The organism is Pseudomonas sp. NY15374, assembly GCF_048068255.1.
In the GTDB taxonomy this organism is placed as follows: domain Bacteria; phylum Pseudomonadota; class Gammaproteobacteria; order Pseudomonadales; family Pseudomonadaceae; genus Aquipseudomonas; species Aquipseudomonas machongensis.
This window is the reverse complement of the sequence record NZ_JBLUPZ010000018.1, coordinates 1-91,994: the sequence shown is the minus strand read 5'-3', so window position 1 is coordinate 91,994 and position 91,994 is coordinate 1. Positions and strand designations below refer to the sequence as shown.

The 91,994-nt window shown below is 62.5% G+C and carries 79 protein-coding genes and 2 tRNA genes; 49 read left to right on the top strand and 32 right to left on the bottom strand.

Features of this window, described 5'->3' with window-relative positions; all coding sequences use genetic code 11:
* Positions 1 to 285: 285 nt before the first annotated feature.
* Positions 286 to 1,173, bottom strand: a complete 888-nt coding sequence (locus ACNFHO_RS26550; protein ID WP_416767866.1) for a LysR family transcriptional regulator — start codon at positions 1,171 to 1,173, stop codon at positions 286 to 288.
* Positions 1,174 to 1,250: 77 nt separating this feature from the next.
* Between ACNFHO_RS26550 and ACNFHO_RS26545 the strand changes: the two genes are divergently transcribed.
* The gene (locus tag ACNFHO_RS26545) at positions 1,251 to 2,015 is read left to right on the top strand and encodes a sulfite exporter TauE/SafE family protein (RefSeq protein ID WP_416767865.1); all 765 of its coding nucleotides are present in this window, start codon (positions 1,251 to 1,253) and stop codon (positions 2,013 to 2,015) included.
* On the opposite strand, the gene ACNFHO_RS26540 is transcribed toward ACNFHO_RS26545, so the two are convergent.
* The gene (locus ACNFHO_RS26540; protein ID WP_054892647.1) at positions 2,005 to 2,319 is read right to left on the bottom strand and encodes a putative quinol monooxygenase; all 315 of its coding nucleotides are present in this window, start codon (positions 2,317 to 2,319) and stop codon (positions 2,005 to 2,007) included. The two genes, ACNFHO_RS26545 and ACNFHO_RS26540, sit on opposite strands and share 11 nt — an antisense overlap.
* Positions 2,320 to 2,515: 196 nt before the next feature.
* Here ACNFHO_RS26540 and ACNFHO_RS26535 point away from each other — a divergent pair, with 196 nt between their 5' ends.
* The 3 genes from ACNFHO_RS26535 to ggt all read left to right on the top strand — a co-directional run bounded on the left by ACNFHO_RS26535 (position 2,516) and on the right by ggt (position 5,861).
* Positions 2,516 to 3,106: an NAD(P)H-dependent oxidoreductase gene (locus tag ACNFHO_RS26535; RefSeq protein ID WP_063542698.1), complete on the top strand. Its 591-nt coding sequence runs from the start codon at positions 2,516 to 2,518 to the stop codon at positions 3,104 to 3,106.
* Between the two features lie 73 nt (positions 3,107 to 3,179).
* Positions 3,180 to 4,076 (top strand): LysR family transcriptional regulator, encoded by an 897-nt coding sequence (locus ACNFHO_RS26530; protein WP_054892645.1) that lies wholly within the window; start codon positions 3,180 to 3,182, stop codon positions 4,074 to 4,076.
* A gap of 117 nt (positions 4,077 to 4,193) precedes the next feature.
* Positions 4,194 to 5,861 carry a gamma-glutamyltransferase gene (gene ggt / locus ACNFHO_RS26525; protein WP_416767863.1) on the top strand — a complete coding sequence of 556 codons (1,668 nt, stop codon included), beginning with the start codon at positions 4,194 to 4,196 and terminating at the stop codon, positions 5,859 to 5,861.
* Positions 5,862 to 5,996: 135 nt separating this feature from the next.
* Here the strand turns inward: ggt and ACNFHO_RS26520 are convergent, their stop codons facing one another.
* The 3 genes from ACNFHO_RS26520 to ACNFHO_RS26510 form a co-directional block, all read right to left on the bottom strand.
* Positions 5,997 to 7,565: a methyl-accepting chemotaxis protein gene (locus tag ACNFHO_RS26520; protein ID WP_416767867.1), complete on the bottom strand. Its 1,569-nt coding sequence runs from the start codon at positions 7,563 to 7,565 to the stop codon at positions 5,997 to 5,999.
* 222 nt (positions 7,566 to 7,787) lie between these two features.
* Positions 7,788 to 9,707: a methyl-accepting chemotaxis protein gene (locus ACNFHO_RS26515; protein ID WP_054892640.1), complete on the bottom strand. Its 1,920-nt coding sequence runs from the start codon at positions 9,705 to 9,707 to the stop codon at positions 7,788 to 7,790.
* Positions 9,708 to 9,896: 189 nt separating this feature from the next.
* Complete coding sequence (locus tag ACNFHO_RS26510) at positions 9,897 to 10,781, bottom strand: neutral zinc metallopeptidase (protein WP_125930820.1); 885 nt, start codon at positions 10,779 to 10,781, stop codon at positions 9,897 to 9,899.
* A gap of 242 nt (positions 10,782 to 11,023) precedes the next feature.
* On the opposite strand from ACNFHO_RS26510, the gene pcaH reads away from it, so the two are divergent.
* Both pcaH and pcaG read left to right on the top strand, forming a co-directional pair.
* A complete protein-coding gene (gene pcaH / locus ACNFHO_RS26505) occupies positions 11,024 to 11,743 on the top strand; it encodes a protocatechuate 3,4-dioxygenase subunit beta (protein WP_416767862.1) in 720 nt (239 codons plus the stop codon).
* An 11-nt stretch (positions 11,744 to 11,754) separates the two neighbouring features.
* The gene (pcaG, locus tag ACNFHO_RS26500) at positions 11,755 to 12,360 is read left to right on the top strand and encodes a protocatechuate 3,4-dioxygenase subunit alpha (RefSeq protein ID WP_416767861.1); all 606 of its coding nucleotides are present in this window, start codon (positions 11,755 to 11,757) and stop codon (positions 12,358 to 12,360) included.
* Between the two features lie 42 nt (positions 12,361 to 12,402).
* Here pcaG and trmA read toward each other — a convergent pair whose 3' ends face one another.
* The 6 genes from trmA to ACNFHO_RS26470 form a co-directional block, all read right to left on the bottom strand.
* Complete coding sequence (gene trmA, locus ACNFHO_RS26495; protein WP_054892636.1) at positions 12,403 to 13,488, bottom strand: tRNA (uridine(54)-C5)-methyltransferase TrmA; 1,086 nt, start codon at positions 13,486 to 13,488, stop codon at positions 12,403 to 12,405.
* Positions 13,485 to 14,780: an NCS2 family permease gene (locus ACNFHO_RS26490; protein WP_054892635.1), complete on the bottom strand. Its 1,296-nt coding sequence runs from the start codon at positions 14,778 to 14,780 to the stop codon at positions 13,485 to 13,487. Before ACNFHO_RS26490 ends, trmA begins: the two co-directional genes overlap by 4 nt.
* Positions 14,781 to 14,996: 216 nt before the next feature.
* A complete protein-coding gene (locus ACNFHO_RS26485; RefSeq protein WP_416767860.1) occupies positions 14,997 to 16,220 on the bottom strand; it encodes an MFS transporter in 1,224 nt (407 codons plus the stop codon).
* 249 nt (positions 16,221 to 16,469) lie between these two features.
* Entirely contained in the window at positions 16,470 to 19,280 is a 2,811-nt protein-coding gene (locus ACNFHO_RS26480) for an FAD-binding and (Fe-S)-binding domain-containing protein (RefSeq protein WP_416767859.1), read from the bottom strand.
* A gap of 74 nt (positions 19,281 to 19,354) precedes the next feature.
* Positions 19,355 to 20,500: an FMN-dependent L-lactate dehydrogenase LldD gene (lldD, locus tag ACNFHO_RS26475; RefSeq protein ID WP_112897265.1), complete on the bottom strand. Its 1,146-nt coding sequence runs from the start codon at positions 20,498 to 20,500 to the stop codon at positions 19,355 to 19,357.
* Positions 20,501 to 20,562: 62 nt separating this feature from the next.
* Positions 20,563 to 22,233, bottom strand: a complete 1,671-nt coding sequence (locus tag ACNFHO_RS26470) for a lactate permease LctP family transporter (protein ID WP_054892631.1) — start codon at positions 22,231 to 22,233, stop codon at positions 20,563 to 20,565.
* A 254-nt stretch (positions 22,234 to 22,487) separates the two neighbouring features.
* On the opposite strand from ACNFHO_RS26470, the gene ACNFHO_RS26465 reads away from it, so the two are divergent.
* Positions 22,488 to 23,255, top strand: coding sequence for an FCD domain-containing protein (locus ACNFHO_RS26465; protein WP_054892630.1), 768 nt, complete (start codon positions 22,488 to 22,490; stop codon positions 23,253 to 23,255).
* Between the two features lie 71 nt (positions 23,256 to 23,326).
* Here ACNFHO_RS26465 and smpB read toward each other — a convergent pair whose 3' ends face one another.
* The gene (gene smpB / locus ACNFHO_RS26460; RefSeq protein ID WP_027917703.1) at positions 23,327 to 23,809 is read right to left on the bottom strand and encodes an SsrA-binding protein SmpB; all 483 of its coding nucleotides are present in this window, start codon (positions 23,807 to 23,809) and stop codon (positions 23,327 to 23,329) included.
* A 160-nt stretch (positions 23,810 to 23,969) separates the two neighbouring features.
* Between smpB and ACNFHO_RS26455 the strand changes: the two genes are divergently transcribed.
* The gene (locus ACNFHO_RS26455; RefSeq protein ID WP_054892629.1) at positions 23,970 to 24,404 is read left to right on the top strand and encodes a type II toxin-antitoxin system RatA family toxin; all 435 of its coding nucleotides are present in this window, start codon (positions 23,970 to 23,972) and stop codon (positions 24,402 to 24,404) included.
* Positions 24,397 to 24,699, top strand: a complete 303-nt coding sequence (locus tag ACNFHO_RS26450) for an RnfH family protein (RefSeq protein WP_151926432.1) — start codon at positions 24,397 to 24,399, stop codon at positions 24,697 to 24,699. Before ACNFHO_RS26455 ends, ACNFHO_RS26450 begins: the two co-directional genes overlap by 8 nt.
* Positions 24,700 to 24,768: 69 nt before the next feature.
* On the opposite strand, the gene ACNFHO_RS26445 is transcribed toward ACNFHO_RS26450, so the two are convergent.
* Positions 24,769 to 25,290 carry an outer membrane protein assembly factor BamE gene (locus tag ACNFHO_RS26445; RefSeq protein WP_054892627.1) on the bottom strand — a complete coding sequence of 174 codons (522 nt, stop codon included), beginning with the start codon at positions 25,288 to 25,290 and terminating at the stop codon, positions 24,769 to 24,771.
* A gap of 97 nt (positions 25,291 to 25,387) precedes the next feature.
* Between ACNFHO_RS26445 and fur the strand changes: the two genes are divergently transcribed.
* The gene (gene fur, locus ACNFHO_RS26440) at positions 25,388 to 25,792 is read left to right on the top strand and encodes a ferric iron uptake transcriptional regulator (protein WP_046788147.1); all 405 of its coding nucleotides are present in this window, start codon (positions 25,388 to 25,390) and stop codon (positions 25,790 to 25,792) included.
* Between the two features lie 80 nt (positions 25,793 to 25,872).
* Here fur and recN read toward each other — a convergent pair whose 3' ends face one another.
* Positions 25,873 to 27,546 (bottom strand): DNA repair protein RecN, encoded by a 1,674-nt coding sequence (gene recN, locus ACNFHO_RS26435; RefSeq protein WP_054892626.1) that lies wholly within the window; start codon positions 27,544 to 27,546, stop codon positions 25,873 to 25,875.
* Positions 27,547 to 27,726: 180 nt separating this feature from the next.
* On the opposite strand from recN, the gene grpE reads away from it, so the two are divergent.
* The 8 genes from grpE (at position 27,727) to ACNFHO_RS26395 (ending at position 38,047) form a co-directional block, all read left to right on the top strand.
* Complete coding sequence (grpE, locus tag ACNFHO_RS26430) at positions 27,727 to 28,281, top strand: nucleotide exchange factor GrpE (protein WP_054892625.1); 555 nt, start codon at positions 27,727 to 27,729, stop codon at positions 28,279 to 28,281.
* 101 nt (positions 28,282 to 28,382) lie between these two features.
* A complete protein-coding gene (gene dnaK, locus ACNFHO_RS26425) occupies positions 28,383 to 30,308 on the top strand; it encodes a molecular chaperone DnaK (RefSeq protein ID WP_416767858.1) in 1,926 nt (641 codons plus the stop codon).
* A gap of 201 nt (positions 30,309 to 30,509) precedes the next feature.
* Positions 30,510 to 31,634 (top strand): molecular chaperone DnaJ, encoded by a 1,125-nt coding sequence (gene dnaJ, locus ACNFHO_RS26420; protein ID WP_054892623.1) that lies wholly within the window; start codon positions 30,510 to 30,512, stop codon positions 31,632 to 31,634.
* Between the two features lie 13 nt (positions 31,635 to 31,647).
* Entirely contained in the window at positions 31,648 to 32,454 is an 807-nt protein-coding gene (gene dapB / locus ACNFHO_RS26415) for a 4-hydroxy-tetrahydrodipicolinate reductase (protein WP_416767857.1), read from the top strand.
* A 222-nt stretch (positions 32,455 to 32,676) separates the two neighbouring features.
* Complete coding sequence (carA, locus tag ACNFHO_RS26410) at positions 32,677 to 33,813, top strand: glutamine-hydrolyzing carbamoyl-phosphate synthase small subunit (RefSeq protein ID WP_054892621.1); 1,137 nt, start codon at positions 32,677 to 32,679, stop codon at positions 33,811 to 33,813.
* Positions 33,814 to 33,919: 106 nt separating this feature from the next.
* Positions 33,920 to 37,141, top strand: a complete 3,222-nt coding sequence (gene carB / locus ACNFHO_RS26405; protein ID WP_416767856.1) for a carbamoyl-phosphate synthase large subunit — start codon at positions 33,920 to 33,922, stop codon at positions 37,139 to 37,141.
* Positions 37,138 to 37,620, top strand: a complete 483-nt coding sequence (gene greA, locus ACNFHO_RS26400; RefSeq protein ID WP_162714345.1) for a transcription elongation factor GreA — start codon at positions 37,138 to 37,140, stop codon at positions 37,618 to 37,620. The genes carB and greA overlap by 4 nt, the downstream gene beginning before the upstream one ends.
* Positions 37,598 to 38,047, top strand: a complete 450-nt coding sequence (locus ACNFHO_RS26395) for an MFS transporter (protein ID WP_416767854.1) — start codon at positions 37,598 to 37,600, stop codon at positions 38,045 to 38,047. The genes greA and ACNFHO_RS26395 overlap by 23 nt, the downstream gene beginning before the upstream one ends.
* Positions 38,048 to 38,059: 12 nt before the next feature.
* On the opposite strand, the gene yhbY is transcribed toward ACNFHO_RS26395, so the two are convergent.
* A complete protein-coding gene (gene yhbY, locus ACNFHO_RS26390; RefSeq protein ID WP_063542727.1) occupies positions 38,060 to 38,368 on the bottom strand; it encodes a ribosome assembly RNA-binding protein YhbY in 309 nt (102 codons plus the stop codon).
* 102 nt (positions 38,369 to 38,470) lie between these two features.
* Here yhbY and rlmE point away from each other — a divergent pair, with 102 nt between their 5' ends.
* The 16 genes from rlmE to ACNFHO_RS26310 all read left to right on the top strand — a co-directional run bounded on the left by rlmE (position 38,471) and on the right by ACNFHO_RS26310 (position 54,466).
* On the top strand, positions 38,471 to 39,097 hold the full coding sequence (gene rlmE / locus ACNFHO_RS26385; protein WP_054892618.1) for a 23S rRNA (uridine(2552)-2'-O)-methyltransferase RlmE: 627 nt from the start codon (positions 38,471 to 38,473) through the stop codon (positions 39,095 to 39,097).
* A gap of 203 nt (positions 39,098 to 39,300) precedes the next feature.
* On the top strand, positions 39,301 to 41,208 hold the full coding sequence (gene ftsH, locus ACNFHO_RS26380) for an ATP-dependent zinc metalloprotease FtsH (RefSeq protein ID WP_054892617.1): 1,908 nt from the start codon (positions 39,301 to 39,303) through the stop codon (positions 41,206 to 41,208).
* 8 nt (positions 41,209 to 41,216) lie between these two features.
* Positions 41,217 to 42,068 carry a dihydropteroate synthase gene (folP, locus tag ACNFHO_RS26375; protein WP_054892616.1) on the top strand — a complete coding sequence of 284 codons (852 nt, stop codon included), beginning with the start codon at positions 41,217 to 41,219 and terminating at the stop codon, positions 42,066 to 42,068.
* Positions 42,069 to 42,085: 17 nt separating this feature from the next.
* Positions 42,086 to 43,426, top strand: a complete 1,341-nt coding sequence (gene glmM, locus ACNFHO_RS26370; protein ID WP_063542729.1) for a phosphoglucosamine mutase — start codon at positions 42,086 to 42,088, stop codon at positions 43,424 to 43,426.
* Between the two features lie 66 nt (positions 43,427 to 43,492).
* Complete coding sequence (gene tpiA / locus ACNFHO_RS26365) at positions 43,493 to 44,248, top strand: triose-phosphate isomerase (RefSeq protein WP_112897270.1); 756 nt, start codon at positions 43,493 to 43,495, stop codon at positions 44,246 to 44,248.
* A gap of 4 nt (positions 44,249 to 44,252) precedes the next feature.
* Positions 44,253 to 44,645, top strand: a complete 393-nt coding sequence (gene secG, locus ACNFHO_RS26360; protein WP_054892613.1) for a preprotein translocase subunit SecG — start codon at positions 44,253 to 44,255, stop codon at positions 44,643 to 44,645.
* A gap of 21 nt (positions 44,646 to 44,666) precedes the next feature.
* Positions 44,667 to 44,752, top strand: a tRNA-Leu gene (locus ACNFHO_RS26355).
* Between the two features lie 98 nt (positions 44,753 to 44,850).
* Positions 44,851 to 44,927: transfer RNA gene (locus ACNFHO_RS26350), tRNA-Met, on the top strand.
* A 130-nt stretch (positions 44,928 to 45,057) separates the two neighbouring features.
* Positions 45,058 to 45,516, top strand: a complete 459-nt coding sequence (gene rimP, locus ACNFHO_RS26345) for a ribosome maturation factor RimP (protein ID WP_054892673.1) — start codon at positions 45,058 to 45,060, stop codon at positions 45,514 to 45,516.
* Between the two features lie 59 nt (positions 45,517 to 45,575).
* Positions 45,576 to 47,057 carry a transcription termination factor NusA gene (gene nusA / locus ACNFHO_RS26340; protein ID WP_054892612.1) on the top strand — a complete coding sequence of 494 codons (1,482 nt, stop codon included), beginning with the start codon at positions 45,576 to 45,578 and terminating at the stop codon, positions 47,055 to 47,057.
* Between the two features lie 27 nt (positions 47,058 to 47,084).
* Entirely contained in the window at positions 47,085 to 49,622 is a 2,538-nt protein-coding gene (infB, locus tag ACNFHO_RS26335) for a translation initiation factor IF-2 (protein ID WP_063542733.1), read from the top strand.
* Between the two features lie 118 nt (positions 49,623 to 49,740).
* Complete coding sequence (gene rbfA, locus ACNFHO_RS26330; protein WP_054892610.1) at positions 49,741 to 50,139, top strand: 30S ribosome-binding factor RbfA; 399 nt, start codon at positions 49,741 to 49,743, stop codon at positions 50,137 to 50,139.
* A gap of 3 nt (positions 50,140 to 50,142) precedes the next feature.
* Positions 50,143 to 51,060 carry a tRNA pseudouridine(55) synthase TruB gene (gene truB / locus ACNFHO_RS26325; protein ID WP_065861581.1) on the top strand — a complete coding sequence of 306 codons (918 nt, stop codon included), beginning with the start codon at positions 50,143 to 50,145 and terminating at the stop codon, positions 51,058 to 51,060.
* 151 nt (positions 51,061 to 51,211) lie between these two features.
* Positions 51,212 to 51,481: a 30S ribosomal protein S15 gene (rpsO, locus tag ACNFHO_RS26320; protein WP_029613930.1), complete on the top strand. Its 270-nt coding sequence runs from the start codon at positions 51,212 to 51,214 to the stop codon at positions 51,479 to 51,481.
* A 259-nt stretch (positions 51,482 to 51,740) separates the two neighbouring features.
* On the top strand, positions 51,741 to 53,846 hold the full coding sequence (gene pnp / locus ACNFHO_RS26315; RefSeq protein ID WP_416767851.1) for a polyribonucleotide nucleotidyltransferase: 2,106 nt from the start codon (positions 51,741 to 51,743) through the stop codon (positions 53,844 to 53,846).
* A gap of 266 nt (positions 53,847 to 54,112) precedes the next feature.
* Positions 54,113 to 54,466 carry a BON domain-containing protein gene (locus ACNFHO_RS26310; protein ID WP_063542739.1) on the top strand — a complete coding sequence of 118 codons (354 nt, stop codon included), beginning with the start codon at positions 54,113 to 54,115 and terminating at the stop codon, positions 54,464 to 54,466.
* A gap of 96 nt (positions 54,467 to 54,562) precedes the next feature.
* Here the strand turns inward: ACNFHO_RS26310 and ACNFHO_RS26305 are convergent, their stop codons facing one another.
* The 13 genes from ACNFHO_RS26305 to dksA form a co-directional block, all read right to left on the bottom strand.
* Positions 54,563 to 57,499 (bottom strand): DUF748 domain-containing protein, encoded by a 2,937-nt coding sequence (locus ACNFHO_RS26305; protein WP_416767849.1) that lies wholly within the window; start codon positions 57,497 to 57,499, stop codon positions 54,563 to 54,565.
* 76 nt (positions 57,500 to 57,575) lie between these two features.
* Positions 57,576 to 58,445: an oxygenase MpaB family protein gene (locus ACNFHO_RS26300; RefSeq protein WP_416767848.1), complete on the bottom strand. Its 870-nt coding sequence runs from the start codon at positions 58,443 to 58,445 to the stop codon at positions 57,576 to 57,578.
* A 30-nt stretch (positions 58,446 to 58,475) separates the two neighbouring features.
* Complete coding sequence (gene acs, locus ACNFHO_RS26295) at positions 58,476 to 60,410, bottom strand: acetate--CoA ligase (RefSeq protein ID WP_416767847.1); 1,935 nt, start codon at positions 60,408 to 60,410, stop codon at positions 58,476 to 58,478.
* A 157-nt stretch (positions 60,411 to 60,567) separates the two neighbouring features.
* Complete coding sequence (gene pgi, locus ACNFHO_RS26290) at positions 60,568 to 62,232, bottom strand: glucose-6-phosphate isomerase (RefSeq protein ID WP_112897274.1); 1,665 nt, start codon at positions 62,230 to 62,232, stop codon at positions 60,568 to 60,570.
* Between the two features lie 200 nt (positions 62,233 to 62,432).
* The gene (gene panC / locus ACNFHO_RS26285; protein WP_416767846.1) at positions 62,433 to 63,296 is read right to left on the bottom strand and encodes a pantoate--beta-alanine ligase; all 864 of its coding nucleotides are present in this window, start codon (positions 63,294 to 63,296) and stop codon (positions 62,433 to 62,435) included.
* Positions 63,293 to 64,093: a 3-methyl-2-oxobutanoate hydroxymethyltransferase gene (gene panB, locus ACNFHO_RS26280; RefSeq protein ID WP_063542751.1), complete on the bottom strand. Its 801-nt coding sequence runs from the start codon at positions 64,091 to 64,093 to the stop codon at positions 63,293 to 63,295. Before panB ends, panC begins: the two co-directional genes overlap by 4 nt.
* 250 nt (positions 64,094 to 64,343) lie before the next feature.
* Positions 64,344 to 64,823: a 2-amino-4-hydroxy-6-hydroxymethyldihydropteridine diphosphokinase gene (folK, locus tag ACNFHO_RS26275; RefSeq protein WP_063542753.1), complete on the bottom strand. Its 480-nt coding sequence runs from the start codon at positions 64,821 to 64,823 to the stop codon at positions 64,344 to 64,346.
* A gap of 2 nt (positions 64,824 to 64,825) precedes the next feature.
* A complete protein-coding gene (locus ACNFHO_RS26270; RefSeq protein WP_065861593.1) occupies positions 64,826 to 66,217 on the bottom strand; it encodes a polynucleotide adenylyltransferase PcnB in 1,392 nt (463 codons plus the stop codon).
* 756 nt (positions 66,218 to 66,973) lie between these two features.
* Positions 66,974 to 68,425 carry a sigma-54-dependent transcriptional regulator gene (locus ACNFHO_RS26265; RefSeq protein ID WP_125930804.1) on the bottom strand — a complete coding sequence of 484 codons (1,452 nt, stop codon included), beginning with the start codon at positions 68,423 to 68,425 and terminating at the stop codon, positions 66,974 to 66,976.
* 4 nt (positions 68,426 to 68,429) lie between these two features.
* Entirely contained in the window at positions 68,430 to 71,405 is a 2,976-nt protein-coding gene (locus ACNFHO_RS26260; protein ID WP_162714346.1) for a sensor histidine kinase, read from the bottom strand.
* Complete coding sequence (locus ACNFHO_RS26255; RefSeq protein WP_003250005.1) at positions 71,389 to 71,565, bottom strand: hypothetical protein; 177 nt, start codon at positions 71,563 to 71,565, stop codon at positions 71,389 to 71,391. Before ACNFHO_RS26255 ends, ACNFHO_RS26260 begins: the two co-directional genes overlap by 17 nt.
* A gap of 157 nt (positions 71,566 to 71,722) precedes the next feature.
* Positions 71,723 to 72,610: a tRNA glutamyl-Q(34) synthetase GluQRS gene (gene gluQRS, locus ACNFHO_RS26250; RefSeq protein ID WP_414154749.1), complete on the bottom strand. Its 888-nt coding sequence runs from the start codon at positions 72,608 to 72,610 to the stop codon at positions 71,723 to 71,725.
* Positions 72,611 to 72,673: 63 nt separating this feature from the next.
* Positions 72,674 to 73,120, bottom strand: coding sequence for an RNA polymerase-binding protein DksA (gene dksA, locus ACNFHO_RS26245; RefSeq protein WP_323452995.1), 447 nt, complete (start codon positions 73,118 to 73,120; stop codon positions 72,674 to 72,676).
* A 210-nt stretch (positions 73,121 to 73,330) separates the two neighbouring features.
* On the opposite strand from dksA, the gene ACNFHO_RS26240 reads away from it, so the two are divergent.
* The gene (locus tag ACNFHO_RS26240; RefSeq protein ID WP_200603708.1) at positions 73,331 to 74,503 is read left to right on the top strand and encodes a pyridoxal phosphate-dependent aminotransferase; all 1,173 of its coding nucleotides are present in this window, start codon (positions 73,331 to 73,333) and stop codon (positions 74,501 to 74,503) included.
* Positions 74,503 to 75,216, top strand: a complete 714-nt coding sequence (gene sfsA, locus ACNFHO_RS26235) for a DNA/RNA nuclease SfsA (RefSeq protein WP_063542766.1) — start codon at positions 74,503 to 74,505, stop codon at positions 75,214 to 75,216. The genes ACNFHO_RS26240 and sfsA overlap by 1 nt, the downstream gene beginning before the upstream one ends.
* Here sfsA and ACNFHO_RS26230 read toward each other — a convergent pair.
* Complete coding sequence (locus tag ACNFHO_RS26230; protein ID WP_416767845.1) at positions 75,206 to 75,523, bottom strand: Rieske (2Fe-2S) protein; 318 nt, start codon at positions 75,521 to 75,523, stop codon at positions 75,206 to 75,208. The genes sfsA and ACNFHO_RS26230 overlap by 11 nt on opposite strands.
* Positions 75,524 to 75,672: 149 nt before the next feature.
* Here ACNFHO_RS26230 and ACNFHO_RS26225 point away from each other — a divergent pair, with 149 nt between their 5' ends.
* From ACNFHO_RS26225 to ACNFHO_RS26210, 4 genes are read left to right on the top strand one after another with little or no spacing between them, the layout of a single operon-like run.
* Positions 75,673 to 76,557, top strand: coding sequence for a heme/hemin ABC transporter substrate-binding protein (locus tag ACNFHO_RS26225; protein ID WP_065861600.1), 885 nt, complete (start codon positions 75,673 to 75,675; stop codon positions 76,555 to 76,557).
* A 50-nt stretch (positions 76,558 to 76,607) separates the two neighbouring features.
* Positions 76,608 to 77,591 (top strand): FecCD family ABC transporter permease, encoded by a 984-nt coding sequence (locus ACNFHO_RS26220; RefSeq protein ID WP_162714446.1) that lies wholly within the window; start codon positions 76,608 to 76,610, stop codon positions 77,589 to 77,591.
* Complete coding sequence (locus ACNFHO_RS26215; RefSeq protein WP_416767844.1) at positions 77,591 to 78,358, top strand: heme ABC transporter ATP-binding protein; 768 nt, start codon at positions 77,591 to 77,593, stop codon at positions 78,356 to 78,358. The genes ACNFHO_RS26220 and ACNFHO_RS26215 overlap by 1 nt, the downstream gene beginning before the upstream one ends.
* Before the next feature lie 9 nt (positions 78,359 to 78,367).
* Entirely contained in the window at positions 78,368 to 79,267 is a 900-nt protein-coding gene (locus tag ACNFHO_RS26210) for a ChaN family lipoprotein (RefSeq protein WP_416767843.1), read from the top strand.
* A gap of 205 nt (positions 79,268 to 79,472) precedes the next feature.
* Here the strand turns inward: ACNFHO_RS26210 and ACNFHO_RS26205 are convergent, their stop codons facing one another.
* From ACNFHO_RS26205 to ACNFHO_RS26195, 3 genes are all read right to left on the bottom strand, one after another.
* Positions 79,473 to 79,751 (bottom strand): TfoX/Sxy family protein, encoded by a 279-nt coding sequence (locus tag ACNFHO_RS26205; RefSeq protein ID WP_054892587.1) that lies wholly within the window; start codon positions 79,749 to 79,751, stop codon positions 79,473 to 79,475.
* Positions 79,752 to 79,887: 136 nt separating this feature from the next.
* On the bottom strand, positions 79,888 to 80,235 hold the full coding sequence (locus tag ACNFHO_RS26200; RefSeq protein WP_054892586.1) for a pentapeptide repeat-containing protein: 348 nt from the start codon (positions 80,233 to 80,235) through the stop codon (positions 79,888 to 79,890).
* A 98-nt stretch (positions 80,236 to 80,333) separates the two neighbouring features.
* On the bottom strand, positions 80,334 to 81,896 hold the full coding sequence (locus ACNFHO_RS26195) for an AAA family ATPase (RefSeq protein WP_416767842.1): 1,563 nt from the start codon (positions 81,894 to 81,896) through the stop codon (positions 80,334 to 80,336).
* Positions 81,897 to 82,010: 114 nt separating this feature from the next.
* Between ACNFHO_RS26195 and mrcB the strand changes: the two genes are divergently transcribed.
* The 9 genes from mrcB (at position 82,011) to msrQ (ending at position 91,861) form a co-directional block, all read left to right on the top strand.
* Positions 82,011 to 84,332 carry a penicillin-binding protein 1B gene (gene mrcB / locus ACNFHO_RS26190; protein ID WP_063542782.1) on the top strand — a complete coding sequence of 774 codons (2,322 nt, stop codon included), beginning with the start codon at positions 82,011 to 82,013 and terminating at the stop codon, positions 84,330 to 84,332.
* Positions 84,333 to 84,358: 26 nt separating this feature from the next.
* Complete coding sequence (locus ACNFHO_RS26185) at positions 84,359 to 85,138, top strand: tetratricopeptide repeat protein (RefSeq protein ID WP_416767841.1); 780 nt, start codon at positions 84,359 to 84,361, stop codon at positions 85,136 to 85,138.
* Positions 85,135 to 85,461, top strand: coding sequence for a YqcC family protein (locus tag ACNFHO_RS26180; RefSeq protein WP_416767840.1), 327 nt, complete (start codon positions 85,135 to 85,137; stop codon positions 85,459 to 85,461). The genes ACNFHO_RS26185 and ACNFHO_RS26180 overlap by 4 nt, the downstream gene beginning before the upstream one ends.
* A gap of 414 nt (positions 85,462 to 85,875) precedes the next feature.
* Positions 85,876 to 87,600 (top strand): acetolactate synthase 3 large subunit, encoded by a 1,725-nt coding sequence (locus ACNFHO_RS26175; RefSeq protein ID WP_416767839.1) that lies wholly within the window; start codon positions 85,876 to 85,878, stop codon positions 87,598 to 87,600.
* Between the two features lies 1 nt (position 87,601).
* A complete protein-coding gene (gene ilvN / locus ACNFHO_RS26170) occupies positions 87,602 to 88,093 on the top strand; it encodes an acetolactate synthase small subunit (RefSeq protein WP_003250040.1) in 492 nt (163 codons plus the stop codon).
* Positions 88,094 to 88,147: 54 nt separating this feature from the next.
* Complete coding sequence (gene ilvC / locus ACNFHO_RS26165; RefSeq protein WP_416767838.1) at positions 88,148 to 89,164, top strand: ketol-acid reductoisomerase; 1,017 nt, start codon at positions 88,148 to 88,150, stop codon at positions 89,162 to 89,164.
* A 151-nt stretch (positions 89,165 to 89,315) separates the two neighbouring features.
* Entirely contained in the window at positions 89,316 to 90,167 is an 852-nt protein-coding gene (pssA, locus tag ACNFHO_RS26160) for a CDP-diacylglycerol--serine O-phosphatidyltransferase (protein WP_054892580.1), read from the top strand.
* 78 nt (positions 90,168 to 90,245) lie between these two features.
* On the top strand, positions 90,246 to 91,259 hold the full coding sequence (msrP, locus tag ACNFHO_RS26155) for a protein-methionine-sulfoxide reductase catalytic subunit MsrP (protein WP_063542786.1): 1,014 nt from the start codon (positions 90,246 to 90,248) through the stop codon (positions 91,257 to 91,259).
* Positions 91,259 to 91,861 carry a protein-methionine-sulfoxide reductase heme-binding subunit MsrQ gene (gene msrQ / locus ACNFHO_RS26150; RefSeq protein WP_063542788.1) on the top strand — a complete coding sequence of 201 codons (603 nt, stop codon included), beginning with the start codon at positions 91,259 to 91,261 and terminating at the stop codon, positions 91,859 to 91,861. Before msrP ends, msrQ begins: the two co-directional genes overlap by 1 nt.
* Positions 91,862 to 91,994 lie beyond the last annotated feature (133 nt).

Below are 91,994 nucleotides of genomic sequence, written 5' to 3'. Positions count from 1 at the left end.
CCTGGCACGGGCTACGCCCGTGTTCGCGGGACAAGCCCGCTCCCACAGGGGATTGGGCTGGCTTCTAGATTTTGAGCAAGACAGTTGCTCCCACAGGGATTGGGCTGGTCTTTAGATTTTGAGCAAGACCGTTGCTCCTACAAGAGCTCCGCAACTTTCTGAATACTGCGGTGTTAATTGTGGGAGCGGGCTTGTCCCGCGATCACTGGCGAAGCCGGTGCCATGCAGCGCGTTATCTTGTTCGCGGGACAAGTCGGGGCGCCGAACCGCCGCTCCCAGGCTAACTCACTCCTCAAGCCCAAGCCGCTCGACCAGCGCCGCCGCATACCCCGGCAACCCGGCAAAATCCCGGGCGCACAGCTGCAGCCGACGATTGGCCCAGTCTTCCTCCAGCGCCACCCAGCGCAAGGGCAGCACCCCCTCCCAGCGTCTCACCGAGGCCAACGGCACGACGCCGACCCCGGCACCCCCGGCCACCATGCGGATCACACCGTCAAAACCCTCGGCCCGCACCCGCACCTGCATCCGCCGCCCGAGGCGTAGTGCTTGTTCTTCCAGGTGCAAGGCGAGGGCGCTGTCCGCTGCCAATCCCACATGACCGTGTACCAGGCTGTCGACGAATCGCGGCGACGGCTCTGCCGCCAGCGGATGCGTCAGGGGCATGATCAGCACCAGCGGGTCTTCGCGAAACGGCCGCACCTGCAGGTGCTCGCTCGGTGCCGCCGTGGAAATGATGCCCAGGTCCGCAGTCCCCTGGGTGATCGCCTGTACGATGCGCAGGCTCGGTTGCTCCTGCACGTCAACGCTGACGCCGGGAAACGCCACCAGGTATGCAGCCAGCAACTCCGGCAGATATTCGGTCAGCGCCGCGGTATTGCACAGCAGGCGCACCTGCCCCTGTTGGCCTTGGGCATATTGGCCAAGGTCGTACTGCAACCGCTCGACCTGCTGGGCGATCAGCCGCGCATGCTGCAACAGCGCCTGGCCCGCAGGTGTTGGCTGCACCCCTCGCCGGTTGCGTTCGAGCAGGGCAATGCCCAGCGAGGTTTCCATGGCGCGGATGCGCGCACTGGCCGCAGGCAGCGAAAGATGGCTGCGGCGGGCACCGGCGGTGATGTTGCCGCATTCGAGCGTGTGGCGGAAAAGGCTAAGGTCGATCAGGTCGAAATGCATGTGCCTCTGTCCTGGCAAGAGTCTGGCTGAGTATATGGCAGATTTTCAGCCCATCGCCGAGGGTGCAGGATGGCGCCATGAATACCTTTACTGCGTTGTATCAAGACATGGGGCTGGCGCTTTCGCTGCTGGTTATCTTTACCTTCGCCCTGGCCGGTGCGGTCAAGGGCGTGATCGGCCTGGGAATGCCGACCATCGCCATGGGCCTGCTCGGGCTGGCTATGCCTCCGGCGCAGGCAGCGGCGTTGCTGATCGTGCCTTCTACTCTCACCAACCTGTGGCAGCTCGCCTCTGGTGGCCACCTGCGTGGGCTACTCAAGCGCCTGGGCGGCATGCTGGTGATGATCGTCGTGGGTACGCTGCTGGGCAGTCTGTGGCTTGGCATCGACAGTGGCCCTTGGGCGGCGCATGCGCTCGGCGGGGCACTGCTGGTGTATGCGTTGTATGGGCTGGTGGGGCCGGGCTTGCGGGTCGCGCCGCAATGGGAATCGTGGCTGGGGCCGCTGTGTGGCTTGCTGACCGGTGTGGTGACGGCAGCGACCGGGGTATTCGTGATGCCCGGTGTGCCCTACCTGCAGGGCCTGGGGCTGAATCGCGATGAGCTGGTCCAGGCGATGGGGCTGTCGTTCACGGTCTCGACCCTCGCCCTGGCACTTGGCCTGGCCGGGCAGGACGCGCTCGACGGCCCGGCCCTGGGTGCGTCATTGCTGATGCTGGTGCCCGCCCTGCTCGGCATGTTCGCCGGCACCTGGCTGCGTCGGCGCATCAGCGCCGCGCTGTTCAAGCGCTGCTTTTTCATCGGCCTGGCGCTGCTCGGCGGGCACCTGTTGATCAACGGCTAGCGGAAGACGGGCTGAGCATCTCGATCATCTGGATATCGAAGTCGCGCTCCAGATAGTCCATGCGCTTCTCGAAGAACGCAGCCATGTGCGGCAGCGCCGAGTGCAGGTCGAGGGCGGCCTTGTCGGCCCAGACCTCGTAGAACACGAACAGGCTCGGATCTTCCTTGTCACGCAGCATGTGGTACTCGATGCAGCCGGGCTCCTGGCGGCTCGGTTCGACGTAGGCGCGGAACAGGGTTTCGAAGGCTTCGGCCTTTTCAGGGCGGGTCTTGGCTTTGAGGATGAAAGCGAACTGCTCACTCATGGCGATGGCCTGTGCGGGGGAAAGTGAGCAGATTGTATTGCAATAATCAGATGTCTATTCGTGACTTGAAGGCAAATGTATTTTGCCGCCACCCGGCTTTTTCCTGCGCTCGCGACTGCCTAATCTGCCGCCATCACTTTTGACTCGGTCGGCAGGCGTACTTGCCTCGGGCCGACCCAGACCTGCGAGGCTCACCATGAAAAAGATTCTTCTACTCAACGGCGGCAAACAGTTCGCTCATTCCGACGGCCGCCTGAACCGCACCCTGCACGAGGCCGCCCTGGCCTATCTGGACCGCGCCGGTTTCGATGTGCAGCAGACCTTTATCGACGGTGGCTATGACGTCAAGGAAGAGGTGCAGAAATTCCTCTGGGCGGACGTGGTCATCTATCAGATGCCAGGTTGGTGGATGGGCGCGCCCTGGACCGTGAAGAAGTACATCGATGATGTCTTCACCGAAGGCCATGGCAGCCTGTACGCCAACGATGGCCGTACCCGTTCCGATGCCTCGCAGAAGTACGGCAGCGGCGGCCTGATCCAGGGCAAGCAGTACATGCTCTCATTGACTTGGAACGCACCGCAGCAGGCCTTCGACGATCCGACCGACTTCTTCGAAGGCAAAGGTGTGGATGCGGTGTACTTCCCGTTCCACAAGGCCAATCAGTTCCTTGGCATGACCGGCCTGCCGACCTTCCTGGCGGTGGATGTGATGAAGCGCCCGGATGTGCCGGCAGCACTGGCAGCGTATGAAGCGCACCTGGCGAAGGTGTTCGGCAAGGCCGAGTGATGACGCGGCGCCACTTGCGCCGTGATCGCCCAGCAGCTATCAATCAGCACTACCCCAAGCCCAAGGCCGCCGCGTGAAAACCCGATCCGAAGAACTCCAGGTATTCGTCGCCGTCATCGACTGCGGTTCGATCTCCGCCGCCGCCGAGCAGATGGGCCAGACCCCGTCGGCGGTGAGTCGCACCCTGTCGCGCCTGGAGGGCAAGCTTGGGACCACGCTGGTCAACCGCACCACCCGGCGCATGGACCTGACCGAGGAAGGGCGTTTCTTCCTCGAGCGTTCGCGGGCCATCCTTGAGCAGATGGACGACATGGAAGAGCGCCTGTCGATGAATCGCCAGACCCCATCCGGGCGTTTGCGGATCAACGCCGCTGCACCGTTCATGCTGCATGCCATCCTGCCGTGGATCGGCGAGTTTCGCCGCCAGTACCCCGGCATCGAGCTCGAGCTCAATACCGACGACCTGATCATTGACCTGCTGGAACAGAGCACCGACGTGGCCATTCGCATCGGTGAACTGGCCGATTCCAGCCTGCACGCCCGATCGCTGGGGTGCAGCCCCGTGCAGGTGCTCGCCAGCCCGGATTACCTGGCCCGGCGCGGCACACCGCAGAAGGTCGAAGACCTCAGTGCGCACTGCCTGCTGGGGTTCAGCGCACCCGAAACGCTCAATCAATGGCCGTTGCGCCATGCTCAGGGCGATCGCTGGCCGATCCGCCCGGCGATCCTCGCCTCCAGCGGCGAGACCCTGCGCCAGCTGGCATTGGCCGGTGAGGGCATTGTCAGCCTGTCGCATTTCATGACTCACGAAGACATTCGCGCTGGCCGCCTGCAGGTGGTGCTGGCCGAGGCCAACAACGGCTATCGCCAGCCGATCCACGCGGTCTACTACCGCAATACTCAACTGGCGCTGCGCATCCAGTGCTTCCTCGACTTCATCCAGCGCAAGCTATCGATGTACGCCTGCTGAGTTACCTGAACGCGACAGATTTGCCCAAAGACGCCTCCCTTCCTGTGTGCCGTTTGCTTAGTCGCAACGGTTGAGCCTTAAATGAGTGCTCGACAAAAACAACACCAAGGAAGTGTCATGCGTATCGTCATGTTCCAGTCCCTGGCCCTCGGGGCCGCGATCCTGAGCTGTTCTTCCGCCTATGCCGTGACGCTCGAAGGTGGCGCGGTGGCGGCGCCCGATCAATATGGCGCACAGGTAGCCGCCGACATTCTCAAGAAGGGCGGTAACGCGGTGGATGCCGCGGTCGCCACCGCCTTCACCCTGGCGGTCACCTACCCGGAAGCCGGCAACATCGGCGGTGGTGGGTTCATGACCCTGTTCGTCGACGGCAAGCCGTACTTCCTCGACTATCGTGAAGTCGCGCCCAAGGCCGCCACGCGCAACATGTACCTGGACGACAAGGGCGAGGTCATCGAAAACCTCAGCCTGGTTGGCGTGCGCGCTGCTGGCGTGCCCGGCACGGTGATGGGCCTGTGGGAGGCGCACCAGAAGTTCGGCAAGCTCAAGTGGAGCGAGCTGCTTACCCCGGCCATCGGCTACGCGCAGAACGGCTTCAAGATCGCGCAGAAGCAATACCAGTACCGCGACGATGCCCAGGGCCTGTTCAAGACCGCCACCAACTTCAATGACTACTTCGGCAACATGAAGGTCGGTGAGCTGTTCAAGCAACCCGAGCTGGCCAAGACCCTGGAGCGCATCGCCGACAAGGGCGTCAGCGAGTTCTACCAGGGCAAGACCGCTGACCTGCTGGTGGCGCAGATGCAGGCCGACAAGGGCCTGATCACCAAGGAAGACCTGAAGGACTACAAGGCCGTGTGGCGCGATCCGATCGCCATCGACTGGCGTGGCAATGTGGTCTATACCGCGCCACCGCCAAGCTCTGGTGGCGTCGCTCTGGCCCAGCTGTTGGGCATCAAGGAAGACCGCGCAGCCGACTTCAAAGGAGTCGAGCACAACTCGGCGAAGTACATCCACCTGCTGGCCGAGACCGAGAAGCGCGTGTTCGCCGACCGCGCCGACTACCTGGGCGACCCGGCCTTCACCAAGGTGCCGGTCAAGGAGCTGGTGGCCAAGGACTACCTCGCCAAGCGCGCGGCGCAGGTCAACCCCAATGCGATCTCCGACACCGACAAGGTCAAGCCGGGCCTGGAGCCGCACCAGACCACGCACTTCTCCATCGTCGACAAGCAGGGTAATGCGGTGAGCAACACCTATACCCTGAACCTCGACTATGGCAGCGGCGTGGTGGTCAAGGGCGCGGGCTTCCTGCTCAACGACGAGATGGACGATTTCAGCGCCAAGCCGGGAGCGGCCAACGCCTTTGGCGTGGTGGGTGGGGATGCCAACGCCATCGAGCCGGGCAAGCGCATGCTCTCGTCCATGAGCCCGAGCCTGGTCACCCGCGACGGCAAGCTGACCCTGGTGGTCGGTACGCCCGGTGGTTCGCGGATCTTCACCTCGATCTTCCAGGTGATGAACAACCTGTACGACTATGGCATGCCGCTGGAAAAAGCCGTGGCCGCCCAGCGCGTGCACCATCAGTTGCTGCCCAAGGACACCATCTATTTCGACAGCTATGCACCGCTCAAAGGGCAGGTGGCAGAGGATCTGAAGAAAATGGGCTACGTGCTTGAGGACCAAGGCTGGGAGATGGGCGATATCCAGGCGATCCGGGTCACCGGCGACAAGCTCGAGACCGCATCCGATCCGCGCGGACGCGGGGTAGGGTTGATCGTCAAGTAATACCCTTGGCGAGCACCGGCGCAGCCGGTGCCATCCGCCGTGTGTCTGCTTCGCAGCGCTTCGGCGCCCCGACAAACCCGCTCCCGCAGGTACCCCGCCGAGCTCAACCGCAGCGGGGAACCTGCGGGATGCGCTTCAAACGCGGAAGTGGCTGACCATCGTCTGCAATTGCCCACCCAACCGCGCCAGTTCCACGCTTGACGCCGCTGTCTCCTCGCTGGCCGCCGCCGTTTGCTCCGACACATCGCGCACATTCATGATGCTGCGGCCGATCTCGTCGGCCACGGCGCTCTGCTGCTCGGCTGCCGCTGCAATCTGCTGGTTCATCGCCTGGATCCCCGACACGGTGCGGGTGATGCTGGCCAATGAGGTGCCTGCCTTGCGTGCCAGTTCCACGCTGCTGTCGGTCAGCCCGCTGCTGCCTTGCATGGCGTTGGCCACGCGCTGGGTGCCGTTCTGCAGGCTGGCGACCAGCTCTTCGATCTCTTCGGTGGATTTCTGCGTGCGCTGGGCCAGGGCACGGACCTCATCGGCGACCACCGCAAAGCCGCGCCCGGCTTCACCGGCACGCGCCGCTTCTATGGCGGCATTCAGTGCCAGTAGATTGGTCTGCTGCGCCACCGACTTGATCACGTCCATGACGCTGCCGATCTTCTGGCTTTCCTGTTGCAGCAGGTTCATCGCCTCGGTGGAGTGCTGTACTTCAGCGGCCAGGCGTTCGATCTGGCCGATGGCCTCGTTCACCACCCTGTCGCCGGCACGGGCCTCGCCGTCGGCCTGGGTGGCGGCCTGGGATGCCTGCTCGGCATTGCGTGCGACCTCCTGTACGGTCGCCGTCATCTCGTGCATGGCGGTGGCGACCTGGTCGGTCTCGACCTTCTGATTGTTGACCCCGGCACTGGTCTGCTCGGTCACCGCCGACAGTTCCTCGGCGGCGCTGGCGATCTGGGTCACGCCGTCGCGGATACCGGTGATCAGTGCGCGCAGGGTGTCGCCCATGCCCGCGATGCCCTGCTGCAGGGCACCGAGTTCGTCACGCCGGGTGATTTCCAGGCGCTGGCTGAGGTCGCCTTCGGCGATCTTCTTCACCACCTCGAGGGTTTCCTGCAAGGGGCGGGTGATCTGGCGGGTGATGATCACGGCGCCAAGCAGGCAGAACACCAGCGCCAGCAGCGCCACGCCCAGTTGCAGGTTGCGCGCCCGGGCGGTATCGACGTCGCGTCTGCCAAGTTCGATCTTGTACAGCTCGTCGCTGCGCTTGGTGATCTGCGCCTGCTCCTCGATCATTTCCTGGCGTGCCGTGGCGATCGCCGCCCGGGCGTCGCGTACCGGCTGCTCGGCGTCGGGTTTGCTGGCGATGGCGCGGTAGCCCTGGCGCATCTTGTCCAGCGAGGCGCGGTACTGGTCGATGTAGGTGGCCTGTTCGCGCAGCAGTTGCAGGCTCTGGGGGTGGTCGAAGCTGGCGAGCAGTTCCTGCTTGTGCTGTTCGAAGGTGTCCAGGCGGGCCAGCACGGTGGCGGCGGCGCTCTCGTCGCCATCGGCGAGCATGTATTGCAGACGCGCCACGCGCAGGTTGTTCAGGTGCGTGTTGAACTGGGTGATCTGCCCCATCGAGTTGCTGCGTGCGACGAGGTTTTCCAGGCTGTTCCAGCCGGTCAAGGCCAGTGCAGTGGTGAGTAGAAGGACCAGGCCGAAGCCCAGCATCAGTTTGAGTTTGACGCTGATGTTGGCAAACCAGTTGCTCATGGAGGTTCCCCGGGGGAAAGCGCCTGCTCGCGGGATTTCCCGTCACACGGCATTTGTTTTTGTGATGGGCCCTCCGTTGCCGCAGAAGAGATATCGGCAATGTTTGCAGGAGCTGAAACGCCGTTCAGCAGATTTTTTGGGGGAAGGATTGGGGCCGCGACGCGGCCCCGGAAGGCGTGGTCAGACGCGGAAATGGCTGACCAGGGTTTGCAACTGTCCACCCAGGCGCGCCAGCTCGACGCTGGAGGCGGCTGTCTCGTCGCTCGCGGCGGCGGTCTGCTCGGACACATCGCGTACGTTGAGGATGCTTCGGCTGATCTCTTCGGCCACGGCACTCTGCTGCTCTGCGGCGGCGGCGATTTGCTGGTTCATCGATTGGATGCCCGACACGGTACTGGTGATGTTCTCCAGCGACGCGCCGGCCTTGCGTGCCAGTTCCACGCTGCTGTCGGTCAGGGTGCGGCTGCCGAGCATGGCGTTGGCCACCTGCTGCGTGCCGTTCTGCAGGCTGGCGACCAGCTCTTCGATCTCTTCGGTGGACTTCTGCGTGCGCTGCGCCAAGCCACGCACTTCGTCGGCGACCACGGCGAACCCACGCCCCGCCTCACCGGCGCGAGCCGCTTCGATGGCGGCGTTGAGCGCCAACAGGTTGGTCTGCTCGGCCACCGACTTGATCACGTCCATGACACTGCCGATCTTCTGGCTTTCCTGTTGCAGCAGATTCATCGCTTCGGTGGAGCGGTTGACCTCGGCGGCCAAGCGCTCGATCTGGTTGATCGCCTCGCCCACCACTTTGTCACCGGCACGGGCTTCGCCGTCGGCGTTGGTTGCTGCAAGCGACGCCTGTTCGGCGTTGCGCGCGACTTCCTGCACGGTGGCGGCCATTTCGTGCATGGCGGTGGCGACCTGGTCGGTCTCGACCTTCTGGCTGTTGGCACCGGCGCTGGTCTGCTCGGTCACCGCCGACAGCTCCTCGGCTGCACTGGCGATCTGGGTAACACCGTCACGGATGCCGCTGATGAGGTCGCGCAGGGTCGTACCCATGCGCGCAATGCCTTGCTGCAGCACGCCCAGTTCGTCGCGGCGGGTGACCTGCAGGTTGTGGGTCAGGTCGCCACCGGCGATCTTCTCCACCACGGCGAGGGTCTCGCGCAGCGGGCGGGTGATCTGGCGGGTGATGATCACGGCGGCGAGTACGCCGATGAGCAGGGCCAGCAGCGTCGCGCCGATCTGCAGGGTGCGGGCCTCGGCACTTTCGATGTCACGACGTTCGAGCTGGATCTTGTACAGGTCGTCGCTGAGCTTGACGATGTCGCCGCCCTGCACGGTCATTTCCTGACGGGACACAGCGATCTGGGCTGTCGAGGCGCTGAGCTGGCGAACCGACTCGCCATAGGCACGCACTGCGCCTTCGAACTGCTCGATGGCAGCGCCATCGCTGGTCAGCTGGCGCTTGAGGCCGTCGATCTCGGTGAAGGTCTGCTGCAGTTGGCGCAGCACCGCTTGCTCGGCGACGTCGCTTGGCGCCGCGACATAGCTGCGTACGTCCAGGCGCAACTGGGTAAGCTGCTGGCGTGCCTTGCTGATTACCAGGTATTGCTGCAAGCGGGTCGCATCGCTTTCGTCACGGGCCAGGACATCCTTGCTGATCGTTTCGATCAACTGGATCGCCTTGGTCGCGTTCTGGTCGAGGGTTTCACGGGCCGCAAGGGTGATCTTGTAGCCTGCGCGCATCTTGTCGAGCGAGATGCGATAGTCGGCGATGATCTTGCCCAGCTCACGCAGCAGCTTGAGGTTCTCGGGGCTCTTGAAGGTGCTTTCCAGGTGCTGCTGCTGGGCGCTGAAGGTTTCCAGCTTCGCCAGCGTGTTGGCGGCGGCGGCGTCGTCGCCGTTGGCGATCATGTATTGCAGGCGCGCCACGCGCAGATTGGTCAGGTCAGTGTTGAGGCGGGTAATGTCGCTCATCCAGTTGCTGCGATTGATGAGGCTGCCCAGGCTGGTCCAACTGGCCAGGGCCAGCAGGCCGGTCAATACCAGGACCAGGCCGAAGCCCAGCCCGAGTTTGAGGTTCACGCTCTTGTCGGCAAACCATCTGTTCATGCACGCTCTCCAGAAAATGTGTCTTGCAAAATCTCACGTCGCCGGGCGTTGTTCTTGTAGGGGCCAGCTGATGGGTCCACGGGGTTATCGGCCGAATCGGCTGCGGCTGAAACGTTTATCAGCAGAAAAATGACCCATTGGTCGTATTGCGTTCTGGAGAGGCGCTGCAACGCCCGTTGCAGCAGGGCGTTACAGGTTGCGTGCGTTGAAGGTGTCGCAGCGGTTGAGATCGCCACTGCCGAAGCCAGCCTTGAACCAGCGTACCCGCTGCGCCGAGGTGCCATGGGTGAAGGAGTCGGGCACCACGCGCCCTTGCCCCTGTTGCTGGAGGCGGTCGTCGCCGATGGCGTTGGCGGCGTTGAGTGCCTCTTCGACATCGCCGGGCTCCAGCCAGTTGAGACGTTTCTGAGCCTGGTAGGCCCAGACACCGGCCAGGCAGTCGGCCTGCAGTTCCTGGCGTACCAGCAGGCCATTGTCGCCCTCAAGGCGCTGGCCGCTGCGGCGTGCGGCATCGACCTTGGCCGAGACGCCGAGCAGGGTTTGTACGTGGTGGCCAATTTCGTGGGCGATCACGTAGGCCTGGGCGAAGTCGCCGGCGGCAGCGAAGCGGGTTTCCATTTCGCGGAAGAACGACATGTCCAGGTACACCCGCTGATCAGCCGGGCAATAGAAGGGGCCGACCGCCGAGGAGGCGAAGCCGCACGCGGAGTTGACCTGGCCGCTGAACAGCACCAGCTTGGGGTCGCGGTATTGCTTGCCGGCCTGGGCGAACAGGGCTTTCCAGGTATCTTCGGTGTCGCCCAGGATCGAGGCGACGAACTCGGCCTGTTGGTCATTGGCCGGCGGTGCCTTGCCGCCAGCACCGCTGGGCGCTGCCTGCTGTTGCTCCATCTGGCCGGCGAGCTGGCCGAGGATCTGCAGCGGATCCTGGCCGGTGATCCAGCCGATGCCGATGATCAGCAGCACGGCGCCCAGCCCCAGGCCCTTGCCACCGCCGAAGCGCATCCCGCCGCCACCGCCTTCGCCGCGTGCATCCACCACATTGTCGCTGCGTCGGCCTTTTCGCCAATCCATAGAAGTTCTCCGCTGTGAGGGTCGTGCCTGGTTGAAGGGCCGTGGGCTCTGCGCAGCCAGCACCGCAGTCCATCCAGAATAGTCCAGCGCTTCAGATCAGGTGGTCTGACGAAAAGTTGCATAACCAAATGGTTATGTCTGGCGCCCATGTTTTCAGTTTTCGCCCTGCGCGACCTGCCGGAAACTGCAAGTCCGCCTGCCACGCACAGGTGGTTCGAACAATTCCAAGAGAGGAAAACGGCATGCCCGCTCAGGACACCAGCCGCTTCGTGATCCGTGATCGCAACTGGCACCCCAAGGCCCTCACGCCTGATTACAAGACATCCATCGCCCGCTCGCCGCGCCAGGCGCTGGTGAGCATTGCCCAGTCGGTCAGCGAAAGTACCGGCCCTGATTTTTCCCAACTGCGCTTCGGCGAGCATGACCATGACCTGTTGCTGAACTTCAACAACGGTGGCCTGCCGATCGGTGAGCGCATCATCGTTGCCGGGCGGGTCGTCGACCAGTACGGCAAGCCGGTGCCCAATACCCTGGTGGAGATGTGGCAGGCCAACGCCGGTGGTCGCTACCGCCACAAGAACGACCGCTACCTGGCCCCGCTCGATCCCAACTTCGGTGGCGTAGGTCGCTGCCTGACCGACCGTGACGGCTACTACAGCTTCCGCACCATCAAGCCCGGCCCCTATCCCTGGCGCAACGGCCCCAACGACTGGCGTCCGGCGCACATCCACTTCTCCATCAGCGGACCTTCGATTGCCACCAAGCTGATCACCCAACTGTATTTCGAAGGTGATCCGCTGATTCCGATGTGCCCGATCGTCAAGTCGATCGCCAACCCGGACGCGGTGCAGCGCCTGATCGCCCGGCTCGACATGAGCCACGCCAACCCGATGGACTGCCTGGCCTATCGCTTCGACATCGTGCTGCGTGGCCAGCGCCAGACCCACTTCGAGAATCGCTGAGGAGACCCGTCATGCCTATCGAACTGCTGCCGGAGACCCCCTCGCAGACCGCCGGCCCCTATGTGCACATCGGCCTGGCCCTGAAAGCTGCCGGTAACCCGACCCGCGACCAGGAAATCTGGAACCGCCTGGCCCGCCCGGAGGCTCCGGGCGAGCACATCCTGCTGATCGGCCAGGTGTACGATGGCAATGGCCATCTGGTGCGTGATTCCTTCCTCGAGGTGTGGCAGGCCGACGCCAACGGCCACTACCAGGACATGTTCAACCTGGAGAACACCTTCAACAGCTTCGGCCGGACCGCCACCACCTTCGATGCAGGTGAATGGACCTTGCACACGGTCAAGCCAGGCGTGGTGAACAATGCTGCCGGGGTGCCGATGGCACCGCACATCAACATCAGCCTGTTCGCCCGGGGGATCAATATCCACCTGCATACCCGCTTGTATTTCGATGACGAGGCCGAGGCCAACGCCAAGTGCCCGGTGCTCAACCTGATCGAGCAGCCGCAGCGGCGCGAGACGCTGATCGCCAAGCGTTGCGAGGTCGATGGGAAGACGGCGTATCGCTTCGATATCCGTATTCAAGGGGAAGGGGAGACGGTGTTCTTCGACTTCTGAACGAATGCCGGGGCCTGACAGGTGGCCCCGGCCATCCATCGATCAGCGCCGGACCAGCAGGACCCCGCTTTCCATGTGGTGGGTGTAGGGGAACTGGTCGAACAGCGCGCAGCGTTCGATACGGTGGGTATCGTGCAGTTGAGCGATGTTCTGCGCCAGCGTCTCGGGGTTGCAGGAGATGTACAGGATCCGCTCGAAACGCCGGGTCAGCTCGCAGGTGTCCGGGTCCATGCCGGCGCGTGGCGGGTCGACGAACACGGTGCCGAAGTCGTAGCTTTTCAGGTCGATGCCTTCCAGGCGACGGAATGGGCGGACCTCGTTCAGCGCCTCGGTCAGTTCCTCGGCCGACAGGCGTACGAGGCGCACGTTGTCGATGCCGTTTTCGTCGAGGTTGTGCAGGGCGGCGTTGACCGAGGTCTTGCTGATCTCGGTGGCCAGCACCTGGCGCGCGCGGGTGGCCAGGGGCAGGGTGAAGTTGCCGTTGCCGCAGTACAGCTCCAGCAGGTCGTCGCTGCGCTCGCCCATCGCCTCGCAGGCCCAGCCCAACATCTTCTGGTTCACTGCCCCGTTGGGCTGGGTGAAGGCGCCTTCAGGCTGGCGGTAGCTGAAGGTGCGGCCGGCGATGTCGAGTTTCTCCACGGCATAGTCACGGCCGATCACCACGCGCTTGCCTTTGGAACGACCGATCACGCTGACGCCCAGTTGTGCGGCCAGTTGCTGCGCGGCAGCTTCCCAGGCCTCGTCGAGCGGGCGGTGATAGCACAGGGTGACCATGGCATCGCCGGCCAGTGTGGTCAGGAACTCGACCTGGAACAGACGATTGCTCAGGTCTTCGTTGCCCTGCCAGGCGGCCTTGAGACGGGGCATCAGTTCATTGATGCGCTGGCTGGCGATGGGGAAGTCGTCGATGAGAATTGCCTTGTGCTTCTCGCCCGGGGCGAACATCGCGTAGTGGCGTTGACCCTCTTCGCGCCACAGGCGGAACTCTGCGCGCAGGCGATAGTGCTCGCGCGGCGACTCGAACACGGCAGGTTGCGGTGCATCGAAGGGCGCCAACAGCTCGCGCAGGCGCTCGACCTTGGCCTGCAGTTGGGTCGTGTATTGCGAAGGGTCGAAGACGGCACTCATGCGTTGAACCAGCCCAGCTTGATGACGAACAGAATGGACAGGATCACCAGGGCCGGGTTCAGGTCGCGATGACGACCGGAGATCAGCTTGATGGCGGTCCAGGCGATGAAGCCGAAGGCGATGCCGTTGGCGATCGAATAGGTCAATGGCATGGCCAGGGCGGTGACCACTACCGGCGCGGCCTCGGTGACGTCGTCCCAGTTGATCTCGGCCAGGCCCGAGGCCATCAGCACGGCAACGAACAGCAGTGCCGGCGCGGTGGCGTAGGCCGGCACGCTACCGGCCAGCGGCGCGAAGAACAGCGCCAGCAGGAACAGCACGGCTACCACGATGGCGGTCAGGCCGGTGCGTCCGCCGGCACTTACGCCGGCAGCCGATTCGATATAGCTGGTGGTGGTCGAGGTGCCCAGCAGCGAGCCGGCCATGGCTGCGGTGCTGTCGGCGATCAGCGCACGGCCCATCTTCGGCATGTGGCCGTCCTTGCCCATCAGGCCGGCGCGCTTGGCCACGCCGATCAGGGTGCCGGAGTTGTCGAACAGGTCGACGAACAGGAAGGCGAAGATCACGCTGATCAGCCCGACGTCCAGCGCGCCCTTGATGTCCAGTTGCAGGAAGGTCGGGGCCAGCGACGGCGGCATGGAAACGATGCCGCCGAATTGGCTGGCACCCACCAGGATCGACACCACCGTCACGGCGAGGATGCCGATCAGCACGGCGCCGCGTACTTTCAGCGACTCGAGGCCGACGATGAGAAAGAAGCCGAGGGTGGCCAGGATCGGTGCAGGCTGCTTGAGGTCGCCCAGGCCGACCAGGGTGGCTGGGTTATCGACGACGATGCCCGCATTGTGCAGGGCGATGAGTGCCAGGAACAGGCCGATACCGGCGGCGATCGCCGAGCGCAGCGGCAGCGGGATGCTGTTCACGATCCACTCACGGATGCGGAAGATCGACAGCAGGAAGAACAGCACCGCCGAGAGGAATACCGCACCCAGTGCCACCTGCCAGGTGTGGCCCATGTGCAGGACCACGGTGTAGGTGAAGAAGGCGTTCAGGCCCATGCCCGGGGCGAGGGCGATCGGATAGTTGGCGATCAGGCCCATGGTGACCGAGCCGATGGCGGCGGCAAGGCACGTGGCGACGAAGATCGCGCCCTTGTCCATGCCGGTTTCGCCGAGGATGCTCGGGTTGACGAACAGGATGTAGGCCATCGCCAGGAAGGTGGTGACGCCCGCGAGGATCTCGGTGCGCACGTTGGTGTTGTGTGCTTTTAGTTGAAACAGCCTTTCCAGCATGCCTGCTCCCATGGCGCCGCGGCGCCGTGAATGTATTCGACCCCATCAGCAAAGCACAGACCGTACCGGTTGCCGTGGTTTTGTGGGGGCGGAAAAAAGCCGCGCATCATACCAGCATGGGGGGCGGGGGCCTATGGCTGTTGGTCTTTGTGGCGTGGCGCCCACTGTCGGCGCGGCCTGGTGCCGCGAAAGGGCTGCCAGGCAGCCCCATGAAGACTATTGCGGAGTGTGCATGCGGTCGCGGTTGGCCAGGGTCGGGAACAGCTTCATCCACACGCCAGTGACCACCAGCGTGCCCACACCACCCAGCACCACCGCCGGAACTGTGCCAAACCAGTGCGCAGTGACCCCGGATTCGAACTCGCCGAGCTGATTCGAGGCACCAATGAACAGCCCGTTCACCGCGCTGACCCGGCCGCGCATTTCATCGGGTGTCTCCAGTTGCACGAAGGCGCTGCGGATAACCATGCTGATCATGTCTGCCGCGCCCAGTACCACCAGCACCGCCAGCGAGAACCAGAACGAGGTCGACAGACCAAAGGCGATGGTCGCCACGCCGAACACGCCGACGGCGGTGAACATGGTCCGGCCGACCTTTCGTTCTACCGGGAAGCGCGCCAGCCACAGCGACATCAACAAGGCACCTACCGCCGGGGCCGAGCGCAGCAGGCCCAGGCCCCAGGCGCCGGTGAGCAGGATATCCTTCGCGAACACCGGCAGCAGCGCCGTGGCACCGCCGAGCAGTACGGCGAACAGGTCCAGCGAGATGGCGCCAAGGATGTCCGGGCGACTGCGAATGAAGCGGATGCCGGCCAGCAGTGATTCCAGGCTGGCACGGCCGCGCTGGGGTGTCTGCTGGCGCGAGTCGAGGCTGAGCATCAGCAGGCAGGCAATGGCGTACAGCAATACCGTCGGGCCATACACCCAGATGCTGCCGAAAGCGTAGAGCAGGCCGCCGACCGCCGGGGCGACGATGGTCGCTGCCTGGGTCGCTGACGCCGACGCAGCGACGGCGCGCGGGAACAGCCCCGGCGGCACCACGTTGGGGAGCAGTGCCTGGGTCGCAGGCATCTCGAAGGAGCGGGTGGCACCGAGCAGGAACGCCAGCACGAAGATCAGTTCACGGGTGACGCTGTCGGTGGCACTGCCCAGGGCCAGGGCCAGGGCGATGAGCCCTTGCAGGCCCTGGCACAGGGCGGCGACCTTGCGCCGGTCGTAGCGGTCGGCGACATGCCCGGTGTGCAGCATGAACAGCACCCGTGGGGCGAATTCGACCAGGCCGACCAGGCCCAGGTCCAGGACGTTGCCGGTGAGCTGGTAGAGGTGCCAGCCGATGGCCACGGTGAGCATCTGGAAGCCGCTGGCGGTGAAGACCCGCGCAAGCCAGAACGCGATGAACGGACGGTGGTGACGCAACAGCAACGGTGCGGACTCAGACATCGGGGGCCAACGGCAGCGGAAGAAGGGGGCTGCAGATTAGCATTTACTTGTAACAAATGGTTGCTGGCCGCTGTGTCAAATCGCCTGGGTAGCCGCTCCATTGTAGGAGCGGGTTTACCCGCGAAAAAGACACCGCGCTGCCTGGCACGGGCTACGCCCGTGTTCGCGGGACAAGCCCGCTCCCACAGGGGATTGGGCTGGTCTTTAGATTTTGAGCAAGACAGTTGCTCCCACAGGGATTGCGCTGACCTAAATAGCTCGTGCGCGCGTCACCCGGTCCACCAGATAGACCAATCCGTGATAGTCGATACCACTATGGCTCGACAGCCCGATCTCGCAGGTACGGCTGGTGGAAATCCCTTCGCTGCAGTACTGCACGGCATCTTTCAGGCTGCGCAGGGAATGGGCATTGAGCTCTGGCGTGGTGAACCCCTTGTCGCCAGCGAACCCACAGCAGTGGATACCCTCGGGAATCACCACCTGTTTGCTGCAACGCCGCGCGAGGTCGATCAGCGCCTGGCTTTCGCCCAGGTGCTGGGTGCTGCAGGTGACATGTACGGCCACAGGTTCCTCCTGTGGGGTGAACTCCAGCTTGTCGAGCAGATGCGTGCGGATGAAGCGCACCGGGTCGTAAAGATCCAACCGGGTGTCCCCCAGATCCTGTACCAGGCGCAAGGTGCAGGGGCTGGTGTCGCAATAGATTGGATCGAGGCCGCCGCGGCTGGCATGCAGCAGGGCGGCGATCAGTTCCTGGCGCTTGTGCTCGGCCTGCTCGGCGTAGCCCTTGGAAGCAAATGGCTGGCCACAGCAGAGGCTATCGGCGTTGTCGGGGAAGATCACCTGGTAGCCGGCCTTTTCCAGCAGGGCCTGGGTCTTGTCCAGCAACGAGCGCTGCTCGCGATCGTCATAGGCCGGACCCATGACACGCGACACACAGGCCGCAAGGTAAACCACCCGGGGTCGTGCATCGTGGCTTGCCGGGCCGAAGTCGATCGGTTTGAGCGGTTGCGGCATGGCCGCTGTCCACTGCGGCAGGCGACCGTTGCTGACCTTGCGCAGGCCACTGCTGAGGCGCGCCAGGCGTGGGGCACCGAGCAGCTTGCGTGCGCCGTTGGCCGCGGCGAGGGTCAGGCGTGCGCCACTGAGGGCAGAGTGGAAGTGCTCGGCCAGCCAGTCGGCAGTCTTCAGGTGATCGGCGGCCTGGCCGCGCAGTTTCTTCACCAGTTCGCCGGTATTGATCCCCACCGGGCAACGCTGGGCGCACAGGCCGGTAGCGGCACAGGTATCGATACCCTGGTATTGATAGGTTTGCAGCAGCTCGCGAGTGTCGAGGCCGGCACGACGCTTGGCCTGGATATCGCGCCACATGACGATGCGCTGCCGCGGGCTGAGGGTCAGTCCCTTGGACGGGCACACCGGCTCGCAGAAACCGCACTCGATGCATTTGTCGACGATCTCGTCGGCCGCCGGCAGTGGCTTGAGGCTTTTGAGGTGGATGTCCGGATCGTTGCTGAGCACCACATCCGGGTTGAGGATGCCGTTGGGGTCGAGCAAGCGCTTGAGTGCCCACATCAACTGGTAGGCGTCCTTGCCCCATTCCAGCTCGACGAAGGGCGCCATGTTGCGTCCGGTGCCGTGCTCGGCCTTGAGCGAGCCGCCGAACTCCACCGCCACCAGTTGCGCGACGTCCTCCATGAAGGCCTGGTAACGCGCAACTTCCTCGGCGCTGTTGAAGCCCTGGGTGAAAACGAAGTGCAGGTTGCCTTCCAGTGCGTGGCCGAAAATGATCGCCTCGTCATAGCGATGCCTGTCGAACAGCTGGATCAGGCGGTTGACGCCCTCGGCCAGTTGCTCTACCGGGAAGGTCACGTCTTCGATGATCACCGTGGTGCCGGTCTGGCGTACGGCGCCGACGGCAGGGAAGGTGTCCTTGCGAATCTTCCACAGCAGGTTGTACACCGTCGGGTCTTCGCTGAACTCGACCTTCTGCTCGAGCGGGAATTCGGCGATTGACCCCATCACCAGCGCCAGTTGTTCGTGCAGCAGGCTCTGGCTGGCGGCGCGGGACTCGATCAGCAGGGCGCAGGCGTTGCTCGACAGGCCTTTCACCCAGGCCGGCATGCCTGGCATCTCCTGCACCGAGCGCAGGCTGCGGCGGTCGAGCAGCTCGACCGCCGACACGGGCTGGCGCTTGAGCACGGTCACTGCCCGGCAGCAGCTTTCGACAGTGGGAAACACCAGCAGGGCGCTGGCCTTGTGCGGGTGGTCAGGCACGGTGTCATAGGTGACTGCGCTGATGAAACCCAGGGTGCCTTCGGAGCCGACCAGCAGGTGCTGGAGGATATCCAGCGGCTGGTCGTAGTCCACCAGTGCGTTGAGCGAGAGGCCGGTGGTGTTCTTCAGCCTGTACTTGTGGCGGATGCGGTCGGCCAGTTCGGTGTTGGCGCGGGTTTCCCGGCCAAGTCGGGCAAGTTCGTCGAGCAGTGCGGCGTGGCTCTGCTCGAAGGCGGCGACGCTGGCCGGGTCTTCGCTGTCCAGGCGAGTGCCGTCGGCCAGTACCAGGCGCAGGCCAGCAAGAGTGTGGTAGGTGTTCTGCGCGGTACCGCAGCACATGCCGCTGGCATTGTTGGCGACGATACCGCCGATCTTGCAGGCATTGATCGACGCCGGATCAGGTCCGATCTTGCGCCCGTAGGGGGCCAGCCAGGCATTGGCCTGGGCACCGATGACCCCGGGCTGCAGGCGGATCTGTTCGCCCTGGTTGCGAATCTCGCGGCCGTTCCAGTTGTCGCCCAGCACGATCAGCACCGAGTCGCTGATGGCCTGCCCGGAGAGGCTCGTGCCTGCAGCGCGGAAGGTTACCGGCACGCGCTCACGCTGGGCCAGGCGGATCAGCTCGACCACCTCGTCCTCGGATTCGACGCGCACCACCAGCTTGGGGATCAGCCGGTAGAAACTGGCGTCGGTGCCGAAGGCCAGGGTCGAGGTCGGGTCGTCGAAACGGCGTTCGGCAGGGATCAGGCGCTCGGCATCACGCAGGAACGCAGCGGGCAGGCTCATGCAATCTCCTCGCGGGGCCGGCGCGTCTGGCGCGCGACGTGCCCCGGACTATCAGGCGTTTGTTTCGTAAGGGCTCAGGCGCCCAACTCGCGTACCAGTGAATCGCGGCTGATCTCGCCGATCGACTTGGCGCCGGTCAGCACCATGGCCACGCGCATTTCTTTCTCGAACAGCTCCAGCAGGTTCTTCACCCCAGCCTGGCCATGCACGGCCAGGGCCCAGAGGAAGGCGCGGCCGATCAGCACCGTGTCGGCGCCCAGGGCGATCATGCGCACCACGTCCAGGCCGCTGCGGATACCCGAGTCGGCGAGAATCTTCAAATCACCCTTGACCGCGTCGGCAATGGCCGGCAGGGCGCGAGCGCTGGACAGCACGCCGTCGAGCTGGCGGCCGCCGTGGTTGGAGACGACGATGCCGTCGGCACCGAACCTCACGGCGTCGCGGGCGTCATCGGCGTCGAGGATGCCCTTGATGATCATCGGGCCGTCCCAGAATTCGCGGATCCACTCCAGGTCCTTCCAGGAAATCGACGGGTCGAAATTGTTGCCCAGCCAGCCGATGTAGTCGGCAAGGCCGGTCGGGTTGCCGCGATAGGTGGAAATATTGCCCAGGTCGTGGGGGCGTCCCATCACGCCGACGTCCCAGGCCCATTCAGGGTGGGTCATGGCTTGCAACACACGACGCATCGGGCCGTTGGCGCCACTCATGCCGGAATGGGCGTCACGGTAGCGGGCGCCGGGCACGGGCATGTCGACGGTGAACACCAGCGTCTTCACCCCGGCGGCCTTGGCACGCTCCAGGGCGTTGCGCATGAAGCCGCGGTCCTTGAGGACATACAGCTGGAACCACATGGGCCGGTCGATGGCCGGCGCCACTTCCTCGATCGGGCAGACCGACACCGTGGACAGGGTGAAGGGAATGCCGTGCGCCGCCGCCGCGCGCGCCGCTTGCACTTCGCCACGGCGCGCGTACATGCCGGTGAGTCCGACCGGGGCCAGGGCCACGGGCATGCTCAGGGTTTCGTCGAACAGCCGGGTCTGAAGGCTCAGCTCCGACATGTTTCTCAGGACACGCTGGCGCAGGGCGATGCTGGCCAGGTCCGAGACATTGTGGCGCAGGGTGTGCTCGGCGTAGGCGCCGCCGTCGGCGTAGTGGAACAGGAAGGGGGGCAGCTTGCGCTGGGCCGCGGCGCGATAGTCGGTGGAGGCTGAAATGATCATGGATTCTCGCAGCGTGGGTTGAGGGAACTGCCGGGCGCTCAGAGCGCCCGGCCCCTGTCACTTTAGTGATGAACCAGCATACCGGTCAGCCAGTAGGCCTGGACCAGGGTGATCAGGCCGACGATGGTCGCGAAGAACAGGCTGTGCTTGACGGTGAAGCGGAACAGGTCCGACTCCTTGCCGACCAGGCCGGTGGCGGCGCAGGCCACGGCGATCGACTGTGGCGAGATCATCTTTCCGGTCACGCCGCCGCTGGTGTTAGCGGCGACCAGCAAGGTGTCGCTGACGCCGATCTGGTGCGCGGTGGTGGCCTGCAGCGAGCTGAACAGGGCGTTGGACGACGTGTCGGATCCGGTCAGGAACACGCCCAGCCAACCCAGGAACGGCGAGAAGAACGGGAACGCCGCGCCGGTGCCGGCCAGGACCAGGGCCATGGTCGAGGACATGCCCGAGTAGTTGGTGACGAAGGCGAAGGCCAGCACCATGCCGATCGACAGGATCGGCCAGCGCAGTTCCCAGAAGGTCTCTTTGAAAGTGGTAAGACCAGTTTTGACATTGATCTTCAGGACCCACATCGAGATCAGTGCCGACAGGAAGATCGCGGTGCCGGTGGCGGATATCGGGTCGAGCTTGAACACGGCCGGCATCGCGGTCGGTGCGGTCACGATCGGCGCAGTCTTGATCACCAGTTGATCGAGGTGCGGGATGGCGAAGTTGAACACGAAGTTGTACATCGCGCCGCCCGGCGCGAATGCAGCCTTGAAGGGCTTGAGGGTCCAGATGGTCACCAGCACGGTGAGAATCAGGAATGGCGACCAGGCCTTGAAGATCTCGCCGAAGCTGTACGGCGAAGGCTGGCTGCCGCCACTGCTGACCACGGCCGCACCGACGCTGCCCTTGGCCTCGGCGAACGCGCGCTTGGGCTGCCAGACTTTGAGGAACAGGGTCAGGGCGATCAGGCTGGCCAGGGCCGAGGTGATGTCCGGCAGTTCAGGACCGATGAAGTTGGACGTGAAGTACTGGGTCACGGCGAAGCTCAGGCCGGCGACCAGCGCGGCGGGCCAGGTCTCTTTCACGCCACGCAGGCCATCCATCATGAACACCAGCCAGAACGGCACGAACAGCGACAGCAGCGGCAGCTGGCGGCCGGTCATGGCGCCAATGTGGAAGGCGTCGATACCGGTCACTTGCCCGGCGACGATGATCGGGATGCCCAGGGCGCCGAAGGCGACCGGCGCGGTGTTGGCGATCAGGCACAGGCCCGCGGCATACAGCGGGTTGAAGCCCAGACCCACCAGCAGTGCGGCGGTGATGGCCACGGGCGCGCCGAAGCCGGCTGCGCCTTCGAGGAAGGCACCGAAGCAGAAGCCGATCAGCAGCACCTGCAGGCGCTGGTCGTCGGTGATCGACAGTACCGAGCTGCGGATGACTTCGAACTGGCCGCTCTTGACCGTGAGTTTGTACAGGAACACTGCGGCAACGATGATCCAGGCAATCGGCCAGAGGCCATAGAGGAAGCCGTAGCCTGCTGCGGCAAGGGCCATGTCGACAGGCATCTGGAAGGCGAAGATCGCCACCAGGATCGACAGGCCGAGGGTAATGCTGCCTGCCACGTGTCCCTTGAGGCGGAACACGGCGAGGGCGAGGAAGAAGAACACGATGGGGATGACCGCCGCCAGTGCGGACAGGCCGAGACTACCAAGCGGTGTGTAGAGTTGTTGCCAGGTTTGCATATGGGGTAACCCCTAATTGTTGTTGGTCAGCACTGGCATTGGATAATTGGTAAGACCAATTTACAATGACTGGTCGCTAGGTTAAAAGCCGGATACGAGGTGTGTCAATTTGTCCCAAGCAAAACTTTGGTCGAGTGCCGATGAGCGGAGGGCGAGATCGCGTCGGATCAATCGAGGAATATCTGTCGGGCTGTCGCGGATAGGCGCAGAATAGGCGCCCCGAAATCGGTGCCGGGGTTTGTGGAGAGCATGTGATGGTTTTTGATCAGGTCCGCCAACGGCGCCTGTCCGACGATATCGTCGATCGACTGGAAGGGATGATTCTCGAGGGGACGTTGACCTCGGGGCAGCGCCTGCCCGCCGAGCGCGCCCTGGCCGAGCAGTTCGGCGTTTCCCGCCCGTCGTTGCGCGAGGCGATCCAGAAACTGGTGGCCAAGGGGCTGCTGGTCAGCCGCCAGGGAGGCGGCAACTATGTGGCCGAGTCGCTGGGATCGACGTTCAGTGATCCCTTGTTGCAGTTGCTCGAGCACAACCCTGAGGCTCAGCGCGACCTGCTGGAGTTTCGTCACACCCTTGAGGCCTCATGCGCCTTCTACGCAGCCCAGCGTGCCACCGAGCCGGATCGGGCGCGGTTGAAGGCCGCCTTCGATGCGCTGCAGGACTGCTATGCCCGCGTCGATGAGGTCAGTCGTGCAGAAGAGGGCGCAGCGGATGCCCGGTTTCATCTGGCGATTGCCGAGGCCAGCCACAATGCCGTGCTGCTGCATACCATTCGTGGTCTGTTCGACCTGCTCAAGCGCAATGTGGTGACCAACATCGGGGGCATGTACCAGCAGCGTACGGAAACGCGCGACATGCTGATCAGTCAGCATCGCGAACTGTACGAGGCGATCGTCGAGGGGCGTGCGGAAGATGCGCGGGAGGTGTCGAGCCGGCACATCCTGTATGTGCAGGAAGTGCTGGAAGAAGCGCAGCAGGAAGCCCAGCGCGTGGCGCGTGCGGAGCGACGCAACGGGCGCTAGAAACGTGTCGCAGCATTCGCGGGCAAGTCGGAGCGCCGAACCGCCGCTCCGACTTGCCCGCCGAAGAAGATCTACTCTTCCTTGCCCTTGTTGCGCACCGCACGCTGCAGCTCGCGGTTGGAGTCGCGCTCGCGCATCGTGTCGCGCTTGTCGAACTCCTTCTTGCCCTTGCCGAGCGCGATTTCGCACTTGATCAGGTGCTTGCTCCAGTACAGCGCCAGGGCCACACAGGTGTAGCCTTTCTGCGCCACGGCAGCCTCCACGCGCTCGAGCTCGCGCTTGTTCAGCAGCAGCTTGCGGGTACGCATGGGGTCGGCGATGACGTGGGTGCTGGCGGTGTTCAGCGGGGTGATGTGGCTGCCGAACAGCCAGGCTTCGCCATCCTTGAGCAGCACGTAGCTGTCGGTCAGGTGCGCCTTGCCGGCCCGCAGGCTTTTTACTTCCCAACCGGACAGGACCAGCCCGGCCTCGAACTTGTGTTCGATGAAGTAATCGTGTCGCGCTTTCTTGTTCTGCGCGATGGTCCCGGTCGGATGTTTCTTTTGCTTAGCCATAGGGGCGGCATTATAGGCAGTCGCCACGTCCTCTGGCTATGGGGTTCGGTGCGCTTGAGCCAGCAGGATGAATCCCGGACAATGCAGGCCTCGTTCCGTTGTACGGAACCGTTCCGAAGCGCTGCGATGCGCTGCCGCCCAGCTTGGAAGTGATGCCTGGATGACTACCCATATTCAACGCTCCGCCCTGCTGCCATACCCTGCCCAGGCGCTCTACGACCTGGTCAACGACGTGGCCAGCTACCCTGAGTTTCTTCCCTGGTGCTCGGACTCGACGGTGCTCGAGGCGAGTGACACGCACATGCGGGCGAAGCTGGAGGTAGCCAAGGGTGGCATGAGCCAGCAGTTCGTCACGCGCAATGTGCTGGTACCGGGGCAATCCATCGAGATGAACCTGGAAGAAGGGCCCTTCACCCAGTTGCATGGTGTGTGGGTGTTCAAGGCGTTGGGCGAGAAAGCCTGCAAGATCAGCCTCGACCTGTCGTTCGATTACGCCGGGCCGCTGGTGCGCGCCACCCTCGGGCCATTGTTCAACCAGGCAGCCAACACCCTCGTCGATGCCTTCTGCCAGCGAGCCAAGCAGCTGCATGGCTGAGACGCTGGGTATCGAGGTGGCTTACGCGACCGCGGCACGCCAGTGGCTGCTGGCGTGCCGGGTGCCGCAGGGCGTGACGCTGCGTGAGGCCTTGCGCTTGTCTGGTATCGCTGCGCAAGTGCCAGGGCTGGATATTGAAAGCTGCCCGGTGGGCGTGTTCGGCAAGGTCGTCGCCGATCCGCAGCAGCGTCAGGTAGAGGAGGGCGAGCGCCTGGAAATCTACCGGCCGCTGCTGGTCGACCCGAAGGCGATGCGCAGACAGCGAGCCGAAAGGGCCAAGGCTGCACGCGGGTAAGGTTGTTGCTGTATGCGCTGCGCAATAAAAAGCCCGGACCATGTCCGGGCTTTTTCATGGGCCATGCCGTTATTGCGGCGAGGTCTCCAGGGGAGCCGGTGTGGGCACCGGTGTCGTCTCGATGGTGTCGATTTCACGCTGGATCGACTCTTCCGTCGAGCCGGCCTTGGCTGGCTTCTCTGGCTGTTGAGACGGCTGGTTGGCCGGGCTGACGGTCGTGGTGCTGCTGCCGCCCAGGATTTCCTGGTCGCGGCTCACGCCTGGCATGAAGTCGCCGGACAGGCTGACCAGTTGGTCGCTTTCGTTGAAGAAGATGCTCATGCGCTCCTGCTGGCGCTTACCGCCGCCAGGCTGGATGCTGTAGAGATAATCCCACCGATTGGTGTTGAAGGTGTCCTGCAGGAGCGGGTTGCCCATGATAAACCTTACTTGCCGTCGGGTCATTCCGGGGCGCAATTGGTCTATCATGTCCTGCGTGACGACATTGCCCTGCTGGATGTCGATTTTGTAAACCCCGGGAAACGAGCAACCGGCGAGTGCGAGCAGTCCCACGAGGGTGAGGCTGGTTAGCAAGAGCTTGGTGTTTTGCATCGGTGGGCGACTTCCACTATCTTGGCTGGACAACGTAAACCCCGATCATACCCGTATTAAGAGAAGCTGCGAAGCAGCATCGGCGAGAAAGCTGACCATGGTTGAAAATAGCGAATTGCGCAAAGCCGGTCTCAAGGTGACCCTGCCTCGAGTCAAGATCCTTCAGATGCTCGATTCGACCGAGCAGCGTCACATGAGCGCCGAGGATGTCTACAAGGCGCTGATGGAAGCAGGTGAGGATGTCGGTCTGGCGACCGTCTACCGTGTACTGACCCAGTTCGAAGCAGCGGGTCTGGTGGTTCGCCACAACTTCGATGGCGGCCACGCGGTGTTCGAGCTGGCCGATGGCGGCCACCACGACCATATGGTCAACGTGGATACCAGCGAAGTGATCGAATTCATGGATGCGGAGATCGAGCGCCGCCAGAAAGAGATCGTGGCTGAGCATGGCTACGAGCTCGTGGACCACAACCTGGTCCTGTATGTGCGTAAGAAAAAGTAACGATTTCGATCGTTATGAACAGCAAAGGCGACCTTCGGGTCGCCTTTGTGCTTTCTGCCACGGGTGAGAAGTGTGCTACCTCAGGCCTTGCCGCTAACCACCATCTTGCGCGCATGCGCCAGGGATTCCTTGGTCAGGTCTATCCCGCCCAGCATGCGTGCCACTTCTTCGACCCGCTCACGTTTGCCGAGGCTGGCCACGGCTGTATGGGTGGTGTCGCTGTTGCGCACCTTGTGCACGAACAGGTGGTGGTGCCCTTGGGCTGCAACCTGCGGCAGGTGGGTGACGGTTAGGACCTGGCCGCGCTCACCCAGGCGGCGCAACAGTTGGCCGACGATCTCGGCGGTCGGGCCGCCGATGCCCACGTCCACTTCGTCAAAGACCAGCGTGGGAATGCGCGAGGTTTGTGCGGTGATGACCTGAATCGCCAGGCTGATGCGTGACAGCTCGCCTCCCGACGCCACCTTGGCCAGGCCCTTGAGCGGCTGGCCGGGGTTGGCGCTGACCAGCAGCTCGATCTGCTCCAGCCCGTGGGGCGAAAGCTCATCGCTCTCGTTGGGCGACAGCTCGATGCAGAAGCGCCCGCCAGGCATGCCCAGGCGCTGGATCTCCTGCTCGACCGCCACCGCCAGCTGCGCTGCGGCCTGGCGGCGCAGGTTGCTGAGCTCGACGGCCTTCTCTTTATAGTGCTGTGCATAGGCGGCCAGTTCGCCGCCCAGGCGCTCGATGGATTCATCGCTGGCGTTGAGCCCTTCGAGCTCCTCCATGAGGCGCTGTTGCAGGTGTGGCAGCTCGCTCGGGTGCACGCGGTGCTTGCGAGCGAGCGTATAAAGGGTGTCGAGCCGCTCTTCCAGCGCCTGCAGGCGCAGAGGGTCGGCGTCGAAGTTGTCGAGGAAGCGGTTGAGCTCGCCAACCGCTTCCTCGATCTGGATCTGTGCACTGGCGATCAGATTGACGGCCTCGCCCAATGCCTTGGGGGCATTGTTCACGGCGGTCAGGCGATTGAGGCTGACCGTCAGGGCGCTGAGCACGTTGCCGGAGTCGCTTTCGCTGCATTGATCGATGACCTGTCGGCAGATACCGAACAGGGCTTCGGCATTGGTCAGGTTCTTGTGCTCGTGCTCAAGCTGTTCCAGCTCGTTTTCGCCCAGGCCCAGATTGTCGAGCTCTTCGAGCTGGTAGCTCAGCAGCTGATGACGGGCGCGTTGCTCATCGCCGGAGTTGGACAGACGCTCCAGCTCCAGGCGGGTCTGGCGCCAGCGCTGGGCCGCCAGTTGCACCTGGCGGGCGAGGTCGGTGGCGCCGGCGTACTCGTCGACCAGGCGACGATGTGTGTCGGTCTTGAGGAGCGACTGGTGTTCGTGCTGGCTGTGGATGTCGATCAGCAACTCGCCGAGTGCCTTGAGGTCGCCGAGCGGGCAAGGGGTGCCGTTGATGTAGCCGCGGCTGCGGCCTTCGGCGGTGATCACTCGGCGCAGGATACATGGGCCGTCGTTGTCGAGGTCGCGCTCTGCCAGCCAGGTGCGGGCCTCGGGAATGTCGATCAGGTCGAAGGTGGCAAGCAGATCGGCCTTGTCGGCGCCCGGGCGCACCACGCCGCTGTCGGCACGATCGCCTAGCGCCAGGCCGAGCGCGTCGAGCATGATGGACTTGCCTGCGCCCGTTTCGCCGGTGATCACCGACATCCCGCGGGCGAGTTCGAGGTCGAGGTGCTCGACGATGGCGTAGTTGTGAATGGACAGGTGCACCAGCATGAGGGCCGCTCCCGAAGGTCATGTCTGGTTATTTATACAGTACTTTTTTCACCTCTGCCAATGCCCGCCTGTTGAACGTGGAAATGCCGCTCGCCCCTTGAACCTGGTTTTTCCGACCCCATATAACCGGCAGACAAGGCAGGCATGACCTGTAACCAGAAATTGCGGAGGAGAGCACCGATGGCTGACGAACAGCTGGATGAACAAAACCTTAACGCCGAAGAAGCCGGATCCGAAGACCTCGGTGCCCGCGTCCAGGTGCTCGAGGAGCAGCTGGCCGCCGCCAAGGATCAGTCGCTGCGTGTGGCGGCAGACCTGCAGAACATCCGCCGTCGTGCCGAGCAGGATGTCGAGAAGGCTCACAAGTTCGCCTTGGAGAAATTCGCTGGCGACCTGCTGCCGGTGATCGACAGCCTGGAGCTGGCCCTGACCCACTCCAGCGCCGATGACGAAAACGTCAAGCAGATCCGCGAAGGTGTCGAGCTGACCCTGAAGATGTTCCAGGACACGCTCAAGCGCTACAACCTCGAAGCCGTCGATCCTCATGGCCAGCCATTCAACCCTGAGCATCACCAGGCCATGGCCATGCAGGAAAACGCCGAGGTAGAGCCGAACAGCGTGCTCAACGTGTTCCAGAAGGGTTATCTGCTCAACGGTCGTCTGCTGCGCCCCGCCATGGTGGTGGTCAGCAAGGCGCCGGCAGCGCCCCAGCCTTCCATCGATGAAAAGGCTTGAAATCCACCGGGGCATCCCCATCTAGGTGTCAAGCCTTCAAGTATTACCGCAGTTGGCCAAAGTAGTCGCTGCTACCAAATTCAAGTTTCGGGAGAGTTAACATGGGCAAAATCATCGGTATCGACCTGGGGACGACCAACTCGTGCGTCTCCATTCTGGAAAACGGTAACGTCAAGGTCATCGAGAACGCCGAAGGTGCGCGTACCACCCCTTCGATCGTGGCCTACGCCAACGACGGCGAAATCCTGGTTGGCCAGTCGGCCAAGCGCCAGGCCGTCACCAACCCGCACAACACCTTGTTCGCAGTGAAGCGCCTGATCGGCCGCCGCTTCGAAGAAGACGTCGTGCAGAAAGACATCAAGCTGGTGCCTTACAAGATCGTCAAGGCTGGCAACGGTGACGCCTGGGTCGAGGCTGCTGGCAAGGAAATGGCTCCGCCGCAGATCAGCGCCGAAGTCCTGAAGAAGATGAAGAAGACCGCCGAAGACTACCTCGGCGAGCCTGTCACCGAAGCGGTCATCACCGTTCCGGCCTACTTCAACGACAGCCAGCGCCAGGCTACCAAGGATGCCGGTCGCATCGCCGGTCTGGACGTCAAGCGCATCATCAACGAACCGACCGCTGCTGCACTGGCCTATGGCATGGACAAGGCCAAGGGCGACCACACCGTCATCGTCTATGACCTGGGTGGTGGTACCTTCGACGTGTCGGTCATCGAAATCGCCGAAGTCGACGGTGAGCATCAGTTCGAAGTACTGGCCACCAACGGTGACACCTTCCTGGGTGGTGAAGACTTCGACATGCGCCTGATCGACTACCTCGTCGACGAGTTCAAGAAAGAGTCCGGCATGGACCTGAAGAACGATCCGCTGGCACTGCAGCGTCTGAAAGAAGCCGCTGAAAAGGCCAAGATCGAGCTGTCTTCCGCCCAGTCGACCGACGTCAACCTGCCGTACATCACTGCTGATGCAACCGGTCCGAAGCACCTGAACGTGAAGATCTCCCGCGCCAAGCTGGAGTCGCTGGTCGAAGACCTGGTCAGCCGTACCATCGAGCCTTGCCGCATCGCCCTGAAAGATGCCGGTATCGATGCGAGCAAGATCGACGACGTGATCCTGGTCGGTGGCCAGACCCGTATGCCGCTGGTACAGAAAGCGGTCGCCGATTTCTTCGGCAAGGAAGCGCGCAAGGACGTCAACCCGGACGAAGCCGTTGCCATGGGTGCTGCCATCCAGGGCGCCGTACTGGCCGGTGACGTGAAGGACGTCCTGCTACTCGACGTCAGCCCGCTGACCCTGGGTATCGAAACCATGGGTGGCGTGATGACCGCGCTGATCGAGAAGAACACCACCATCCCGACCAAGAAGTCGCAGGTGTTCTCGACTGCCGACGACAACCAGGGTGCAGTGACCATCCACGTCCTGCAGGGCGAGCGCAAGCAGGCCGCGCAGAACAAGTCGCTGGGCAAGTTCGACCTGTCGGACATCCCGCCAGCTCCGCGTGGCGTTCCACAGATCGAAGTGACCTTCGACATCGACGCCAACGGCATCCTGCACGTAGGTGCCAAAGACAAGGCCACCGGCAAGGCTCAGTCGATCGTGATCAAGGCCAACTCCGGCCTGTCGGACGAAGAGATCGAGCGTATGGTGCGTGACGCCGAGGCCAACGCCGAGGAAGACCGCAAGTTCGAAGAGCTGGCCGCTGCCCGCAACCAGGGTGATGCACTGGTTCACTCGACCCGCAAGATGGTCGTCGACGCCGGTGACAAGGCTACTGCCGAGGAAAAGGCTGCGATCGAAGCTGCCGTGGTTGCCCTGGAAGCCGCCGTCAAGGGCGACGACAAGGCCGCCATCGACGCCAAGGTCGAGGAGCTGTCCAAAGTCTCCGCGCCAGTTGCCCAGAAGATGTATGCCGAGCAACAGGCTCAGCAGCCTCAAGGCGGCGCCCAGCAGGCCGAGCCGGAAGCCAGGCACGATGACGTGGTTGACGCCGAGTTCGAGGAAGTGAAAGACAACAACAAGCAGTAATGCTTGCATGTTGTCGGCCAGTTCATCGCCATTGGTCGGTGAACTGGTAGGATGTCGCCGCGCGGGGGCTTGCTCCCGCGTTGGCGTGTCTGGAACACGGGAAATATTTCCAGCATCTGTCAGGGCGCATCAGGCGTGTTGCGGCAGGTGCTGACGGCACGGTGCACAGATGCCGAAAGCCCTCAAGAGTGCAAATGACCTATGGCAAAGCGTGATTTTTATGAGGTCCTGGGTGTCGAGCGCGGCGCCAGCGAAGGTGACCTCAAGAAGGCCTATCGCCGCCTGGCGATGAAGTTTCACCCAGACCGCAACCCGGGCGACAAAGAGTCGGAAGAGAAATTCAAGGAGGCCAACGAGGCCTATGAAGTGCTCTCCGACGCCAGCAAGCGCGCCGCCTACGATCAGTACGGCCATGCCGGTGTCGACCCGAGCATGGGTGGCGGTGGTGCCGGCTTCGGCGGCGCCAACTTCTCCGATATCTTCGGCGACGTCTTCAGCGACTTCTTCGGCGGTGGCCGGGGCGGTGGTCGTGGCGGCGCCCAGCGCGGCAGTGACCTGCGCTACACCCTCGAGCTGAACCTGGAAGAAGCGGTGCGTGGCACCACGGTCAATATCCGTGTGCCGACGCTGGTCAACTGCGCGCCGTGCGATGGTACCGGCGCCAAGAAGGGCTCGACGCCGTCGACTTGCCCGACTTGCGGCGGTATCGGCCAGGTGCGCATGCAGCAAGGTTTCTTCTCGGTGCAGCAGACCTGCCCGCGTTGCCATGGCTCGGGCAAGATCATCACCGACCCGTGCAACTCCTGCCACGGCGAAGGCCGTGTCGAGGAATACAAGACCCTGTCGGTCAAGGTGCCGGCGGGTGTCGATACGGGTGACCGCATCCGCCTGTCTGGCGAGGGCGAGGCCGGGGCGCATGGTGGCCCGACCGGCGACCTGTATGTGGTCATCAGTGTCCGTGAGCATTCGATCTTCCAGCGCGATGGCAAGCACCTGTATTGCGAAGTGCCGATCAGCTACACCGATGCGGCGCTCGGTGGCGAGCTGGAAGTGCCGACACTGGACGGCCGGGTCAAGCTGAAGATCCCGGAAGGCACCCAGACCGGCAAGCAGTTCCGCCTGCGCGGCAAGGGCGTGGCGCCGGTGCGTGGTGGTGCGGCGGGCGACCTGTTGTGCCGCGTCGCGGTCGAGACACCGGTCAACCTGAGTCGCCGCCAGCGCGAGCTGCTTGAAGAACTGCGTGATTCGCTCGATGGCGACAGCTCCCATTCGCCCAAGGCCAGTGGTTGGTTCGAGGGTATGAAGCGCTTCTTCGGCGATCTCTGACAAGGAACAGGCTATGCGACGTATTGCAGTGATGGGTGCGGCAGGGCGGATGGGCAAGATCCTCATCGAAGCCGTGCAGCAGCAGGCTCCCCAGGCGGGCCTGACGGCAGCGATCGATCGCCCGGACAGCACCCTGGTGGGGGCTGACGCCGGCGAGCTCGCGGCGTTGGGCCGTATCGGCGTACCGATTTCCGATGATCTGACCAAGGTCGCCGACGAGTTCGATGTGCTCATCGACTTCACTCACCCCTCGGTGACCCTGAAGAACCTGGCGTTCTGCCGCAAGGCAGGCAAGGCCATGGTCATCGGTACCACCGGTTTTTCGCAGGACGAAAAGGCCCTGCTGGCGGAGGCGGGCAAGGAGATTCCGATCGTCTTCGCTGCCAACTTCAGCATTGGCGTCAATCTGTGCCTGAAGTTGCTCGATACTGCTGCGCGGGTGCTGGGTGACGAGGTGGACATCGAGATCATCGAGGCTCACCACCGGCACAAGGTCGACGCGCCGTCGGGTACTGCGCTGCGCATGGGAGAGGTGGTTGCCCAGGCGTTGGGGCGCGATCTGCAGGAAGTGGCTGTCTATGGTCGTGAAGGCCAGACCGGTGCGCGCAAGCGCGATACCATCGGTTTTGCCACCGTGCGTGCGGGGGATGTGGTCGGCGATCACACCGTGCTGTTCGCGGCAGAGGGTGAGCGTGTCGAGATCACCCACAAGGCCTCGAGCCGCATGACCTTTGCCAAGGGGGCCGTGCGTGCGTCGCTGTGGCTCGATGGGCGCGAGCCTGGGCTGTACGACATGCAGGATGTGCTCGAGCTGCATTGAGCCGTCACTGCCGACGTCGTTCTGTCGCAATCATGTGTTTTAGAGGCACATATGCGGTAGACCGAAACCTCACTTTTCTGTAAACTACAGCTTTAGTGTATCCACTAAAAGCGCGCAGAGAATTGAATTCAGCACATAAAAGCGGGGTGACGTATCCATACGGCACTCCGCTTTTTTGCAACCTGCGATCGCCCCTTCATGCGTCATTTACGGGAGGTCTTCTTGACAAAGCCAGCCATACTCGCCCTTGCTGATGGCAGCATTTTTCGCGGTGAGGCCATTGGGGCCGACGGGCAAACCGTTGGTGAGGTGGTGTTCAACACCGCTATGACCGGCTACCAGGAAATCCTTACAGACCCTTCCTACGCCCAGCAAATCGTTACCCTGACTTACCCGCACATCGGCAATACCGGCACCACCGCCGAAGACGCCGAGTCCGATCGCGTCTGGTCCGCGGGCCTGGTGATTCGCGACCTGCCGCTGCTGGCCAGCAACTGGCGTAACACCCAGTCCCTGCCGGACTACCTCAAGGCCAACAATGTCGTGGCCATCGCCGGTATCGATACCCGTCGCCTGACCCGCATCCTGCGTGAGAAAGGCGCACAGAACGGCTGCATTCTGGCCGGTGACGATATCAGCGAAGAGGCCGCCATCGCGGCTGCACGTGCCTTCCCTGGCCTCAAGGGCATGGATTTGGCCAAAGTGGTCAGCACCAAGGAGCGCTACGAGTGGCGTTCCAGCGTGTGGGAGCTGAAGACCGACAGCCACCCGACCCTCGAAGCGTCCGAGCTGCCGTATCATGTCGTCGCTTACGACTACGGCGTCAAGCTGAACATCCTGCGCATGCTGGTTGCTCGCGGCTGCCGCGTGACCGTGGTACCTGCCCAGACGCCGGCAAGCGAAGTGCTGGCCCTCAACCCTGACGGCGTGTTCCTGTCCAACGGCCCTGGCGATCCCGAGCCGTGCGACTACGCGATCCAGGCGATCAAAGAGATTCTCGAGACCGAGACTCCGGTGTTCGGCATCTGCCTCGGCCACCAGTTGCTGGCCCTGGCCTCCGGTGCCAAGACCGTCAAGATGGGGCACGGCCATCACGGTGCCAACCACCCGGTCCAGGACCTGGATACCGGTGTGGTCATGATCACCAGCCAGAACCACGGTTTCGCCGTCGACGAAGCCACCCTGCCGGGCAATGTGCGCGCCATCCACAAGTCGCTGTTCGACGGCACCCTGCAGGGTATCGAGCGTACCGACAAGAGCGCGTTCAGCTTCCAGGGCCACCCTGAAGCGAGCCCAGGCCCGACCGATGTCGCGCCACTGTTCGATCGTTTCATCGATGCCATGGCCAAGCGCCGCTGAGCATCCTGCATCAAGGCCCCGGACCGGCACGCGCCGCGTCCGGAAGCGCCTGACCCAGATTGTTCAAGACGGCTTGCCGACTGACCCGCGGATTTGAGTGACAACCATGCCAAAACGTACAGACATCAAAAGCATCCTGATTCTCGGCGCTGGCCCGATCGTGATCGGCCAGGCCTGCGAATTCGACTATTCCGGCGCCCAGGCCTGTAAAGCCCTGCGCGAGGAAGGTTTCCGCGTCATCCTGGTGAACTCCAACCCGGCCACCATCATGACCGACCCGGCCATGGCCGACGCCACCTACATCGAGCCGATCAAGTGGCAATCGGTGGCCAAGATCATCGAAAAGGAGCGCCCTGACGCGGTGCTGCCAACCATGGGCGGCCAGACGGCACTGAACTGTGCCCTGGACCTGGAGCGCCACGGCGTTCTGGAAAAGTTCGGTGTAGAGATGATCGGTGCCAACGCCGACACCATCGACAAGGCCGAAGACCGTTCGCGCTTCGACAAGGCGATGAAGGACATCGGCCTGGAGTGCCCGCGCTCCGGTATCGCCCACAGCATGGAAGAGGCCTACGCGGTTCTCGAAAAACTGGGCTTCCCGTGCATCATCCGTCCTTCGTTCACCATGGGTGGCACCGGTGGCGGCATCGCCTACAACCGTGAAGAATTCGAAGAAATCTGCACTCGTGGCCTGGACCTGTCGCCGACCAAGGAATTGCTGATCGACGAGTCGCTGATCGGCTGGAAGGAATACGAGATGGAGGTGGTCCGCGACAAGAAGGACAACTGCATCATCGTCTGCTCCATCGAGAACTTCGACCCGATGGGCGTGCACACCGGTGACTCCATCACCGTTGCTCCCGCACAGACCCTGACCGACAAGGAATACCAGATCATGCGCAACGCCTCGCTGGCGGTGCTGCGTGAGATCGGCGTCGAAACCGGCGGTTCCAACGTGCAGTTCGGTATCTGCCCGAACACCGGCCGCATGGTCGTGATCGAGATGAACCCGCGGGTTTCGCGCTCGTCCGCCCTGGCTTCGAAAGCGACTGGCTTCCCGATCGCCAAGATCGCCGCCAAGCTGGCCATCGGCTACACCCTTGACGAACTGCAGAATGACATCACCGGTGGTCGTACCCCGGCGTCCTTCGAGCCGTCCATCGACTACGTCGTCACCAAACTGCCACGCTTCGCTTTCGAGAAATTCCCGAAAGCCGACGCCCGCCTGACCACCCAGATGAAGTCGGTCGGTGAAGTCATGGCCATTGGCCGTACCTTCCAGGAGTCCCTGCAGAAAGCCCTGCGCGGCCTGGAAGTTGGCGCCTGCGGCCTGGACCCGAAAGTCGACCTGGCCAGCGCCGGTGCTGCCAGCATCCTCAAACGCGAACTGACCGTACCGGGCGCCGAGCGTATCTGGTACGTGGCTGACGCCATCCGCTCGGGCATGACGATCGAAGCAATCTTCGAGCTGACCGGTATCGACCTGTGGTTCCTGGTGCAGATGGAAGATCTGATCAAGGAAGAAGAGAAGGTCAAGACCCTGGCCCTGTCGGCCATCGACAAGGACTACATGCTGCGCCTCAAGCGCAAGGGCTTCTCGGATCAGCGCCTGGCCAAGCTGCTCGGCATCACTGACAAGAACCTGCGTCGTCACCGCCACAAGCTGGAAGTGTTCCCGGTCTACAAGCGCGTCGACACCTGCGCGGCCGAGTTCGCCACCGACACCGCCTACCTGTACTCCACCTACGAGGAAGAGTGCGAGGCCAACCCGTCGACCCGCGACAAGATCATGATCCTGGGTGGTGGCCCGAACCGTATCGGCCAAGGTATCGAGTTCGACTACTGCTGCGTACACGCAGCCCTTGCCCTGCGTGAAGACGGTTACGAGACCATCATGGTCAACTGCAACCCGGAAACCGTCTCCACCGACTACGACACCTCCGATCGCCTGTACTTCGAGCCGCTGACCCTGGAAGACGTGCTGGAAGTCTGCCGCGTCGAGAAGCCGAAGGGCGTGATCGTCCATTACGGCGGCCAGACCCCGCTGAAACTGGCCCGTGCCCTGGAAGAAGCCGGTGTGCCGATCATCGGTACCAGCCCGGACGCCATCGACCGCGCCGAAGACCGCGAGCGCTTCCAGCAGATGGTGCAGCGCCTGAACCTGCTGCAGCCGCCAAACGCCACCGTGCGCAGCGAAGAAGAAGCCATCAACGCTGCTGGTGGCATCGGCTACCCGCTGGTCGTGCGCCCGTCGTACGTCCTGGGTGGTCGCGCCATGGAGATCGTCTACGAGCTGGACGAGCTCAAGCGCTACCTGCGCGAAGCGGTCCAGGTGTCCAACGACAGCCCGGTCCTGCTCGACCACTTCCTCAACTGCGCCATCGAGATGGACGTGGACGCTGTCTGCGACGGCACCGACGTGGTGATCGGCGCGATCATGCAGCACATCGAACAGGCTGGCGTTCACTCCGGTGACTCGGCGTGCTCGCTGCCACCTTACTCGCTGAGCCAGCAAGTGCAGGACGAAGTCCGCGAACAGGTCAAGAAAATGGCCCTGGAACTGGGCGTTGTCGGCCTGATGAACGTGCAGCTGGCTCTGCAGGGCGACAAGATCTACGTGATCGAAGTCAACCCGCGCGCCTCGCGTACCGTACCGTTCGTGTCCAAGTGCATCGGCACCTCGCTGGCGATGATCGCGGCCCGCGTCATGGCTGGTAAAACTCTCAAGGAGCTGGGCTTCACCCAGGAAATCATCCCGAACTTCTACAGCGTCAAGGAAGCCGTCTTCCCGTTCGCCAAGTTCCCAGGGGTTGACCCGATCCTCGGCCCTGAGATGAAATCGACCGGTGAAGTCATGGGTGTCGGTGACAGCTTCGGTGAAGCCTTCGCCAAGGCCCAGATGGGGGCCAGCGAAGTGCTGCCGACCGGCGGTACCGCGTTCATCAGCGTGCGTGACGACGACAAGCCACAAGTGGCTGGCGTTGCCCGCGACCTGATCGCCCTGGGCTTCGAAGTGGTTGCTACTGCCGGCACCGCCAAGGTTATCGAAGCGGCTGGCCTGAAAGTGCGCCGTGTGAACAAGGTGACCGAGGGTCGTCCGCACGTGGTCGACATGATCAAGAACGACGAAGTGTCGCTGATCATCAACACCACCGAAGGCCGCCAATCGATCGCCGATTCCTACTCGATTCGTCGCAATGCGCTGCAGCACAAGATCTACTGCACGACCACCATTGCGGCAGGTGAAGCCATCTGCGAGGCGCTGAAATTCGGTCCCGAGAAGACCGTTCGTCGCCTGCAGGATCTGCATGCAGGACTCAAAGCATGAGCATTACCAAGTACCCGATGACCGTCCAGGGCGCTCGCGCCCTGGAAGAAGAGCTTTTGTTCCTGAGCAAGACCGAACGTCCACGTCTGAGCCAGGCGATCGGCGAGGCTCGTGAGCTCGGCGATCTCAAGGAAAATGCCGAGTACCACGCCGCCCGTGAGGAGCAGGGCATGGTCGAGGCGCGTATCCGCGACATCGAAGGCCGTCTGCAGAACTCGGTGGTGATCGATGTCACCACCATCGCCCATACCGGCAAGGTGATTTTCGGGACCACCGTGGACCTGGAGAATACCGAGACCGGCGATCAGGTGACCTACCAGATCGTTGGCGAGGATGAAGCGGACATCAAGAAAGGCAAGCTCTCGGCGAGCGCGCCTATCGCCCGTGCCATCATTGGCAAGGAAGAGGGTGATACGGTCGTGGTCAAGACGCCGAGCGGCACCGTCGAGTACGAGATTGTCGAAGTCAAGCACATCTAATCGGCGCCAGCGCGCGCCGTCCCTCGAGGGCATCCTCTGGCAACTGGCCCAGGTATTCTGGGTCGGTGGTCTGTGGGTGTTTCATGTGGGGCTGGTGCCGGCGCTGAAGGTCAGCGGCCTTGCGCCATTATTGGTGCAGGACATCGCCGGGCAGATCGATCGCTGGTTGATCGGCGTGGCGCTGCTCGGGCTGTTGACCCAGTTGGCAGTGCTGGCGAGGGTGGATGGCCTGGCGGCTTGGTGGCGGCAGTTCCGCGGCCAGATGCTGTTGCTCGGCTTTGGTGCCTGTGTCGGCTACTACACGCTGCGCTACGGGATTTCCGTAGGGGAGCGCTGGCAGATGTTCTGTTTCCTGGTGCTGGGCTTTTCTGGCATCGTGCTGGTGGCCCAGCCGGTCCCGGTCAGGGTGCGCAAGGCGCGCCACTGACCGGCGCCACCCTTACTTGTAGCGGTGGATGTTGGACAGCTGCTTGTTCGGCTGTGGGTTCTTGCGATAGATCAGTGCCTTCTTGCCAATGGTCTGTACCAGCTCGGCACGGCCTGCCTTGCACAGTGCTGCAATAGCGGCGGCGCGCTCTTCGCGATCTTCCGAGCGAATTTCGACCTTGATCAGCTCGTGATCGGCCAGCGCACGCTCCAGTTCGGCGATCACGCCTTCATTCAAGCCGTTACCGGCAACGATCAGGACCGGTTTCAGGTCGTGACCAATAGACTTGTACTGTTTCTTCTGCTCGTTATTGAGCGGCATAATCTGACCCTTTTCGTCTGATTCTGTAAAATTGGTGGCCATTTTACCCGAGGGCCACTGGCTCCGCCCAGTCAATCACGACGCTAATCATCGAGGTGCCCCGTGGCGCAGCGTTCCAAAAGCAGCCATAACTGGCTGAGAGAGCATTTCAACGATCCTTTCGTCAAGCAGGCGCAGAAGGACGGCTACCGCTCGCGTGCGAGCTACAAACTGCTGGAGATCCAGGAAAAGGACCGCCTCATCCGCCCCGGCATGAGCGTTATCGACCTTGGTGCTGCGCCGGGCGGCTGGTCGCAGGTGACCAGTCGTCTGATTGGTGGTCAAGGACGTCTGATTGCCTCCGACATCCTGGAAATGGACTCGATCCCTGACGTGACCTTCATCCAGGGCGATTTCACCCAGGATTCGGTACTCGAGCAGATTCTCCAGGCGGTCGGCGATTCGCATGTGGACCTTGTGATTTCCGATATGGCCCCCAATATGAGTGGTACGCCCGCTGTGGACATGCCGCGAGCCATGTTCCTTTGCGAACTCGCCCTGGATCTGGCAACCCGTGTGCTCAAGCCCGGTGGTGACTTCCTGATCAAGATTTTCCAGGGAGAAGGCTTCGATGTGTACCTCAAGGACGTGCGCAGCAAGTTCGACAAGGTGCAGATGCGCAAGCCGTCGTCCTCTCGGGATCGGTCCCGTGAACAGTACTTGCTGGCCAGGGGGTACAAGGGCGAGTGAGCGGGCGCTTGCGGGCTGGCCGATAGTTATTTCCAATCGGCCGCGGCCTCAGGATCGTCCGAACTTCGTGTAGTCTAGGTTTCACAAAGGGTTACAGACGGTGCCTGCGGATGCGCAGGTAATGTAGTAAGTTAGGGCGGTGAATATCATGCGAGGCACGGCTGCGTCGTGCGCCGACCTCAGAGGGTAGCTAATTGAACGACATGGCAAAGAATCTGATCCTGTGGTTGATCATCGCGGCTGTCCTCGTGACGGTGATGAACAACTTCTCCAGCCCTAACGAGCCGCAGACCCTCAACTATTCCGACTTCATCCAGCAGGTCAAGGACGGTAAGGTCGAGCGTGTGACCGTCGACGGCGCCGTCATCACCGGCAAGCGTACCGATGGCGACAACTTCAAGACCGTTCGTCCGGCCATTGCCGACAACGGCCTGATCGGCGACCTGGTCGACAATCATGTCGTGATCGAAGGCAAGCAACCCGAACAGCAGAGCATCTGGACCCAGCTGCTGGTCGCCAGCTTCCCGATCCTCGTGATCATCGCCGTGTTCATGTTCTTCATGCGCCAGATGCAAGGCGGTGCGGGCGGCAAGGGCGGGCCGATGAGCTTCGGCAAGAGCAAGGCGCGCCTGCTCTCCGAAGACCAGGTGAAAACCACCCTGGCCGATGTCGCGGGTTGCGACGAAGCCAAGGAAGAAGTCGGCGAGCTGGTCGAGTTTCTGCGTGATCCAGGCAAATTCCAGCGCCTGGGCGGTCGTATCCCACGTGGCGTGCTGATGGTCGGCCCGCCCGGCACCGGTAAGACCTTGCTGGCCAAGGCCATCGCCGGTGAGGCGAAAGTGCCGTTCTTCACCATTTCCGGTTCCGATTTCGTCGAAATGTTCGTCGGTGTCGGTGCCAGCCGTGTTCGTGACATGTTCGAGCAGGCGAAGAAACACGCGCCGTGCATCATCTTCATCGACGAGATCGACGCTGTCGGTCGCCACCGTGGCGCCGGCATGGGTGGCGGTCACGACGAGCGCGAGCAGACACTGAACCAGTTGCTGGTCGAGATGGATGGCTTCGAGATGAACGATGGCATCATCGTCATCGCTGCGACCAACCGACCTGATGTGCTCGACCCGGCGCTGCTGCGTCCTGGTCGCTTCGACCGCCAGGTGGTGGTCGGCCTGCCGGATATCCGTGGTCGCGAGCAGATTCTCAAGGTGCACATGCGCAAGGTGCCGGTCGGCGAGAACGTCAACGCCGCCGTCATTGCCCGTGGTACCCCCGGCTTCTCCGGTGCCGATCTTGCCAACCTGGTCAACGAGGCGTCGCTGTTCGCCGCTCGCTCCAGCAAGCGCCTGGTCGAGATGAAGGAGTTCGAGCTGGCCAAGGACAAGATCATGATGGGCGCCGAGCGCAAGACCATGGTCATGTCCGAGAAAGAGAAGCAGAACACGGCTTATCACGAGGCCGGTCACGCCATCGTTGGTCGTGTCGTGCCTGAGCATGACCCGGTGTACAAGGTCTCGATCATTCCGCGCGGTCGTGCGCTCGGTGTGACCATGTTCCTGCCCGAGGAAGACCGGTACAGCCTCTCCAAGCGTGCGCTGATCAGCCAGATCTGCTCGCTGTATGGCGGCCGTATCGCCGAGGAGATGACCCTGGGCTTCGATGGCGTCACCACGGGTGCGTCCAACGACATCATGCGTGCCAGCCAGATCGCCCGGAACATGGTCACCAAGTGGGGCCTGTCCGAGAAGCTCGGTCCGTTGATGTACGCCGAAGAAGAGGGCGAGGTGTTCCTTGGTCGTAGTGCTGGCAGCCAGCACGCCAGCGTCTCCGGCGAGACCGCCAAGTTGATCGATTCCGAAGTGCGCAGCATCATCGATCAGTGCTATGCCACCGCCAAGCAGATCCTCACCGACAACCGCGACAAGCTTGACGCGATGGCCGAGGCCCTGATGAAGTACGAAACCATCGATGCCGACCAGATCGACGACATCATGGCAGGTCGTACGCCGCGCGAGCCGCGCGACTGGGACAACGATGCCGGTACCTCCGGCAACCAGGCGTCCCAGGGCGATCGTCCAGAGTCGCCGATCGGTGGTCCGGCGGCTCAACACTAAGGGTTCATATGACCTCTCAGCAGTACCCGACCCGGTTGCCTTGCGGCAACCGGGTTCTTGATTTGTCCCGTACCCATGTCATGGGTATTCTCAATGTCACCCCTGATTCATTTTCCGACGGCGGTCGCTTCAGTCGCCGTGACGAGGCCTTGCGCCATGCCGAGGCCATGGTCGCGGCGGGTGCCACGCTTATCGATGTAGGTGGCGAGTCTACTCGTCCCGGCGCTCGCGCAGTGTCGCCCGTCGAGGAGCTGGAGCGGGTCGCTCCGATCGTCGAGGCGATCAGCAGTCGCCTTGATGTCATCATCTCCGTCGATACCTCTACGCCCGCGGTAATGCGCGAGACGGCTCGGCTTGGTGCCGGGCTGATCAACGATGTGCGCGCCCTGGAACGCGATGGTGCGCTGGATGCTGCGGCCGACACCGGCCTGCCGGTATGCCTGATGCACATGCGCGGTGAGCCGGGTAACATGCAGGACAATCCGCGGTATGACGACGTCACCCAAGAGGTGGCTAGCTATCTGGAGCGGCGTATGGCTGCTTGCGCGGCAGTCGGCATCGGTGCGGAACGAATCATTCTTGATCCGGGATTCGGGTTCGCCAAGAACCTGGCGCACAACCTGAGCCTGTTCAAGCATATGGAAGCACTCTATCGCCTGGGACGGCCGCTGCTGGTGGGCGTCTCGCGCAAGAGCATGATCGGCCAGGCGCTGGATCGTCCGGTCGGCGAGCGGCTGTACGGCAGCCTCGCACTGGCGGCATTGGCCATGACCATGGGGACGAGCATCCTGCGCGTACATGATGTGGCCGAGACCGTCGATGTGGTGCGCATGATCGCTGCGGTACAGAGCGCCGAATAAGAACGTTTGGAGTTTCTATGAGCAGAAAATACTTTGGTACCGATGGTATCCGTGGCCGCGTTGGCGAATATCCGATCACTCCCGACTTCATGCTGAAGCTCGGCTGGGCGGCGGGCATGGCCTTCCGCAAGCAGGGCAACTGCCGCGTTCTGGTGGGCAAGGATACCCGTATCTCCGGCTACATGTTCGAGTCGGCTCTGGAGGCCGGCCTCTCGGCTGCCGGCGCTGACGTGATGCTCCTCGGGCCGATGCCGACCCCGGCCATCGCCTACCTGACCCGTACCTTCCATGCTGAAGCGGGTATCGTCATCAGTGCTTCGCACAATCCGCATGATGACAACGGCATCAAGTTCTTCTCGGGCAACGGTACCAAGCTGCCAGACGAGGTCGAGCTGATGATCGAGGAGTTGCTCGATCAGCCGATGAATGTGGTCGAGTCGAGCAAACTGGGCAAGGTTTCTCGCATCAACGACGCTGCCGGTCGCTACATCGAGTTCTGCAAGAGCAGCGTGCCTAGCAGCACTGATTTCGCCGGCCTCAAGTTGGTCGTCGATTGCGCCCATGGTGCCACCTACAAGGTCGCTCCCAGCGTGTTCCGCGAGCTGGGTGCCGATGTCACTGTGCTGCATGCCCAGCCTGATGGTTTGAACATCAACGAGGGCTGTGGCTCCACGCATATCGAGTCGTTGCAGGCGGCCGTGCTGGTGGGGCATGCCGATCTGGGTATTGCCTTCGATGGCGATGGCGACCGTGTACTGATGGTCGACCATACGGGAGCGATCGTCGACGGTGACGAGCTGCTGTTCATCATTGCCCGCGACCTGCAGGAGCGAGGCAAGCTGCAGGGTGGGGTAGTTGGCACGCTCATGAGTAACCTGGGCCTGGAGCTGGCGCTCAAGGACCTCGACATTCCATTCGCACGCGCCAAGGTCGGTGACCGCTATGTCATGGCCGAGCTGCTTGAACGCGAATGGCTGCTCGGTGGTGAGAACTCCGGCCATGTGGTGTGCTGCAACCACACCACCACAGGCGACGCGATCATTGCGGCACTGCAGGTGTTGATGGCGCTCAAGCGTCGTGGTGAAAACCTTGCCCAGGCCCGTCAGGCGATTCGCAAATGCCCGCAGGTACTGATCAATGTCCGTTATGCCGCCGGTAGTGCCGATCCGCTGGAAAATCCTGCCGTGCAGGAAGCCAGTGCCAAGGTCACTGAGGCGATGGCTGGCCGTGGCCGTGTGCTGCTGCGCAAGTCCGGGACCGAGCCGCTGCTGCGGGTGATGGTCGAGGGCGACGACGAAAGTCAGGTGCGCAGCCATGCCGAAGCCTTGGCCAAGGTCGTTGCAGAAGTTTGTGCCTGAAAGACGCTTGCCAGCGCGATTCTGGTTGGGTAAGATCTGCGCCCACTTTGACCGACGAGGTAGAGCATGCGTCGCCCCATGGTAGCTGGTAACTGGAAGATGCACGGTACCCGCGCCAGCGTCGCTGAGCTGAGCCTGAGCCTGAGTAATCTGGCTCTTCCGAGTGGTGTCGAAGTTGCGGTGTTTCCGCCGTCGTTGTTCATCAATCAAGTCATTGATGAGTTGAGCGGCAAGGGGATCATCGTTGGCGCACAGAATTCTGCAGTACAGCCCGAACAGGGTGCGCTGACAGGTGAAGTTGCACCTAGTCAGTTGGCTGAAGTCGGTTGCAAGTTGGTGTTGATTGGCCATTCGGAGCGTCGCCAGATTATTGGTGAAACGGACGAAGTGCTAAATCGCAAGTTTGCAGCCGCACAGGCAAGTGGTTTGAAGCCGGTGCTCTGCGTAGGGGAAACTCTCGAGGAGCGCGAGGCTGGCAAGACGCTCGAAGTTGTCGGGCGTCAACTAAGCAGTGTTATCGATGCATTCGGTATCAAGGCTTTTGCCAATGCAGTAATTGCCTATGAGCCTGTATGGGCCATTGGCACTGGTTTGACGGCCTCGCCTCAGCAAGCCCAGGATGTGCATGCTGCCATCCGTGCGCAGCTGAAGGCGCTGGACGCCGAAGTTGCAGCGAATGCGCAACTTCTCTACGGCGGTAGCGTGAAGGCGGCCAATGCGGCCGAACTGTTCGGCATGCCGGATATTGATGGGGGGCTCATTGGTGGAGCATCCCTGAACGCAGACGAATTCGGTGCAATTTGTCGCGCCGCAGGAAACTGAACATATGCTGGAAACAGTCGTAGTTGTTTTTCATCTGTTGGCTGCACTGGCGCTGGTAGCGCTGGTTCTGATGCAACAGGGTAAAGGTGCGGAAGCAGGTGCATCTTTCGGCGCAGGTGCTTCAAATACTGTGTTCGGAAGCCAAGGTTCTGCTACCTTCCTGAGTAAATTTACTGCTATACTTGCTGCCACTTTCTTTTTGACTGCACTTGGGTTAGGATACTTCGCCAAGCAGCAGGCACACCAGCTGACTCAAGCCGGTTTGCCAGATCCAGCAGTGCTGGAAGTTAAAGAGCAAAAGCCGGCAGTAAATGATGATGTACCGGTGCTCCAGGAACAGAAGAGTGAAGCCGCCCCAAAAGGTGACGTCCCTCCTCCTACCGAAGAGCAGAAGTAACGGGTTTCAAGATGTAATATTGCCGAGGTGGTGGAATTGGTAGACACGCAACCTTGAGGTGGTTGTGCCCATAGGGTGTAGGGGTTCGAGTCCCCTTCTCGGTACCAATTGAAGCATGAGAGCCCGCTTTAGCGGGCTTTCTTGCAGGTGGAGGTCGGATTGACCCTGCACAGGGTTCGGTCTTATACTTTCGCCCCAGCTTTGTCGCGGGGTGGAGCAGCTTGGTAGCTCGTCGGGCTCATAACCCGAAGGTCGTTGGTTCAAATCCAGCCCCCGCAACCAGCTTCAGCGGAGCCCCTTTTCAGGGGCTTTTTGCTAGCTGAACAGTTCTTCGCGTCGTTGTTCAACGGCGCTTTCAGGGATGGGCGCTTCGCCCATTTTTTATTTGCACAGCATGCACGAGGGGGTTCAGGTGTCGAGCAAGCTAGAACAGTTGCAGGCCTTGTTGGCCCCGGTTGTCGAGGGTCTGGGCTATCAGTGCTGGGGGATCGAATACGTTTCCCAGGGTAAGCATTCGGTACTACGCATCTATATCGACAAGGAAGACGGCATCCTGGTGGACGACTGCGAAGCGGTCAGCCGTCAGGCCAGCGCCATTCTTGATGTGGAAGATCCGATCAGCAGTGAATACACCCTTGAGGTGTCCTCTCCAGGCATGGATCGCCCGCTGTTCACACTGGAACAGTTTGCTTCGCATGCGGGCGAGCAAGTGAAGATCAAGCTGCGTACGCCCTTCGAGGGTCGTCGTAACTTCCAGGGCCTTCTCCGCGGTGTGGAGGATCAGGACGTGGTGATCCAGGTGGATACCAACGAATTCCTGCTGCCGATCGACTCGATCGACAAGGCCAATATTATTCCCAGTTTTGACTGAGACGTGCCGGGCCCGGCGGACATTCCGGGCCTAATGGCTTGCGCAAGGCGAGGCGTACGATGAGCAAAGAAGTACTGCTGGTTGTTGAATCGGTATCCAACGAAAAGGGTGTACCACCCGGCGTCATTTTCGAAGCGCTGGAAGTGGCCCTGGCTACTGCAACCAAAAAACGTTTTGAAGACGAAGTCGATCTGCGTGTGGAAATCAACCGCCACACCGGTAGCTACGAGACCTTCCGTCGCTGGACCGTGGTCGACGAAAACGACCTGGACGATCCGGCGATCGAAACCTGGCTGGACAAGATCAAGGACTCTCATCCGGACGCCAAGATTGGCGACGTGATCGAGGAGAAGATCGAGTCCATCGAGTTCGGTCGTATCGCCGCCCAGACCGCGAAGCAGGTCATCGTGCAGAAGGTTCGCGAGGCCGAGCGCGCCCAGGTGGTCGATGCCTACCGCGAGCGTGTCGGCGAGATCATCTCCGGTACCGTCAAGAAGGTCACTCGCGACAACGTCATCGTCGACTTGGGCAACAATGCCGAGGCGCTGCTGGCTCGCGAAGACATCATCCCGCGTGAGACTTTCCGCGTCGGTGTGCGCCTGCGTGCACTGCTCAAGGAAATCCGCACCGAGAACCGTGGTCCGCAATTGATCCTGTCGCGTACCGCACCGCAGATGCTGATCGAGCTGTTCCGCATCGAAGTGCCGGAAATCGCCGAGGGCCTGATCGAGGTGATGGCAGCGTCCCGTGATCCGGGTTCGCGCGCCAAGATCGCCGTTCGTTCCAAGGACAAGCGTATCGATCCTCAAGGCGCCTGCATCGGCATGCGGGGTTCGCGCGTCCAGGCAGTCTCCGGTGAGTTGGGTGGTGAGCGTGTGGATATCGTCCTGTGGGACGAGAACCCGGCACAGTTCGTCATCAACGCCATGTCGCCGGCCGAAGTTGCGGCGATCATCGTTGACGAGGATGCCCACGCAATGGACATCGCCGTTGCCGAGGACAACCTGGCGCAGGCTATCGGCCGCGGCGGTCAGAACGTTCGCCTGGCCAGTCAGCTGACTGGCTGGACCCTGAACGTGATGACCGAGAAGGATATCCAGGCCAAGCAGCAAGCTGAAACAGGTGACATCCTGCGTAACTTCATCGAGGAACTGGAAGTCGACGAAGAGCTGGCACAGGTGCTGGTCGACGAAGGCTTCACCAGCCTCGAAGAAATTGCTTACGTACCGTTGGAAGAAATGCTCAACATCGATGGCTTCGACGAGGAAATCGTCAACGAGCTGCGTGCTCGTGCCAAGGACCGTTTGTTGACCAAAGCCATCGCTACCGAAGAAAAACTGGCAGACGCCCATCCGGCCGAAGACCTGCTCTCCCTCGAGGGCATGGACAAGGACCTGGCGGCGGAACTGGCGGTGCGCGGCGTGGTTAACCGCGAAGACCTGGCCGAGCAGTCGATCGACGACCTGCTCGACATCGACGGCATCGACGAAGAGCGTGCCGGCAAGTTGATCATGGCCGCCCGAGCCCACTGGTTCGAGTAATTAGGCGCGGCCTGAGGAGAGAAGTGCATGACGCAAGTCACGGTGAAAGAACTGGCCCAAGAGGTCGAGGCACCGGTAGAGCGCCTGCTGCAGCAGATGCGTGAGGCAGGTCTGCCGCACACCGACGCCGGTCAGGTAGTGACCGACAATGAGAAGCAGGTTCTGCTGACTCATCTGAAGAGCAGCCACAAGAGCAAGGCGGAAGAGCCACGCAAGATTACCTTGCAGCGCAAGACCACCAGCACCCTGCGTGTCGCCGGTAGCAAGAGCATCAGCGTAGAAGTACGCAAGAAGAAAGTATTCGTGCAGCGCAGCCCGGAAGAGATCCAGGCCGAGCAGAAGCGTGAGGCTGAAGAGCGCCGTGCCGCTGAGAATGCTGCGCGTGAGAAGGTCGAGGCCGAGACTCGCCAGCGTAACGAAGAGCAGGCTCGCCGTCAGGCCGCCGAAGCTCCGGTTGCGGCGCCTGCGCCACGTGCCGAATCGGCTCCGGCTGCTGCCGAGCCTGTAGTGGCCGATGCCCCGGTGTCCGATGACGCCGCCGCACGTGCCGCCGAGCGCAAGAAGGACGAGAACCGTCGCAACGAAAACCGCACCCGTGACGACGACCGTCGTGGCGCCGGTGGTGAGCGTCGTGGCGAAGCCCCTCGCGTGTCGATCAAGGTCAAGGTCAAGGAGAAGGAAAAAGCTCCGACTCCGCGCGCTGCACCGCGCACCACTGACGAAGAGAGCGATGGCGCGCGTCGTGGCCGTGGCGGCAAGAGCAAGCTGAAGAAGCGCAACCAGCACGGCTTCCAGAGCCCGACTGGTCCGGTCATCCGTGATGTCAGCATCGGCGAGACCATCACCGTCTCCGAGCTGGCTCAGCAGATGTCGGTCAAGGCTGCCGAAGTCGTCAAGTTCATGTTCAAGCTGGGTACTCCGGTCACCATCAACCAGGTGCTTGACCAGGAGACCGCTCAGTTGGTCGCCGAAGAGCTGGGCCACAAGGTCACCCTGGTCAGCGATACCGCCCTGGAAGACTCCCTGGCCGAATCGCTGAAGTTCGAAGGTGAAGTCGAGTCCCGCGCGCCGGTCGTGACCGTCATGGGCCACGTCGACCACGGCAAGACCTCGCTGCTCGACTACATCCGTCGTGCCAAGGTCGCCGCTGGCGAAGCCGGTGGTATCACCCAGCACATCGGTGCCTACCACGTGGAAACCGACCGCGGCATGGTCACCTTCCTCGATACTCCGGGCCACGCTGCGTTTACCCAAATGCGTGCCCGCGGTGCCAAGGCGACCGACATCGTCATCCTGGTGGTGGCGGCGGACGACGGCGTGATGCCACAGACCCGTGAGGCCGTTCAGCATGCGAAAGCTGCTGGTGTTCCGCTGGTGGTCGCGGTGAACAAGATCGACAAGCCGGGTGCCGACCTCGATCGCATCCGCAACGAACTGGCCGTCGAAGGCGTGACCTCCGAGGACTGGGGTGGTGACACTCCGTTCGTCAAGGTTTCGGCGAAGATGGGTACCGGTGTCGACGAACTGCTCGAAGCCGTCCTGCTGCAAGCAGAGATTCTCGAGCTGACCGCCACCCCGACCGCACCTGGTCGTGGCGTTGTCGTCGAGTCGCGTCTGGACAAGGGCCGCGGTCCGGTCGCCACCATCCTGGTTCAGGACGGTACGCTGCGTCAGGGCGACATGGTTCTGGTTGGCTCCAACTATGGCCGCGTACGTGCCATGCTCGACGAGAACGGCAAGCCTGTGAAGGAAGCCGGCCCGTCGATCCCGGTCGAGATCCTCGGCCTGGATGGCACCCCGGAAGCCGGTGACGAGCTGTCCGTGGTCGCTGACGAGAAGAAGGCACGTGAAGTCGCCCTGTTCCGTCAAGGCAAGTACCGTGAGGTCAAGCTGGCCCGTGCTCACGCCGGCAAGCTGGAAAACATCTTCGAGACCATGGGTCAGGAAGAGAAGAAGACCCTCAACATCGTCCTCAAGACCGACGTGCGCGGCTCTCTGGAAGCACTCCAGGGCTCGCTCGGCAGCCTGGGCAACGACGAAGTTCAGGTGCGCGTCATCGGTGGCGGCGTCGGTGGTATCACCGAGAGCGACGCTAACCTGGCGCTGGCTTCGAATGCAGTACTGTTCGGCTTCAACGTGCGTGCCGATGCCGGCGCGCGCAAGATCGTCGAGCAGGAAGGTCTGGATATGCGTTACTACAACGTGATCTACGACATCATCGAAGACGTCAAGAAAGCCCTGACCGGCATGCTCGGCAGCGATGTTCGCGAGAACATCCTGGGTGTCGCCGAAGTGCGTGATGTGTTCCGTTCGCCGAAGTTCGGCGCCATCGCTGGCTGTATGGTCATCGAAGGTACCGTGTACCGCAACCGTCCGATCCGCGTACTGCGCGAGGACGTTGTGATCTTCGAAGGCGAGCTGGAATCGCTGCGTCGCTTCAAGGACGACGCCGCCGAAGTGCGTAACGGCATGGAGTGCGGTATCGGCGTCAAGAGCTACAACGACGTCAAGGTCGGCGACAAGATCGAAGTCTTCGAGAAAGTCCAGGTTGCCCGTACCCTGTAAGGGATGGGCGCGGCCCAGGCCCCGTCGCAAGGCGGCTGGCTGGGCCTCTGAAGGTAACGCCCGGTCAGGCACACCCGCCTGACCGGGCGTTTGCCGCTTTAAGATACAGGTAGCAAAAATGGCAAAAGAATATAGCCGTACCCAACGCATCGGCGACCAGATGCAGCGCGAGCTGGCCGAGTTGATCCGCCGTGAAGTCAAGGATCCACGTGTGGGCCTGGTGACCATCACCGCGGTCGACGTCAGTCGTGATCTCGGTCACGCCAAGGTCTTCATCACCGTGATGGGCCAGGATGACGCCGACGCCGTGCCCCAGACCCTCAAGGCGCTCAACAGTGCCGCCAGTTTCCTGCGTCTGCACCTCGGGCGGGCGATGCAACTGCGCAGCGTTCCACAACTGCATTTCCACTTCGATGAAAGTGTCAGCCGGGGTGTTCACCTCTCGGCACTGATCGAACGTGCGGTGGCTGAAGATCGCCTGCACAAGGATGCCGACGAGCTGGACACCAAGGAGTAAGCGGTGGCCCAGGTCAAACGTATCCGTCGTAACGTCAGCGGTATCATCCTGCTCGACAAGCCCTTGGGGTTCACCTCCAATGCAGCGTTGCAGAAGGTCCGCTGGCTGCTCAATGCAGAAAAGGCCGGCCATACCGGCAGCCTCGACCCACTGGCCACCGGTGTTTTGCCGCTGTGCTTCGGTGAGGCCACCAAGTTTTCGCAGTACCTGCTCGATTCCGACAAGGGCTACGAAACCGTCATGCAGCTGGGGCAGACTACCAGCACCGCGGACGCCGAAGGCGAGGTGCTGCAGACCCGCGAGGTGACCGTTGGTCGCGCCGATATCGAAGCCGCGATCCCGCGTTTTCGAGGTGAAATCCGCCAGGTGCCGCCGATGTACTCGGCGCTCAAGCGTGACGGCCAGCCGCTTTACAAGCTGGCGCGTGCAGGAGAGGTAGTGGAGCGCGAGGCGCGTTCTGTTACTATTAACCGCTTGGAGTTGCTCGAGTGCGAAGGCACCCGTGCGCGCCTCTCGGTCGGCTGCAGCAAAGGCACCTATATCCGCACCTTGGTCGAGGATATCGGTGAGGTGCTGGGCTGTGGTGCCTATGTCGCAGAACTGCGTCGCACCCAGGCCGGGCCTTTCGCCCTGGCACAGACCGTGACGCTCGAGGAGCTCGAGCAGGCGCATGCCGAAGGCGGCAACGAAGCACTCGATCGCTTCCTCATGCCGTCCGACAGCGGGCTGCAGGACTGGCCGCTGGTGCTGTTGTCCGAGCACAGCGCGTTCTACTGGCTGCACGGTCAGGCAGTGCGAGCACCGGACGCGCCGCAGTTCGGCATGGTCCGGGTACAGGATCACAATGGTCGCTTCATCGGTATCGGTGAAGTGAGCGAAGACGGGCGCATTGCGCCGCGTCGACTGATTCGGTCGGAATGACCGAAACCACAGGGCAAGGCTTCGGTCGTGCGCTGGGGAACCGAGGATGGCTGTCAGTAGGCACGGTCATACCTCTTTTTATTAATACAGGGATTCAAGTCCCTGGCCTATTGGACCCCGCTTGCGGGATCCGTTTATCAGGAGAAGCCAAATGGCCCTCAGCGTCGAAGAAAAAGCTCAGATCGTTGCCGATTACCAGCAAGCCGCCGGCGATACCGGTAGCCCGGAAGTGCAGGTTGCTCTGCTGACCGCCAACATCAACAAGCTGCAAGGCCACTTCAAGGCCAACGAAAAAGACCACCACTCCCGTCGTGGTCTGATCCGTATGGTCAACCAGCGTCGTAAGCTGCTGGATTACCTGAAGGGCAAAGACACCACTCGTTACAGCGCCCTGATCGGTCGCCTGGGCCTGCGTCGCTAATAGCGGACTGGCCAGTGGTGTGCATGGCGTGTCGCATGCTTGGGGAGCGCTGCTTGTCAGCGCTACCCTTGGACACGCCACGCGTATCTCCGAGGTTGGCAGCCTGATGCCGTCGAGCGAATTTTTCGCAAGACGCCCAGGCTCCCAGCCTCGTGTTGTATCTGGACGGTCGACGGAGTCGACACTCCCTTCCGCCCAAGAATTCGCAAGATCCCAGTTTTCCCAGTTCCCCCAAGAGCCACTGAAAAGGTAGGAAACCGTGAACCCGGTAATCAAGACGTTCCAGTTCGGTCAATCGACCGTCACTCTCGAAACGGGCCGCATTGCCCGTCAGGCCACCGGCGCCGTGCTGGTCACCGTCGACAACGATATCACCGTGCTGGTGACCGTGGTCGGTGCCAAGCAAGCCGATCCAGGCAAGGGCTTCTTCCCGCTGTCCGTGCACTATCAGGAAAAGACCTACGCCGCTGGCAAGATCCCTGGCGGTTTCTTCAAGCGTGAAGGCCGTCCTTCCGAGAAAGAAACCCTGACCTCGCGTCTGATCGACCGTCCGATTCGCCCGCTCTTCCCTGAAGGCTTCATGAACGAAGTGCAGGTCGTCTGCACCGTGGTTTCCACCAGCAAGAAGACCGATCCGGACATCGCTGCGATGATCGGTACCTCGGCTGCCCTGGCCATCTCCGGCATTCCGTTCGAAGGCCCGATCGGCGCCGCCCGCGTTGCCTTCCACGAAAGCACCGGCTACCTGCTTAACCCGACCTACGAGCAACTGGCTGCCTCGAGCCTGGACATGGTCGTTGCCGGTACCTCCGACGCCGTACTGATGGTCGAATCGGAAGCCCAGGAGCTGACCGAAGACCAGATGCTGGGCGCCGTGCTGTTCGCCCACGACGAGTTCCAGGCTGTGATCAAGGCCGTCAAGGAACTGGCCGCCGAAGCCGGCAAGCCAACCTGGGACTGGAAACCAGCCGTTGCCAACACTGCACTGTTCGACGCTATTCGTGCCGAGTTCGGTGAAGCCGTATCCCAGGGCTACACCATCACCGTCAAGGCCGACCGCTACGCGCGTCTGGGCGAGCTGCGTGACCAGGCCATCGCCAAGTTCTCCGGTGAAGAAGGCCAGCCATCGGCGAGCGAAGTCAAAGACATCTTCGGCGAAATCGAGTACCGCACCGTTCGCGAAAACATCGTCAACGGCAAGCCGCGTATCGACGGTCGCGACACCAAGACCGTACGTCCGCTGAACATCGAAGTCGGTGTTCTGCCCAAGACCCACGGTTCGGCACTGTTCACCCGTGGTGAAACCCAGGCCCTGGTCGTTGCCACCCTCGGCACCGCCCGTGACGCCCAGCTGCTGGACACTCTCGAAGGCGAGAAGAAAGACCCCTTCATGCTGCACTACAACTTCCCGCCGTTCTCGGTAGGCGAATGTGGTCGCATGGGCGGTGCTGGCCGTCGCGAGATCGGTCACGGCCGTCTGGCTCGTCGCTCGGTCCAGGCCATGCTGCCTGCCGCTGACGTGTTCCCGTACACCATCCGCGTCGTTTCGGAAATCACCGAATCCAACGGTTCGAGCTCCATGGCTTCGGTCTGCGGTGCTTCCCTGGCTCTGATGGACGCTGGCGTTCCGATGAAAGCGCCGGTTGCCGGTATCGCCATGGGCCTGGTCAAGGAAGGCGAGAAGTTCGCGATCCTGACCGACATCCTGGGTGACGAAGACCACCTGGGCGACATGGACTTCAAGGTTGCCGGTACCGCCAAAGGCGTGACCGCGCTGCAGATGGACATCAAGATCAACGGCATCACCGAAGAGATCATGGAGATCGCCCTGGGCCAGGCCCTGGAAGCTCGCCTGAACATCCTCGGCCAGATGAACCAGATCATCGGTCAGTCGCGTACCGAGCTGTCGGCCAACGCCCCGACCATGATCGCGATGAAGATCGACACCGACAAGATCCGTGACGTCATCGGTAAAGGCGGCGCCACCATCCGCGCCATCTGTGAAGAGACCAAGGCTTCGATCGACATCGAAGACGACGGCTCGATCAAGATCTTCGGCGAAACCAAGGAAGCGGCAGATGCTGCCAAGCAGCGCATCCTGGGTATCACTGCAGAAGCCGAGATCGGCAAGATCTACGTCGGCAAGGTCGAGCGTATCGTCGACTTCGGCGCCTTCGTCAACATCCTGCCAGGCAAGGACGGTCTGGTGCACATCTCCATGCTCAGCGATGCGCGTGTAGAGAAGGTTACCGACGTGCTGAAAGAAGGCCAGGAAGTCGAAGTACTGGTACTGGATGTGGACAACCGCGGCCGTATCAAGCTGTCGATCAAGGACGTCGCCGCTGCCAAGGCATCGGGTGTCTAAGCCTTATCGGCAATGACTGAAAAAAGGACCTCCTCGGAGGTCCTTTTTTTATGCGCGCAGAAAAACCTGTTGGACTTGCATCTTGCATGCAGGTTTTTCGTCGGGGTTGCAAATTGCACGACTCTCCTGACAAGTGAAATGCCGTAACTCTTTGTTTTTAAAGGAATCAAGCGAAGCGGAAAAACTGGCACAGCCCCTGCAACTACCTTCATACCTGCAGCCAGGAACCTCGGCGCAGATCTTTCGAATAAACAGGAGTGACCCACATGAAGAAGTTTGCCATTGCTGCCGCTACTGCTACCGCCCTGACTCTGTCGATGGCTAACGGCGCATTCGCCGCAGAGGCTACCCAAGCTCCAGTGATGCTGGCTTCCAACCAACCGGTGGCCGACGCCAAGCAAGAAACCTCGGACACCTGGATCACCACCAAGGTCAAGGCTGATCTGCTGACCGAAAAAGGCATCCCAGGCAGCGATATCAAAGTTGAAACCAGCCACGGTGTTGTCTCCCTTTCTTCCGATGTCAAAGTAACCGAATCGCAGAAGAAAGAAGCGGTGCGCATCACCCAGAACGTTAAAGGCGTGAAAAGCGTGACCGCTGAAGCGCTGAAAGCTGAATAAGGATTGTCCCGTCGGTCAGAAGGATCTGGCCACCCAAAGAGAAAGCCCCGGCATCTGCCGGGGCTTTCTCTTTGCGCCTCTGAAATCGTTCAGGGATTACTCTGCGTCCAGATGCATCGGGGTGATCACTCGCCCGTCGCTTTCGGCCTGCCCCAGGGTGGTGTCGATGAAGTACACCCGGTCATCCTCCAGCTTGCCCTTGTCTACCAGGTAGTCCTTGATGCTGCTCGCCCGGTCTTGGCCGAGGTTGCGCAGCAAGGCCGCGCTTTCGGCCCAGGATTTGAGCACCGCCTCGCGCAGCTTGGTGGTGCGCTCTTCGCGGCTGAGCTTTTCCCATTCCGCAGGTGGCTGCTGCTTGAGACGGGTGCGATAGATGCCCTCGAGCATGGCCGGCTTGTCGCTGTCGTCGACTACCAGCATCGAGGCATTGGCCGGTACCTTGTCACCGCGCCGCTGCAGAATCTTGTACCAGGTCGCCTGGTATTCGCGTTCCAGACGCTGTTGGGCGATCAATGGACCGTCGCTGCTCTGTGCGCTGGTACCTTCGATCTCCAGGCGCAGTTCCGGCCGCTGTTGCAGGGCCGAGGCCAGCTTGTCCAGGGCCGACTGGGCCTCGCTGCTGAGATCGCTGGAGCCGGGAGCGAAGGATACGTTGCCCAGATCTTCCGAACCGCCACCGGCAATCAATCCGCCGATGAACTTGAACGGCGCCTGCGCCGCACGCAGCACCAGGTTGCGCAGGGTCTGCCAGACGATCGGCATGACGCTGAACTGCGGGTTGTTGAGATCGCCCGTGACAGGCAGCTCGATGGAGATCTTGCCCTCGGTATCCTTGAGTAACGCGACAGCGAGGCGAATAGGCAGGTCGACGGCATCGGGGCTGTCGACTTTTTCACCCAGTTGCAGTTGCTCGACCACGACCTTGTTCTCGGCCTTGAGCTGGCCTTTGGTGATCACATAGTGCAGGTCGAGATTCAGGCGTCCCTTGCGGATGCGGAACCCGGCGAACTTGCCGGAGTAGGGCGTCAGGGTGGTCAGTTCGACGCGCTTGAAGCTGGTGGCGATGTCGAGGCTGGCCATCGGGTCGAACGGATTCAATGCGCCCTTGATGGTCACCGGCGCGTAGCGATCGACCTTACCTTTGACGTCCACTTTCGCCGGGAGCGGCTTGCGGTTGTCGATGGTGCCGATCTGGCCGTTCAACTGCTGCACGGCGGTGGCGAAGTTGGGCGTCAATGTCAGGTCGGCGAAGTTGGCCGAGCCATCGTTGATATCGATCTGGCCGATTCGGATGCCCAGTGGCTTTTCATTGCTGGCTGTGGCCGGTTTCGCTTGGCTGGCGGCTGGTGCGTCAGCAGGTTGCGGGATGAGAAGGTCGTCGACACTGGTGGTGCGGTCTTCGTTGATGATGAAGCGCGCGTAGGGCTGCAACAGGGTGACCTTGTCGATCGACAGGGCATCGCCGTGCACATAGGACAGCCCATCGACGTTCACCTGCTGCCATTTCACGAAGTCGCGCCCCTTGATCGTGTCGAGGGTGTGCAACTGGTTGACCTGGGCCTTGCCCGCCACGCTGAAGGCCAGTGGCTCGGTGCCCTTGAGGTCGACCTTGAGATCGCTGGCGAGCATGCCGCTGCGCAGCTCCAGGCGAATGAACGGGCTGATGTAGGCCTGGGCTACGCGCAGGTCGATGTCGCGGGTACTGACGTCCAGCTTGGCGGTGACCGGTGCCAGGTTGACCTGGCCGGCAGCCTGCAGCTTGCCTTGGCGGCCCACGCCGGTGTCGAGCTTGAGCGTGAAGGGCGACTTGTTGAGGCTGTCAAAGCCTTGCATGTCCAGGTTGAGCGGCCCGACATCGAGTGCCACGGGCTCTTTCTGGCTGCGGTCGGCCAGGTGAATCATGTAGTTGCGTGCCTGAACATCCTTGAGCAGAACCTGCCAGGGTTTGCTGGGCTGCTTGGCGGCGTTTTCCTCGGGGGGCGGCGCTGCGGTGGCGGGCTCGGCCTTTTCCTTGGGGGTGGCTTTGGCGGGCTGACTGGCGAAGAGTTTCTGCCAGTCGAGCTGGCCGTCACGTTCGAGGGCCGCCCAGGTTTCGAGTTTTTCGCTGCGGATCTTGCCGACGGTCACCAGCTGCTTGGCCAGGTCGATGGAGGTTTCGCTGACCTCAAGGCTGGCCAGGCGCGCCAGCGGGCGTCCATCGGGCGCCTTGATGGCGAAGGGCGCGACGCGCACGGAGGCGTTATCGAGCAGCAGCTCGGTTTCCTTGGACAGGTTCAGTTTGTAGTGGGTATCGAGGCTGAGCACGCCGTCTTCCAGCACCAGCGGTACAGCATCACGTACGTAGGGCCAGAACAGCTTCATCTTGCTGTCGGTGATCTTCAGCGTGCCTTCGGAGGTGATGGGCGACAGGCTCAGGTTGCCGCTCCAGTCGATACGCCCGCCATTGGGGCCATTGGCGACCAGCGTCATGTCGGCGCTGTCGTCCGGCAAGGTGCTGAGGTTCTTCAGTTCGAGGTTCATCGAGTCGTAGAGGAACTCGATGGGTTCGCTCGGGCGCAGGTCCTGGAAGTGCAGGTAGCCTTCGTTGAGCTTGATGCTGGCGATCCGCAGCGGGAACGGATCGCTCGGCGGCTCGTCCGGTTTCGGCTCGCTCGGCGGCAGCTTGAACAGCTGACTGAGGTTGAGGCTGCCGTCCTTGGCGAACAGCAGCTCGGTGCGCGGCTTGTCCAGCTCTACCGCGTCCAGGTGCAGGGCGCCGCTCCATAGGCTGTCGAGGGAGAGGTTGGCGTAGAGGCGTTCGAAGGCCACCTGCTCCTTGCCCGGCTCGCCGATCTGCAGGCCCCACAACGTCAGCTCAAGGCTGAACGGGTTGAACTCGATACGCTGCAGGTGCGCCGGCACGGTGGCGTACAGCGCCAGTTGCTGGTTGGCGATGCGCAGGCCCACACCGGGAAGAATGAAGAAGCCAAGCAGGCTGTACAGGGCCACGATGGCCAGCAAGGCGCCAATGGCGCGATTCAATCCTTTGGGCATGTGCGGCGTCGTCTGTCTCGAGCGGAGGTGCTTGGAGTATGGCACGTCAAATCAGTTCCGATACATCGGAGAACTCCTAGAGCAAGCCCATCCGCCGCCGGGCGCGATGCGCCGAACCGTCGCGCATGGCCCAGCGCAACACGGGCGCTGTACGCTCCACGCCCAGGCGCACCATGCGACGCTGCAGGGGGCCTTGGTGCAGACCGAGCAGGGCGCTGGCCCAATCGGGCAGCAAGTCGATGCCCGCGTGCAGCATCAGCTTGCCCACGGGTTCTGCCAGCCGACTGGGCGCCGGGGCTTCGAGCAGCATGCCGACCACCTCCAGGCTGCGGGCATCGCAGTGCAGTTGTGGGCGCATGTGCTGCAGATAGTCGTCTACCTGACGACATGAACGCGGGACGTCGCGGGCGCCCAGCCGCTCGGCGATCAAGGCGATCTCGTCGTAGTAGGCATCCTGGTCAGCCACTGACAGCCGTGGGTTGCAGTAGCGCAGGTGGGCGGCGAGAAAACTGCTGACCTCCGCCACGTGCACCCAGGTCAGCAGGTCCGGGTCGCTGGCCGCGTAATGGCGTCCGTCGGGAGCGGTACCGACCACCTTGAGGTGGATGCTGCGGACCTTGTCGATCAACCATTCGGCATCTCGCTTCGAGCCGAAGGTCGTACCGGAGATGAACTGACTGGTGCGGCGCAGCCGGCCGAGCAGGTCTTCGCGAAAATTCGAGTGATCCCAGACCCCGGCCAGTGCCAGTGGATGCAGCAGTTGCAGCATCAATGCGCTGATGCCGCCGATCAGCATGCTGGGGAAATCACCATGTACTTGCCAGCTGACGCTTTGCGGGCCGAACAGGCCCGGGTCACCCTTGGGGGACTCCAGGTCGAGCTGGCCGAGGGCCAGCCCGGTGAGGCTCATGACCTGGGTTTCGATGCGGCGACGTAAGGCTTCCATGGCGACCTGTACTGGCCGCCTGGCGGCCGTCTAGTGGTTGAGGCGTGTGTCGATGAGGCCCTGGACCACGCTGGGGTCTGCGAGGGTCGAGGTATCGCCGAGGTTGTCCAGTTCGTTGCAGGCGATCTTGCGCAGTATACGCCGCATGATCTTGCCCGAGCGGGTCTTGGGCAAGGCCGGTGCCCACTGGATCAGCTCGGGTTTGGCGAAGCTGCCGATCTCCTTGCTGACCAGCGCCAGCAGCTCGGCCTTGAGTGCATCGTCCGGGGTGATGCCATTCATCGTGGTGACGAAGGCATACACGCCCTGGCCCTTGAGGTCGTGGGGGTAGCCGACCACCGCAGCTTCGGCGACCTTGTCGTGCAGGACTAGCGCACTCTCTACCTCGGCGGTGCCGATGCGATGGCCGGATACGTTGATCACATCGTCGATACGCCCGGTGATCCAGTAGTCGCCGTCAGCATCGCGGCGTGCGCCATCGCCGGTGAAGTAGTAGCCGGGCATGGGTTTGAAGTAGGTGTCGACCATACGCTGGTGATCACCATAGACGCTACGGATCTGCCCTGGCCAACTGGCCTTGATCGCCAGCAGGCCGGCACCAGGGCCTTCGATCGGTTTGCCTTTTTCGTCCAGCAGCACCGGTTGTACACCGAACATCGGTTGCGTGGCACAGCCGGGCTTCAGCCGTGGTGTGCCGGGCAGAGGGGTGAGCATGATGCCGCCGGTCTCGGTCTGCCACCAGGTGTCGACGATGGGGCAGCGCTTTTGCCCCACGGCTTCGAAATACCATTCCCAGGCTTCAGGGTTGATCGGCTCGCCGACGCTGCCGAGCAGCCGCAGGCTCTTGCGCGAGGTACCCTGCAACGGTGCGTTGCCTTCGCGCATCAAGGCGCGCAGGGCCGTGGGCGCGGTGTAGAAGATGTTCACCTGATGCTTGTCGACCACCTGCCAGAAACGCGAGATATCCGGGTAGTTGGGCACGCCTTCGAACATCAGCGAGATGGCACCGTTGGCCAGCGGGCCATAGACGATGTAGCTGTGGCCAGTGACCCAGCCGACGTCGGCGGTGCACCAGAAGACTTCGCCGTCGCGGTAGTCGAACACCACCTTGAACGTCATCGTTGCCTGCAACAGGTAGCCCGCCGTGCTGTGCAGCACGCCCTTGGGTTTGCCAGTGCTGCCTGAGGTGTAGAGGATGAACAACGGGTCTTCGGCGGCCATCGGTTCGGGGGCGCAGTCGTCGCCGGCGTGCTCGGTGGCTTCGTGGTACCAGAGGTCGCGTCCTTCGCTCCAGGCCACATCGCCCCCGGTGCGCTTGACCACCAGCACACTGCTGACATCCGGGCAATTGGCCAGGGCTTTGTCGACGTTCTGCTTGAGCGGGATACGCTTGCCGCCGCGTACGCCCTCGTCGGCAGTGATCACCGTGCGGCAGTCGGCATCGAGGATGCGGTCGCGCAGGGCATCGGGGGAGAAACCGCCGAACACCACCGAGTGAATGGCGCCGATCCGCGTGCAGGCGAGCATGGCGTAGGCGGCTTCGGGGATCATCGGCATGTAGATGCAGACCCGGTCGCCTTTCTTCACGCCGCGGGCCTTCAGGGCGTTGGCCAGGCGGCAGACCTGGCGATGCAGCTCGCGGTAGGTGATCGGTTTGGCGTCTTTCGGGTCGTCGCCTTCCCAGAGCAGGGCGGTCTGGTCGCCACGTTTGTCGAGATGGCGGTCGATGCAGTTGTAACTGACGTTGAGCTGGGCGCCATCGAACCAGCGTGCGGTGCCGGTCTTGAGGTCGCACTGTTGCACGCTCGACCAGGGCTTGATCCAGTCCAGGCGTTTGGCCTGCTCGGCCCAGAAGGTATCGGGGTCGTCCACCGACTGGCGGTAGAGGCGGCGGTAATCTGCGTCGGAGAGTTCGGCGGCCTGGCTGACAGACAGGGCCTGGGGGTAGTCGCGGATATCGAACATGGCGGGTGGTCCTGCTCTTGTCGGAGGGACTTCAACGGCTATTCGATGGACAGTGTAGCTGGAACTGTTGTTCAACCTGCGCTTGCCTCTTCGCGGGCGAGCCCGCTCCTGCAGAGGGCCTGTAGGAGCGGGCTCGCCCGCGAATGCAGCGTTCAGGTCAGCCGCGGTGACGGCCGCGGAAGTAGTTGATCAGCCCTTGGGTCGAGCCATCTTCGGCGCTGTCTTCCAGGCTGCCGACCAGACGCTGGTAGACCCCCTTGCCCAGCTCCTTGCCCAGCTCCACGCCCCACTGGTCGAAGGCGTTGATGCCCCAGACCACGCTCTGCACGAAGACCTTGTGCTCGTACATCGCCACCAGCGCGCCGAGGCGGCGTGGGCTGATGCGCTCGACCACCAGGGTGTTGCTCGGACGGTTGCCCGGAATCACCTTGTGCGGTGCCAGCTTTTCGATATCTGCTTCGTTCAGGCCTTTGGCGCGCAGCTCGGTCTCGGCTTCCTCGCGAGTCTTGCCCAGCATCAGCGCCTGGCTCTGCGACAGGCAGTTGGCATACAGCCACTGGTGATGGTCGGCCACCGGGTTGAAGCTCACCACCGGCACGATGAAGTCGGCCGGAATCATCTGGGTGCCTTGATGCAACAACTGGTGATAGGCGTGCTGACCGTTGCAGCCAACGCCACCCCAGATCACCGGGCCGGTCTCGGTTTTCACCGGGGAACCGTCGGTCAAAACGCTCTTGCCGTTGGACTCCATGTCCAGCTGTTGCAGGTGCTTGGTGATGTTACGCAGGTAGTGGTCATACGGCAGGATCGCGTGGCTGCTGGCATTCCAGAAGTTGCCGTACCAAACGCCGAGCAGGGCCAGCAGGACCGGCATGTTCTTTTCGAACGGCGCGGTCTGGAAATGCTGGTCCATGGTATAGGCGCCGGACAGCAGCTCCTTGAAGTTGGCAGTACCGATGGCCAGGGCGATCGGCAGGCCAATGGCCGACCACAGCGAATAGCGCCCGCCCACCCAATCCCACATCGGGAAGATGTTTTCTTCACGAATGCCGAAGGCCACGGCGGCGGCCTTGTTGCTGGAGACTGCGATGAAGTGGCGATAGAGCTCGGCTTCCGAGCCGCCCTGGGCCAGGTACCAGGTGCGTGCCGCCATGGCGTTCTTCAGGGTTTCGAGGGTGTTGAACGACTTCGACGAAACGATGAACAGGGTGGTTTCGGCGCGCAGGTTGGCTGACAGTTCGTGGAACTCGCTGCCGTCGATGTTGGCCAGGTAGTGGCAGCGCACGCCGCGCTGGGCGTAGGGCAGCAGGGCCTCGGAAACCAGTTCGGGGCCGAGGAAGGAGCCGCCGATGCCGATGTTGACCACGTCGGTGATCGGCTTTTCGCTGTAGCCGCGCCATAGGCCGTCGTGGATGCGGCCGACCAGTTCAGTGATCTGGTTGAGAACCTTGTGCACTTCGGGCATCACGTTGACGCCGCCCACGCTGAGCTTGTCGCCAACCGGGCGGCGCAGGGCGGTGTGCAGTACCGGACGGCCTTCGGAGCCGTTGATGATCTCGCCGCTGAACATCGACTTGATCGCATCAGCCAGGCCGACTTCCTGGGCCAGTTCGACCAGCAGTTCGCGGGTCTTTTCGTTGATCAGGTTCTTCGAGTAATCGAGAAAAAGGCCGCAGCTGCTGAGCGAGAATTGCTCGAAGCGCTTGGGGTCGGCTGCGAAGGCGTCGCGCATGCTGAATCCCTGCATGGCATCGCGGTGCTGCTGGAGCGCCTGCCAGGCGGGCAGGGCCGTCACATCGTGGGGAGTGCGGTAATACGCCATTGCGGATGGTTTCCTTGGGGCATGGTCAGGCTTTGACACTGGCAGTCTTTGCCAGTTGCAGGAGAGGCCCATTATAGGCATTGGTCAGGCGGCGGGAATGGTCAGGGGCAGGAGGAGGATGAAATTTTTGCGGGGTTTCGGGACAGGCTAGGGCAGTTGCGGCCTCCTCGCACGTAGTGCTGCGAAGAGGCCGGTCTGGATTACGCCGAAGGCTCGTCCAGATGCACGTAGAGGTTGTCGATCAACCGCGTGCTTCCCTGATACGCCGCCCCCAGAATCACCAGGTCGCGATCGTCCGGCTGCGCAGGCTTCAGGGTCAGTGCATGACGCACTTCCAGGTAGTCCGGGCGGAACCCGGCCGCCACCAGTTTGGCCTGGCCCTCGTCGAGCAATGCCGCGAAGTCGCGTCGCCCGCGACGAATACCTTCGGCCAGTTGGCCCAGCGCCTGGTACAGCGCAGGTGCCGCAGCGCGTTGCTCAGCGTTGAGATAACCGTTGCGCGAAGACAGCGCCAATCCGTCTTCAGCCCGCACGGTCGGCTCACCGATGATCTGGATTGGCATGTTCAGGTCACGCACCATGGCGCGGATGACCGCCAACTGCTGGTAGTCTTTCTCGCCAAACACGGCCAGATCCGGCTGGACCATGTTGAACAGCTTGCTGACCACCGTCGCCACACCCTCGAAGTGCCCGGGGCGGCTGGCGCCGCACAGGCCTTCGGACAGTTGTGGCACGCTCACCCGCGTCTGCACGGTCATGCCGTCGGGGTACATTTCTTCGACCGTGGGCGCGAACAGCAGATGGCAACCGGCCTGCAACAGGGTTTCCTGGTCGGCGGCGAGGGTGCGTGGGTATTTGTCGAGGTCTTCGCCTGCGCCGAACTGCAGCGGGTTGACGAAGATGCTGGCTACCACGAAGTCGGCGCGCTGGGCGGCCTTGGTCACCAGCGCGGCATGGCCGCTGTGCAGGTTGCCCATGGTCGGGACGAAGGCGATACGCTTGCCTTCGCCGCGGGCGCGCGCTACGGCGGCGCGCAGTTCGCGGACAGTCTTGACGGTATTCATGCGCTGAACCCGTGCTCAGGTGCTGGGAAACTCACGTCCTTGACCTGCTTGACGTAGGCCGCCAGGGCGCTCTGGATATCGGGCTGGCCAGCCATGAAGTTCTTCACGAATTTCGGCACGCGACCGCTGAGCGACAGGCCCAGCATGTCGTGCAGCACCAGTACCTGACCGTCGGTACCACTGCCGGCACCGATACCGATTACTGGAATGCTCACCGCCTGGGAAATCTCCGTGGCCAGCTCGCTGGGCACGCATTCGAGCAGCAGCATGGCGGCGCCAGCCTGCTCGAGGGCGATGGCATCGGCGCGCATCTGTTGCGCCTGGCCTTCCTGGCGCCCCTGGACCTTGTAACCACCGAGCACGTTGACGGTCTGCGGGGTCAGGCCCATGTGCGCGCACACCGGCACGCCGCGGTCGGCCAGCAGACGGATGGTTTCGGCCAGCCAGGCGGCACCTTCGACCTTGATCATGTGCGCACCGGCGCGCATCAGCTTGGCGCAGTTGGCGAACGACTGCTCGAGCGTGGCATGGGCCATGAAGGGCAGGTCGGCCAGGATCAGCGCACCGTCGTTGCCGCGTTTGACGCAGGCGGTGTGGTAGGCCATGTCGTCGGTGGTGACGGGCAGGGTGCTGTCATGGCCCTGCAGGACCATGCCGAGCGAATCGCCAACCAGCAGCACCTCGACGCCGGCCTGGCTGGCGGCCTTGGCGAAGGTAGCGTCGTAGCAGGTCAGCATGGTGATTTTCTCACCCTTGGCCTTCAGGCCATGCAGGGTGGTCAGGGTTACTTCAGGCATGTAGCGAAATCCTCGTTCAGGCGCTGTGAAAAACGACTGCGTACAACGCGTGTATTCATCTTCCGGAGCGGCACATCATCGTGCGTGATGTTCGGTCACAGGGCTGTCCGGGCCTAAATGGGTGTGATGCGGCATACGGGCGCCGCGGGACGCCTATAGTCGTGAGCGATGGGGGGGAAGTCAATCACCCTGTTACCGCATTGTTACGATCAGGGTGTTACTGGCGTTACCGATGGCTGAAACGCCCGGATTACAAGCGTTCCAGCCCGACGAACGGGCAGTCCTGGAGCAGTTGCGCGAGGCTGCGGCCGTCTGCCAGATGGAAGTCGTCAGGGACCAGTTCGGCCAGTGGATAAAGGACGAAGGGGCGGGCATGCAGGTGGTAATGCGGCACTTTCAGGCGTGGCACATCGATGAGCTGATCGCCGAACAGCAGTACATCCAGGTCGAGTGTGCGCGGGCCCCAGCGCTCCTTGCGCACCCGACCCTGGTCGTTCTCGATACCCTGCAGGGCATCGAGCAACGCCAACGGTGCCAGGTCGGTGTCGAGGGCAGCGACCGCATTGGTGTAGCGCGGCTGGCCGGGCAGCAGGGAGTCACTGGTGTACAACGCCGAAGTGGCCACCAGGCGAGTCCCGGCGATCTGATCCAGCGCCTGGAGGGCGCTGCGCAGTTGCTCGGCGGGGGCGTCGAGATTGCTGCCCAGGCCAATATAGGCGCGTACCGGCATATTCAGTCGAAGGCCTCGTCGCCACCGCCGCTCTTGCGCTTGCTGTTGCTGCGCTTGCGTTTGCGCGGGGCTGGCCCCGAGCCTTCGTCACGGCTACCCAGCTCGCGGATCATGTCGCGGCGTTCGCTGTCGTGGGCGTCCTGGTAGTCGGTCCACCATTGGCCCAGATCATCGGTTTCCTCGCCGGCACTTTCGCGCAGCAGCAGGAAGTCGTAGCCGGCGCGGAAGCGCGGGTTGTCCAGCAGCATGTCGGCACGTTTGCCGCTGCGCCGCGGCAGGCGTTCCTGCATGTCCCAGATTTCGCGGATCGGCAGGGTGAAGCGCTTGGGAATAGCAATGCGCTGGCACTGTTCGGCGATCAGGTCGTGGGCGGCTTCGTTCATCGCCGGAATCGGCGGTACGCCCTGGCTCTGCAGGTACAGTGCGCGTGCCGGCAGGGCAGGCCACAGCAGTGCGGCGAACAGGAAGGCCGGGGTCACCGGTTTGCCCTGCTTGACGCGCAGGTCGGTGTTGGCCAGAGCCTGGCTGATCAGGGTGTGTGTGTAGGTCGGGCGTTCATCCAGGGCATGGGCGCTGGCCGGGAACAGGGGCTCGAACAGGTCCAGGTCGACCAGCATCTCGAAGGCGATTGCCCCCTGGCCGGACAGGAACAGCTTGAGCACTTCCTCGAACAGGCGCGCCGGCGGGATTTCGCGCAGCAGCTTGGCCAGTTCGCGGATTGGCTGGACGGTGTGCTTCTCGATGCCGAAGTCGAGCTTGGCGGCGAAACGCACCGCGCGCAGCATGCGCACCGGGTCTTCCTGGTAGCGGTGGGTCGGGTTGCCGATCAGGCGCAGCAGGCGGTTGCGAATGTCGTGGACGCCATTGGCATAGTCCAGGATGCGCTCGCTGACCGGATCGTAGTACAGGGCGTTGATGGTGAAGTCGCGACGCTGGGCGTCGTCTTCGAGGGTGCCGTAGACGTTGTCGCGCAGGATGCGCCCGTTGGCGTTGTGCGACGAACGGTGGCTGTCACCCTGGTCATCTTCGCTGTGATGGGCGCGGAAGGTGGCGACTTCGATGATTTCGCGGCCGAAATGGATGTGGACCAACTTGAAGCGCCGGCCAATGATCCTGGCATTGCGAAATTCGGCACGCACCTGTTCGGGCGTGGCGCTGGTGGCGACGTCAAAATCCTTGGGGGTGATGCCCAGCAGGAGGTCGCGCACGCAGCCGCCGACCAGGTAGGCCTGGTAGCCGGCGCCCTGCAGGCGCTCGACGATGCTCACGGCGTGGCGGCTGAACTGGCTGCGCTGCAGCGAGTGCTGGCTCTTGTTGATCACTTCAGGCGTGGTGCGCCTGTGGTGCTGACCACTGATAGGAGGACGGAACGACTGGAACAGCTTCTTCAGCATGGGATGCACTGTTTGAAGGAATGTTCGGCCAAGACTAGGAGAATGGCCGCATGATGGCGGGGGATTCTAGCATTTACTGGCGGAATGGTGTAGGCGGTGCCGAAAGGCGATTAAGGCGGGGAGAAACGACATGGGGAGCCTAAGCTCCCCATCAAGTCGTTGCGTGCTCTTATTGTTTTTTTATCGGGCTTCTTGTTTTTGTTGAGTGCCCAGTCCACACAGCTTGAAGCGTGTGGACGACCCCAAATCAAGGGGTGAAGAGCAAACGGATTGCTTTGGTCGCTGATGCTATGCTGATCAATCGATCCAACCAGTTCAGGCGCTGCTTTAGTGCAGTTTTTGTTGTTCTCTGCCTGGTTGTGGGGCAAGCCCCAAACACAACTCCTCTCCAAAAGAATCAGTTAGCTGCGCCTCCGCCGTCTTGTTCTTGTTATGCGTGAGCCGTTTCGTCTTGTTCTTATTCTGAGTAGCAGTGCTTGTTATTGTTCTTGTACGAAAGATATAGCAGGTGGCGTGCCAACTTTTTCAAATCCAATGAAATCAATGGCTTGCGGAATTTCGTTCAGTCCGAAAGGCGGGGGAATGTAGAAATTTCGTTACCGTATGCCTCGGGTTGTTACGTCGCGGGCGGCTGAGGTAACAGATTTTTCACGGTAACCGGGTGTTACCGGCTGATGAGGGGGCAGGTGTCATCGGGGGCTGGCCCCTGAATGCAAAGCGCCGACCCAGGGTCGGCGCTGTAGAGCTGTGGACGTATCAGTTCTCGCTGGCGACGTTGCTCTTGCGCCGCGGAATCCCCAGGCGCTGGCGACGCTCCCACAGGCACTTGCGGCTCACACCCAGCTTGCGGGCCAGCTCCGTCTCGGTCATGTGGTCCTGGTGTTCGAGGACGAAGTGCTGGAAGTAATCCTCCAGCGACAGGTCTTCCGTCGGCTCGTGGCTGGCGTTGTTACCACCGACACCTGCGACCACCGGCAGGCTGTCGAGGAGGTCGTCGTCCTCCAGGCCGCTCAGTTCGATGTCGATGCCCAGCAGGTCGGCGGATATTTCCGGGCTTTCACTGAGAATGACCGCGCGCTCGACGGCATTCTCCAGCTCACGGACGTTACCCGGCCAGCTGTAATGGCGGATGGCTTGCTCGGCATCGCTGGAGAAATGCAGGTCGTCACGGCCGATGCGTGCGCTCTGGCGGGCGAGGAAGGCGTTGGCAATCTCGTTGACGTCGCTGCCGCGCTCGCGCAAGGCGGGCAGTTTCAGGGCGATGACGTGCAGGCGGTAATAAAGGTCTTCGCGGAACTGGCCGGACTTGGCCAGGTTCTTCAGGTCACGGTGGGTTGCGGCAATCAGGCGCACATCGACCTTTTGCGACTGTACCGAGCCGACCCGGCGGATCTCGCCTTCCTGCAACACACGCAGCAGTCGAGCCTGGGCCTCCAGCGGCAGTTCACCGATCTCGTCCAGGAACAGGGTCCCGCCGTCCGCTGCCTCGACCAGGCCGGCACGGCCAGCGCTGGCGCCGGTGAAGGCGCCTTTCTCATGGCCGAACAGCTCGGATTCGATCAGCGTTTCCGGGATGGCCGCGCAGTTCACCGAGATCATCGGTGCCTTGGCGCGTCGCGAAAGGTTGTGCAGGGCACGGGCGACCAGCTCCTTGCCGGTACCGGACTCGCCCTGGATCAGGACATTGGAGTCGGTAGGGGCGACCTTGCGGATCTTGCTGTACAGGTCCTGCATGGGAGGGCAGGAACCAATGATGCCAATCTCGCCGTTGGCCGAGGCGCCGGTCTGCTTTTCAGCCCCTGGTGCTTTGCCGTTGCTGCGCACTTCGGCCGTGGCCGCAGTGGCGGCCGGGGCATTCTGCCGGTCGCGCAGGATGCGCGCGACAGCCTGGAGCATCTCGTCATGGTCGAAAGGCTTGGCGATGTAATCCACCGCACCCATTTTCATCGAGTCGACCGCCGAGCGCAGGCTGGCGTAGCTGGTCATGATCAGCACCGGCGTGCCCTGGCCGAGCTTGATCAGCTCGGTGCCCGGTGCCCCGGGCAGGCGCAGGTCACTGACGATCAGGTCGAAGGTGGCAATGCTGAAGCGTTCCTGGGCTTCCTGCACCGAGCCGGCTTCGCTGACCTGGTACTGGTTTCGCTCGAGCAGACGACGCAGGGCCGAACGGATGATGGTTTCGTCTTCGACGATCAGAATGTGCGGCATTGATTCAATTCTCTCGACGGTCTCGAATTTCAGGGGACGTCGCTACGACATGCCGGGGCAGGGTCACGCGGATCCGTGTGCCACGTTGCCGATCGAGATCGGCCGGGCTGTCGATGGTGATTTGCCCATAATGCTCTTCCACGATGGAATAGACCAGAGCGAGCCCCAGTCCGGTTCCCTCGCCAGGGTCCTTGGTGGTGAAGAAGGGCTCGAACAGGCGATCCATGATGTTCTTCGGAATACCGCTGCCCTCGTCTTCGACGATAAGGTCGACGGTATGCTCGCTCGCTTCGCTGCGCACACGCACGGCGCTGCCGGGTGGCGAGGCGTCGCGGGCGTTGGACAGCAGGTTGATCAGCACCTGGGCCAGGCGTTGCGGGTCACCTTCGGCCCAGTGGTCCGGGTCGCAAAGATTGAAGAACTGTACTTCGAAATTGCGCCGATTCAACGCCAGCAGACCGATGGCATCCTGCGCGACCTCGGCCAGCGACACGGGCTCTTCGGTATTCTGGTGGCTGCCACCGGCGTGGGCGAAGCTCATCAGCGACTGGACGATGCGCGAGACACGCTTGGTCTGTTCGAGGATCTGGCTCGACAGTTCGATGATCTCGCCGTCGCCTTCGCGTTCCTCGCGCAGGTTCTGCGCCAGGCAAGCGATGCCGGTGATCGGGTTGCCGATCTCGTGAGCCACGCCCGCAGCCAGGCGGCCGATACTGGCCAGGCGCTCGGAGTGCACCAGCTTCTCTTCCAGGGCCTGGGTCTCGGTGAGGTCTTCGACAAGCAGCACCAGGCCGCTGTTACCCGGGGCCAGCGGCTCGTCGATGGCCGCCTTGTGCAGGTTGAGCCAGCGTGGCTGGCCATCGAGGGCCAGGCGTTGCTTGTGCAGGTGCTCGTCGGGAAGGTCGATGAAGCCTTGCAGCAACCCGCGCCAAGGTTCGGCGATGGTCACCAGGCGCGAACCGACCACGTGCTTGGCGGCGATGCCGGTCAGCTCCTCCATGGCCCGGTTCCACATCAGGATTTCCTGGTCCTTGGCCAGCGAGCAGACACCCATGGGCAATTCCTGCAGCGTCTGCCGGTGGTAGCGACGCAGCGCATCGAGCTCGGCGGCAAGGCCGGTCAGGCGCGAGTGGTAGTCCTCGAGACGGCTTTCGATGAAGTGAATGTCTTCGGTGACGTAGTTCTCGTTACCGGACTTGTAGGGCAGGAAAGTCTCGACCATGTCCTGGGCTACGCTGGGGCCCATCAGCCCCGAGAGGTTGGCCTCGATGCGGTCACGCAGGCGACGCAGGGCGTAGGGGCGGCGTTCGTCGAAGGGCAGGTAGAGGTCACGCAGGGCCTGCTCGACTTCTTTTTGCGCGGCCTTGGCGCCCAGTGGCTTGGCCAGTTGGGTAGCGAATTCCTGGGGTGAGGCCGCATGCAGTTCGCGACGTTGCGGGCGGCGCACATTGTCCACTGCGCAGGCCTCGGCGGCGCTGACCTCCTCGCTGCTGGCGTTGGTGAACAGCGAGATCAGGGTGAACAGCAGCACGTTGGCCGCCAGCGAGGCGATGGCCGCCATGTGCCAGCTGGTGTCGTCCAGCACGTAGATCATGTTCAGCAGCGGGATGTAGAAGCCCTGCACATTGCCCAGCAGCGGCAGCAGCATGGTGACCATCCACACCAGTGTGCCGGCCAGCAGGCCGGCGATGAAGCCGCGTCGATTGGCGGTTGGCCAGTACAGTACCGAAAGTACGCCCGGCAGGAACTGCAGCGTGGCGACGAAGGCGACGATGCCCAGGTTGGCCAGGCTCTGGTGGGTATTCTGGGTCAGGTAGAAGACGAAGCCTGCGGTGATGATCGCGACGATCAGCGCGCGGCGCGTCCATTTCAGCCAGCGATAGATGTTGCCCTCGGCAGGGGGCTGGTAGAGCGGCAGCACCAGGTGGTTGAGGGCCATGCCCGAGAGTGCCAGGGTGGTGACGATGATCAGGCCGCTGGCCGCTGACAGACCGCCGACGTAGGCGAGCAAGGCCAGTGCCTCGTTGTTGGCGGCGATGCCCAGGCCCAGGGTGAAGTATTCCGGGTTGGTGCTGGCACCCAGGCGCAGGCCAGCCCATAGCACCAGCGGCACCGCCAGGCTCATCAGCAGCAGGAACAGCGGCAGGCCCCAGCTGGCGCTGACCAGCGAGCGCGGGCTGAGGTTCTCGGTGAAGGCCATGTGGTACATGTGCGGCATGACGATCGCCGAGGCGAAGAACACCAGCAGCAGCGTGCGCCATGGTCCCTCCTGCAACGGCGTGTGCAGCGCGGCCAGTGCCGTCTGGTTCTGCAGCAGCCAGACTTCCAGCTCGTGCGGCCCACCGAACACCCCATACAAGGCGTACAGGCCGATGCCGCCCAGGGCCAGCAGCTTGATCACCGACTCGAAGGCGATGGCGAACACAAGGCCTTCGTGCTTCTCGCGGGTGGCGATATGGCGTGAGCCGAAGAAAATGGTGAAGAGAATGATCAGCACGCAGAAGGCGAATGCCACGCGCGCCTTGACCGGCTCGCCGGTCAGGATGCTGATGGAATCGGCCACCGCCTGGATCTGCAGGGCCAGCAACGGCAATACGCCGATCAGCATGATCACCGTGGTCAGGGCACCGGCCCAGGTGCTGCGGAAACGGAACGCCAGCAGGTCGGCCAGTGAGGAGAGCTGGTAGGTGCGGGTGATCTTGAGAATCGGGTAGAGCAGCACCGGTGCCAGCAGGAAGGCGCCGGACACGCCCAGGTAACAGGCGAGGAAGCCGTAGCCGTACTGGTAGGCCAGGCCTACCGAACCATAGAACGCCCAGGCACTGGCATAGACGCCCAGCGACAGGGTGTAGGTCAGGGGGTGGCGGATGACCGAGCGCGGGATCAACCCGCGTTCGCTGACCCAGGCCACGCCGAACAGCACCAGCAGGTAGGCGGCGCTGATCAGGATCATCTGGGTAAGGCTAAAGCTCATCGGCATCTCGTTGGCTCTGCAGGATGAAGGTGACGACGATCAGGATCAGCCAGAGCAGATACGGGCGGTACCAGGCTCCGGTCGGTTCGATCCACCAGTCCATGATGGCCGGGGAGAACAGATAGATCCCCACGACCAGAAGCAGGACCAAGCGATAGATATACATGCGGGCCTCGATGGCAGGGCGCTGCGGATTTGAGCTTCTTATTATTGGCGCAAATGGCCGGGGCGATGCTAGCGGGATTCTGGGGTGTTCGCCAAGAGTTTGAATTTCTTGGGGTTTTGAATCGTGCAGAGTTTGCCTCGCGAGAGGGCCGGCCGCGTCAGCGCAGATCTGCTTCCGGCACCGTCAACCGCCGCGCAATCCCCTCAGGTTTCCACTGCCTGCGCGCCACCGCCAGTACCTCTGCCGCACTGGCGCCTTCCAGCGCCGGGTCACTTGCCTGCCCCAGTGCCCGTAACGCGCGCAGCAGCAACGGTGTAGCCTGGTCCGCCTGCAGCGGTGGTGAACGGTACGATTTGCCCAGCTTGTGTCCATCAGGCTGCACGATCAGCGGAATGTGCAGGTAGCGCGGTTGCGAGAACCCCAGTAGTTCCTGCAGGTACAGCTGGCGCGGGGTGTTGTCGAGCAGATCGGCGCCGCGCACGATGTCGGTCACGCCTTGCCAGGCATCGTCCAGCACCACTGCCAGTTGATAGGCATACAGCCCGTCGCGGCGCTGGATGACGAAATCCCCCACCTCGCGTCCAAGGTGCTGCTGGTATTCCCCCTGTACGCGGTCGTTGAAGCGGTAGAGCAGTTCGGGCACCCGAATACGGATGGCGGCATTTTCGCGGGCATGGCCAGCGTTGCGGCAGAAACCGGGATAGATGCCGCCATACCCTTCCAACTGCTTGCGCGAACAGGTGCAGGCGTAGGCCAGGCCCATGCTGAACAGGCGATTGACCACTGTGGCGTAGGCCTCATGACGCTGGCTCTGGAACACCACTTCGCCATCCCACTCCAGGCCGTAGCGTTCGAGGGTCTGCAGGATGGCGTCACGGGCACCGGGCATTTCCCGGGGCGGATCGGTGTCCTCCATGCGCAGCAGCCAGCGCCCATCGACGGCGCGGGCATCGAGCCAGGAGGCGAGGGCGGCGACCAGCGAGCCGAAATGCAGGAAGCCACTGGGGGTGGGGGCGAATCGCCCGATATAGCGGGAGTCGTTCATGGATGTGCTGGGCATATAAATGAAACGGGGCGCTCGATGCGCCCCGTTCGAAGGGAAGAAGGATCAGCCTTTGCCGACCGTCTTTTCCTTTTTCTCGGCAATTTCCTTGCAGTCGAAGCACAGGTCTGCGGTGGGACGGGCTTCCAGTCGGCGCAGGCCGATCTCGATGCCACAGGAGTCGCACCAGCCGTATTCTTGGTCCACGATCTTCTGCAAGGTCTTGTCGATCTTCTTGATCAGCTTGCGTTCACGGTCGCGGTTACGCAGCTCCAGAGCGAACTCTTCTTCCTGGCTCGCGCGGTCCGCAGGGTCCGGGAAGTTGGCGGCTTCGTCCTTCATATGGCTCACGGTCTGATCGACACTGGTCATCAGCTCGAGCTTCCATGCGCCCAGTAGCTTGGTGAAGTGATTGCGCATGGGTTCGCCCATGTACTCTTCACCCTTGGTTTCCTTATAGGGCTCGACACCGTACATGGTCTGATTGGTTTTCTGCTTTTCTACGGTGGACATGAATAGACCGCCTCTCACTCATCTGATCCAATGCGCAGGATGCTCCATCTCCGGCGACCGCCGGCCCTGCGACTGCGAGCCGCCGAACTTACCAGATAGATCGGGGGTGCGCTACCCCGCCCGATCCGAGGTATTGACAGCAGCCCGCGTCGCCCGTTCGGTGTTTCTCGACAGTAGAATCACCAGTTTAGACTCAATTGAGAGAAGGTCATGGCCCACTCCTACAGTGCGCGCAGCCGCGCCATCGAACCCTTCCATGTCATGGCGCTGCTGGCGCGTGCCAACGAGCTGCAGGCGGCTGGCCATGATGTGATCCACCTGGAGATCGGCGAGCCGGACTTCACCACGGCCGCGCCGATCGTCGAAGCCGGGCAGGCCGCGCTCGCGGCAGGGCACACCCGCTACACTGCCGCCCGTGGCCTGCCTGCGTTGCGCGAGGCGATCGCAGGTTTCTACGGCCAGCGTTATGGCCTGTCGGTGGATCCCGAGCGCATCCTCGTGACGCCTGGAGGTTCCGGCGCGCTGCTGCTGGCCAGCAGCCTGCTGGTGGATCCGGGCAAGCACTGGCTGCTGGCCGACCCAGGCTACCCGTGCAACCGCCATTTCCTGCGCCTGGTCGAAGGTGGCGCGCAACTGGTACCGGTGGGGCCGGAGGTGAATTACCAGCTCACCGCCGACCTGGTCGAGCGGCACTGGGACAAGGATACCGTGGGTGCGCTGGTGGCTTCGCCCGCCAACCCGACCGGCACCGTGCTCGACCGTGAGGCCCTGGCCAGCTTGTCCCGGGCCACCCGTGAGCATCATGGGCACCTGGTGGTGGACGAGATCTACCATGGCCTGACCTACGGCATGGACGCGCCGAGCGTGCTGGAGGTGGATGACGACGCCTTCGTCCTGAATAGTTTTTCCAAGTATTTCGGCATGACCGGCTGGCGTCTCGGCTGGCTGGTGGCGCCGCCTTCGGCCGTGGCTGACCTGGAAAAGCTGGCGCAGAACCTCTACATCAGCGCGCCGAGCATGGCCCAGCATGCTGCGCTGGCGTGCTTCGAGCCTGGCACCCTGGCCATTTTCGAAGAACGCCGCGCCGAGTTCGCCCGGCGCCGCGACTACCTGCTGCCCGCCTTGCGCGAGCTCGGTTTCGGCATCGCCGTGGAGCCGCAGGGCGCCTTCTATCTATATGCCGACATCAGTGCTTTCGGCGGCGATGCCTTCGCCTTCTGCCGCCATTTCCTGGAAACCGAGCACCTGGCCTTCACGCCTGGGCTGGACTTCGGCCGTCACCAGGCCGGGCATCACGTACGCTTTGCCTACACCCAGAGCCTGGCGCGCCTGGAAGAAGCGGTGCAGCGCATCGCCCGTGGCCTGCGGAGCTGGCAACCCTGATGCTGTTTTTTCCCGAGCTCGAACAGGCGCGTCTGCTGCGCCGCTACAAGCGCTTCCTGGCCGACATCGAGCTGGCCAATGGCGAACAGATGACCATCCACTGCCCGAATACCGGCTCGATGCTCAACTGCATGCGCGACGGCGGGCAGGTCTGGTTCAGTCGTTCCAACGATCCCAAGCGCAAGCTGCCGGGCACCTGGGAGATCAGCGAAACGCCCCAGGGGCGCATGGCCTGCGTCAATACCGGCAGGGCCAATGCCTTGGTCGAGGAAGCCCTGCGCGCGGGCGTGATCACCGAGTTGGCCGGGTTCACCGCGCTCAAGCGTGAGGTGGCCTATGGCGAAGAGCGCAGTCGCGTGGATTTTCGCCTGGAGTTCGCCGATGGCCCGGCTTATGTCGAGGTCAAGAGTGTGACCCTGGGCTATCCCGATACGGCGGTGGCGGCCTTTCCTGACGCGGTGACCCAACGCGGTGCCAAGCACCTGCGCGAGCTCGCTGCACTGGCCCGCCAGGGTGTTCGCGCCGTGCAGTTGTACTGCGTCAACCTCACCGGCATCGAGGCGGTACGCCCGGCCGAAGAGATCGACCCCGGCTATGCCCAGGCACTGCGCGATGCGGTGGCCGATGGCGTCGAGGTGCTGGCCTATGGTGCACGCCTTGACGCCGAGCAGATCGTCATCGATCGCTGCCTGCCGGTATTGCTCAATCCTTGAGCCAGATGCCCTGGCTGTCTTCGTGGCAGTCCAGGGCCTGCAACGACTCGCCCTCGCAGGGGCCCGACACGCATTCGCCGGACTCGATCAGGAACAGTGCGCCATGGTGGGCGCAATGAATCAGGCTGGCGCTGTCATCGAGAAAACTGTCCGGTGCCCAGTTCAGGGTGATGCCGCGGTGCGGGCAGTAGTTGCGGTACAGGTACACCCGGCCCTGGCGGCGCACGCCGAACAGCGTTTCACCGGCTACGCTGAAGGTGCGGCTGTGGCCTTCTGCGAGGGCTTGGGAGGAGCAGAGGAAATGCATTGCAGACAAGACTCTTGAAACCAATGGTGGCTTGACGCTTCAATGCGAATAATTATCAAATTGCCCGCATCCACTGCGCCAGCCCGTCCATGGTGCGCAGTTCCGTCAGGTGCCACAAGGTGTCTGGCCGCCTTCTGCAAAGGAACCCGATGATGCGCCGTCCTGTTGCCCTGATCGCCTTGTGCGCCGGTCTTGTCCTTTCTTCCCCGTTGCTGGCCGCCGACTTGCCGCAGCGCTGGGTCAGCGCCGGGGGCGCGCTGAGCGAATGGATCAGCGCCCTGGGCGGCGAGGCGCGTCTGGTCGGCGTCGACACAACCAGCCAGCATCCGCAGTCGCTCAAGGCCCTGCCGAGCATCGGCTACCAACGTCAACTGTCGGCCGAGGGTATCCTCAGCCTGCGTCCGGATGTGCTGGTCGGCACCGAGGAGATGGGGCCGCCGCCGGTGCTGGCGCAGGTGCGCGGGGCTGGTGTGCGTGTCGAGTTGTTCTCCAGCGAGGCTGACTTGGCGGCAGTGGACAAGAATCTTCAGCACCTGGGCGAGTTGCTCGGTGCGCAGCATAAAGCCAGTGAGCTGAGCAACCGCTACCACCAGCAGCTCGATGCGCTGCAGGCGAAGATCAAGCAGGCCCAGGCCGGTCAGAAGGCTCCAGGCGTGTTGCTGCTGGTCGGACATGCCGGGGCCAAGCCATTGATCGCGGGGCAGGGCACTTCAGGCGACTGGCTGTTGCGCCAGGCTGGTGCGCGCAACCTGGCGGATCACCAGGGTTACAAGAACTTCTCCGTCGAAGCGCTGGCAGCGCTGGATCCGGACGTCGTGGTGTTTTCCGATCGGGCACTGGACGGCGAGCAGGCGCTCAAGGCGCTGCTGAAGGAAAACCCGGCGTTGGCCGCTTCGCGTGCGGTGCGCGACAAGCGCCTGGTGTCACTCGATCCGACGCTGCTGGTTGGTGGCCTCGGTCCGCGGCTGCCGGCCACCTTGCATGAGCTGGCTGGCGCCTTCTATCCCGCAGCCAAGGCCAGCCTCAGCCAATGAAGCAGCGGGTCCAGCCGCGTACGCTGTTTATCGGTCTGACATTCCTGTGCCTGCTGGCGGTGTGGCTGTCGCTGGCGCTGGGGCCGGTCAGCCTGCCGCTGGGCGATATCCTGCGCGCCGGATTGCGGCTGCTGGGGATGCCCGTCGAGCGGGCGGGTCTCGAGCAAGCTGAGCTGATTCTCGGGCAGATCCGCTTGCCGCGCACGCTCCTGGGGCTGGCCGTCGGTGCGGTGCTGGCGCTGTCCGGGGTCGCCATGCAGGGGCTATTTCGCAACCCGTTGGCGGATCCTGGCCTGGTCGGGGTTGCCAGCGGCGCGGCGCTCGGCGCCGCCGTGGCCATTGTCGGCGGTGCCTGGCTGGGTGGCATACCGGAGTGGTTCGCACCCTACCTGCTGTCGCTTTGTGCCTTCATCGGCGGGCTTGGTGTTACGGCATTGGTCTACCGCCTGGGGCGCCGCAATGGTCAGACCGATGTGGCTACCATGCTGCTGGCCGGTATCGCCATGACCGCCCTCGGCGGCTCGGCGGTCGGGTTGTTCACCTACCTGGCCGACGACGCCACCTTGCGCACTCTGACGTTCTGGAACCTGGGCAGCCTCAACGGCGCCAGCTATCAGCGCCTGTGGCCATTGCTACTGGTGGCACTGGGGGTAACCTTGTGGCTGCCGCGTCGGGCGCAGGCGTTGAACGCGTTGTTGCTAGGTGAGTCCGAGGCGCGTCACCTGGGCATCGATGTAGAAGGGCTCAAGCGCGAACTGGTGTTCTGCACTGCCCTGGGTGTTGGCGCGGCAGTGGCGGCAGCGGGCCTGATCGGCTTCATTGGCCTGGTGGTTCCGCACCTGGTGCGTCTGGTTGCGGGGCCTGATCATCGCGTGCTGTTGCCCGCGTCGTTGCTGGCGGGCGGTACGCTGCTGCTGTTCGCTGATCTGGTGGCACGCTTGGCGTTGGCGCCCGCGGAGCTGCCGATCGGGATCGTGACGGCCTTCATTGGTGCTCCGTTCTTCCTGTTCCTGCTGGTCAGGAGGGGGCGCTGATGCTCGAAGTCAAAGGCTTGTCGCTCAAGCGCGGCAGCACCGAGGCGCTGCACGGTATCGACCTGCATCTCAGACCTGGGCAGGTCCTGGGTGTGCTAGGCCCCAACGGGGCGGGCAAGAGCAGCTTGCTGGGGGCATTGTGTGGCGAGCTGGCGCCGAGCCAGGGGCAAGTCCTGCTGCAAGGGCGGGCGTTGGCACACTGGCCGGGGCAGGAGCGCGCGCGACGTCTGGCGGTGTTGCCGCAGGTGTCCAGCCTGGGCTTTGCCTTCAGTGTCGAAGAAGTGGTGGGCCTGGGCCGGTTGCCCCACGGTAGTGGCCAGCAGCGCGACCGGGAGATCGTCGAGGCGGCACTGAAGGCGGCCGATGCCTGGCACCTGGTCGAACGCAGTTACCTCGCGTTGTCCGGCGGCGAGCGTCAGCGTGTTCATCTGGCCCGGGTGCTGGCGCAGTTGTGGCCAGGGGAGAAGGGGGCGACGCTGCTGCTGGATGAGCCGACCTCGGCCCTCGATCCGTTGCACCAGCACACCACGTTGCAGGCGGTGCGCAGTTTTGCCGACCGCGGTGCGGCAGTGCTGGTGATCCTGCACGACCTGAACCTTGCCGCGCGCTACTGTGACGCTATTCTGCTGCTGGAACAGGGGCGCAGCCACGCGCTCGATACACCGGCCCGGGTGCTGACTCCGCAGGCGCTCAAGGCGGTCTTCGGTATCGATGTGCTCGTGCAGCCCCATCCGGAGCGTGGCCACCCGCTGATCATCACCCGCTAGGAGCCCTCGATGCGCTATGCCTTGCTGTTCGGCCTGTCGATGAGCGTGTTCTTGACGATTTCGGGTTGCCAGGTACATCGACCTGCATTGCCAGAGTTGCCAGCCTGGCAGAGTAGCCAAGGGCTGGAAGAGCCAGCGCTCGGTCAGATACAGGCATTGCCCAGTGGGCGTGTCCTGACGCCCGATGAGCTGGTTCAGGCATTGAGCGATGTGCCGCGAATACTGGTCGGGGAAAAACACGACAACCCCGATCACCATGCGCTACAGCGATGGCTGCTGCAGGCTTTGCAGACCGCCAGGCCGCAAGGCAGCGTGGTGCTGGAGATGCTCCAGCCTGCCCAGCAGCCGCTGATCGACAAGGTGCAGCGTCAGGCGCAGCTTCCGAGCGATTTGCCCGCAGCACTGGACTGGCAGCAGGGTTGGGATTGGCAGATGTACGCGCCGATCGTGCGCGAGGCCCTGAAAGGCCCTGGGGTTTTGTTGGCTGGCGACCTGAGCCCCGAGGCAATGCGTGAGGCCTATCGCCGACAGCCCGTGCTGAGCGGCGTGCGTTCGAATGCCCCGCAGGTGAAGGCTGCCTTGCTGGAGCAAGTGCGCGAAGGCCATTGCGGATTGCTGCCGGAAAGCCAGTTGCCGGCCATGCTGGTCATCCAGCAGCAAAGGGACCGACACATGGCCGAGCGTCTGCTCGCGGCACCGCAGCCTGCACTCTTGCTGGCCGGCGCCTACCACGCGCGCAAGGACTTGGGTGTGCCGTTGCATTTGATCGATCTGCAGGCGCAAGGCGATACCCGTGTGCTGTTGCTGGCCGAAGTCGGGCAGAAGGTCGAGGCAGGGATGGCGGACTACGTGTGGTACACCGCGGCACTGCCTGAACAGGATTACTGTGGCCAGTTGCGCGGCGGGTAGTCATCACGCGCCGCTCAGGATATTTGCCTGCAAACCTGCAGGCAAAAAAAGACCCGGCATATTGCCGGGTCAATAACCGTGATTAGCCTGATGAGGAGATAATCTGAGAGTCCGAACCAGGGGCTTTCAGTTTATCCAACCAGTCTCGCGACCAGTTGTGATAATCATAACGATTCTCATTTAGAGGTCAATACCCTTTCTTCGATTATTCTGCTTTTTTTTGCGGCGGGGTCTTGGCGTCCAGTTGCTGGTTCAGTGCCTGCTTGCGTTCGGCGGGCAGATCGTTCCAATGCATATCCAGCAGTGCGCCTTCAATGGCGTACAACAACACTTTCGAGGCACGGAAGCCCCGTGTTTTCACGGCCTGGTAAGCGCCGACCGCGCCCAGGCGGCGCAAATCCGAAGCGCTGTGGATACCGGCGGCATGCAACCATTGCGCAGAGGTCTTGCCTAGATTCTTCAGATGCTGCAACTCATCGTTCATCGAGCCTCCTTGCGATGGCCGAACGGGTCTGTGGATAAATCGCGAGCAGGTCAGAGAGGAGTGTAGCGGGGCTGGGCGAATACGCGGCCTTTTGCCATGTGAGGGCGACGGGATGCTGTGTCCAGAAATGTCAGGCTTAGCCCTTCGGACGATAACGCATGCGCGTACCGAACTTCAGGGACATGAGGATTTCATCGGCGCTCAGGTCGCCCGGGAAGTAGGTCCCGGAGATCTGCGCGTGGGAGATGCTGGCACCTTCCATGCCCGTTTCGCGCAGATCCAGCCCGCGCAGGTCGGCTGCATGGAAGTAGGCGTCGGTGAAATCGATACCGCGTACGTCGAGGTTGCGCAGGTCAAGGCCTCGGAAATCACCACCGCGAAAATCGATGGGGCCGTCGTCAGGCTTCTCGCGGTTGAAGGTGGCGATCTGTTCCTCGCGCACCAGAGTGTACAGGGCGTTGTCCAGTTGCCGGGGCTGGTTCATGACGGCGCCTCCTCAGGGTTGTGGTGATATTGTAATGCCATCACTGAGGTGGCGCCGAAGTTCAGGCGCGAACTGTGGACTGCTTCACGCCTTGCAGGTCAGAGACCAGGCAGGCGCTGGCGGATCTGCTCGATGAGTTGGTCCATGCTGGCACTTTCATGAGTGTCGACCCGCTTGCCGTGCACGGCCTCCTCTTCGTCCAATGGGTCGCGGCTGGCTTGCTGGGCCTTGACCACCTCCAGGGTGGCGTCGGACGGATCGACATTTTCTGTCTGACGCTGCTCCAGCCAGCTGATGATGACCGCTTCGGGCGCCTGGCAGTCGAGGATCAGGAAGGGGACGCCGGTGCTGTTGGCAACTTCAGCTGCCGCCTTGCGCTGCTCGCGCTTGAGGAAGGTGGCATCGAGCACGACCGGGAAGCCGGCGCGCAGGATGGTAGCGGCCAACTCATTCAGGCGCTGGTAGGTGGCGATGCTGGCGTCCTGGTCATAAATGCCTGCCTGCAGTTGGCCGGAGTTCTGCGCCTGCTGCTCGCCGTACAGACGCTTGCGCTCGACATCCGAACGTACGCGGATCGCCCCCAGCGACTCGACCAGGCGCATCGCCACATGGCTCTTGCCGACGGCGGATACGCCATGGGTGATGGCCAGCAGGCGCGAAGGGATGGCGCTGTAGCTCTCTGCCAGGTTGGCGTAGTTGCGATAGGTGCGCAGGGTCGTGGCGCGCTGCACGCCATCGGCATCGGGCGACAGGCTGAACAGGGCGACCTTGGCGCGTACCAGGGCACGGTAGGCCTTGTAGAAATTCAGCAGTTCCAGGCCTTCGTAGTCGCCGGTCAGTTCCAGGTACTGGCTGACGAAGCGCCGGGCCAGGCATTTCAGGCCGCGGTCTTCCAGGTCCATGGCCAGGAAAGCGGTGTCGGCGTACACATCGGTCAGGCGGAACGGCTCGTTGAATTCGATGCAGTCGAAGATCACCACCTTGCCGTCGATCAGGGTGGCGTTACCCAGGTGGATGTCGCCGTGGCACTCGCGGATGAAACCATTGGCCTTGCGCGCCTCGAGCAGGCCATGCAGGCGTTCGAAGCTGCTGCGGGCCCAGGCTTGCAGGGCGTCGAGTTGCTGCAGGTCGGCCTTGTCGGTAAGGAACGGGCGGATCTGCTCGAAGTTCTGCTCGACCGGCGCCATTACCGCTTCCGGCGTGCCCAGCGGGTGATCGACCGGCACTTTCGGCGCTTGCAGGTGGAATTCGGCGATCTGCCGGGCCATCTGGTCAATGTGGCCGGCGTTCAGCTCGCCGTTGGCTTGCAGGGTGCTGAGCATCTGACCCTGGGGGAACTGGCGCATCTTCAGGGCGAACTCGATCGGCTCACCTTCGCCGCCGAGCTGCGGTGCTTCGGCGCTGCCGGTGATCGGCAGCACTTCTAGGTACAGGCCTTCGGTCAGGCGCTGGTTCAGGCGCAATTCTTCGTTACAGAAATGCTGGCGCTGGTCCAGGCCGGTGAAATCGAGGAAGCCGAAGTTCATCGGCTTCTTGATCTTGTAGGCGTATTCGCCAGTGAGTAGAACCCAGGAGATGTGCGTCTCGATGAGCTGGAAGCCTTCTACGGCGTGGGGGTAGAGGGCGGGGTTCTGCAGCGCGCTGATCAGGGCTTGGCTCACGGAGATCCTTCCGGGGTCAGGGAATTCGAAGGCGACATTATGGTCAATGGAGCCGCCCCTGCCTACCGCTGGAGGGCGTCCCCTGCCTTTGCAAAGTGCGTATAATCCGCCGCCATGACTCGTACCCGAAATTCCCGAACCCCCAAGAAACGTCCGCCCAGCCGCTCCCGCGCCTGGCTGGGCTGGGCTCTCAAGCTCAGCCTGGTCGGCCTGGTGGTGATCGCCGGCTTTGCGGTCTACCTCGATGCCGTCGTCCAGGAGAAGTTCTCCGGCAAGCGCTGGACCATCCCGGCCAAGGTGTATGCCCGGCCGCTGGAGCTGTTCGTCGGCCAGAAGCTGAGCAAGGACGACTTCCTCACCGAACTCGATGCCCTGGGTTACCGCCGCGAGGCAACGGCCAATGGCCCCGGCGAGGCCTCGGTCAACGGCGGCAACGTCGATCTCAATACCCGAGGCTTCCAGTTCTACGAGGGCATGGAGCCTGCGCAGTTCGTGCGTGTACGTTTCTCCGGCGACTATGTCGCGGGGCTGGCAGGGGCCAACGGTGGCAAGCTCGACGTGGTGCGCCTGGAACCGTTGATGATCGGTGGTATCTACCCGAAGAATCTCGAAGACCGCATCCTGATCAATATCGACCAGGTGCCGCCATACCTGCTCGAGACCTTGATCGCCACCGAAGACCGCGATTTCTACAGCCACTTCGGTGTTTCGCCCAAGTCGATCGCGCGGGCGGTGTGGGTCAATACGTCGTCCGGGGCCATGCGCCAGGGCGGCAGTACGCTCACGCAGCAGTTGGTGAAGAACTTCTTCCTGACCAACGAACGCAGCCTCAGCCGCAAGTTGACCGAAGCGATGATGGCCGTGCTGCTGGAAATGCACTACGACAAGCGCGAGATTCTCGAGGCCTATCTGAACGAAGTGTTTGTCGGTCAGGACGGCCAGCGCGCGGTGCATGGTTTCGGCCTGGCCAGCCAGTTCTTCTTCAGCCAGCCGCTGTCGGAGCTCAAGCTGCACCAGATTGCCCTGCTGGTAGGTATGGTCAAGGGGCCGTCCTACTACAACCCGCGCCGCTACCCTGAGCGCGCTCTGCAACGGCGTAACCTGGTGCTCGACCTGCTCGCCGAGCAGGGCGTGGCCAGCCAGGAAGTGGTCGATGCGGCGAAGAAGATGCCGCTGGGCGTGACCAAGCGCGGCAGCCTGGCCGATAGTTCTTTCCCGGCTTTCCTCGACCTGGTCAAGCGTCAGCTACGCCAGGACTATCGCGACGAAGACCTGACCGAAGAAGGCTTGCGTATCTTCACCAGTTTCGACCCGATCCTGCAGATGAAGGCCGAAACCGCGATGAGTGAAACCTTCAAGCGCCTGGCCGGCCGAAAGGGCGCCGACGAGGTCGAGTCGGCGATGGTGGTGACCAACCCGGAAACCGGCGAAGTGCAGGCGCTGATCGGCAGCCGTCAGTCGGGCTTCGCCGGCTTCAACCGCGCCATCGACGCGGTCAGGCCGATCGGTTCGCTGGTCAAGCCAGCAGTCTATCTGACTGCGCTGGAGCAGCCGAGCAAGTACACCCTGACCAGCTGGGTGCAGGACGAACCGTTTTCGGTCAAGGGCGCCGATGGCCAGGTATGGCGCCCGCAGAACTACGACCGACGCTCCCACGGCACTATCTACCTGTATCAGGGGCTGGCCAACTCCTACAACCTGTCAACTGCCAAGCTGGGCCTTGAGGTGGGCGTGCCCAACGTCATCAAGACCATCGGCCGGCTGGGTGTCAAGGTCGACTGGCCGGCGTTCCCGTCGATGCTGCTGGGCGCTGGCGGCATGTCGCCGATGCAGGTCGCGACCATGTACCAGACCATCGCCAACGGCGGCTTCAATACACCGATGCGCGGGATTCGCAGCGTGCTGACCGCCGAAGGCGAGCCGCTCAAGCGCTACCCGTTCCAGATCCAGCAGACCTTCGATCCGGGTGCGATCTACCTGGTGCAGAACGCCATGCAGCGGGTGATGCGCGAGGGTACCGGCCGCTCGGTGTACAACGTGCTGCCGAACAATCTGACGCTGGCGGGCAAGACCGGTACCAGCAACGACTCGCGCGACAGCTGGTTCTCGGGCTTCAGCCAGGACCTGCTGGCAGTGGTCTGGCTTGGCCGCGACGACAATGGCAAGACCCCGTTCACCGGCGCCACCGGCGCGTTGCAGGTCTGGACCAGCTTCATGCGCAAGGCCGACCCGCTGCCGCTGGACATGCCGCAGCCGGATAACGTGGTGAAGGCCTGGATCGATCCGCACAGCGCCCAGGGCTCCGACGGTAGCTGTCCGGGAGCGGTGCAGATGCCGTATATTCGTGGGAGCGAACCACCTGCCGGTACGACTTGCGGTGGCGAACAGAATCCTGCCGAGTCGGTCATGGACTGGGTCAAGGGCTGGATGAATTGAGCGGCCTGTATTGAAGAGGGTGTGAAGTGAACAAGTGGTGGTTTCCTGCCTTGACGGCGCTGGCCGTGCTGCACGGCTGCGCCAGCGTCCCGCGTGGCGCCATTCCGGTGGTCGATTCGAGTACACGGGTCTCGAACAGCGAGCGTGTCTCGGCCAACCGTGGCGCGCCGGTCTCCCCCGGCAGCAATGGTACGTCCCAGGCCCAGTCCCTACCTGAGGATTCCGGGGTCACGGTGATGATCCCGCAGGGCGCGGGCGCATCGCCGATCCAGACCTTCCCGGCCCAGACCGGCTCTGCACCGCTGAGCACCGGCCCGATCACCCCGGGACCGGTCAGTGGCGGGCCGATCACCACCAACCCTAATCCGGCAGGTGACGAACCTTTCGACATCGCGTCGATGAACAGCGCCCCGGCCGCTGCCACTCGTGCGCCTACCGGTATTCCGCGCAGCAATGGGGGCGGGTTGTCCGCCGATGAGCAGCTGGACGGTCCAGTACTGGCATTGCTGACAACCGCCCAACAGCAGCAGGGCAGCGGAGACCTCAACGGTGCTTCGTCCAGCCTGGAGCGTGCCCAGCGCATCGCACCGCGTGAGCCGCAGGTGCTGTTCCGCCTGGCTCAGGTGCGTCTATCGCAAGGTGACGCCGCACAATCCGAGCAACTCGCTCGCCGGGCACTGACGTATGCCAACGGTCGTCCTGATCTGCAGGCCGAGCTGTGGAACATCATCGCCCAGGCTCGCGAGAAGCAGGGTGACAGTGCCGGCGCCGCCTTGGCACGGCAGAAGGCGCGGACCGCTTCGTGATGGAACAGCGCATTCTCGATATAGCCGACCACCTGCTGCTGATCGAGCGCGAGCTTCAGGTCCGTGGCTGGTGGGACGAGGTGTCTCCTAGCGAAAGCGCCCTGGCCAGCACCGTACCGTTCGCAGTCGATACGCTGGCGTTCGAGCAGTGGCTGCAGTGGATTTTCCTGCCGCGGATGAAGCTTATTCTTGAGCATGGTCATCCTCTGCCCAGTGCATCTGGGATCCTGATCATGGCCGAGACGGTCTTCGCCGACCGTCCGGAAGAAAGCCGCGAACTTCGCCGCCTGCTGGCAGCATTCGATCGATTGATCGCCGCTTGAGCCTGATTTCTTCTCTTTTTCCTTCAAGGGCCGCAGATTGTGGCCCTTTTTTATGGAAATCTTTACTTTCCTGCTGCTGGTGTCCTTTTTCGTGGTGGTGGGAATTCATCTCGGGGAAAAATTGGCAATAATTTTTCTTGACTTGAGGGCGACGAATCAGAAGAATCCAGTTTCCGCTGTAGGGGGACTGCCAGAAGCAGACCCGCTAGGCAGATCATGAGGCGCACACCCGCGCCGACTCGCTACACCCCGCAACGCGTTACCTCGCGCTGGGTGGGAAAACCCCGCAACACTCTGGGGCGATCCCAATACTTGCTCAGTCAGTGCTGACGTTCGCTCATGCTCTGCTTGGCAGTAAACCTATTAAGACCCGCCCGGATGGGGCGGTATTCTGGCGTTTTAGAGGTGAACAACGTGGAGCTTTTATCTGGCGCTGAGATGGTCGTCCGCTTCTTGCGTGACGAAGGCGTTAAGCACATCTACGGGTACCCTGGTGGTGCTCTCCTTCATGTTTACGATGCCCTGTTCAAGGAACCGGAAGTCCAGCACATCCTGGTGCGTCATGAGCAGGCTGCCACTCACATGGCAGACGGTTACGCCCGTGCCACCGGCAAGGCTGGCGTGGTCCTGGTGACCTCCGGTCCCGGTGCGACCAACGCTATTACCGGTATCGCCACCGCCTACATGGATTCCATCCCGATGGTCATCCTGTCTGGCCAGGTGCCCAGCACCATGGTCGGCACCGATGCCTTCCAGGAAACCGACATGATCGGGATCTCCCGGCCGATCGTGAAGCACAGCTTCATGATCAAGAACCCCACCGAGATTCCGGAAGTTCTGAAAAAAGCGTTCTACCTGGCGCAATCCGGTCGCCCAGGTCCGGTCGTGGTCGACATTCCAAAAGACATGACCAACCCGGCCGAGAAGTTCGAATACGTCTACCCGAAAAAGGTCAAGCTGCGCTCCTACAGCCCTGCGGTCCGTGGCCACTCCGGCCAAATCCGCAAGGCCGCCGAGATGCTCCTGGCCGCCAAGCGTCCGATCGTCTATTCCGGCGGTGGCGTGATTCTCGGTGGCGGCTCCGAAGCCCTGACCGAAATCGCCAAGTCCCTGAACCTGCCGGTTACCAACACCCTGATGGGGCTGGGTGGCTTCCCGGGTACCGATCGCCAGTTCCTCGGCATGCTGGGCATGCACGGCAGCTACACCGCCAACCTGGCGATGCACAATGCCGACGTGATCCTCGCCGTGGGTGCGCGCTTCGATGACCGTGTGGTCAACGGCCCGGCCAAGTTCTGCCCGAACGCCAAGATCATCCACATCGACATCGACCCTGCGTCGATCTCGAAGATGATCAAGGCCGACGTGCCGATCGTGGGGCCGGTCGAGAGCGTGCTCAGCGAGATGCTGGCCATCCTCAAGGAAATCGGCGAGAAGCCTGAAAAGGCGGCCCTCGATGCCTGGTGGAAGCAGATTGATGAGTGGCGCGGTGACCGCGGCCTGTTCCCTTACGACAAGGGCGACGGCAGTGTCATCAAGCCTCAGCAGGTCATCGAGACGCTGTGCGAAGTGACCCATGGCGATGCCTTCATCACCTCCGACGTAGGTCAGCACCAGATGTTCGCGGCGCAGTACTACCGCTTCAACAAACCCAACCGCTGGATCAACTCCGGTGGCCTGGGCACCATGGGCTTCGGTTTCCCGGCAGCCATGGGCGTCAAGCTCAACTTCCCGGACCAGGACGTGGCCTGTGTCACTGGCGAAGGCAGCATCCAGATGAACATCCAGGAGCTGTCCACCTGCATGCAGTACGGCCTGCCGGTGAAGATCGTCAACCTGAACAACGGGGTGCTGGGCATGGTTCGCCAATGGCAGGACATGTCCTACAACGGTCGTCACTCGCATTCCTACGTCGAGTCGCTGCCTGACTTCATCAAGCTGGCCGAGGCCTATGGCCATGTGGGTATCCGCATCACCAGCCTCAAAGACCTCAAGCCGAAACTGGAAGAGGCCTTTGCGATGAAGGACCGCCTGGTGTTCATCGACATCGCGGTCGACCGGACCGAGCACGTCTACCCGATGCAGATCAAGGACGGCTCGATGCGTGACATGTGGCTGAGCAAGACGGAGCGTACCTGATATGCGGCACATCATTTCCCTGCTGCTGGAAAACGAACCTGGTGCCTTGTCGCGCGTGGTCGGTCTGTTCTCCCAGCGCAACTACAACATCGAAAGCCTGACGGTTGCACCGACCGAGGACCCGACCCTGTCGCGTCTCACCCTCACCACCGTGGGTCATGACGAAGTGATCGAGCAGATCACCAAGAACCTGAACAAGCTGGTAGAGGTGGTCAAGCTGGTCGACCTGTCGGAGAGCGCTCATATCGAGCGCGAACTGATGCTGGTAAAGGTCAAGGCTACTGGCGCCCAGCGCGCCGAAATCAAGCGCACCACGGATATTTTCCGTGGGCAGATCGTCGATGTCACCGCCAGTGTGTATACCGTGCAACTGAGCGGCACCAGCGATAAGCTGGACAGCTTCATCCAGGCGATCGGCACCGCTTCGATTCTCGAAACCGTGCGCAGCGGCGTCACCGGCATTGCCCGTGGCGACAAAGTACTCAGCATCTAACTTCACCAATTAGCGATGGTCCTGCGGGGCCGAGATATAACCAGGGGTATTTCCATGAAAGTGTTCTACGACAAAGACTGCGACCTCTCCATCATCCAGGGCAAGAAAGTCGCCATCATCGGTTACGGCTCCCAGGGTCACGCCCAGGCGTGCAACCTGAACGACTCCGGTGTAGACGTTACCGTCGGTCTGCGTAAAGGTTCGGCTACCGTTGCCAAGGCAGAAGCCCACGGCCTGAAAGTCGCTGACGTCGCCACCGCCGTCGCTGCTGCCGACCTGGTCATGATCCTGACCCCGGACGAATTCCAGGGCACCCTGTACAAGAACGAGATCGAACCGAACATCAAGAAAGGCGCAACCCTGGCCTTCTCCCACGGCTTCTCGATCCACTACAACCAAGTCGTTCCACGTGGCGACCTCGACGTGATCATGATCGCGCCGAAGGCTCCGGGCCACACCGTGCGCTCCGAGTTCGTCAAGGGCGGCGGTATTCCTGACCTGATCGCGGTCTACCAGGACGCTTCGGGCAACGCCAAGAACGTCGCACTGTCGTACGCCGCTGGCGTCGGTGGTGGCCGTACCGGCATCATCGAAACCACCTTCAAGGACGAGACCGAAACCGACCTGTTCGGTGAGCAGGCCGTTCTGTGCGGCGGTACCGTCGAGCTGGTCAAGGCCGGTTTCGAAACTCTGGTCGAAGCAGGCTATGCGCCTGAAATGGCCTACTTCGAGTGCCTGCACGAGCTGAAGCTGATCGTTGACCTCATGTACGAAGGCGGTATCGCCAACATGAACTACTCGATCTCCAACAACGCCGAGTACGGTGAGTACGTCACCGGCCCTGAGGTCATCAACGAAGAATCCCGCAAGGCCATGCGCAACGCTCTGAAGCGCATCCAGGACGGCGAATACGCGAAGATGTTCATCAGCGAAGGTGCGACCAACTACCCTTCGATGACCGCCAAGCGTCGTAACAACGCCGCCCACGGCATCGAGATCATCGGCGAGCAACTGCGCTCGATGATGCCTTGGATCTCGGCCAACAAGATCGTCGACAAGACCAAGAACTGAGTCTTGCCTCGATAGATTAAAAACGCGGCTTCGGCCGCGTTTTTTCGTTTAGGCAGCCAGCTTCTGGTATAAAGCGACCAGAGGCCTGCCGTTAGAACCTGTTTCGCCGGCCTCTGTCGAACTTATTCCACCCAGTTGCAAGGTGCATTTCATGAGCGAACGTCCCGAAGAGCCGAACAAGCCCTCCGACGCCGAAAGCCTGCTACCTGTCGATGAGCATGTTGAGGAAGGTCACGACGCCGAAGGGCGCAAGGTCCGGCATCGCGGCATCTACTTGTTGCCCAACCTCTTCACCACCGCCAACCTGTTCGCCGGTTTCTACTCGATCATCAACTCCATCAGTGCGCAGAGCGCCCTGAGCGCAGGCGACCCGCGCGAGGCGAGCAAGTACTTCGCCTTCGCCGCTATCGCCATCTTCGTCGCCATGGTTCTGGACAGCCTCGATGGCCGTGTGGCGCGGATGACCAACACGCAGAGCGCCTTCGGTGCCGAGTACGACTCGTTGTCGGACATGGTTGCCTTCGGTGTGGCGCCGGCACTGCTGGCCTTTGGTTGGGCATTGGGTGACATGGGCAAGGTCGGCTGGATGGTCGCCTTCATCTATGTGGCCGGTGCAGCGTTGCGTCTGGCGCGTTTCAACACCCAGGTCGGCACCGCCGACAAACGCTACTTCATCGGTCTGGCCAGCCCGGCTGCCGCAGGTGTGGTGGCGGGTACCGTCTGGGCCTTCAGCGACTACGGTATCCAGGGCTCGAAACTGTCGTTCCTGGTGGCGCTGCTGGTGGCGGCAGCAGGCATGCTGATGGTCAGCAATATCAAGTACAACAGCTTCAAGGAGCTGGATCTCAAGGGGCGCGTACCTTTTGTTGCGATCCTGGCCGTGGTGCTGGTGTTCGCCGTGGTGTTCAGCGATCCACCACGGATTCTGCTGCTGATCTTCCTCGGCTATGCGGTTTCAGGCCCAGTGCAGTACTTGCTGCGCGGTCGTCGTCGCAAAGTCTGAAAAAAGATTTAATGCTGGAATAACTCTCCGGCTCCATAGTCTTACTGGTACATCCGCCACCAGTGCTGTGGAGCCGCCATGCTCATCAAGCTTCCCAAGTCGTCCGATTGCAACGAATCGGACGTTACCCCTGAAAGTGTCTATTTCTCTCGCCGCTCTGTATTGGGTGCCTCTCTAGCCGGGTTTGCGTTGGGCGCTTTGCCCGTGCTCGGCCAGGCCGCCGAGGCTTCACGCTATGCTGACGTGGAAGCGGGTTCGACACCTGGCTGGTTCAAGGACAAGCTCGGTGCGACGCGCTGGCAGGCCGTGACGGTCAAGGATGAGGCAATCACGCCGTTCAAGGACGCTACCCACTACAACAACTTCTACGAGTTCGGGCCCGACAAGGGCGACCCGGCGGCCAATGCCGGTAGCCTCAAGACCGAACCCTGGAGCGTGGTGGTCGATGGCGAGGTGGGCAAGCCTGGGCGCTACGCGCTGGAAGATTTCGTCAAGCCCCTGCAGCTTGAAGAGCGCATCTATAGGCTGCGTTGCGTCGAGGCCTGGTCGATGGTCATCCCCTGGTTGGGCTTTCCGCTGTCCGAGGTGCTCAAGCAGGTCGAGCCAACTTCCAAGGCTCGCTATGTGCGTTTCGAAACGCTGCAGGACCCCAAGAGCATGCCGGGCCAACGTTCGGGCTTTGCCCTGATCGACTGGCCTTACGTGGAAGGGTTGCGCCTGGATGAGGCGATGAACCCGCTCGCGATCCTGGCGGTTGGCATGTATGGGCGCGAACTGCCCAACCAGAATGGAGCACCACTGCGTCTGGTGGTGCCATGGAAGTACGGGTTCAAGAGCATCAAGTCGATCGTGCGCATCAGTCTGGTGGCCGAGCAACCGAAGACCACTTGGCAGGGGCTGGCGCCGAACGAGTATGGCTTCTATGCCAACGTCAATCCTCAGGTCGATCACCCGCGTTGGAGCCAGGCGCGTGAGCGGCGGCTGCCCAGTGGCCTGTTCAGCCCCAATGTGCGAACCACTCAGATGTTCAATGGCTATGAGGAGGAGGTTGCCTCTCTTTATAGCGGTCTCGATCTTCGGAAGAACTACTGATGCGTTATCCCTGGTTTCGCTTGGCGATTTTCATCGTTGGCTGCCTGTTTCCGGCCTGGTGGTTGTATGAGGCGGCTACGAACCTGCTTGGGCCGGATCCGGGGAAAATTCTGGTAGACAGGTTGGGGCTCGGTGCGCTGGTGTTCCTGCTGGTGACCTTGGGCATGAGCCCTCTGCAGCGTCTGACGGGGTGGGGTGGTTGGATCGTCGCGCGGCGACAGCTCGGATTGTGGTGTTTTGCCTATATCGTCCTGCACATGACGGCCTATATGGTCTTCATCCTTGGGCTCGACTGGGGGCAGCTTGGCGTCGAGTTGCGCAAGCGACCTTATATCATCGTCGGGGTTATCGCCTTCCTGGGGCTGCTGGCCTTGGCGGTGACCTCCAACCGTTATAGCCAGAGACGGCTCGGTGCGCGCTGGAAGAAGCTGCACAAACTGGTCTATGTGATTCTCGGCCTGGGCTTGCTGCATTTCCTGTGGATTGTGCGTTCGGACCTGCAGGAGTGGGCTATCTATGCCGGGGTAGGGGCGCTGCTGATGGTGATGCGGGTCCCACCGGTATGGCGGCGGGTGCCCCGTCTGATAGGCCGGCGCGCTTAAGCTTTTCATTCTTATCGCTTTTTTGAAATAAAAGGTTGACGCCCTCTCATATCCCCTTATAATGCGCCCCACTTCCGCAGCAAACGGAACGCAAAACTTCTTGCTAATCAACGAGTTAAGCGAGTTCGGTGAG

Bases quoted from the DNA above. Each gene is read 5' to 3' on its own strand.
- dapB (WP_416767857.1), top strand. From the start codon at position 31,648: ATGCGACGTATTGCAGTGATGGGTGCGGCAGGGCGGATGGGCAAGATC.
- ftsH (WP_054892617.1), top strand. From the start codon at position 39,301: ATGGCAAAGAATCTGATCCTGTGGTTGATCATCGCGGCTGTCCTCGTG.
- ACNFHO_RS26230 (WP_416767845.1), bottom strand. From the start codon at position 75,523: ATGCATTTCCTCTGCTCCTCCCAAGCCCTCGCAGAAGGCCACAGCCGC.
- ggt (WP_416767863.1), top strand. From the start codon at position 4,194: ATGCGTATCGTCATGTTCCAGTCCCTGGCCCTCGGGGCCGCGATCCTG.
- secG (WP_054892613.1), top strand. From the start codon at position 44,253: ATGCTGGAAACAGTCGTAGTTGTTTTTCATCTGTTGGCTGCACTGGCG.
- ACNFHO_RS26545 (WP_416767865.1), top strand. From the start codon at position 1,251: ATGAATACCTTTACTGCGTTGTATCAAGACATGGGGCTGGCGCTTTCG.
- rbfA (WP_054892610.1), top strand. From the start codon at position 49,741: ATGGCAAAAGAATATAGCCGTACCCAACGCATCGGCGACCAGATGCAG.
- lldD (WP_112897265.1), bottom strand. From the start codon at position 20,500: ATGATCATTTCAGCCTCCACCGACTATCGCGCCGCGGCCCAGCGCAAG.
- nusA (WP_054892612.1), top strand. From the start codon at position 45,576: ATGAGCAAAGAAGTACTGCTGGTTGTTGAATCGGTATCCAACGAAAAG.
- ACNFHO_RS26240 (WP_200603708.1), top strand. From the start codon at position 73,331: ATGGCCCACTCCTACAGTGCGCGCAGCCGCGCCATCGAACCCTTCCAT.
- ACNFHO_RS26470 (WP_054892631.1), bottom strand. From the start codon at position 22,233: ATGCAAACCTGGCAACAACTCTACACACCGCTTGGTAGTCTCGGCCTG.
- pssA (WP_054892580.1), top strand. From the start codon at position 89,316: ATGAGCGAACGTCCCGAAGAGCCGAACAAGCCCTCCGACGCCGAAAGC.
- ACNFHO_RS26480 (WP_416767859.1), bottom strand. From the start codon at position 19,280: ATGAGCCTGCCCGCTGCGTTCCTGCGTGATGCCGAGCGCCTGATCCCT.
- ACNFHO_RS26210 (WP_416767843.1), top strand. From the start codon at position 78,368: ATGCGCTATGCCTTGCTGTTCGGCCTGTCGATGAGCGTGTTCTTGACG.
- ACNFHO_RS26540 (WP_054892647.1), bottom strand. From the start codon at position 2,319: ATGAGTGAGCAGTTCGCTTTCATCCTCAAAGCCAAGACCCGCCCTGAA.
- pcaG (WP_416767861.1), top strand. From the start codon at position 11,755: ATGCCTATCGAACTGCTGCCGGAGACCCCCTCGCAGACCGCCGGCCCC.
- panB (WP_063542751.1), bottom strand. From the start codon at position 64,093: ATGCCTGAAGTAACCCTGACCACCCTGCATGGCCTGAAGGCCAAGGGT.
- ACNFHO_RS26455 (WP_054892629.1), top strand. From the start codon at position 23,970: ATGACTACCCATATTCAACGCTCCGCCCTGCTGCCATACCCTGCCCAG.
- ACNFHO_RS26520 (WP_416767867.1), bottom strand. From the start codon at position 7,565: ATGCTGGGCTTCGGCCTGGTCCTTCTACTCACCACTGCACTGGCCTTG.
- mrcB (WP_063542782.1), top strand. From the start codon at position 82,011: ATGACTCGTACCCGAAATTCCCGAACCCCCAAGAAACGTCCGCCCAGC.
- ACNFHO_RS26225 (WP_065861600.1), top strand. From the start codon at position 75,673: ATGATGCGCCGTCCTGTTGCCCTGATCGCCTTGTGCGCCGGTCTTGTC.
- msrP (WP_063542786.1), top strand. From the start codon at position 90,246: ATGCTCATCAAGCTTCCCAAGTCGTCCGATTGCAACGAATCGGACGTT.
- ilvN (WP_003250040.1), top strand. From the start codon at position 87,602: ATGCGGCACATCATTTCCCTGCTGCTGGAAAACGAACCTGGTGCCTTG.
- ACNFHO_RS26465 (WP_054892630.1), top strand. From the start codon at position 22,488: ATGGTTTTTGATCAGGTCCGCCAACGGCGCCTGTCCGACGATATCGTC.
- ACNFHO_RS26535 (WP_063542698.1), top strand. From the start codon at position 2,516: ATGAAAAAGATTCTTCTACTCAACGGCGGCAAACAGTTCGCTCATTCC.
- ACNFHO_RS26490 (WP_054892635.1), bottom strand. From the start codon at position 14,780: ATGCTGGAAAGGCTGTTTCAACTAAAAGCACACAACACCAACGTGCGC.
- carB (WP_416767856.1), top strand. From the start codon at position 33,920: ATGCCAAAACGTACAGACATCAAAAGCATCCTGATTCTCGGCGCTGGC.
- yhbY (WP_063542727.1), bottom strand. From the start codon at position 38,368: ATGCCGCTCAATAACGAGCAGAAGAAACAGTACAAGTCTATTGGTCAC.
- tpiA (WP_112897270.1), top strand. From the start codon at position 43,493: ATGCGTCGCCCCATGGTAGCTGGTAACTGGAAGATGCACGGTACCCGC.
- ACNFHO_RS26215 (WP_416767844.1), top strand. From the start codon at position 77,591: ATGCTCGAAGTCAAAGGCTTGTCGCTCAAGCGCGGCAGCACCGAGGCG.
- ACNFHO_RS26260 (WP_162714346.1), bottom strand. From the start codon at position 71,405: ATGCCGATGAGCTTTAGCCTTACCCAGATGATCCTGATCAGCGCCGCC.
- dnaJ (WP_054892623.1), top strand. From the start codon at position 30,510: ATGGCAAAGCGTGATTTTTATGAGGTCCTGGGTGTCGAGCGCGGCGCC.
- sfsA (WP_063542766.1), top strand. From the start codon at position 74,503: ATGCTGTTTTTTCCCGAGCTCGAACAGGCGCGTCTGCTGCGCCGCTAC.
- ACNFHO_RS26515 (WP_054892640.1), bottom strand. From the start codon at position 9,707: ATGAACAGATGGTTTGCCGACAAGAGCGTGAACCTCAAACTCGGGCTG.
- panC (WP_416767846.1), bottom strand. From the start codon at position 63,296: ATGAATACCGTCAAGACTGTCCGCGAACTGCGCGCCGCCGTAGCGCGC.
- ilvC (WP_416767838.1), top strand. From the start codon at position 88,148: ATGAAAGTGTTCTACGACAAAGACTGCGACCTCTCCATCATCCAGGGC.
- smpB (WP_027917703.1), bottom strand. From the start codon at position 23,809: ATGGCTAAGCAAAAGAAACATCCGACCGGGACCATCGCGCAGAACAAG.
- ACNFHO_RS26450 (WP_151926432.1), top strand. From the start codon at position 24,397: ATGGCTGAGACGCTGGGTATCGAGGTGGCTTACGCGACCGCGGCACGC.
- acs (WP_416767847.1), bottom strand. From the start codon at position 60,410: ATGTTCGATATCCGCGACTACCCCCAGGCCCTGTCTGTCAGCCAGGCC.
- ACNFHO_RS26310 (WP_063542739.1), top strand. From the start codon at position 54,113: ATGAAGAAGTTTGCCATTGCTGCCGCTACTGCTACCGCCCTGACTCTG.
- ACNFHO_RS26270 (WP_065861593.1), bottom strand. From the start codon at position 66,217: ATGCTGAAGAAGCTGTTCCAGTCGTTCCGTCCTCCTATCAGTGGTCAG.
- grpE (WP_054892625.1), top strand. From the start codon at position 27,727: ATGGCTGACGAACAGCTGGATGAACAAAACCTTAACGCCGAAGAAGCC.
- ACNFHO_RS26205 (WP_054892587.1), bottom strand. From the start codon at position 79,751: ATGAACGATGAGTTGCAGCATCTGAAGAATCTAGGCAAGACCTCTGCG.
- gluQRS (WP_414154749.1), bottom strand. From the start codon at position 72,610: ATGAACGACTCCCGCTATATCGGGCGATTCGCCCCCACCCCCAGTGGC.
- glmM (WP_063542729.1), top strand. From the start codon at position 42,086: ATGAGCAGAAAATACTTTGGTACCGATGGTATCCGTGGCCGCGTTGGC.
- pgi (WP_112897274.1), bottom strand. From the start codon at position 62,232: ATGGCGTATTACCGCACTCCCCACGATGTGACGGCCCTGCCCGCCTGG.
- ACNFHO_RS26300 (WP_416767848.1), bottom strand. From the start codon at position 58,445: ATGGAAGCCTTACGTCGCCGCATCGAAACCCAGGTCATGAGCCTCACC.
- greA (WP_162714345.1), top strand. From the start codon at position 37,138: ATGAGCATTACCAAGTACCCGATGACCGTCCAGGGCGCTCGCGCCCTG.
- msrQ (WP_063542788.1), top strand. From the start codon at position 91,259: ATGCGTTATCCCTGGTTTCGCTTGGCGATTTTCATCGTTGGCTGCCTG.
- recN (WP_054892626.1), bottom strand. From the start codon at position 27,546: ATGCTGGTGCACCTGTCCATTCACAACTACGCCATCGTCGAGCACCTC.
- ACNFHO_RS26200 (WP_054892586.1), bottom strand. From the start codon at position 80,235: ATGAACCAGCCCCGGCAACTGGACAACGCCCTGTACACTCTGGTGCGC.
- infB (WP_063542733.1), top strand. From the start codon at position 47,085: ATGACGCAAGTCACGGTGAAAGAACTGGCCCAAGAGGTCGAGGCACCG.
- fur (WP_046788147.1), top strand. From the start codon at position 25,388: ATGGTTGAAAATAGCGAATTGCGCAAAGCCGGTCTCAAGGTGACCCTG.
- ACNFHO_RS26305 (WP_416767849.1), bottom strand. From the start codon at position 57,499: ATGCCCAAAGGATTGAATCGCGCCATTGGCGCCTTGCTGGCCATCGTG.
- folP (WP_054892616.1), top strand. From the start codon at position 41,217: ATGACCTCTCAGCAGTACCCGACCCGGTTGCCTTGCGGCAACCGGGTT.
- rpsO (WP_029613930.1), top strand. From the start codon at position 51,212: ATGGCCCTCAGCGTCGAAGAAAAAGCTCAGATCGTTGCCGATTACCAG.
- folK (WP_063542753.1), bottom strand. From the start codon at position 64,823: ATGCCGGTACGCGCCTATATTGGCCTGGGCAGCAATCTCGACGCCCCC.
- ACNFHO_RS26265 (WP_125930804.1), bottom strand. From the start codon at position 68,425: ATGCCGCACATTCTGATCGTCGAAGACGAAACCATCATCCGTTCGGCC.
- dksA (WP_323452995.1), bottom strand. From the start codon at position 73,120: ATGTCCACCGTAGAAAAGCAGAAAACCAATCAGACCATGTACGGTGTC.
- trmA (WP_054892636.1), bottom strand. From the start codon at position 13,488: ATGAGTGCCGTCTTCGACCCTTCGCAATACACGACCCAACTGCAGGCC.
- dnaK (WP_416767858.1), top strand. From the start codon at position 28,383: ATGGGCAAAATCATCGGTATCGACCTGGGGACGACCAACTCGTGCGTC.
- ACNFHO_RS26255 (WP_003250005.1), bottom strand. From the start codon at position 71,565: ATGTATATCTATCGCTTGGTCCTGCTTCTGGTCGTGGGGATCTATCTG.
- ACNFHO_RS26485 (WP_416767860.1), bottom strand. From the start codon at position 16,220: ATGTCTGAGTCCGCACCGTTGCTGTTGCGTCACCACCGTCCGTTCATC.
- ACNFHO_RS26445 (WP_054892627.1), bottom strand. From the start codon at position 25,290: ATGCAAAACACCAAGCTCTTGCTAACCAGCCTCACCCTCGTGGGACTG.
- pcaH (WP_416767862.1), top strand. From the start codon at position 11,024: ATGCCCGCTCAGGACACCAGCCGCTTCGTGATCCGTGATCGCAACTGG.
- ACNFHO_RS26550 (WP_416767866.1), bottom strand. From the start codon at position 1,173: ATGCATTTCGACCTGATCGACCTTAGCCTTTTCCGCCACACGCTCGAA.
- ACNFHO_RS26510 (WP_125930820.1), bottom strand. From the start codon at position 10,781: ATGGATTGGCGAAAAGGCCGACGCAGCGACAATGTGGTGGATGCACGC.